The organism is Qipengyuania sp. (assembly GCF_048550555.1).
GTDB lineage: Bacteria > Pseudomonadota > Alphaproteobacteria > Sphingomonadales > Sphingomonadaceae > Qipengyuania.
This window is the reverse complement of the sequence record NZ_JBLYYF010000045.1, coordinates 1-109,875: the sequence shown is the minus strand read 5'-3', so window position 1 is coordinate 109,875 and position 109,875 is coordinate 1. Positions and strand designations below refer to the sequence as shown.

Annotated in this window: 115 protein-coding genes (1 of these 115 only partly in view); 68 read left to right on the top strand and 47 right to left on the bottom strand. The window is 66.3% G+C overall.

Annotated elements, in window-relative coordinates; genetic code table 11:
- From plsX to ACN4E0_RS12685, 4 genes are all read left to right on the top strand, one after another.
- Positions 1-78: the 3' end of a phosphate acyltransferase PlsX gene (plsX, locus tag ACN4E0_RS12700; protein WP_221600378.1), read on the top strand. 960 nt of this gene lie to the left of the window's left edge; the window shows 78 of its 1,038 coding nt (coding positions 961-1,038); its start codon lies beyond the left edge, outside the window; the stop codon is at positions 76-78.
- On the top strand, positions 75-1,040 hold the full coding sequence (locus tag ACN4E0_RS12695; RefSeq protein WP_419568362.1) for a beta-ketoacyl-ACP synthase III: 966 nt from the start codon (positions 75-77) through the stop codon (positions 1,038-1,040). Before plsX ends, ACN4E0_RS12695 begins: the two co-directional genes overlap by 4 nt.
- A 122-nt stretch (positions 1,041-1,162) precedes the next feature.
- Complete coding sequence (locus tag ACN4E0_RS12690; RefSeq protein ID WP_419568360.1) at positions 1,163-1,462, top strand: integration host factor subunit alpha; 300 nt, start codon at positions 1,163-1,165, stop codon at positions 1,460-1,462.
- An 8-nt stretch (positions 1,463-1,470) separates the two neighbouring features.
- Positions 1,471-1,833 carry a MerR family transcriptional regulator gene (locus ACN4E0_RS12685; RefSeq protein WP_419568359.1) on the top strand — a complete coding sequence of 121 codons (363 nt, stop codon included), beginning with the start codon at positions 1,471-1,473 and terminating at the stop codon, positions 1,831-1,833.
- Here the strand turns inward: ACN4E0_RS12685 and ACN4E0_RS12680 are convergent.
- The 5 genes from ACN4E0_RS12680 to ACN4E0_RS12660 form a co-directional block, all read right to left on the bottom strand.
- Positions 1,830-4,082, bottom strand: coding sequence for a putative bifunctional diguanylate cyclase/phosphodiesterase (locus tag ACN4E0_RS12680; RefSeq protein ID WP_419568357.1), 2,253 nt, complete (start codon positions 4,080-4,082; stop codon positions 1,830-1,832). The genes ACN4E0_RS12685 and ACN4E0_RS12680 overlap by 4 nt on opposite strands.
- Positions 4,083-4,168: 86 nt before the next feature.
- A complete protein-coding gene (locus tag ACN4E0_RS12675) occupies positions 4,169-7,591 on the bottom strand; it encodes a chromosome segregation SMC family protein (RefSeq protein ID WP_419568355.1) in 3,423 nt (1,140 codons plus the stop codon).
- A gap of 27 nt (positions 7,592-7,618) precedes the next feature.
- A complete protein-coding gene (locus ACN4E0_RS12670; RefSeq protein WP_419568354.1) occupies positions 7,619-8,362 on the bottom strand; it encodes a thioredoxin domain-containing protein in 744 nt (247 codons plus the stop codon).
- Between the two features lie 111 nt (positions 8,363-8,473).
- Positions 8,474-9,178: a thioredoxin domain-containing protein gene (locus ACN4E0_RS12665; protein ID WP_419568353.1), complete on the bottom strand. Its 705-nt coding sequence runs from the start codon at positions 9,176-9,178 to the stop codon at positions 8,474-8,476.
- Positions 9,175-9,726 (bottom strand): DUF721 domain-containing protein, encoded by a 552-nt coding sequence (locus tag ACN4E0_RS12660; protein ID WP_419568351.1) that lies wholly within the window; start codon positions 9,724-9,726, stop codon positions 9,175-9,177. Before ACN4E0_RS12660 ends, ACN4E0_RS12665 begins: the two co-directional genes overlap by 4 nt.
- A gap of 14 nt (positions 9,727-9,740) precedes the next feature.
- Between ACN4E0_RS12660 and ACN4E0_RS12655 the strand changes: the two genes are divergently transcribed.
- Entirely contained in the window at positions 9,741-10,760 is a 1,020-nt protein-coding gene (locus ACN4E0_RS12655) for an A/G-specific adenine glycosylase (protein ID WP_419568349.1), read from the top strand.
- On the opposite strand, the gene ACN4E0_RS12650 is transcribed toward ACN4E0_RS12655, so the two are convergent.
- Complete coding sequence (locus ACN4E0_RS12650) at positions 10,757-10,978, bottom strand: hypothetical protein (protein ID WP_370187195.1); 222 nt, start codon at positions 10,976-10,978, stop codon at positions 10,757-10,759. The genes ACN4E0_RS12655 and ACN4E0_RS12650 overlap by 4 nt on opposite strands.
- 110 nt (positions 10,979-11,088) lie before the next feature.
- On the opposite strand from ACN4E0_RS12650, the gene ACN4E0_RS12645 reads away from it, so the two are divergent.
- From ACN4E0_RS12645 to ACN4E0_RS12630, 4 genes are all read left to right on the top strand, one after another.
- Positions 11,089-12,399 (top strand): serine hydrolase domain-containing protein, encoded by a 1,311-nt coding sequence (locus ACN4E0_RS12645; protein ID WP_419568347.1) that lies wholly within the window; start codon positions 11,089-11,091, stop codon positions 12,397-12,399.
- Positions 12,400-12,477: 78 nt separating this feature from the next.
- Positions 12,478-13,260, top strand: a complete 783-nt coding sequence (nudC, locus tag ACN4E0_RS12640; protein ID WP_419568425.1) for an NAD(+) diphosphatase — start codon at positions 12,478-12,480, stop codon at positions 13,258-13,260.
- On the top strand, positions 13,257-13,940 hold the full coding sequence (locus tag ACN4E0_RS12635; RefSeq protein ID WP_419568346.1) for a DsbA family oxidoreductase: 684 nt from the start codon (positions 13,257-13,259) through the stop codon (positions 13,938-13,940). Before nudC ends, ACN4E0_RS12635 begins: the two co-directional genes overlap by 4 nt.
- Positions 13,937-14,725 (top strand): SDR family NAD(P)-dependent oxidoreductase, encoded by a 789-nt coding sequence (locus ACN4E0_RS12630; protein ID WP_419568344.1) that lies wholly within the window; start codon positions 13,937-13,939, stop codon positions 14,723-14,725. The genes ACN4E0_RS12635 and ACN4E0_RS12630 overlap by 4 nt, the downstream gene beginning before the upstream one ends.
- A 22-nt stretch (positions 14,726-14,747) precedes the next feature.
- On the opposite strand, the gene ACN4E0_RS12625 is transcribed toward ACN4E0_RS12630, so the two are convergent.
- The 3 genes from ACN4E0_RS12625 to mgtE all read right to left on the bottom strand — a co-directional run bounded on the left by ACN4E0_RS12625 (position 14,748) and on the right by mgtE (position 18,850).
- Positions 14,748-16,520 carry a methyl-accepting chemotaxis protein gene (locus tag ACN4E0_RS12625; RefSeq protein WP_419568342.1) on the bottom strand — a complete coding sequence of 591 codons (1,773 nt, stop codon included), beginning with the start codon at positions 16,518-16,520 and terminating at the stop codon, positions 14,748-14,750.
- Between the two features lie 173 nt (positions 16,521-16,693).
- Positions 16,694-17,083 carry a DUF1489 family protein gene (locus tag ACN4E0_RS12620; protein ID WP_419568340.1) on the bottom strand — a complete coding sequence of 130 codons (390 nt, stop codon included), beginning with the start codon at positions 17,081-17,083 and terminating at the stop codon, positions 16,694-16,696.
- A 318-nt stretch (positions 17,084-17,401) separates the two neighbouring features.
- Complete coding sequence (gene mgtE, locus ACN4E0_RS12615) at positions 17,402-18,850, bottom strand: magnesium transporter (RefSeq protein WP_419568338.1); 1,449 nt, start codon at positions 18,848-18,850, stop codon at positions 17,402-17,404.
- 114 nt (positions 18,851-18,964) lie between these two features.
- Here mgtE and ACN4E0_RS12610 point away from each other — a divergent pair, with 114 nt between their 5' ends.
- From ACN4E0_RS12610 to ACN4E0_RS12575, 8 genes are all read left to right on the top strand, one after another.
- Positions 18,965-19,426 carry a peptidylprolyl isomerase gene (locus ACN4E0_RS12610; RefSeq protein ID WP_419568336.1) on the top strand — a complete coding sequence of 154 codons (462 nt, stop codon included), beginning with the start codon at positions 18,965-18,967 and terminating at the stop codon, positions 19,424-19,426.
- Positions 19,419-19,784 (top strand): hypothetical protein, encoded by a 366-nt coding sequence (locus tag ACN4E0_RS12605; RefSeq protein WP_419568334.1) that lies wholly within the window; start codon positions 19,419-19,421, stop codon positions 19,782-19,784. Before ACN4E0_RS12610 ends, ACN4E0_RS12605 begins: the two co-directional genes overlap by 8 nt.
- 48 nt (positions 19,785-19,832) lie before the next feature.
- Positions 19,833-21,173 (top strand): tRNA (N6-isopentenyl adenosine(37)-C2)-methylthiotransferase MiaB, encoded by a 1,341-nt coding sequence (gene miaB / locus ACN4E0_RS12600; RefSeq protein ID WP_419568333.1) that lies wholly within the window; start codon positions 19,833-19,835, stop codon positions 21,171-21,173.
- Between the two features lie 154 nt (positions 21,174-21,327).
- Complete coding sequence (locus ACN4E0_RS12595) at positions 21,328-22,359, top strand: PhoH family protein (RefSeq protein WP_419568331.1); 1,032 nt, start codon at positions 21,328-21,330, stop codon at positions 22,357-22,359.
- A gap of 52 nt (positions 22,360-22,411) precedes the next feature.
- Positions 22,412-22,711 carry a GIY-YIG nuclease family protein gene (locus tag ACN4E0_RS12590; protein WP_419568329.1) on the top strand — a complete coding sequence of 100 codons (300 nt, stop codon included), beginning with the start codon at positions 22,412-22,414 and terminating at the stop codon, positions 22,709-22,711.
- A 46-nt stretch (positions 22,712-22,757) separates the two neighbouring features.
- Positions 22,758-23,246 (top strand): rRNA maturation RNase YbeY, encoded by a 489-nt coding sequence (gene ybeY / locus ACN4E0_RS12585; RefSeq protein ID WP_419568327.1) that lies wholly within the window; start codon positions 22,758-22,760, stop codon positions 23,244-23,246.
- Positions 23,247-23,318: 72 nt separating this feature from the next.
- Positions 23,319-24,185 carry a hemolysin family protein gene (locus tag ACN4E0_RS12580; protein ID WP_419568325.1) on the top strand — a complete coding sequence of 289 codons (867 nt, stop codon included), beginning with the start codon at positions 23,319-23,321 and terminating at the stop codon, positions 24,183-24,185.
- 68 nt (positions 24,186-24,253) lie between these two features.
- Positions 24,254-25,138, top strand: a complete 885-nt coding sequence (locus tag ACN4E0_RS12575) for a LysR substrate-binding domain-containing protein (RefSeq protein WP_419568323.1) — start codon at positions 24,254-24,256, stop codon at positions 25,136-25,138.
- Here ACN4E0_RS12575 and ACN4E0_RS12570 read toward each other — a convergent pair.
- From ACN4E0_RS12570 to ACN4E0_RS12540, 7 genes are all read right to left on the bottom strand, one after another.
- Positions 25,135-26,040, bottom strand: coding sequence for a lysophospholipid acyltransferase family protein (locus tag ACN4E0_RS12570; protein WP_419568321.1), 906 nt, complete (start codon positions 26,038-26,040; stop codon positions 25,135-25,137). The two genes, ACN4E0_RS12575 and ACN4E0_RS12570, sit on opposite strands and share 4 nt — an antisense overlap.
- Positions 26,012-26,434 (bottom strand): Fur family transcriptional regulator, encoded by a 423-nt coding sequence (locus tag ACN4E0_RS12565; RefSeq protein ID WP_419568423.1) that lies wholly within the window; start codon positions 26,432-26,434, stop codon positions 26,012-26,014. The genes ACN4E0_RS12570 and ACN4E0_RS12565 overlap by 29 nt, the downstream gene beginning before the upstream one ends.
- A 75-nt stretch (positions 26,435-26,509) precedes the next feature.
- Positions 26,510-26,950, bottom strand: a complete 441-nt coding sequence (locus tag ACN4E0_RS12560; RefSeq protein WP_419568319.1) for a MucR family transcriptional regulator — start codon at positions 26,948-26,950, stop codon at positions 26,510-26,512.
- Between the two features lie 117 nt (positions 26,951-27,067).
- Complete coding sequence (locus ACN4E0_RS12555; protein WP_419568317.1) at positions 27,068-27,520, bottom strand: GNAT family N-acetyltransferase; 453 nt, start codon at positions 27,518-27,520, stop codon at positions 27,068-27,070.
- Positions 27,517-28,128, bottom strand: a complete 612-nt coding sequence (gene tsaB / locus ACN4E0_RS12550; protein ID WP_419568316.1) for a tRNA (adenosine(37)-N6)-threonylcarbamoyltransferase complex dimerization subunit type 1 TsaB — start codon at positions 28,126-28,128, stop codon at positions 27,517-27,519. The genes ACN4E0_RS12555 and tsaB overlap by 4 nt, the downstream gene beginning before the upstream one ends.
- Positions 28,129-28,164: 36 nt before the next feature.
- Positions 28,165-28,773 (bottom strand): malonic semialdehyde reductase, encoded by a 609-nt coding sequence (locus ACN4E0_RS12545; protein WP_419568314.1) that lies wholly within the window; start codon positions 28,771-28,773, stop codon positions 28,165-28,167.
- A gap of 28 nt (positions 28,774-28,801) precedes the next feature.
- The gene (locus tag ACN4E0_RS12540) at positions 28,802-29,383 is read right to left on the bottom strand and encodes a NifU family protein (RefSeq protein ID WP_419568313.1); all 582 of its coding nucleotides are present in this window, start codon (positions 29,381-29,383) and stop codon (positions 28,802-28,804) included.
- 100 nt (positions 29,384-29,483) lie between these two features.
- Between ACN4E0_RS12540 and ACN4E0_RS12535 the strand changes: the two genes are divergently transcribed.
- From ACN4E0_RS12535 to trxB, 10 genes are all read left to right on the top strand, one after another.
- A complete protein-coding gene (locus ACN4E0_RS12535; RefSeq protein ID WP_419568312.1) occupies positions 29,484-32,420 on the top strand; it encodes a M16 family metallopeptidase in 2,937 nt (978 codons plus the stop codon).
- A gap of 122 nt (positions 32,421-32,542) precedes the next feature.
- Positions 32,543-33,916 (top strand): class II 3-deoxy-7-phosphoheptulonate synthase, encoded by a 1,374-nt coding sequence (locus ACN4E0_RS12530; protein ID WP_419568311.1) that lies wholly within the window; start codon positions 32,543-32,545, stop codon positions 33,914-33,916.
- 195 nt (positions 33,917-34,111) lie between these two features.
- Positions 34,112-35,365, top strand: coding sequence for an ergothioneine biosynthesis protein EgtB (egtB, locus tag ACN4E0_RS12525; protein ID WP_419568309.1), 1,254 nt, complete (start codon positions 34,112-34,114; stop codon positions 35,363-35,365).
- Positions 35,365-36,363 (top strand): L-histidine N(alpha)-methyltransferase, encoded by a 999-nt coding sequence (gene egtD / locus ACN4E0_RS12520; protein ID WP_419568308.1) that lies wholly within the window; start codon positions 35,365-35,367, stop codon positions 36,361-36,363. Before egtB ends, egtD begins: the two co-directional genes overlap by 1 nt.
- A gap of 53 nt (positions 36,364-36,416) precedes the next feature.
- Positions 36,417-37,076 carry a retropepsin-like aspartic protease family protein gene (locus ACN4E0_RS12515; protein ID WP_419568307.1) on the top strand — a complete coding sequence of 220 codons (660 nt, stop codon included), beginning with the start codon at positions 36,417-36,419 and terminating at the stop codon, positions 37,074-37,076.
- Between the two features lie 45 nt (positions 37,077-37,121).
- Entirely contained in the window at positions 37,122-37,865 is a 744-nt protein-coding gene (otsB, locus tag ACN4E0_RS12510) for a trehalose-phosphatase (protein ID WP_419568305.1), read from the top strand.
- Positions 37,862-39,649, top strand: coding sequence for a glycoside hydrolase family 15 protein (locus ACN4E0_RS12505; RefSeq protein ID WP_419568303.1), 1,788 nt, complete (start codon positions 37,862-37,864; stop codon positions 39,647-39,649). The genes otsB and ACN4E0_RS12505 overlap by 4 nt, the downstream gene beginning before the upstream one ends.
- Before the next feature lie 41 nt (positions 39,650-39,690).
- Positions 39,691-41,037, top strand: coding sequence for an alpha,alpha-trehalose-phosphate synthase (UDP-forming) (locus ACN4E0_RS12500; RefSeq protein WP_419568301.1), 1,347 nt, complete (start codon positions 39,691-39,693; stop codon positions 41,035-41,037).
- Between the two features lie 49 nt (positions 41,038-41,086).
- Entirely contained in the window at positions 41,087-41,866 is a 780-nt protein-coding gene (locus tag ACN4E0_RS12495) for a tyrosine-protein phosphatase (protein WP_419568300.1), read from the top strand.
- A 61-nt stretch (positions 41,867-41,927) separates the two neighbouring features.
- Positions 41,928-42,917 (top strand): thioredoxin-disulfide reductase, encoded by a 990-nt coding sequence (trxB, locus tag ACN4E0_RS12490; RefSeq protein ID WP_419568298.1) that lies wholly within the window; start codon positions 41,928-41,930, stop codon positions 42,915-42,917.
- Here trxB and ACN4E0_RS12485 read toward each other — a convergent pair.
- The 6 genes from ACN4E0_RS12485 to ACN4E0_RS12460 all read right to left on the bottom strand — a co-directional run bounded on the left by ACN4E0_RS12485 (position 42,914) and on the right by ACN4E0_RS12460 (position 47,246).
- Positions 42,914-43,300: a hypothetical protein gene (locus ACN4E0_RS12485; RefSeq protein ID WP_419568296.1), complete on the bottom strand. Its 387-nt coding sequence runs from the start codon at positions 43,298-43,300 to the stop codon at positions 42,914-42,916. The genes trxB and ACN4E0_RS12485 overlap by 4 nt on opposite strands.
- A gap of 67 nt (positions 43,301-43,367) precedes the next feature.
- Complete coding sequence (locus ACN4E0_RS12480) at positions 43,368-43,802, bottom strand: MAPEG family protein (protein WP_419568294.1); 435 nt, start codon at positions 43,800-43,802, stop codon at positions 43,368-43,370.
- Positions 43,803-43,815: 13 nt separating this feature from the next.
- A complete protein-coding gene (locus ACN4E0_RS12475) occupies positions 43,816-44,268 on the bottom strand; it encodes an MAPEG family protein (RefSeq protein WP_419568292.1) in 453 nt (150 codons plus the stop codon).
- Between the two features lie 70 nt (positions 44,269-44,338).
- Positions 44,339-44,989, bottom strand: coding sequence for a class I SAM-dependent methyltransferase (locus tag ACN4E0_RS12470; protein WP_419568290.1), 651 nt, complete (start codon positions 44,987-44,989; stop codon positions 44,339-44,341).
- Positions 44,986-46,203, bottom strand: a complete 1,218-nt coding sequence (locus ACN4E0_RS12465; protein ID WP_419568288.1) for a DUF3419 family protein — start codon at positions 46,201-46,203, stop codon at positions 44,986-44,988. Before ACN4E0_RS12465 ends, ACN4E0_RS12470 begins: the two co-directional genes overlap by 4 nt.
- Positions 46,204-46,280: 77 nt before the next feature.
- On the bottom strand, positions 46,281-47,246 hold the full coding sequence (locus ACN4E0_RS12460; protein ID WP_419568287.1) for a threonine ammonia-lyase: 966 nt from the start codon (positions 47,244-47,246) through the stop codon (positions 46,281-46,283).
- Between the two features lie 62 nt (positions 47,247-47,308).
- Between ACN4E0_RS12460 and ACN4E0_RS12455 the strand changes: the two genes are divergently transcribed.
- The 6 genes from ACN4E0_RS12455 (at position 47,309) to ACN4E0_RS12430 (ending at position 53,570) form a co-directional block, all read left to right on the top strand.
- A complete protein-coding gene (locus ACN4E0_RS12455) occupies positions 47,309-48,520 on the top strand; it encodes a saccharopine dehydrogenase family protein (protein ID WP_419568285.1) in 1,212 nt (403 codons plus the stop codon).
- A 107-nt stretch (positions 48,521-48,627) separates the two neighbouring features.
- Positions 48,628-49,557 (top strand): peptidyl-alpha-hydroxyglycine alpha-amidating lyase family protein, encoded by a 930-nt coding sequence (locus ACN4E0_RS12450; RefSeq protein WP_419568284.1) that lies wholly within the window; start codon positions 48,628-48,630, stop codon positions 49,555-49,557.
- Positions 49,557-50,735, top strand: coding sequence for a carboxynorspermidine decarboxylase (locus tag ACN4E0_RS12445; RefSeq protein ID WP_419568283.1), 1,179 nt, complete (start codon positions 49,557-49,559; stop codon positions 50,733-50,735). Before ACN4E0_RS12450 ends, ACN4E0_RS12445 begins: the two co-directional genes overlap by 1 nt.
- 189 nt (positions 50,736-50,924) lie before the next feature.
- Complete coding sequence (locus tag ACN4E0_RS12440) at positions 50,925-52,127, top strand: type III PLP-dependent enzyme (protein WP_419568282.1); 1,203 nt, start codon at positions 50,925-50,927, stop codon at positions 52,125-52,127.
- Between the two features lie 121 nt (positions 52,128-52,248).
- A complete protein-coding gene (locus ACN4E0_RS12435; protein ID WP_419568281.1) occupies positions 52,249-52,947 on the top strand; it encodes a glutathione S-transferase N-terminal domain-containing protein in 699 nt (232 codons plus the stop codon).
- Positions 52,944-53,570 (top strand): 2-hydroxychromene-2-carboxylate isomerase, encoded by a 627-nt coding sequence (locus ACN4E0_RS12430; protein ID WP_419568279.1) that lies wholly within the window; start codon positions 52,944-52,946, stop codon positions 53,568-53,570. Before ACN4E0_RS12435 ends, ACN4E0_RS12430 begins: the two co-directional genes overlap by 4 nt.
- Here the strand turns inward: ACN4E0_RS12430 and ACN4E0_RS12425 are convergent.
- The 6 genes from ACN4E0_RS12425 to murI all read right to left on the bottom strand — a co-directional run bounded on the left by ACN4E0_RS12425 (position 53,567) and on the right by murI (position 60,431).
- A complete protein-coding gene (locus ACN4E0_RS12425) occupies positions 53,567-54,340 on the bottom strand; it encodes a hypothetical protein (RefSeq protein ID WP_419568278.1) in 774 nt (257 codons plus the stop codon). The genes ACN4E0_RS12430 and ACN4E0_RS12425 overlap by 4 nt on opposite strands.
- Complete coding sequence (locus tag ACN4E0_RS12420) at positions 54,337-55,029, bottom strand: nitroreductase (protein WP_419568276.1); 693 nt, start codon at positions 55,027-55,029, stop codon at positions 54,337-54,339. Before ACN4E0_RS12420 ends, ACN4E0_RS12425 begins: the two co-directional genes overlap by 4 nt.
- A gap of 61 nt (positions 55,030-55,090) precedes the next feature.
- Positions 55,091-56,263 carry a cell wall hydrolase gene (locus tag ACN4E0_RS12415; protein ID WP_419568274.1) on the bottom strand — a complete coding sequence of 391 codons (1,173 nt, stop codon included), beginning with the start codon at positions 56,261-56,263 and terminating at the stop codon, positions 55,091-55,093.
- A 232-nt stretch (positions 56,264-56,495) separates the two neighbouring features.
- Positions 56,496-58,307, bottom strand: a complete 1,812-nt coding sequence (locus ACN4E0_RS12410) for a hypothetical protein (protein WP_419568272.1) — start codon at positions 58,305-58,307, stop codon at positions 56,496-56,498.
- Positions 58,304-59,524, bottom strand: coding sequence for a 5-aminolevulinate synthase (gene hemA / locus ACN4E0_RS12405; protein ID WP_419568421.1), 1,221 nt, complete (start codon positions 59,522-59,524; stop codon positions 58,304-58,306). The genes ACN4E0_RS12410 and hemA overlap by 4 nt, the downstream gene beginning before the upstream one ends.
- A gap of 109 nt (positions 59,525-59,633) precedes the next feature.
- Positions 59,634-60,431, bottom strand: coding sequence for a glutamate racemase (murI, locus tag ACN4E0_RS12400; protein WP_419568271.1), 798 nt, complete (start codon positions 60,429-60,431; stop codon positions 59,634-59,636).
- Between the two features lie 111 nt (positions 60,432-60,542).
- Here murI and plsY point away from each other — a divergent pair, with 111 nt between their 5' ends.
- The 4 genes from plsY (at position 60,543) to ACN4E0_RS12380 (ending at position 65,299) form a co-directional block, all read left to right on the top strand.
- Entirely contained in the window at positions 60,543-61,142 is a 600-nt protein-coding gene (plsY, locus tag ACN4E0_RS12395; RefSeq protein ID WP_419568269.1) for a glycerol-3-phosphate 1-O-acyltransferase PlsY, read from the top strand.
- The gene (gene dprA, locus ACN4E0_RS12390) at positions 61,139-62,248 is read left to right on the top strand and encodes a DNA-processing protein DprA (protein ID WP_419568268.1); all 1,110 of its coding nucleotides are present in this window, start codon (positions 61,139-61,141) and stop codon (positions 62,246-62,248) included. The genes plsY and dprA overlap by 4 nt, the downstream gene beginning before the upstream one ends.
- Before the next feature lie 292 nt (positions 62,249-62,540).
- Entirely contained in the window at positions 62,541-65,117 is a 2,577-nt protein-coding gene (topA, locus tag ACN4E0_RS12385) for a type I DNA topoisomerase (RefSeq protein WP_419568267.1), read from the top strand.
- Positions 65,117-65,299 carry a hypothetical protein gene (locus ACN4E0_RS12380; protein ID WP_419568266.1) on the top strand — a complete coding sequence of 61 codons (183 nt, stop codon included), beginning with the start codon at positions 65,117-65,119 and terminating at the stop codon, positions 65,297-65,299. The genes topA and ACN4E0_RS12380 overlap by 1 nt, the downstream gene beginning before the upstream one ends.
- A gap of 84 nt (positions 65,300-65,383) precedes the next feature.
- Here ACN4E0_RS12380 and ACN4E0_RS12375 read toward each other — a convergent pair whose 3' ends face one another.
- The 4 genes from ACN4E0_RS12375 to lepB all read right to left on the bottom strand — a co-directional run bounded on the left by ACN4E0_RS12375 (position 65,384) and on the right by lepB (position 69,236).
- A complete protein-coding gene (locus tag ACN4E0_RS12375) occupies positions 65,384-66,619 on the bottom strand; it encodes an MgtC/SapB family protein (RefSeq protein WP_419568265.1) in 1,236 nt (411 codons plus the stop codon).
- A gap of 34 nt (positions 66,620-66,653) precedes the next feature.
- A complete protein-coding gene (gene era / locus ACN4E0_RS12370) occupies positions 66,654-67,556 on the bottom strand; it encodes a GTPase Era (RefSeq protein ID WP_419568264.1) in 903 nt (300 codons plus the stop codon).
- Positions 67,557-67,671: 115 nt separating this feature from the next.
- A complete protein-coding gene (gene rnc, locus ACN4E0_RS12365; protein ID WP_419568262.1) occupies positions 67,672-68,343 on the bottom strand; it encodes a ribonuclease III in 672 nt (223 codons plus the stop codon).
- Positions 68,340-69,236: a signal peptidase I gene (lepB, locus tag ACN4E0_RS12360; protein ID WP_419568261.1), complete on the bottom strand. Its 897-nt coding sequence runs from the start codon at positions 69,234-69,236 to the stop codon at positions 68,340-68,342. Before lepB ends, rnc begins: the two co-directional genes overlap by 4 nt.
- Before the next feature lie 67 nt (positions 69,237-69,303).
- On the opposite strand from lepB, the gene pgi reads away from it, so the two are divergent.
- From pgi to ACN4E0_RS12335, 5 genes are all read left to right on the top strand, one after another.
- A complete protein-coding gene (gene pgi / locus ACN4E0_RS12355) occupies positions 69,304-70,866 on the top strand; it encodes a glucose-6-phosphate isomerase (RefSeq protein ID WP_419568259.1) in 1,563 nt (520 codons plus the stop codon).
- Positions 70,867-70,907: 41 nt separating this feature from the next.
- Entirely contained in the window at positions 70,908-72,272 is a 1,365-nt protein-coding gene (locus ACN4E0_RS12350) for a sensor histidine kinase (protein ID WP_419568257.1), read from the top strand.
- A gap of 77 nt (positions 72,273-72,349) precedes the next feature.
- Entirely contained in the window at positions 72,350-73,066 is a 717-nt protein-coding gene (locus ACN4E0_RS12345; protein WP_419568256.1) for a restriction endonuclease, read from the top strand.
- Positions 73,067-73,144: 78 nt separating this feature from the next.
- Entirely contained in the window at positions 73,145-73,828 is a 684-nt protein-coding gene (locus ACN4E0_RS12340) for a ferritin-like domain-containing protein (RefSeq protein ID WP_419568254.1), read from the top strand.
- Between the two features lie 15 nt (positions 73,829-73,843).
- Positions 73,844-74,248: a GtrA family protein gene (locus ACN4E0_RS12335; protein WP_419568252.1), complete on the top strand. Its 405-nt coding sequence runs from the start codon at positions 73,844-73,846 to the stop codon at positions 74,246-74,248.
- A 6-nt stretch (positions 74,249-74,254) separates the two neighbouring features.
- Here ACN4E0_RS12335 and ACN4E0_RS12330 read toward each other — a convergent pair whose 3' ends face one another.
- The 3 genes from ACN4E0_RS12330 to ACN4E0_RS12320 form a co-directional block, all read right to left on the bottom strand.
- Positions 74,255-75,496, bottom strand: coding sequence for an NRAMP family divalent metal transporter (locus ACN4E0_RS12330; RefSeq protein ID WP_419568250.1), 1,242 nt, complete (start codon positions 75,494-75,496; stop codon positions 74,255-74,257).
- A gap of 84 nt (positions 75,497-75,580) precedes the next feature.
- Positions 75,581-75,850, bottom strand: coding sequence for a hypothetical protein (locus ACN4E0_RS12325; RefSeq protein ID WP_419568248.1), 270 nt, complete (start codon positions 75,848-75,850; stop codon positions 75,581-75,583).
- A gap of 142 nt (positions 75,851-75,992) precedes the next feature.
- Positions 75,993-76,166: a hypothetical protein gene (locus tag ACN4E0_RS12320; protein ID WP_419568247.1), complete on the bottom strand. Its 174-nt coding sequence runs from the start codon at positions 76,164-76,166 to the stop codon at positions 75,993-75,995.
- An 8-nt stretch (positions 76,167-76,174) separates the two neighbouring features.
- Here ACN4E0_RS12320 and ACN4E0_RS12315 point away from each other — a divergent pair, with 8 nt between their 5' ends.
- From ACN4E0_RS12315 to ACN4E0_RS12295, 5 genes are all read left to right on the top strand, one after another.
- Positions 76,175-76,327, top strand: coding sequence for a hypothetical protein (locus ACN4E0_RS12315; protein ID WP_419568245.1), 153 nt, complete (start codon positions 76,175-76,177; stop codon positions 76,325-76,327).
- A gap of 357 nt (positions 76,328-76,684) precedes the next feature.
- Positions 76,685-78,070, top strand: coding sequence for a DEAD/DEAH box helicase (locus ACN4E0_RS12310; RefSeq protein WP_419568243.1), 1,386 nt, complete (start codon positions 76,685-76,687; stop codon positions 78,068-78,070).
- A 74-nt stretch (positions 78,071-78,144) separates the two neighbouring features.
- Positions 78,145-78,831 (top strand): CDP-alcohol phosphatidyltransferase family protein, encoded by a 687-nt coding sequence (locus tag ACN4E0_RS12305; protein WP_419568241.1) that lies wholly within the window; start codon positions 78,145-78,147, stop codon positions 78,829-78,831.
- A 78-nt stretch (positions 78,832-78,909) separates the two neighbouring features.
- Positions 78,910-80,262 (top strand): glutathione-disulfide reductase, encoded by a 1,353-nt coding sequence (gene gorA, locus ACN4E0_RS12300; protein ID WP_419568239.1) that lies wholly within the window; start codon positions 78,910-78,912, stop codon positions 80,260-80,262.
- A gap of 393 nt (positions 80,263-80,655) precedes the next feature.
- Positions 80,656-81,567, top strand: a complete 912-nt coding sequence (locus ACN4E0_RS12295) for a LysR family transcriptional regulator (RefSeq protein WP_419568237.1) — start codon at positions 80,656-80,658, stop codon at positions 81,565-81,567.
- On the opposite strand, the gene ACN4E0_RS12290 is transcribed toward ACN4E0_RS12295, so the two are convergent.
- Positions 81,564-82,676 (bottom strand): NAD(P)/FAD-dependent oxidoreductase, encoded by a 1,113-nt coding sequence (locus tag ACN4E0_RS12290; RefSeq protein WP_419568235.1) that lies wholly within the window; start codon positions 82,674-82,676, stop codon positions 81,564-81,566. The genes ACN4E0_RS12295 and ACN4E0_RS12290 overlap by 4 nt on opposite strands.
- A 71-nt stretch (positions 82,677-82,747) precedes the next feature.
- Here ACN4E0_RS12290 and ACN4E0_RS12285 point away from each other — a divergent pair, with 71 nt between their 5' ends.
- The 7 genes from ACN4E0_RS12285 to ACN4E0_RS12255 all read left to right on the top strand — a co-directional run bounded on the left by ACN4E0_RS12285 (position 82,748) and on the right by ACN4E0_RS12255 (position 89,052).
- A complete protein-coding gene (locus ACN4E0_RS12285) occupies positions 82,748-84,490 on the top strand; it encodes an SDR family NAD(P)-dependent oxidoreductase (protein ID WP_419568233.1) in 1,743 nt (580 codons plus the stop codon).
- A gap of 101 nt (positions 84,491-84,591) precedes the next feature.
- On the top strand, positions 84,592-85,140 hold the full coding sequence (locus tag ACN4E0_RS12280; RefSeq protein WP_419568231.1) for a TspO/MBR family protein: 549 nt from the start codon (positions 84,592-84,594) through the stop codon (positions 85,138-85,140).
- A 284-nt stretch (positions 85,141-85,424) separates the two neighbouring features.
- Entirely contained in the window at positions 85,425-85,670 is a 246-nt protein-coding gene (locus ACN4E0_RS12275) for an accessory factor UbiK family protein (RefSeq protein ID WP_419568229.1), read from the top strand.
- Positions 85,671-85,717: 47 nt separating this feature from the next.
- Positions 85,718-86,203, top strand: a complete 486-nt coding sequence (locus ACN4E0_RS12270) for a hypothetical protein (RefSeq protein ID WP_419568228.1) — start codon at positions 85,718-85,720, stop codon at positions 86,201-86,203.
- 4 nt (positions 86,204-86,207) lie between these two features.
- Complete coding sequence (locus ACN4E0_RS12265; protein WP_419568226.1) at positions 86,208-86,807, top strand: recombination protein O N-terminal domain-containing protein; 600 nt, start codon at positions 86,208-86,210, stop codon at positions 86,805-86,807.
- Positions 86,804-87,871 carry a 3-isopropylmalate dehydrogenase gene (leuB, locus tag ACN4E0_RS12260; protein ID WP_419568224.1) on the top strand — a complete coding sequence of 356 codons (1,068 nt, stop codon included), beginning with the start codon at positions 86,804-86,806 and terminating at the stop codon, positions 87,869-87,871. The genes ACN4E0_RS12265 and leuB overlap by 4 nt, the downstream gene beginning before the upstream one ends.
- A gap of 56 nt (positions 87,872-87,927) precedes the next feature.
- Positions 87,928-89,052: a glycosyltransferase family 2 protein gene (locus ACN4E0_RS12255; RefSeq protein WP_419568222.1), complete on the top strand. Its 1,125-nt coding sequence runs from the start codon at positions 87,928-87,930 to the stop codon at positions 89,050-89,052.
- A 25-nt stretch (positions 89,053-89,077) separates the two neighbouring features.
- Here ACN4E0_RS12255 and ACN4E0_RS12250 read toward each other — a convergent pair whose 3' ends face one another.
- On the bottom strand, positions 89,078-90,349 hold the full coding sequence (locus ACN4E0_RS12250; RefSeq protein WP_419568220.1) for a phospholipid carrier-dependent glycosyltransferase: 1,272 nt from the start codon (positions 90,347-90,349) through the stop codon (positions 89,078-89,080).
- A gap of 40 nt (positions 90,350-90,389) precedes the next feature.
- Positions 90,390-90,782: a hypothetical protein gene (locus ACN4E0_RS12245; protein ID WP_419568218.1), complete on the bottom strand. Its 393-nt coding sequence runs from the start codon at positions 90,780-90,782 to the stop codon at positions 90,390-90,392.
- Between the two features lie 75 nt (positions 90,783-90,857).
- Here ACN4E0_RS12245 and ACN4E0_RS12240 point away from each other — a divergent pair, with 75 nt between their 5' ends.
- Both ACN4E0_RS12240 and ACN4E0_RS12235 read left to right on the top strand, forming a co-directional pair.
- A complete protein-coding gene (locus tag ACN4E0_RS12240; RefSeq protein WP_419568216.1) occupies positions 90,858-91,397 on the top strand; it encodes a TetR/AcrR family transcriptional regulator in 540 nt (179 codons plus the stop codon).
- A gap of 40 nt (positions 91,398-91,437) precedes the next feature.
- On the top strand, positions 91,438-92,643 hold the full coding sequence (locus tag ACN4E0_RS12235) for a trans-sulfuration enzyme family protein (RefSeq protein ID WP_419568214.1): 1,206 nt from the start codon (positions 91,438-91,440) through the stop codon (positions 92,641-92,643).
- On the opposite strand, the gene ACN4E0_RS12230 is transcribed toward ACN4E0_RS12235, so the two are convergent.
- Together ACN4E0_RS12230 and ACN4E0_RS12225 are read right to left on the bottom strand one after the other, a co-directional pair.
- A complete protein-coding gene (locus ACN4E0_RS12230) occupies positions 92,640-93,053 on the bottom strand; it encodes a DUF6628 family protein (protein WP_419568212.1) in 414 nt (137 codons plus the stop codon). The genes ACN4E0_RS12235 and ACN4E0_RS12230 overlap by 4 nt on opposite strands.
- 96 nt (positions 93,054-93,149) lie before the next feature.
- On the bottom strand, positions 93,150-93,464 hold the full coding sequence (locus tag ACN4E0_RS12225) for an excalibur calcium-binding domain-containing protein (RefSeq protein WP_419568210.1): 315 nt from the start codon (positions 93,462-93,464) through the stop codon (positions 93,150-93,152).
- A gap of 50 nt (positions 93,465-93,514) precedes the next feature.
- Between ACN4E0_RS12225 and ACN4E0_RS12220 the strand changes: the two genes are divergently transcribed.
- Together ACN4E0_RS12220 and apaG are read left to right on the top strand one after the other, a co-directional pair.
- Entirely contained in the window at positions 93,515-94,129 is a 615-nt protein-coding gene (locus ACN4E0_RS12220; protein ID WP_419568208.1) for a 2-hydroxychromene-2-carboxylate isomerase, read from the top strand.
- A 116-nt stretch (positions 94,130-94,245) separates the two neighbouring features.
- Positions 94,246-94,644 (top strand): Co2+/Mg2+ efflux protein ApaG, encoded by a 399-nt coding sequence (gene apaG, locus ACN4E0_RS12215; RefSeq protein WP_221602791.1) that lies wholly within the window; start codon positions 94,246-94,248, stop codon positions 94,642-94,644.
- A gap of 6 nt (positions 94,645-94,650) precedes the next feature.
- Here apaG and ACN4E0_RS12210 read toward each other — a convergent pair whose 3' ends face one another.
- The 3 genes from ACN4E0_RS12210 to ACN4E0_RS12200 are packed head-to-tail and all read right to left on the bottom strand — an operon-like array spanning position 94,651 to position 99,006.
- The gene (locus tag ACN4E0_RS12210; RefSeq protein ID WP_419568206.1) at positions 94,651-95,259 is read right to left on the bottom strand and encodes a DUF305 domain-containing protein; all 609 of its coding nucleotides are present in this window, start codon (positions 95,257-95,259) and stop codon (positions 94,651-94,653) included.
- Positions 95,260-95,314: 55 nt separating this feature from the next.
- A complete protein-coding gene (locus ACN4E0_RS12205; protein ID WP_419568204.1) occupies positions 95,315-96,844 on the bottom strand; it encodes a Ppx/GppA family phosphatase in 1,530 nt (509 codons plus the stop codon).
- Entirely contained in the window at positions 96,841-99,006 is a 2,166-nt protein-coding gene (locus ACN4E0_RS12200) for an RNA degradosome polyphosphate kinase (RefSeq protein ID WP_419568202.1), read from the bottom strand. Before ACN4E0_RS12200 ends, ACN4E0_RS12205 begins: the two co-directional genes overlap by 4 nt.
- A 202-nt stretch (positions 99,007-99,208) precedes the next feature.
- Here ACN4E0_RS12200 and ACN4E0_RS12195 point away from each other — a divergent pair, with 202 nt between their 5' ends.
- A complete protein-coding gene (locus ACN4E0_RS12195; RefSeq protein WP_419568201.1) occupies positions 99,209-101,191 on the top strand; it encodes a prolyl oligopeptidase family serine peptidase in 1,983 nt (660 codons plus the stop codon).
- An 85-nt stretch (positions 101,192-101,276) separates the two neighbouring features.
- A complete protein-coding gene (locus ACN4E0_RS12190; protein WP_419568198.1) occupies positions 101,277-102,074 on the top strand; it encodes a LysR family transcriptional regulator in 798 nt (265 codons plus the stop codon).
- 27 nt (positions 102,075-102,101) lie between these two features.
- On the opposite strand, the gene ACN4E0_RS12185 is transcribed toward ACN4E0_RS12190, so the two are convergent.
- The 3 genes from ACN4E0_RS12185 to ACN4E0_RS12175 form a co-directional block, all read right to left on the bottom strand.
- Positions 102,102-102,746, bottom strand: a complete 645-nt coding sequence (locus ACN4E0_RS12185) for an N-acetyltransferase family protein (protein ID WP_419568196.1) — start codon at positions 102,744-102,746, stop codon at positions 102,102-102,104.
- A gap of 235 nt (positions 102,747-102,981) precedes the next feature.
- Positions 102,982-103,239 (bottom strand): hypothetical protein, encoded by a 258-nt coding sequence (locus ACN4E0_RS12180; RefSeq protein ID WP_419568194.1) that lies wholly within the window; start codon positions 103,237-103,239, stop codon positions 102,982-102,984.
- Between the two features lie 128 nt (positions 103,240-103,367).
- Positions 103,368-104,147 carry a hypothetical protein gene (locus ACN4E0_RS12175; protein WP_419568193.1) on the bottom strand — a complete coding sequence of 260 codons (780 nt, stop codon included), beginning with the start codon at positions 104,145-104,147 and terminating at the stop codon, positions 103,368-103,370.
- A 129-nt stretch (positions 104,148-104,276) separates the two neighbouring features.
- Here ACN4E0_RS12175 and ACN4E0_RS12170 point away from each other — a divergent pair, with 129 nt between their 5' ends.
- On the top strand, positions 104,277-105,059 hold the full coding sequence (locus ACN4E0_RS12170; protein ID WP_419568191.1) for a HipA family kinase: 783 nt from the start codon (positions 104,277-104,279) through the stop codon (positions 105,057-105,059).
- Positions 105,056-106,000 (top strand): hypothetical protein, encoded by a 945-nt coding sequence (locus tag ACN4E0_RS12165; protein WP_419568190.1) that lies wholly within the window; start codon positions 105,056-105,058, stop codon positions 105,998-106,000. Before ACN4E0_RS12170 ends, ACN4E0_RS12165 begins: the two co-directional genes overlap by 4 nt.
- A 22-nt stretch (positions 106,001-106,022) precedes the next feature.
- Here the strand turns inward: ACN4E0_RS12165 and ACN4E0_RS12160 are convergent, their stop codons facing one another.
- Complete coding sequence (locus ACN4E0_RS12160) at positions 106,023-106,775, bottom strand: hypothetical protein (RefSeq protein ID WP_419568189.1); 753 nt, start codon at positions 106,773-106,775, stop codon at positions 106,023-106,025.
- 227 nt (positions 106,776-107,002) lie between these two features.
- Between ACN4E0_RS12160 and ACN4E0_RS12155 the strand changes: the two genes are divergently transcribed.
- The 6 genes from ACN4E0_RS12155 to ACN4E0_RS12130 all read left to right on the top strand — a co-directional run.
- Positions 107,003-107,275: a hypothetical protein gene (locus ACN4E0_RS12155; RefSeq protein WP_419568187.1), complete on the top strand. Its 273-nt coding sequence runs from the start codon at positions 107,003-107,005 to the stop codon at positions 107,273-107,275.
- Positions 107,276-107,447: 172 nt separating this feature from the next.
- Positions 107,448-107,711 carry a cold-shock protein gene (locus ACN4E0_RS12150; RefSeq protein ID WP_419568185.1) on the top strand — a complete coding sequence of 88 codons (264 nt, stop codon included), beginning with the start codon at positions 107,448-107,450 and terminating at the stop codon, positions 107,709-107,711.
- A gap of 87 nt (positions 107,712-107,798) precedes the next feature.
- Entirely contained in the window at positions 107,799-108,218 is a 420-nt protein-coding gene (locus ACN4E0_RS12145) for a hypothetical protein (protein ID WP_419568183.1), read from the top strand.
- A gap of 329 nt (positions 108,219-108,547) precedes the next feature.
- Positions 108,548-108,919, top strand: a complete 372-nt coding sequence (gene rpsL, locus ACN4E0_RS12140; RefSeq protein ID WP_006831873.1) for a 30S ribosomal protein S12 — start codon at positions 108,548-108,550, stop codon at positions 108,917-108,919.
- 266 nt (positions 108,920-109,185) lie between these two features.
- Complete coding sequence (rpsG, locus tag ACN4E0_RS12135; RefSeq protein WP_370030656.1) at positions 109,186-109,656, top strand: 30S ribosomal protein S7; 471 nt, start codon at positions 109,186-109,188, stop codon at positions 109,654-109,656.
- A gap of 116 nt (positions 109,657-109,772) precedes the next feature.
- Positions 109,773-109,875 (top strand): GTP-binding protein (locus ACN4E0_RS12130; RefSeq protein WP_419568419.1); only part of this gene is annotated, 103 nt, incomplete at its 3' end.

Here is a 109,875-nt window from a genome sequence, read left to right as displayed (position 1 = left end):
CTGCTGGAGGACGACATCACCAACCGCATCAAGCACGACCTCGGCGAAATCGATGCCGCGAGCCTGACCGCCAAATGATCCGCTCGGTCATCACCGGCACCGGATCGGCGCTCCCTCGCGACTGCGTGACCAATGCCGAATTGGCGCAGCGGGTGGATACGACCGACGAATGGATCGTCGAGCGGACCGGCATCCGCCAGCGCTATATCGCGGGCGAGGGCGAGACCACCTCTACCCTCGCGATCGACGCTTCGCGCAAGGCGCTGGAAGCCGCCGGGATCGAGGCTTCGGAGATCGGTCTGATCGTGCTCGCCACGGCCACGCCCGACCATACCTTTCCCGCCACCGCGACGCAGGTGCAGGCCGCGCTCGGTTGCGGCGGAGGCGTCGCCTTCGATGTCGCCGCGGTGTGCTCGGGCTTCCTCTATGCGCTCTCCACCGCCGATTCGCTGCTGCGCACGGGCATGGCGAAGAAGGCGCTGGTGATCGGCGCGGAAACCTTCAGCCGCATTCTCGACTGGGAAGACCGCACGACCTGCGTCCTGTTCGGCGACGGCGCCGGCGCGGTGGTGCTCGAGGCGCAGGATGTCGCCGGAGACGGGCCCGGCATTCTCGCCAGCCGACTCCACGCCGAAGGCGCGCACAAGGACATGCTCTTTGTCGACGGCGGGCCCTCGACGACGGGCACCGTCGGCAAGCTGCGGATGAAGGGACGCGAGGTTTTCCGCCATGCGGTAGTCAATCTTGCCGACGTGCTTCGGGAAGTGCTTGAAGAAACCGGCAAAACCGCAGCCGACATCGACTGGGTCGTGCCGCACCAGGCCAATGCCCGCATCCTCGATGCCACCGCGCGCAAGCTCGACCTGCCGGCCGAAAAGGTCGTCGTCACCGTCGACCGGCACGCCAATACCTCGGCCGCCTCGGTCCCGCTCGCGCTCGATACGGCCACGCGCGACGGGCGGATCAAGCCGGGCGATCTCGTCATGTTCGAGGCGATGGGCGGCGGCTTCACCTGGGGCGCCTCGCTCGCACGGATGTAGTATTTGCCCGAAAACCGGGCCATGCCATTGCGAAATCAAGCAAATAGCTCTATTGATGGGCAGAGTTTCAAGCGGGTCGCCAATTCGCTCCGGGTCGTATCTGGGGGAAGGGAAATATGGATATGATGCGCTCCGTGGGCACGCTGACCAGAGCGGACCTGGCCGAAACGATCAATCGCAAGATGGGCCTGTCGCGAGCCGAGTCGCTCGAGATGGTCGAAGCGATCCTCGGCAAGATGTGCGATGCGCTGGGCGAGGGCGAGAACGTCAAGATTTCCGGCTTCGGCAGCTTCGTGCTGCGCGACAAGAAGGAACGCGTCGGCCGCAATCCCAAGACCGGGGTTGAAGTGCCGATCACGCCGCGCCGCGTGATGACCTTCCGCGCCAGCCAATTGCTCAAAGAGCGAATCGCGAACGGTTGAGGATATCGATGGCGGTTTTCGACGACGGCAAGGACAAGGGCGCGCTGCGCACCATCGGCGAAGTCGCCAAAGCGACCGGAATCAAGGCGCATGTGCTGCGCTATTGGGAACAGCAGTTCCCCATGCTCAAGCCGCTCACCCGCAGCGGCGGGCGGCGCTATTATCGCCCCGAGGACATCGAGCTGATCGAGCGGATCGACCGTCTGGTCAATCGCGAGGGCTATACGCTGAAGGGCGCCAAGGCCGCGCTCCGCGGCACGCCCGACCCGCAGGCCGCGGCGCAGGAGGCTGCCGCAGCTCCGCCTTCGGGGGATTTGGTCCGCCGGCTGAAGACGATCCGCGACGATCTCAAGGCGGCGCTGGCAGCCTAGGCGCTTAGCCTGCACTCTCCGGGTTCGGCGCCAGCCTCGATCGTCAGTTCCTGCACCGGTCGCGCCTTTCCGAACAGGTAACCCTGGCCGTAGCTGCAGTTCATGAGTTGCAGGATGCGGTGCTGCTCCTCGCTTTCGATGCCCTCGGCGACCACGGTTATACCCATGTTACGTGCCATGCCGATCATCGCCTGCACGATCGAAAGCGACTGGTCCTCCTCGGTCATCGCCTGCACGAACGACAGGTCGAGCTTGACGGCATCGATCGGGAAGTCACGCAAATGGGTGAGTGAGGAGTAGCCGGTCCCGAAGTCGTCGAGGGCGATGCGTACGCCGGCCGCGCGTAGCTCGCGCAGCACGGCCTGGATGCGGTCCGACTGGTCCACCAGCAGCATGGTTTCGGTCACTTCGAGCGTGATCATCGACGGATCGACGCCATTCGCGCGAAACCGTGACAAAAAGCGCTCGACGAAGTCGCGCGACACCAGATCGCCTTCGGTGGCATTGATGCTGATCCGCTTCAGTTGCCGGTGCGCGGCGAGGAGGGCTGGAGCTTCCTCCGCAATCAGGCTCATCATGCGCTCGTCGACCTTGCGCGAAAGTAGCGGATCGACCAGCGCCGGCGCGACTTCTGCCGCCGTCATGCGACGTCCTGTGGTTGTCGTCAGCCGCATCAGCGCTTCGAGACCGACGGTCACACCGCTTCGCAAGTCGACGATCGGCATGTAGCCGACGAAGACCCGGTTGGTCCGCAGTGCCTCGCTGACCTCGTCGATCGCCGATTGGCGCTCGGACTTCTGCCGTTCGAGTTCCGAATTGTAGCGCTGGACCGACGAGCGGTTGGTGCGCTTGCCGTGGTAGAGCGCGGTATCGGCGTGGCGCACGAGTTCCTTCGGCCCGACCGCGCCGTCGGCTGTGACGAGCCCGGCCGTAGCGCTCAGTTCGAAGGTGCGGCCGCCGATCTCGGCGCAATGACGAATCCCGTCGAGCATGGCGTTTGCCTGGCGTTCCGCCGTGGCACCGTCGGAATCGCGCGGCAGGATGACCGCGAATTCATCGCCGCCCCATCTGGCCACCGTGGAATGTGGCGGTGCCGCCCTCGTGATCCGCCGGGCGATGTCCTTGAGCACGTGATCGCCCATGACATGGCCGAAGGTATCGTTGAGGTCCTTGAACCCGTCGAGATCGAACAGGACGAGGTGGACGCTTCCGTCGCCGCCACGGGGGGCAGCGATGCGTGCCTTGAGCTCCCGGTCGAAGGCAGCGCGGTTGAGCAGGCTCGTAAGCGCGTCGTGATCGGCTGCGTGGCGCAGGGACAGCTCGGCGCGATAGGTTTCGGAGATGTCCTGGAAGACGCCGAGGACGCGGCGCGGCTTGCCATCGACGACGTCGAAGCCTTCCCCCATCGAGCGGACGCGCTTGATGGTCCCGTCGAGCGCATGAAGGGTGGCGTCGTAGCAGAACAATTTCTGCTGGCTCACGGCCTGCTCGACGTGGCGCGAAACCGATTCGCGGTCCGCGGCATCATAGTATCCGATCGCCTCATCGACGGTGACGGGCCGCCGCTCGGTGAGGCCGTGGATCGCGTAGACCCCGTCCGACCAGTGGAGTTCGTTGGTCTCGATATCGAGTTCCCACGTGCCGATCTTGGCGATGCTTTCCGCTTGCTGCCAGATGCGCAGCGACTTCTTGAGCTCCTCGCTCTGCTGCGAGATCTGCCTGTTGAGCTCGGTCGCCTCGAGGTGCAGCATATGGAGCTTGAGGATGTCCTCGACGACAGTTGCATGGCGCTTCAGCCTCGCAACGTCGTGCTCTTCGAAGAAGTTGGGCCGGGGATCGACCAGGCACAGCGCGCCGAGAAATTCGCCGTCGCAATGGCGGATCGGGATGCCGAGATAGGAACGCAGATTGGGTGGGCCGGCTACCAGCGGATTGTCTCGGAACCGGTCGTCCATGCTCGCATCGCCGACCAGCATCGGGCTCTGCGATTCGAGCGCGAATTGGCAGAAGGATAGGCCCCGTGGCGTCTCGCGCAGGTCGGTTCCGTGCGTTGCCAGGAAGCATTGCCGATCGGGTTCGAGCGCGGTGACCAGCGACATCTGACAGCCGAACTCCTGGGCACACTGCGACACCACGCGATCGAGCGACCGCTGGGCTTGCAGTTCGAGGTTGGTGTAGAGCTGTGCCGGGGAAACGATCGAATTCCGTTCCTCCAGCATGCCCGTTTCGCTGCGACTCGAAGAAGACATGCAGTCCGCCTAGTCGGAGAATGGTAAATATTTTCCCGAGGATGCGGTGGATGCCCGTGTCCAGGCGCTCGAGCGAAGTGTGGGCGCTATTCCGCAGCCAGCAATTCTTCCGCTCCGCCGAGATCGACGCTCACCAGACGGCTGACGCCCCTCTCGATCATCGTGACGCCGAACAGGCGATGCATGCGGCTCATGGTCACCGCATTGTGCGTGACGATGAGATAGCGGGTCCTGGTCTCGCGCGTCATCGCATCGAGCAGGTCGCAGAAGCGGTCGATATTGGCATCGTCGAGCGGCGCGTCGACCTCGTCGAGCACGCAGATCGGCGCAGGATTGGTGAGGAACAGCGCGAAGATCAGCGCGGTCGCGGTGAGTGCCTGCTCGCCGCCCGAGAGCAGGGTGAGCGACTGCAGCTTCTTGCCCGGCGGCTGGGCGAAGATTTCGAGCCCCGCCTCGAGCGGATCGTCGCTGTCGATCAGCGCGAGGTGCGCCTCGCCGCCCTCGAACAGCCGGGTGAAGAGCCGCTTGAAGTGATCGTTGACCTGTTCGAAGGCGGCGCGCAGCCGCTCGCGGCCCTCGCGGTTGAGATTGCCGATCGAGCCGCGCAGCCGGCTGACCGCCTCGCACAGTTCCTCCTGTTCGGCGGCGTTCGAGCCATGCTCGCTCTCGATCCGCTCGAGTTCCTCCGCCGCGACCAGATTGACCGGGCCGATCCGCTCGCGGCTGGCGGTGAGACGATCCATCTCCGCGCTCTCGGCCTCTGCGGCGCTGATCGCCTCCTCGTCGAAAGAGAAGCGCTCGGGCAGCAGCGGGGGCGGGCACTGGAAGCGCTCGCCCGACACGCGCGCCATCTCGATCCGGCGACCGTCCTGGTTTTCGGCACGCTCGGTCAGGCCGGCGCGGCTTTCGCGGGCTTCGGCCAGCGCCTCGTTGGCGGCGGCGAAGGTCCGATCGGCCTCCTGCGCTTGCGCATTGGCCCCGGCGACGGCCTTTTCCGCCGCGGCGAGATCGGTCGTGAGCCGCTCGCGGACCTGATCGCCCTGTTCGATCTCGCGCATCAGCCCCTCGGGCTTGGCGGCGGTGATCGCGCGCTCCTCGTCGATCTCCTCGGCGCGAATCTCCATTTCCGAGAGGCGCCGCGCGGCATCGCCGCTGCGCGCCTGCCAGTTGGCGATGTCGCTGCGCTGCGCCGAAGCGCGTTCGCGCGCCACTGCCAGTGCCTGGTCGTGGCTCGCCAGCTCGGCGGCGCGTGCCTGCAGCGTGGTGCGCGCGGCCTCGTTCTTCGCCCGTGCGGCCTCGAGCGCGGCGCGCCCGGCGGCGGGGTCGGGCAGGGCGTCGCGCTTGCTCTCGGCTGCTGCAAGGTCGGACCGTGCCGCGGCGATGAGTTCGGCGTGCTCGGCCTCGCTGCGATCGAGTTCGGCAAGCCGCGCGGCGAGCCTTTCGCGCGCCGCCTCGGCCTGGTCGAGCATGCGAAGCGCCTGCCGCTCGGCTTCCGCCGCGCCCGCGAGTGCGCGTTCCGAAGCGACTAGGTCACGCTGCACTTGCGCCAGTTCCTCGCCGGCGCCGTCGAGCGCGGCCTGTGCGGTCTCCGCCGCCTCACGCAGCGCGGGGAGGCGCGCATCGAGCTCGGCGAAGCGGTTTTCCGCCTCGAGCCGCGCCGCCTCGGCCGACCCTTCGCCGCGCACGACGAGCCCGTCCCAGCGGCGCAATTGCCCGCCCAGCGTGGCCAGCGCGTGGCCCGGGCCGAGCGCGCGCCCGTCATCCTCGCCGGCGACATGGACCAGCGCGAGCAGCGCGCGCAGTTCGGCGGGACAGGCCTCGACATGATCCGAAAGGCTGTCGGCCACGGGCGAGGGAGCCTCGGCCCCGGTCCAGTAACGGCCCTCGGCGTCCCCGTCGGGCAGGCCGAGCAAGGCCTTGCCGTCGCGCCCCAGCGCAGCGGCGACCGCGCGTTCGTAGCCCCTGGCCGCGCGCACGCCGTCGATCGCCTGCTGGCGTCCGCTGCGCTTGGCCGCCGCGCGTTCGCGCGCCTCGCGGTCGCGCGTGAGTGCCTCCCATTCGCGCTGCACGCCCGACAATTCGGCCTTGGCTTCAGCGAGTGCTGAGGAAGCCTCGTCGCGCGCAGCCTGCAGCTCGGCCTTGCGCGCCTGCATCTTGTCGAGCCTCGCCCGCAGCTCGCCCAGCGTCTTTCCTGCCTCTTCGGCGGCCACCTTCGCCGCATCGACATCGGCATCGGGATCCTCACCCGCCAGCGCGGCGCGCTGCTCGGCCATGCGCCGGCCCTCGGCTTCGACGCGGTCGAGCCGTGCTCTCGCTTGCGCGACCTCCGCCTCGGCGACGCGCCATTCGGCCTCGACCCCGGCATTGTCGGCGGTCGCCTTGGCGAGCGCGAGCTCGGCGGCGCGGCTGTCGCGCTCGGCCTGTTCGCGCGCGCGTTCGAGCGCGGGGCGACCTTCCTCGTCGCTCGCCAGTGCCTTCTCGCTCTGCGCCAGCTCGCGCTCGAGCCGCGACAGCGCCTCGGCGGCATCCTTGGTCAGTCGGTCGGCATCGCCGCGGTCGGCCTCGAGCCGTTCCTTCTGCCGGTCGAGGTCCGCGAGCCGCTGTTCGGCAGCCTCGAGCTGGCTGGTGAGCGCCGCCATGCGGTGGCCGTGCGCACTGGCATCGTCGCGCCGGTCGGCCTGTTCCTCGCGCGCCTCGGCGAGCGCCTCGGCCGCCGCGCGCTGGGCCTTCTGCGCCTCCTCGGCCGCCTTCTGCGCCTCGGTGACGCGGGCTTCGGCTGCAGCAGCGGCCTGCTTCGCCTCCGCCGCCGCGGCCGCAGCATCGCGCCAGCGGGCGAAGACCAGCCGCGCCTCGGCGGTCCTGATCTCGTCGGACAGTTTTTTGTAGCGCTCGGCTTGCTTGGCCTGCCGCCGCAGCGAGGCGATCTGGCTGTCGAGTCCGGCCATGATGTCTTCGAGCCGTTCGAGGTTGGTCTCGGTCTGCCGCAGCTTGCTCTCGGCATCGCGCCGGCGGACGTGCAAGCCCGCGATACCCGCCGCCTCTTCGAGCATCTGGCGCCGTTCGGTGGGCTTGGCGGCGATGACCTGCGCGATCTTGCCCTGGCTGACCAGCGCCGGGCTGTGCGCGCCGGTTGCCGCATCGGCGAAGATCAGCGCGACGTCCTTGGCGCGCACGTCGCGTCCGTTGAGGCGGTAGGCGCTGCCCGCGCCGCGTTCGATCCGGCGCACGACTTCCATTTCGTCGCCCTCGTCGTCGGCGCCGTGAAGCACGACTTCGGCGAAGTCGCGCTGCGGACGGCTCTGCGTACCGGCGAAGATGACGTCTTCCATCCCGCCCGAGCGCATCGACTTGGGCGAGTTCTCGCCCATCACCCAGCGGATCGCTTCGAGCAGGTTGGACTTGCCGCAGCCATTGGGACCGACGACGCCCGTCAGCCCCGGCTCGATATGCAAGGTGGCGGGTTCGACGAAGCTCTTGAAGCCGCTCAGCTTGAGCTTCGAGATCTCCATCGTCGCCGCGCCCCCCTCAGGCGCGCCTTACCGGGCGCCGGCGCGCTGGAGGATGGGTTCCAGCGCGGCCCAGGTGTTGGCATCGACGTCGCGGCCGTTCAGCTTGAAGGTCGGCGTGCCGGTGATGTTGAATTCATTGCCGTATTTCTGGGTGAAATCGGCCTGCGCGGTGAGCTTGGCGGTGTCGGCGAGGCACTGGCGGCCCTGGTCTTCGCTGATCCCGCGCGCGGCGAAGAAGTCGAGATAGCCGAGCTGCTCGGCCGCCGCCACGAAGCGCTGCTCGATCGGCAGGCTCATCGCCTGTTCGAACACCGCCTGATTGGTCTGGATCGGCTCCATGATGGTCTCGTAATTCTGCCACACCTGGTCCGACAGCGGCACCACAGCCTCGACCGGGCCGCATTGCGTCAGCCGGCCCAGCAGCAGGTCGAGCGGGCCGTGGATCGCGTACTGGCGCAGTTCGAAGCTGACCACGCCGGTGTCGATATAGTCGTGCAGCGGCTCGCTGCCTTCGATCGAGAACCGCGCGCAGGTCGGGCAGGTGAGCGAGCCGTATTCGATGAGCTTGAGCGGGGCGTCGGGATTGCCGACCAGCACGCCGCCATCTTCGGTCATCGCTGCGGTGGTGCGCCACTCGGTGCCCTCGGGCGCGGGGATCGCGGCGATCGCGTCGCCCTGGATCTCGCCGGTCTCTTCGGTCGTCGACGAGCCGCAGGCGGCCAGCGCGAGGGCGAGCGGGGCGGCAAGGGCGAAACGCAGGGTCTTGATCATCGGATTCCTCGTGTCTGGACGGATTAGGCTAGGACAGGGCGCGCGGGCAGGGGAAGGCGCGGTTGGGCGTTTCCACAGGCCTTTCCCCCGAAAAGGCGGATATCGGCGGCCTCAGAGCGCTTTCTTGAGCTGCGGCTCGAGCGAACTCCAGTCATGCGCGTCGAGCAGCGTGCCGTCGAGGATGAAGCTGGGCGTGCCGGTGAGGCCGTATTTGCGGACATCGGCGGCCGAGGTATCGGCGATGGCACGGGCCTGGGCCTCGTCCGACAAGCATTTGTCGAGCTGCGCCCGCGTATAGCCGCGCCGCTCCATGATGTCGTAGAAATCGAGATCGCTGGCGATCGCCTGCAGCCGCGCCGAGAGCGAACCGAACTGCCAGCGCGATTGCTGCGCCCGGGTGGCGGTGCGTGCCTTCTCGATCCACTCGTCGTAGCGGTACATGATCGCATCGTGGTTGCCGCCGAACTTCTTGGCATCGCCGCACTGGGTGAGCAGCGCGGCGGTGAGGTCGACCGGGTCGCGGATCAGATGGCGGATTTCGTAGCTGACCTTGCCGGTCGGGACATAGGCGACCTTGATCGCCCCGTCGCCCGTCTGCGCGAAATGGGCGCAGTGCGAACAGGTATAGCTCATGAATTCGACCAGCCTGGTCTTGGCCTCGGGATTGCCGAACAGATGGCCGCCTTCGGTCTCGGTGAGCATGCCGGACCAGTTGCCGCCCGGCAGGATCGGTTTGTCCGCCGCGCCCGCCGCGATGGCCAGGGGGACTGCGCTCGCCAGCGCCAGCGCCTTCAGGATACCCGTGTTGATCGTCACCTGTCCTCGTTCCCGTCTTCTTGCGACCCGAGGCTGCGTGCGAGCGATTCGAGCACCGTCCTCAGCTCGGGGTCTCCGATATCGCGCAGACTGTCGCCCAATTCCATCGGAATCGGCTTGAGCGACGGTGGCGCCTTGGGCTTGTCCCTGCCCGGGGGCGGCTTAACCGCGCCTTGCCGCAGCTTGATCCGCGCGACCGCGCGATAGCCGAAGAAGCGGTTCACTCGCTCGACGATCTCGGGGATGACCTGCTGCACCAGCGGCGCATGCGCCGGCTTGACCACCAGATGCATGATCCCCTCGGACTTCTCGCCGGGGGGAAAGCGGATCATCTCGGGGGTGCAGACGCGCGCATGGGTTTCGCCGACGATCTCGGGCCAGCGGCTGATCACCGAAGACTGGACGAAGCCGAAACGGCGAAAGGCGCTGCGCCCGATTTGCGGCATGAGGTCGCTGATCGCCCTGGCACTGCCGCCGCGCGGGCGAGTGTAGGCTTTGGCGGGCTTGCCCGATTTCGTCTTGTCGCGTTCCATTGTGCGAGCGCTCATGCCATAGGCGGGCCGTGGCCGCCACCGTCTCCGACCTGCTTCTCGACTGGTACGATAGTCATGCGCGCGATCTGCCATGGCGCGCGCGGCCCGGCGAAGCGCCGCCCGATCCCTATTGCGTATGGCTTTCGGAAGTGATGCTGCAGCAGACCACCGTCGCCGCGGTGAAGCCCTATTTCGCGGCCTTCACCACGCGCTGGCCGAGCGTCGAGGCGCTTGCCGCCGCGCCCGAGGCGGACGTCATGGCTGCATGGGCGGGGCTCGGATATTATTCGCGCGCGCGCAATCTGGTGAAATGCGCCGCCGCCGTCACCGAGCGGGGCGGTTTTCCCGAGACCGAAGCCGGCCTGCGCGAGCTGCCGGGGCTGGGCGCCTATACCGCCGCGGCCATCGCGGCGATCGCCTTTGGCCAGCGCGCGGTGGTGGTCGATGCCAATGTCGAACGCGTGGTCGCGCGGCTCTTCGCGATCGAGGAGCCGCTGCCCGCCGCGCGCAAGGCGATCAGGCGGCGGGCGGACGAAGTCACGCCACGCGAACGTGCGGGCGATTTCGCCCAGGCGATGATGGATCTCGGCGCCACCATCTGCACCGCGCGCGATCCCAAGTGCCTGCTGTGTCCGCTGTCGTCGGTCTGCGAGGGGCGCGTTGCGGGTGATCCGGCGCGGCTGCCGGTCAAGGCCGCGAAGAAGCCCAAGCCCCTCCGGCAGGGGCAAGCCTTCTGGATCGAGCACGAGGGCGCGGTGTGGCTGGTCCGGCGCGCCGAGACGGGCATGCTCGGCGGCATGCGCGCGCTGCCCGACGATGGCTGGAGCGCGCGGGGCGACGGGACCGGCGAGGCTCCGTTCGATGCGTCATGGGATAGCGCCGGGCTGGTCCGGCACAGCTTCACGCATTTCTCGCTCGAGCTGTCGGTCCTCGCAGCAAGCACTGCGCAGGAACCGGGCGGCGAGGGCGAATGGTGGCCGCTCGAGCGGCTCGACGAGGCGGGGCTGCCGACGCTCTTCGCCAAGGCGGCGCGGCTGGCGCTCGCCTAGAACAGTCCGCCGGTGATCGACAGGCGGATGGCGATGATCACGATCACCAGCAGGTTGAGGTTGCGCCCCGCATTCTTCGACGACAGTCCGCCCACGACCGCGCCGACCACGGCGACGGGCAGGACGAGCCACAGGCCGAGCCCGAGGATCGGCAGCTGGAGCGGGATCGCGAGGATCAGGCAAACGAGGCCGATCAGGATCGAAACGATGTTGAGCATGTGTCCTATATGAATAGCACACTTGCCGATTGCAACAGTTTCGATTGGCAATTGACGCTTCGTCGACGCTCCCGCACAAACCCGCCGAACGCAAATCCGGAGAGACGAGAATGGCCTATCGCGAGTTCGACACCCCGCAGATGTCCCGCCGCGCGCTGCTGCGCGGGGGCGCCTGGCTCACCGCCGGGGCGGCGCTGGCGGGCCACCCGATGGGGCGCATGGCCTTCGCCCAGGGTACTCCGGCTGGCTGGACCAATGTCCGGACGATGGTCGACAAATACGTGTCCGAGCGCAAGGTCGCCAACATGGTCGCCACGCTCGGCTGGGGCCAGCGCGACCCGCTGACCATCGCCGAGGGGACGCTGGCGCTGGGCGGCACTTCGCAGGCGAATGCCGACAGCCTCTATCGCATCTATTCGATGACCAAGCCGATGACCGGCATGGCCGCGATGATCCTGATCGACGAGGGCACGCTCGGGCTCGACCAGCCGATCGCCGAGCTGATCCCGGCCTATTCCAAGATGATGGTGCAGAAGACCTACGACGGGTCGGTCACCGATCTCGTCCCGGCGGAGCGTCCGATCACCGTCCGCATGCTGATGACGCACACCGCGGGCCTCGGCTATGGCATCGTCCAGAAGGGTCCGATCCAGAAGCTCTACGAGGAACAGGGCCTGATTCCCGGCCAGGTCAGTCGCCTGCCGATTCCCGGGCTCGGCCGCGCGGTCGCGGTGCAGGGCCTCGACGTGTTCGCCGAGCGTCTCGCCAAGGCGCCGCTCGTGCTTCAGCCGGGGACCAAGTGGAGCTATTCGGTCGGGCTCGACCTGCTCGGCCGCGTGATCGAGGTCGCCAGCGGGCAGAAGTTCGACGCCTTCCTCAAGCAGCGCATCTTCGAGCCCGCAGGTATGACGAGCACCTTCTTCACCGTGCCGCAGAACGCGGTCGACCGTTTCACCACCAATTACGGCATCGCCAATGGCGTGCCGCTGCCGATCGATCCGGCCAAGGCCTCGATCTATCTCGACGTGCCGCCTTTCCCGATGGGCGGGGCCGGGCTCGTCTCGAGCCCGCGCGATTACGACCGCTTCCTGCGCATGCTGCTCGGCTATGGCAAGATCGACGGCAAGCGCGTGATGGGCGAGCTGGCGGTGCGCGTCGGTACCTCGAACCTGCTGCCCGAAACCGCCACCACCCAGGGCACCTGGGTCGAAGGTCAGGGCTTCGGCGCGGGCGGCCGGGTGAGCGACGGCTCCTACGGCTGGGGCGGCGCAGCCGGGACGGTGGCCTTCGTCAATTACAAGGCCGGGCTGCGCGCAAACCTCATGACGCAGTACATGCCGTCCGAAGCCTATCCGATCCACGAAGCCTTCCCCAAGGCGGTGGTGGCCGATCTCGCCGCGATGCAGGGTGCGAAGAGCTAAACGGTGCTCTCCTTTACCGGCTCGCGCCTCGATCGCGCCGACCACGTCCGGGCCGATCCCGAGCGGCTGGCCGGCTATATGAACTGGAAGGCGCGGTTGCTCGCCCTCGACGGCTTGATGCCCGCGCTCGACGACGAGGGCCGCCTCGCCTGGGGCACACTCGCCGATGCCGCAGAGGATGCCGAACTGTGTTTCCTCGGTCTTGACGAAGGGAAGGCCTGCTTCGCCGCGGTGCCGCCGCGCGGCGATGCCAGCCCGCGCATGGCCAACCCGCAGCTGTGGTCGCTGATGGCCACGCTGAAGCCCGACGACCTCGCGCTCTACGGCGGCGCGCGCAGCCTCGTCGACTGGCATGCGCGGCACCGCTACTGCGCGCAGTGCGGGGGTGACACGAAACTTGCCAAGGGCGGCTGGCAGCGCGACTGCACCGCCTGCGGGGCGAGCCATTTCCCGCGCACCGACCCGGTCACGATCATGCTCGTCGAGCATGAAGGGCGGCTGATGCTGGGGCGCGGGCTCGGCTGGCCGGAGGGCCGCTTCTCCGCGCTCGCGGGCTTCGTTGAGCCGGGCGAGAGCATCGAGGAGGCGGTCGCGCGCGAAGTGCTCGAGGAAGCCGGCGTGGTCGTGCGCGACGTCACCTATGTCGCGAGCCAGCCCTGGCCGTTCCCGAGCCAGCTGATGATCGGCTGCCATTCGCATGCCGACAGCGACGAACTGACCATCGACGAGAGCGAAATGGCCGAGGTAGTCTTCTACACGCGCGCAGAGGTCGAAAGCGCGCTCGCGGGCGAGGGTCCCTTCGTCGCCCCGCCGCCGCATGCTATAGCGCATCACCTGATGCAGTGGTGGGTGACAACATGAGCGAACCGAGAACCTTGCGGATCGATATCTGGTCCGACGTCATGTGCCCCTGGTGCCTGGTCGGCTGGGGCAATCTGCAGAAGGGCCTCGCACAGCTCGAGGGCGAGATCGAGGCGGACATCCGCTGGCACGCCTTCGAGCTCAATCCCGACATGCCGCGCGAGGGCGAGGAAAGCACCGCGCATATCGCGCGCAAATACGGCTCGACCCCCGAACAGTCGAAGGCGGTGCAGGGCCGGATGCGCGAAGCCGCGCAGGGTGCCGGCGTGTCGCTCGATTACGAGGGACCCGCGCCCGAGCCACAGCGCTGGATGTGGAACACCTTCAAGGCGCACAAGCTGCTGACCTGGGCGGGCGAGACCTTCGGGCCCGAGAAGCAGACCGAATTGAAGCTCGCGCTGTTCCGGGCGCATTTCAACGAGCGGCGAGAGATCGACGACGAGGGCGTGCTGCTGGACGTGGCGACCGCCGTCGGCCTCGACCGCGCCGCAGCCGAAGCCGCGCTGGCGAGCGAGGAGTGGGCGCACAAGGTCCGTACCGAGGAGCGCGCCGCCTGGGACCTCAACATCACCGGCGTCCCGGCGATGGTGGTCGAACACAAGTTCATGATCCCCGGCGCGCAGCCACCCGAAGCCTATGCCACCGCGCTGCGGCGGGTGGCGGAGAAAGTGCCCGCGTGAGCGAGTGGCTGCCCGCGAGCGCCGTCATCACCGGCGGCGCCTCGGGTATCGGCCTCGCCATCGCGAAACTGCTCGCGGACCGCGGGGTCCGCGTCATGCTGGCGGACCTGCCCGGCGACCGGCTCGAACAGGCGGTGGCCTCCATCGAGGGCGCGCTGGCGCAGCCCTGCGACGTTGCCGAGCCTGACCGGGTCGAAGCGCTCGCCGATACGGCTTTCGAGCGGCTCGGCACGGTCGAACTGCTGCTCAACAATGCCGGGGTCGGCGCGCCGCGCGGCCGCTTGTGGGAGGTCGATCCCGCCGAGGCGCGCCGCCATTTCGACATCAACTTCTGGGGCGCCTGGCACGGCTGCCGCGCCTTCGCGCCGCGCATGATCGCGCAGGATGTTCCGGGCGCGATCTACAATACCGGCAGTGAAAACAGCCTCTTCTGCGCGGTTCCTCACACCGCCGCCTATATCGCGGCGAAGCATGCGGTGCTTGGGATGACCGAAAGCCTGCGCGAGGATCTGCCCGAACAGGTCCACGCCGGGCTCGTCATCCCCGGCTGGGTCTTCACCCCGCTGGGCGATCCGCAAGTCATGCGCCACGGCATGGATGTCGACGAATATGCCGCGATCGTCGTCCCGCAGATTCTAGCCCGCAGGCGCTTCGTGGTCAGCCACCGGAGCAACCTCAAGCGCATCGACGAGCGTATGGAGACTTTGCACGAAAGCTATGCCGCCTACGGCGTCGACGACGACATGGACGTGCGCGACGTGATAGCTCGCCTGCGCGGCGCCTAGCGCAGCCTTTGCCGCTCCCGCGCTAGGCGGCCCGCACCGAGTTCTCGAATTCGCGCGAGCGGGAGTCGAGTTCGCTCGCGGTTTCGTCGAGCACGCCGGCCGAAGCGAGGACTTCGCCCGCCGCGGCGCCGGTTCCGCGGGCCATTTCGCCGATCTGGACGATGCTGCCCCCGATGGCCGCGACGCCGTTGGCCGCAAGATCGAGGTTGCGCGCCAGTTCGCGGCTCGAGACCGATTGTTCGTCGACCGCCTGTGCGATGGCGGTGGCGGACAGTTCGACCTCGCGGATACGCTCGCCGATCCGCGTCAGCGCCTCGGCGCTGTCACGCGTCATCACCTGCATGCCGACGATACGCGAGGCGACATCGCCCGTGGCCTGGCGCGTCTGGCGGGCCAGATCCTTCACCTCGGAAGCCACCACGGCGAAGCCGCGCCCCGCTTCGCCGCCACGCGCAGCCTCGATCGAGGCATTGAGCGCAAGCAAATTGGTATGGTCGGCGATCGAGCCGATCAGGTCGACCACAGCGCCGATTTCCTCCGCCGCGCACGCCAGCTCGGCCATCTTGCCATCGGCCAGTTCGGTGGAATGGCGCGCATCCTGGACGATGACCGCAGAATGGCCCGCCTGGCGTCCGATCTCGGCGATCGACATGGCGAACTGGTCGCTGGCCGAGGCCGCCGCGGTCACGCCGATCTGCGTCTCGCTCATGTCGCGCGAGACCTGCTCGGCGAAACCGATCGTCTGCGTCGCTGCGCCCGCCATTTCGCTCGAGGTCGCCTGCAGTTCGCGGGCCGATTGCGCCACGCTGCCGACGGCCTCGCCCACGCCGCCGCGAAAATTGTCGACCAGGCCGCGCAGGAGCGCGCTCTGATCGTCGCGCGCCTTGCGCTGGAGGTCGGCGAGCGCGTCGGCGCTTTCGCGAAACACCACCAGAGCCCGCGCCATTTCGCCGATCTCGTCCTCGCGGTCCGTGCCGGGAATGGCGATCGACCGGTCTCCGTCCGCCAGCCCCGTCATGGCTCCGGTGATCTCGCCCAGCGTGCCCGAGACCTGTCGCGAGAGCCCGCGCGCCCCGAACAGGACCATGGCGATGCACCCGGCGATGAGGGCGAAGGTGACGACCAGCGTCCAGGCCTTGAGCGTGTCGAGTGCCTCCTGCGCCCGGACCGATTCGGCGCGCAATTCGTGTTCGATCCCGGCCGCCTGTTCCGCGAGCTGGTCGCCGCTGATATCGATCGCATCGGCCAGCGCGTCGCCCGTCGCCGAAGGTCCGTGGCTGGTGATCGAGGATTGCAGCGCGCGCAGTTCGGGGTCGAATCCCTCGACCTGCGTCACCAGCCATTCCATCCGTTCGCGCGACTGGCTGTCGCCATCGTCGAGCGCGATGGTGGCGTCGATCTCCTCGCGTGCCTGCGCCAGCGTGGCGAAGGCTGCCTCGATCGTCTCCGCCTCGCCGCCGGCGGCATAGCGCGAGGCGAAGTAGCGGCTTTCGGCGATCGAGGTCGCCAGCTGCGAAGCCGCCAGCGCGCGCGCCGCGCCGACCGCGGCTTCGTTGGAACGAGCGGAGAGGGCTGCGAAGGCACCGCCGAGGATGGTGCCGAGCAACAACAGGATCAGCGTGAAGGACAGCGCGAAGACCCGCACCTTGCCCGAAATGCTCCCGCGCAGCCGCGCCAGGCGGGTGGGCCAGCCGGGACGACGAAGCTCGGGTGTAACGGGGTCGAGCGCCGCGAATCCCGGGTCGGGATCCTCGTCGCGGGCAAAGGTATCGGCAAAATCGGGCTGCGCGGTCATCGGGGGCTGCCATGCAATGGATGTCGAGGCGCGCGCTACGCCCCAGCGGTTACCAACGCGTGAAGCATGATTCAGAAAAACCTGAAAAAGCAGTGACTTAAATCAGAAACCTTGTTGTCGGCCTGATGTCATAATCGCCTGAAATCAGCACTTTGTGCGTTGCAACACGCCGATCAGATGAGCCCGAGCCGTTCGAGCTTGCCCGCGAGCTTGCCGGGCAGCGCGTCGCCGATGTCCTCGTCCTCGGCGAGATCGCGCGGCGGATCGCCCTTGAGATAGCGCCAGCCCTGGTGCGCGCGCTTGGGGCGCGGGTGGACGCGGATCAGTTCGGGCTTGAGGTCGATCGACCAGCGCCCGTCCTTCGTCTCGCTGAAGCCGATGATCTCGCTCCGCGCGACGATGGCGTGCTGGTGGATCCAGTAGAGCGAGCCGCCGATGCACTGTTCCCACTTGGTCGGGCGATAGCGCGTGGTGAGGTTCGGGCTGCGCCGCTGTGCGTACCAGCTTTCGATATCGCCATAGCTTTGCGCGCCGAAGGCGATCTTGGTCAGATTGAGCGGCATGGGGGCAGGAGATAGGCGATTTGGCAGGCAATGAAACCCCCTCCCGCCTGCGGGAGGGGCGGCGAGACCTGGCGGCGTGCCGCCTGGTCGCAGCGGGGTGGGAACGAGGTGCCGAGGGGGCAAGGCCCACCCCCAACCCCTCCCGCAGACGGGAGGGGGGAATAGCGCTTTCCTACATTGGACCGTCGGTGGCAGGATGCACCGATGCACGCGTCTCTGCCCTTCCAAACTCCGCATTTCCGCGGTTTCACGGTGCATCTTCCGCCCGCAGGTTTTTCCGCATTGGACCGTGTAACACCCGGTCCATGTCGTAGGAGATCAGCCGACGATCCCGCTCGCCACGGCGAGGCCGAGGAAGGCGAAGAAGCCCATCGAATCGGTGATCATCGTGACGAAGACCGAGGATGCCACCGCCGGGTCCTGCCCGAGCCGGTCGAAGCCCACCGGGACCAGCACACCGGCCGATCCGGCGATCGCCACGTTGATGACCATGGCCAGCGCGATCACCCCGCCCAGCTGCGGGGTGAAGATCAGCGCGGTGGCGATGCCCACCAGCGTCGCCACCGTCGCGCCGTTGAGCAGCGCGACGCGCATCTCGCGCCACAATATGCGCCGCGTGTTGCTGCGGGTCAGCTGGTTGGTGGCGATCGCGCGGACGGTCACCGCCATGGTCTGCGTGCCGGCATTGCCGCCGATGCTGGCGACGATCGGCATCAGCACGGCGAGCGCGACCAGTTGCTCGATCGCGGCACCGAACATGGCGATGATCAGCGAAGCGACCAGCGCGGTGCCGAGATTGGCGACCAGCCAGCGCACGCGCGCCGAATAGGCCTCGCGGATCGGTTCGTTGATGTCGCCGTCGCCCGCACCGCTCATCAGCAGCGCGTCCTCGCCGGCTTCTTCGGAGATGATGTGGACGACATCGTCGACCGTCATCTGGCCCACCAGCCGCTCGTTCTCGTCGACCACCGCGGCGCTGATGAGGTTGTACTTCTGGAACATCAGGCCGACCTCTTCCTGGTCGAGCATGACGGGGATCAGCGTCTGGTCGCGCTTCATCACGTCGGCCAGCGGAATCGTGCGCGGCGCGCGCATGATCCAGCTCAGCGCGCAGGTGCCGACCGGGTGGTGTTTCTCGTCGACCACGAAGATCTCGTAGAATTCGTCGGGCAGGTCGCTGCTGTCGCGCAGATAGTCGATCAGGTCGCCGACGGTCAGATGCTCGGGCACCGCGACGAGATCGCGGCTCATCAGGCGCCCGGCGGTCTCCTCGGGATAGGCGAGGGCGGACTGGATCGCGATCCGGTCCTCGACCTCCATTTCCGCCAGCACCGCGCGCTGGTCGGCCTCGTCGAGATCCTCGATCAGCTGGACCGCGTCGTCGGTCTCGAGCTGCTCGACGATCTGCGCCACCGCCTCGGCGGGCAGCGCCTCCATCATGTCCTCGCGGACATAGTCGTTGAGCTCGGCGACCACGTCCGAAGTCATCAGGTCGGTGATCGCCGCGGCGAGCTGGTAGCGCTCCTCGCGCTCGAACAGCTCGAGCAGGTCGGCGATGTCGGCCGGGTGCAGCGGCTCGACCAGTTCGTAGACCGTCTTGCCATCGCCCTCTTCGAGCGCGTCCTCGACCGAGCGAACGAATTCGGGCTTGAGCGTGTTTTCCTCGTCCATCCGCTCGTCGTCGATGCGGTCGTCGGGACGGCCTTCCTCCGCCGGCGGGTCCGCCAGCATGACGTCGTCTTCGTGGAGGGGCGTCTCGTCGACCATGCCAGCGGTCTAGGCAGGGCGGCGCATAAAGCAAGCAACAGGTGTCACTCGGCTGGTGACTCCGTGGCCACAATCCCTATGTAGGCGCCAATCGAATTACAGGAGACACGACACATGGCCGAAAAGCTGACCTTCACCCTCGATACCGGCGACGGCGACAACAAGGACGTGGTGATCAAGCTGCGCCCCGATCTCGCCCCCGGCCATGTCGAGCGCATCACCACGCTCGCCAGCGAAGGCTTCTACGACGGCGTGGTCTTCCACCGCGTGATCCCGGGCTTCATGGCGCAGGGCGGCGATCCGACCGGCACCGGCATGGGCGGTAGCGAAAAGCCCGACCTCAAGGCCGAATTCAACAGCGAACCGCACACCCGCGGCACCTGCTCGATGGCCCGCACCCAGGTCCCCGACAGCGCCAACAGCCAGTTCTTCATCTGCTTCGACGACGCCGAGTTCCTCGACGGCCAGTACACCGTCTGGGGCCAGGTCGAGAGCGGCATGGAACATGTCGACGCGCTGCCCAAGGGCGAACCCCCGCGCGAGCCGGGCAAGATCGTCAAGGCGACTGTTGGGTAAGCTTCGCAGCCTTTCCGTATGGTTGGCGGGTGCGGTTGGACTCGCGCTCGCCGCCTGCGGCGCAAGGAAGCCGGCTCCGGAAATCGGCGAGGGCCTGCCGCAGACCGCAACCGAAGGATACGACGCTTTCGACGCTCGCGTGAAAGCGCGCTTCCCGGTGGGTTCGGAAGTCGCCCCTATGGTTCGGGGGCTCAAGGACCAAGGCTTTAAGCTGTCCGCTCCGGAAAGCGCCAAATTCAAGACCTTGGATTACCGGGATGGCGGATTTCCAGTTCACACTCTCTGGTCGGTCAGATGGCGCGAGGACCAAGGTAGGATCACGGAGATCTGGGGCGTCTTCGGCCATACCGGCCCCTGATGTCCTCGATTGAAATGTAGGACTTCAGGCGCTAAAGCGCCCCCTCTCATGAGACCGACTACCGCCCCCAGGACCTACAGGGTCAAGAGTTTCGGCTGCCAGATGAACGTCTACGACGGCGAGCGCATGGCCGAGATGCTCGGCGCGCGCGGCATCGTGCCGGCGGCCGAGGGGCAGGATGCCGACCTCGTGGTGCTCAACACCTGCCACATCCGCGAGAAGGCGGCGGAGAAGGTCTATTCGGACATTGGCCGGCTGACCAAGGGCAAGACGCAGGACAAGGCACCGATGATCGCGGTCGCCGGCTGCGTCGCGCAGGCCGAGGGCGAGGAGATCATGGCGCGCGCCCCGGCGGTCAGCATGGTCGTCGGCCCGCAGGCCTATCACCGCCTGCCCGAAATGCTCGACAAGGCGGTGCAGGGCGAGCGCTCGACCGATACCGACATGCCCGCGATCGCCAAGTTCGCCGCGCTGCCCGAGCGTCGGAAGATCGGCCCGACCGCCTTCCTCACCGTGCAGGAAGGCTGCGACAAGTTCTGCACCTATTGCGTGGTGCCCTATACGCGCGGCGCGGAGATCTCGCGCCCCTACAGCGATTTGGTGACCGAAGCGCGCAAACTGGTCGAAGCCGGGGCGAAGGAGATCACACTGCTCGGCCAGAACGTTTCGGCGTGGTCGGGCGAGAACGACAAGGGACACAGCGTCGGCCTCGCCGGCCTGATCCGCGACCTCGCGCAAGTCGATGGCCTGGCCCGCATCCGCTACACCACCAGCCACCCGGCCGACATGGACGACGCGCTGATCGCCGCGCATGGCGAGGTGGGCAAGCTGATGCCCTTCCTCCATTTGCCGGTGCAGGCGGGCAGCGACCGCGTACTCAAAGCGATGAACCGCAGCCACACGGTCGACAGCTACCTCCGCCTGCTCGAGCGCTTCCGCGCCGCGCGGCCCGATCTCGCGCTGTCGGGCGACTTCATCGTCGGCTTCCCCGGCGAGACCGATGCCGAGTTCGAGGAAACGCTGAAGCTGGTCGATGCGGTCGGCTATGCGCAGGCCTTCAGCTTCAAATATTCGCCGCGCCCCGGCACCCCCGCCGCCGCCATGGACGGGCAGGTGGCGAAAGAGGTGATGGACGAGCGCCTCCAGCGCCTCCAGGCCGCGCTCAACCGCGACCAGTTGGCCTTCAACGAGGCGAGCGTCGGGCGCACCTGCGAGGTCCTCGTCGAGCGCAAGGGCAAGCATCCCGGCCAGTGGCTCGGCAAGACCCCCTGGCTGCAAAGCGCCTGGTTCGAAGGCGATGTGGCGATCGGCGACCTGCTTCAGGTCGAACTGGTCGAGGCGGGTCCCAATTCGCTCGCCGGACGCTTGCGCGAAACGGTGGCAGCGTAGCTCCCGCCCGGCCGGGTTACTCCTGCGAGTTTTCAAGGCTCTGCGCGCGGCGTCCAGCGTTACGATCGAGTGACTATCCACCGCCTTCGCGTGGTGGCCAGCTTGCCTAGCGCGGGATGAAGCCTACATTCCGATTCGCACAGGAAAGGAGCATATGGCTCGCAAACCCGCACCGAAGGCCACGCAGTCCTTCACCCCGCCGCCGTCCCCGCAGCGCGAAGTGCGCCGCGCACAGGTCGATCTCAGCTTCGACAACCAGAGCCTGCTCGGCGCGCTCTTCGGCCAGTTCGATGCCAATCTCGTCCAGGTCGAGAACCGCCTCGGCGTGTTCATCGCGGCGCGCGGCAACGAGCTGCATATCGAGGGTCCGGAAGACAGCGTCGCCCGCGCGCGCGACGTGCTCAAGGCGATGTACGACAAGCTCGCCATCGGGCAGGATCTCGACCAGGGCGCGATCGAGGCGCTGATCTCCATGTCCGACGAGCCGACGCTCGACGGGATCGTCGACGCCGAGCCCAAGGGCCCGCCGATCATGATCCGCACGCGGCGCAAGACCATCGTGCCGCGCAGCGCGATGCAGGCGATCTACATGCGCAGCCTGGTGCGCGACGACATCATCTTCGCGCTCGGCCCGGCAGGGACCGGCAAGACCTATCTCGCGGTGGCGCAGGCGGTTGCGCAGCTGATCAACGGCAGCGTCCAGCGCCTCATCCTCAGCCGCCCGGCGGTCGAGGCGGGCGAGAAGCTCGGCTTCCTCCCCGGCGACATGAAGGAAAAGGTCGATCCCTACCTGCGACCGCTCTACGACGCGCTCTACGATTGCATGCCGCCCGAACAGGTCGAGCGCCGGCTGGCCTCGGGCGAGATCGAGATCGCGCCCATCGCCTTCATGCGCGGGCGCACGCTGGCCGATGCCTTCGTCATCCTCGACGAGGCGCAGAACACCACGCGCGAGCAGATGAAGATGTTCCTTACCCGCTTCGGCCAGAACAGCCGCATGGTCGTCTGCGGCGACCCGCGCCAGGTCGACATTCCCGGCGGCGACGGCATGAGCGGTCTCGCCGATGCGGTCGGCAAGCTGGAAGGCGTCGAGGGTTTCGGCACGATCCGCTTCACCGCCGCCGACGTCGTCCGCCACCCGATCGTGGGGCGCATCGTGGAGGCCTACGAGGGGCCGACCTCATGATTGAGCAGCCGTCGTCACCCCCGCGAAGGCGGGGGTCCCGCTCCTTAAAAGCGTGAGGTTCGAGAGGGGCGGCTACGTTTACATCATGACCGACCGCTATCGCGGCACGCTCTATATCGGGGTAACTGTCGATATCGCGGCAAGGACGGCGCAGCATCGCGACGGGAAGGGTGGAGCATTTGCCCGCCGCTACAAGCTGAAGCGGCTCGTCTACGTTGAACATCACGGTGCTATCGATGACGCCATTGCCCGAGAGAAGGCGATGAAGAAATGGAACCGTGCCTGGAAGATCAGGCAGATTGAAGAGCAGAACCCCGAGTGGAACGACATGTTCGAAACGCTGAACATGTGACAGGAGCGGGATCCCCGCCTGCGCGGGGATGACGAGGTTGAGTATGGTGGAATTGGACATTGCCATCGATGGCTGGCCGGACGGCACCGATTGGGAGCGGCTGGCGGAGCGGGCTCACGCAGCCACGGCGCAGGTCGAACCCGCGCTCGCCAACCCCCGCCTGACCGCCTCGATGCTCTTCACCAGCGACGAAGAAGTCCATGCGCTCAACAGGGAATGGCGCGGAAAGGACAAGCCGACCAACGTGCTGTCCTTCCCGATGCTCGAGCGCGACGACTTGCTGGCGCTGGCACCAGACGGGCCGCCCGAAATGCTCGGCGACCTCGCGCTTGCCTATGGCACCTGCGCGCGCGAAGCGGAGGAGAAGGGCATTGCGCTCGAGGACCACGCAGCCCACCTGATCGTCCATGGCCTGCTCCATCTCGCGGGCCACGATCACGTCGATTCGGACGAACAGGCCGAGGCGATGGAGGCGCTCGAAATCGCGGCGCTTGCAAAACTGGACATCGCCGACCCATATGGGGATCGCAACTGACTGGAGTGCATTGTTAGGGCCATGCCCGATTCGTCATCACCCGCAGGAGATGCGGAGAGTAGCAGCGGGCTGATGCTCGCGATCCGGAAATTCTTCGACCCCGATTACGGCGAGCGCTCGCTGCGTGCGCAGCTTGAAGAGGCGATCGACGAACACGAGGGCGAGAATGGCGACGATGCGCCCAGCAATGGCGCGACCGGCGACCTGTCGCTGGTCGAGCGCCAGATGCTGCGCAACCTGCTGCATTTCTCCGAACACGACGCCGACGACGTCGCCGTTCCGCGCGGCGAGATCATCGCGATCGACGCCAAGGCCAGCTGGGACGAGCTCGTCGAGACCTTCGCCGAGCACGGGCATTCGCGGATGCCGGTCTATCGCGACCAGCTGGACGACGTGATCGGCATGATCCACATCAAGGACGTCTTCACCATCCTCGCGCGCGAAGAGACCCCGCCCGGGGACTGGACCGTGCTGATGCGCCAGCCGCTCTACGTCCCTCAGACGCGCAACGCGCTCGACGTGCTCGCCGACATGCGCTCGCAGCGCATGCATCTGGCGGTGGTGGTCGACGAATTTTCCGGCACCGACGGGCTCATCACGATCGAGGATCTGGTCGAGGAGATCGTCGGCGAGATCGAGGACGAGCACGACGAGACGCCCGAGGAGTGGATCGTCGACATCGGCGAGGGCATGTGGGACTGCGATGCCCGCGCCGAGCTCGACGATGTCGCCGAACAGGTCTCGCCCGCCTTGGCCGAGGTCGAGGAGTCGGTCGATACGCTGGGCGGCCTCGCCTTCGTCCTCGCCGAGCAGGTGCCCGCGGTCGGGAGGGTCCTCGAACACCCGAGCGGCTGGCGGATCGAGGTCACCGATGCCGACGAGACGCACGTCAAGCGCCTGCGCCTCCATGCGCCCGAGGAGAATGCAACGACGGTATGACGTCAGTTGCAGATTTTCGCACATTGATGCTCGACAGGCGGGCTTTGCGTCCATAGCTTGCAACCCACATGGCGACCCGGCGACTTCCCCCCCTGCGGGCCCTCGAGGCCTTCGTCCGCACCGTCCGGCTCGGCTCGGCGAGGGCCGCGGCCGACGAACTGGGGCTGAGCCCTTCGGCGCTGTCGCGCCGGATCGGCAATCTCGAGGAATTCGTCGGCAAGAAGCTGTTCACCCGGGCGCGTCAGGCGATGCAGCTGACCGATGACGGGCATGCCTTCTACGAGGCGGTCAATCCGCAACTCGAGGCGCTGGCCCGGGCGGTCGAAAGCCAGTCCGAAAATCTCTCGGTGCTGCGACTCCATCTCGGCGTGCTTCCGCTGTTCGGTACGCAGCGCCTGTTCCCCAAACTCGGCGAGCTGCGCGAACGCCATCCGCTGCTGCATATCGACATCGATACGGGTGCGCATCTCGAGGACCGGGTGGGCGACGTGCTCGACGCGGCGATCATTCTCTCGCGCGGCCCCTCGCGCGGGCTCCATGCGGTGCGGCTCGACTACAACAAGGTCCACGCGATCTGCAGCCGCGAGCTGGCCGACAAGCTGGGAGCGCAGCCCGATGCGGAGAGACTGGCGCGCCAGACCTTCCTCATCCACAACGAATTGTCCGAAAGCTTCACCGCCTGGCGCAACGAGATCGGCATGCCCGATTTCGAGCCCGCCGCGATCGACCATTTCGATTCGGGCCAGCTGATGCTCGAAGCGGCGGCACAGGGGCTCGGCATTGCGATCATGCATGACGACCACATGCGCCGCGCCGCCGACGGCCGGCTGGCGACGCTGTTCGATGTCGATGTCGAAAGCCCCTACAGCTACTGGTTCGTGTGCAAGCCGACCGCTCTCGAGGAGCGCCCGGTGCGACTATTCCACGACTGGCTGGTGAAGGCCGGGCTCTAGTCTTCGGCGGGGTCAGGCGGTTTCGGCCGGTAACGCACCGCCTCGACGACATGCGCGAAATCGCGCAGCGGCGTGCCGAGATTGGCCGCCAGCTGGGTCTCGATTTCTTCCCGCGCCTTGGCCGCGATCGCCTTGCGCCCGCGATATTCGACCGGGCTGAAGGGTTCGAGATAGTAGAGGGTCAGTGGGAAGCTACCCTTGCGCGCCATGACCCGCATGGCGTTGTGCAGCCCGCTTTCCTCGCCCACCCAGGCGATCTCCTCCGAATTCTCGCCATAGTCGAGCACCACCGGCTGCACCAGGACTCCGGGCGGGGGCGGATCGAGCACCGAGAGCATCGAGCTCTTGAACGGCAGCAGCGAATGGCCGTCGGTCACCGTGCCTTCGGGGAAAACGGTCACCGACCAGTTGTCGGCCAGAGCCTCTTTCAGCGCGTTGATCTGTTCGGCCACGCCCATGCGGTTCTCGCGTTTGACGAAGACCGTGCGATTCAGCCCGCAGAGCCAGCCGATCACGGGGACCTCGGCCAGTTCCTGCTTGGCGACGAAGGCGGTGCCGCTGGCCCCCGCCATGCTGAGGATATCGACCCAACTGATGTGATTGGCGACGAAGAACACGTCGCGCCGCAGCGGCGTTCCGACGACCTTCAGCCGCGCGCCGACGATCCAGGCCGTGTAGCGCAGGAACAGCATCGGGAAGGGCGAGCCGTAGGCGAAGATGCGATAGAGATAGTGGAGCGGGACGAACACCAGCAGCAAGGCCAGGATCCCGAGCGTACGCAGGATGAACCGCACCCAGCCGATCGCGGACAGGGGAACCTTCTCTCCCCGCGCGGCAGCCAGCCGTCGGGCGGTGTATTTCGCGAGCCGGCGCTCAGCCTTCGCGGTCGAGACGGACGCCATAGAGTTCCAGCCGGTGATCGACGAGGCGATAGCCGAGCTTGGCGGCGATCTGCTTCTGCAGTGCTTCGATCTCGGGGTCGACGAATTCGACAACCTTGCCCGTCTCGACATCGATCAGATGGTCGTGATGTGCCTCGGGCGCCGCTTCGTAGCGCGCGCGACCGTCGCCGAAATCGTGCCGGTCGAGAATGCCGGCCTCCTCGAACAGACGCACGGTGCGATAGACCGTGGCAATCGAAATGCCCGAATCGATCTTGTTGGCTCGTTCGTGCAGCAGTTCGACATCGGGGTGATCTTCGCTCTCCGACAGCACCCGCGCAATGACGCGACGCTGCTCGGTAATGCGCAGGCCCTTGTCGGCGCAGAGCTGCTCGAGGTCGATCTTCTGGTGCAATGTGGGTTCCCGCATGAAAAACGCCCCGTACCCTTATCGGGCCGGGGCGTCTTCCTCAAGGCGAACCGGAGGGCTTTATGCAGCCTTCTTGTTGCGACCGCGCTTCTGGCCCGGCTTGCGACCGAGGCCGATCTTTACCGCGAGGTCGCGGCGGGTTGCGGCATAGTCGGGCGCGACCATCGGATAGTCCGCCGACAGGTTCCAGCGCGCGCGATATTCGTCGGGGGTCAAGTCATGCTCGGTCGACAAGTGCCGCTTGAGCATTTTCATTTTCTTGCCGCAGTCGAGGCACACGAGATGATCTTTCTTGACCGAAGACCGGATCGAAACAGCCGGGTCGGGGACTTCTTCCGAAGCGCCGCCAGCGGCGCCGAGGCCCGAAAGAGCCGAATAGACATTCGAGATCAGCGTGGGGACCTCGCTCACGTCCACATTGTTGTTGCTGACATGCGCAGCGACGATGTCCGAGGTCAGGGTGATTAGCGTCTCGGTCATGTCGGTATCGAAATCTTCCATTATTTACCCTTTTGAATCGAAGGAGATCACTCGCGATGCGACCCGCTCTAGGCGTCATTGTATAAAATCGACAAGAAAATGCAACGCGAGTTATTACGGACTATTTCTGGCGCATTCTTACAATTTTCGCCCGAAGGTAATGGCGTCGAGAAACGATCCGTCGAGCGTCCGATAGTAGTTCGTGCGTCGCCCGATAGGTTCGAAACCACAGCTGCGATAAAGGCTTTCGGCGGGGTTGTTCGCCCGCATTTCCAAGAAGATACGCTCCGCTCCCGTTGTCCGGGCGAGGTCGGCGAAGCGCTCGATGAGCAGACGACCGATCCCGCGCCCGCGTCGGTCGGGACGGACCCCGATCAGCAGCAGCTCCTCCTCGCCGGGCGCCCTCCGGGCAAGTACGAACCCTGCCGCTTCTTTGCCGTCCGCCAAGTTTTCGCCAGTGTCATCGACGAGGATGGCGTAGGTGTGGGGCATGGCCAGCGAATTGGCGACCTGCTGGCGGGTCCACGCCTCGCGCCAGTGGGGGTCGAAGGCGGCCTCCATCACCGCCATCAGCTGGTCGAGCTCGCTCATCGCACCGTCGGTCTCGCGTCAGGGGGGCGACCGTAGAGCGGGGCGAGACCGGCGCCCAGCAGGCTGTCGGGCAGCGCCAGCGCATGGCGGGCGTCGGGAAGGCGGATCGCGGCCACCGGCGCGCGCGCGATGTCGCCAAGTTCTTCCGCCTTCGATCCCGCCAGAACACCCTTTGCAGCCCGCTGGGCCGCCACCTCGGGGACGAGCGAAACGACTTCGTCCGTCGGCAGGCCATCGGTGCCAAAGTCCTGCACGAACCATTCGCCGTGACCTCCGGCCATGCACACGGTGACCGGCTCGTCGCTCTCAGCTTGCGCCATGGCGGCGACCAGGGCGAGCGTGGGGTAGCCGCGCACCTCTGCCTGCCACGCGATGCCCAGCGCGCGTGCGACCGCGAGGCCGATCCGGACACCGGTGAAGCTGCCCGGTCCGAGCGAGACGCGGATCTGCTCCGCGCGGCCCTTGCCGGGCAATTCGGCGATCATCGGGACGAGCCGTTCGGCATGGCCCCGCCCGAGCACTTCATGGCGCGCGTCGAGCAGCGCGCCGTCCTCGAACAGCGCGACCGAACAGGCCTCGGTGGCAGTCTCTATCGCCAGGATACGCATCATCGCGCACTGCCCCAGCCGGGGCGCGGCTGCAAGTCAGGCGATGCGGTTGAAGCGGTCGAAATCGGGGCGGGGGCTGCGCTCGAAGATGCTCGCCGGGTCGCCATAGCCGATGGAGCAGATGAAATTGCTCTTGTGCCGGGGGTTGTCGGCGAAAAAGGCCTTGTCGACCGCGGCGTTGTCGAAGCCCGACATTGGCCCGCAGTCGAGCCCCAGCGCGCGCGCCGCGAGCATCAGGTAGGCGCCCTGGAGCGAGGAATTGCGGAATGCCCCCTGCTTGCGGCCTTCCTCGTCGCCTTCGAACCAGCTCTTCGCATCGGTATGCGGGAACAGCCAGGGCAGCTCCTCGTGGAAATCGATGTCGTAGCCGATGATCGCAGTGACCGGCGCGGTGAGGATCTTCTCGCGGTTGCCTTCCATTGCCAGCGACGCCAGCTTCTCTTTGGCTTCGTCCGATTTCACCCAGACGATCCGCGCGGGCTGCATATTGGCCGAGGTCGGAGCCATCTTCATGAGCTCGTAGATCGCGTGGATCTGCTCGTCGCCGACGGGCTTGGCGAGCCAGCCATTGTAGCTGCGTGCTTCGCGGAACAGCTGGTCGAGCGCGTCGGCGGACAGCACCGTGTCGTGAAACTGCTTGGTCATGGAAATTCCCGGTCTTGAAAACGGACGGTCAGGCGGCGCGGACTTCAACGACCTCGGGGACGTAATGTTTCAGCAACCCTTCGATTCCGTGCTTCAGGGTCGCGGTGGAGGAGGGACAGCCCGAGCAGGCGCCCTGCATCTGGAGATGGACCACGCCGTCGCGAAAGCCGCGATACTGGATGTCGCCGCCGTCCCCGGCCACAGCGGGGCGCACGCGGGTTTCGAGCAGTTCGTTGATCTGCGCGATGATGTCGGCATCTTCCTCGCGCTCCTCGACCGCCATTCCCTCGTCTTCGGGAGGAACCGCGATGCCGCCGGCCGAGCCCGGAGCGAACAGCGGCGCCTGCGACACGAAATGATCGAGCAGGATCGCCAGCACCTGCGGCTTGAGATCGGTCCAGCTGACGCCCGGGGCCGCGGTGACGGACACGAAATCGCTACCGAAGAAGACGTTCTCGACTTCGCCCGTGTCGAAGATCGCCTGCGCCAGCGGGCTGGCCTCGGCAGCTTGGGGCGTGGCGAATTCGCGGGTGCCCTGGCCCATGACCTGCTGGCCGGGCATGAATTTGAGGCTCGCGGGGTTGGGAGTGGTTTCGGTCTCGATGAACATGCTGGCGATGTAGGGAGCGCGGGAACCATGGGCAAGGAAGGAACGCTTGTCGTGCGAACATTCACCTAGCCTTCACCCATGGCCCGCCTATATGCCCCCCATGACCAAATTCCCGCGCGCCATCAGGCGTCTCGCGCTCGTCCTCCCCGCCGCGCTGCTGGTACCGCAGCCCCTGCTTGCGCAGGAACCGGCCGCACCCGCCCCGGAGCATCTCACCCCCGCAGGCGGAACGCCGTGGATCTACGAGGGCAGCGACGTTCCGCGCGATGCGGAATGGACCTTCGGCACGCTGCCCAACGGAGTGCGCTACGCAGTGCGCAAGAACGGCGTGCCGCCCGACCAGGTCTCGGTCCGCGTGCGCATCGACGCGGGTTCGCTCTACGAGGAGGACTCCGAGCGCGGCTATGCCCACCTGCTCGAGCACCTGCTGTTCCGCGAGAGCAAATATCTCGGTCCGGCCGAGGCGATCCCGACCTGGCAGCGGCTCGGTGCGACCTTCGGCAGCGATACCAATGCCGAGACGAGCCCGACGCAGACGGTCTTCAAGCTCGACCTGCCCAATGTCGATTCCGCCAAACTCGCCGAGAGCATGAAGCTGCTGTCGGGTATGGTCCGCAGCCCGGTTCTGAGCGATGCCAACGTCAAGGCGGAAGTGCCGATCGTGATGGCCGAGAAGCGCGAGCGAGCCGGCGCCGCGGAGCGGGCGGGCAATGCCAGCCGCGAAGTGTTGTTCGCCGGCCAGCGGCTGGCCGACCGTGTGCCGATCGGCACCGAGGCCTCGCTCCAGGCGGCAACCGGGGCCAGCGTCGGCGCCTTCTACAAGCGCTGGTACCGCCCGGAGAACACCGTGGTCGTCGCTGCCGGCGACATCGACACGATGCAGCTCGCGGCGGAAATCGAGAAATGGTTCGGCGACTGGAAGGGGCAGGGGCCGAAGACCCCGGCACCCGATTTCGGCGACCCGGTCGCGCCCGCGGGGGCCGACCCGGCCAATCCGGTGGGCGAGGTCGGCGTGGTTGTCGAACCCGACCTGCCGCGCTCGTTCAGCTATGCGGTGATGCGCCCCTGGCGGCCGGTGCAGGATACGATCGCGTATAACGAGGGCCTGCTGCGCGATGCGCTGGCGCAGGCGCTGATCAATCGCCGCCTCGAATCGCGTGCGCGTGCCGGAGGCAGCTATCTCTACGCCCAGGTCGCGCAGGACGATGTCAGCCGCTCGGCCGACATGACCTTCGTCAATTTCACGCCGCTGACCGGCGACTGGAAGGCCGCGCTCGACGACGTGCGCGGGGTGATCTCCGATGCGCTGGCGACACCGCCCTCGCAGGAAGAGATCGACCGCGAGCTCGCCGAGTTCGAGATCGTCTTCAAGAGCCAGGTCGAACAGCAGCGCGTGTTGCCCGGTCCCCGGCTGGCCGACGACATCGTCAATGCGGTCGACATTCGCGAGGCGGTCGCTGCGCCCGACACCGTACTGAAGGTGTTCAATTCCATGCGCGCGACCGTCACGCCCGAGAAGGTCCTCGAACACACCCGTGCGCTGTTCTCGGGCGCTGTGATCCGCGCCGCCTATGTCACGCCCGAAGCGGGCGAGGCGAGCGAGGCGGCGATCCGCGATGCGCTGCGGGAAGACGTGGCCGCCGACGGCAATGCCCGCCTCGCCGCGCAGGCGATTTCTTTCGACGACCTGCCCCCGGTTGGGCCTCCGGGTGAGATAACCGCGCAGGGGCCGATCGGCGTGCTCGACATCGAACAGGTCGACTTCGCCAATGGGGTCAAGGCGATCCTGTGGGCCAACGATGCCGAACCCGGCCGTGTGGCGGTCAAAGTGCGCTTCGGCGCGGGCTATCGCGCGATCGAGCCCGACGATGCCGTCTATGCCAATCTCGGCTATGGCGCCCTTATCGGCTCTGGCATCGGCGAACTGGACCAGGAACAGCTCGACCTGCTCTCCACCGGACGCAAGTTTGGGTTCGATTTCCAGGTCGGGGACGGCGCCTTCACCTTCTTCGCCCAGACGCGCGAGCAGGATCTCGACGAGCAACTCTATCTCTTCGCCGCCAAGCTGGCGATGCCGGGCTGGGATCCCAAGCCGGTGATCCGCGCCAAGGCTGCGGGCAAACTCGCCTATGAAAGCTATTCGGCCAACCCCGGGGGCATCCTCCAGCGCGATCTCGAATATCTGCTCAGCAACAATGACCCGCGCTTCCGCACGCCGACGCCCGAAATGTTCGATGCCGCGACGCCCGAGGGTTTCCGCCAGGTGTGGGAGCCGCTGCTCGAGCAGGGGCCGGTCGAAGTGCTGGTGTTCGGCGAATTCGACAAGGCGGCGACGATCGAGACCCTGCGCCGCACCTTCGGCGCGCTGGCGCCGCGCGAAGCTCCGCCCGAAGCGGTGCTCGACCGGACGAGCGATTTTCCGGAAGCAGGCGAGACGGTCGTCCGCCGTCACCGCGGCGATGCCAACCAGGCGGCGGCGGTGATCGCCTGGCCGACCGGCGGCGGGGTCGACGAGCTGCGCGAATCGCGCCGTCTCGAAGTGCTCGCCTCGGTCTTCAACAACCGGCTGATGGAGGCCATGCGCGAACATGCCGGGGCGAGCTATGCCCCCGTGGTCCGCTCCGACTGGCCGAGCGACGTGAAGGACGGCGGCAGGATCGCCGCGATGGCCCAGCTGCGCCCCGAGGACGTGCCCGTCTTCTTCGCGGAGGCCGAGCGGATCGCCAAGGATCTCGCCACCACGCCGGTGGGCGAGGACGAATACAATCGGGTGGTCGAACCGCTGCGGCAATATGTCAGCCGTGCCTCGACCGGGAACCTGTTCTGGCTCTACCAGCTCGAGGACGCGACGGTCGACCCGCGGCGGATCGCCCTGTTGCGCTATCTGCTGTCCGACTACACCCAGACGCAGCCATCCGAGCTGCAGGGTCTGGCGCAGAAGTATTTCGGCGACCGAAACGGCTGGCGACTGGCGGTCATCCCCGAAGGGCAGGAACTGGCGACGGCGGTGGTCGAGGGCAGCGCCACCGGCCGCTGACCCGGTCACTGCAATCGGGTTTTTAAGCTGGCCAAGCAAATGCTGCTTGCGACATGATGCGTGCTCGTCTGCTACACGCGGGCAATCAGGCGCCAATCCTGGCGCCGCAAACGGAAGAGATAATGGCGACCAATTGGGCACCCGACAGCTGGCAGGGGTTCGAGGCACGGCACCTGCCGACCTATCCCGACGCAGCGGCTCTCGCGGATGCGACGGGCTCGCTCGAAACGCATCCTCCGCTGGTTTTCGCGGGCGAGGCGCGCGCGCTCAAGGCCGACCTCGCCGAAGTGGCGCAGGGGCGCGCCTTCCTGCTGCAGGGCGGCGACTGCGCCGAAAGCTTCGCCGAATTCCACCCCAACAATATTCGCGACACCTTCCGGGTGCTGCTGCAGATGGCGGTGGTGATGACCTTCGCCAGCAAGAAGCCGGTAGTGAAGGTCGGCCGCATGGCGGGCCAGTTCGCCAAGCCGCGCAGCTCGGATACCGAGACGCAGGGGGCGGTGACGCTGCCGAGCTATTTCGGCGACAACATCAACGGCATCGAGTTCGAGGAATCCGCCCGGACCAACGATCCGCAGCGGATGGTGCGCGCCTATTCGCAGGCGGCGGCCACGCTCAACCTGCTGCGCGCCTTCGCCACGGGCGGCTATGCCAATCTTCGGCAGGTCCACCAGTGGACCCTCGATTTCATGGGCCGCAGCCCGTGGGCGGACAAGTTCTCCGACATCGCCGACCGGATCGGCGAGGCGCTCGACTTCATGGAGGCCTGCGGGGTCGATCCGCAGGTGCTGCCTCAACTGCAGCGCACCAGTTTCTACACCAGTCACGAGGCGCTGCTGCTCCCCTACGAGCAGGCGCTGACGCGCCGCGACAGCCTGACCGGCGACTGGTACGATTGCTCCGCGCATATGGTGTGGATCGGCGACCGCACCCGCTTCGACGGCAGCGCGCATGTCGAATTCGCCCGCGGCATCGGCAATCCGCTGGGCATGAAATGCGGACCGAGCCTCGAGACCGACGCCATGCTGCGGTTGCTCGACACGCTCAATCCCGCGCGCGAGCCGGGGCGGATCACGCTCATCAGCCGCTTCGGCCACGACAAGGTCGAGGAGGGCCTGCCGCGCCTCGTCCGCGCGGTGAAGGCCGAGGGGCATCCGGTGGTGTGGAGCTGCGATCCGATGCACGGCAATGTCGTGAAATCGGAGAGCGGCTACAAGACCCGCCCGTTCGACCGCATTCTGTCCGAAGTGAAGGGCTTCTTCGCGGTTCACCGCGCGGAAGGCACGCATCCGGGTGGAATCCATGTCGAGATGACCGGTCAGGACGTGACCGAATGCGTCGGTGGCGCGGTGGCGATCACCGACGATGCGCTCAAGGACCGCTATCACACGCATTGCGACCCGCGGCTCAACGCGGCGCAGTCGCTCGAACTCGCCTTTCTCATTGCCGAAATGCTCAACGAGGAGCAGGCGGTGCGGCAGGCCGACGCCGCCTGACGGAAGCGTTATGGCAGGGACGCAGAGCCCTGCCTCGTGGAACCTGCGCGCGATCCCGGCATTGGTCGGAGGAATGCGAAACACACGCTTGTTCGGACACGCCTTTTCGACCCCGGCCTTTAAACGGTCACGGATTTGCGCCATGGTGGGCCGTGGTTGCCACATCCCGGCGACCGCTACGAAGGGGGGATGGCGATGACCCGTGCCCAGCCCGAGTCCAGCTTCGCGACTGGCCACTCGCTCGCGGCGCGCTACCTTGCAACCCGCAGCTTGAGCGAGGCGCTTGTTGCGCCGCTCAGCGAGGCCGATGCGACCCTGCAGTCGATGGAGGATGCGAGCCCCGCCAAGTGGCACCTCGCACATACGACCTGGTTCTGGGAGACCTTCCTGCTGCGCGATCACTGTCAGGGCTACCGGCTCTACGATGAGAGCTGGCCCTTCGTGTTCAATTCCTATTACGAGACCGAAGGCGATCGCATCGCGCGCTTTTCGCGCGGCATGCTGTCGCGCCCGACCTTGGCGGACATTCTCGCATGGCGCGCGCATGTCGACGATGCGATGACCCCGCTGTTCGCGCGTGAAGACCTCGCGCCGCTGATCGAGCTCGGCCTCAGCCACGAGCAGCAGCACCAGGAACTGCTGCTGACCGATATCAAGCACGCGCTGTTCCAGAACCCATTGGGCCCCGCGATGTGGGAGGCAGCGGCGGACAACGTCGGCGCTGGCAAGGATGGCTGGCACAGCCACCCCGGCGGGATCGCACGGATCGGCCACCAGGCGAGCGGTTTCGCTTTCGACAACGAAGGTCCCGCGCACCGGGTGCTGCTCGAACCCTTCGCGCTGGCATCGCGTCTCGTCACCAACCGCGAGTGGGATGCCTTCATCGCCGACGGCGGGTACGAGACCGCGACGCTGTGGCTCTCCGACGGCTGGGCCTGGGTATGCGAGAACGCGATCCGCGCGCCGCTCTATTGGCGCGAGGGCGAGCACTTCACCCATGCCGGCTGGCAGGACCGCGATCCCGAAGCGCCGGTCACGCATATCTCCTATTTCGAGGCCGATGCCTTCGCTACCTGGGCGGGTAACCGTCTGCCGACCGAATTCGAATGGGAAGCCATAGCCCGCGGTCAGGAAGGCGAGGCACCGGCGCATGATCCGCATGGCGGCAACCAGCTCGACGGTGCAGCGCCGCCGCTGCCTCGAGGCAGCGAGGGGCTGTTCGGCGACTGCTGGCAATTCACCCGTTCGGCCTATCTGCCCTATCCGCGCTTCCGCCCTGCCGCCGGCGCGGTCGGCGAATACAACGGCAAGTTCATGAGCGGGCAGTTCGTGCTCAGGGGGGCGAGCTGTGCCACGCCGCGCGGCCATTCGCGCGCGAGCTACCGCAATTTCTTCTACCCCCACCAGCGCTGGCAATTCACCGGCCTCCGACTGGCAAAGGATTTGTGATGAAACGTGAAAGCGGAATAGCCTTGGTCGATCGCGACGAGGACGGCGTCGACCGCGCCTTTCGCGCCGACGTTCTCAAGGGGCTGCGCCAGCGGCAGAAGGCCATACCCGCGCGCTGGTTCTACGACGAAGAGGGCTCGCGGCTGTTCGAGGCGATCACGCAGCAGCCCGAATATTATCCGACTCGCGCGGAGACCGAGATACTCGAGACGCGCGGCACCGAATTCGCCGAACTGATCGGGCCGGGGAGGGTGGTGGTCGAGTTCGGCTCCGGCAGTTCGGTCAAGACCCCGCTGCTGCTCCGCGCGATCGAGCCGGCGGCCTATGTTCCACTCGATATTTCGGGCGACTTCCTGCGCGAAAGCGCGGCGGGACTGGCGGAGAAGTTTCCCGGCCTGCCGGTCCATCCGGTCGAGGCCGATTTCATGCGCCGTGTGACGCTGCCCGAGGAGGTCGAACCGCTCAAGAAGCTCGGTTTCTTCCCCGGCTCGACGATCGGCAACATGGTCCCGCGCACCGCGGTCGACCTGCTGCGCTCGATGCGCGCGACGCTCGGCGCGGACGAGGGCGAAAGCCCGCTGCTGCTGATCGGCATGGACCTGGTCAAGGATCGCGCGGTGCTGGAGGCCGCTTATGACGATGCCGAAGGCGTGACTGCGGCCTTCAATCACAATCTCGTGACCCGCATCAACCGCGAGCTCGACGGCACCATGCCCGAAGGCGCGTTCGAACACCGGGCGGTGTGGAGCGACGCGCTGGCGCGGGTGGAAATGCATCTCGTCGCGACGCGCGACCTCTCCTTCGAGGTTTCGGGCGAACGCTTCGCCATGCGCAAGGGCGAGACGATCCACACCGAGAACAGCCACAAGTTCACCCGGCGCAGCGCCAATGTGCTGCTGCTCGCGGGTGGTTGGACTCCCGAAGAGCGCTGGCTCGACCCGGACAAGAGGTTCTCGGTGATCCTCGCCCGCGCAACCGAGCAGCGCGACGCGCCGTAGCGCCCAGCGGCGAATTCATGGACGCGCCACTGCCGCGATCCTATATGGTGAGCATGGAACTCGAGCCCGTCTTCAGCGCCGCAGCCGACACCTTGCGCGCGATTCCGCGCTCCGAACTGCTCATGGCGGCGGTGGCGGCGATGGTGCTCGGCTGGATCGGGGCGATCGTCGCCCGGCGTTCGGCGCTGGGCGACATCCTGCGCACGGCCAGCTCGCTCGCGCTCGGCGTGATCCTGCTCACCGTGGTGCTCCAGCTCTCGCGCTTCGATCCGCGTTTCGATGTCGCCGTGCCGCAGATCGGCCTCCCCGAGCAGCTGGTCGAGGGCGGCGAGACGCGTATCCCGCTCTCGGCCGACGGCCATTTCTGGGTCCGTGCCGAGGTCAATGGCGTGGCCGGGAATTTCATGATCGATACCGGCGCAACGCTCACCGCGATTTCCGCGCCGCTGGCCGAGCGCGCCGGCCTCGAACCACGCCGCGGCGGCATCCCGATCATGCTCGGCACAGCGAACGGTACGGTGCAGGCCTTTGTCGCGACGGTCGACAGCCTCACCTTCGGCAATGTCAGCGCCACCGGTACCGATGCGGCGATCGCGGAGAATTTCGGCGACTTCAACGTCATCGGCATGAATGTGCTCGCCCGTCTCGGTTCGTGGCGCGTGGAGGACAACACGCTCATTCTCGTCCCGCGCGCCGAGGATACGATTTCATAGCGCAGGCGTTTGACGCACCGTCACGAACCGCTAGGTCTGCGGGCGATGGATAGCCCGGCCTCGCTTCCACCCCCGCCGCCGCTGGCGCAGCTGCTCGAAAGCGGGCCGGCGGCGCTGTTCCTCGACTTCGACGGGACGCTGGTAGACATCGCGCCGCGTCCGGGCGACATCCATGTCCCCGACCGGCTTCACGGACAGCTTCATGCCCTTCGCGACCGGCTCGACGGTCGCCTCGCGCTGGTCAGCGGGCGGGCGCTCGACGACCTCGAACGCCATCTGGGCCACATCGCGATCTCCCGTGCCGGGTCGCATGGCGCCTCGCGCTTCCTTGCCGACGGCTCGCGCCTGGGTACCGAGCCGCGCGGGCTGTCGGCGGATTCGGTTGCCGAACTCAAGGCCTTCGCCGAGGAACATGGCCTGTTCTACGAAACCAAGACGCATGGCGGCGCGCTGCATTTTCGCGGTGCGCCGGAGAAGCGCGAGGCGACGCTGGCCTTCGCCGAGCGCTTCGCCGCCTCGCGCGAATTGTGCGTCACCAGCGGCAAGGGCGTGGCCGAACTCGTCCGCCCCGGGGCGACCAAGGCGGCGGCGGTCGAAGCCTTCATGCGGGTCGCTCCTTTCGCAGGCGCGGCCCCGATCTTCGTCGGGGACGATGTGACCGATGAGGACGGCTTCGCAGGCGCGGAGAATTTCGGCGGATTCGGCATCGCCGTCGGCGAACGGCTGAGCGCACGGGCACGATACCGGCTCGATAGCGTTGCTGCAGTGCACAAATGGTTGGAGATATGATGCAGGCGGATCTCGAGCTTTCCCCGATCGGCAATTGCCAGGTCAGCGCGCTGGTCGACCGCGAGGGCGGTTTCGTCTGGGGCTGCGTTCCCCGGGTCGATGGCGACCCCGTGTTCTGTTCGCTGCTCAACGGCGATGTGCGCGACCGGGGAATTTGGCGCTTCGAACTCGACGGGCAGACGCATGCGAGCCAGCGCTACGAGCGCAATACCGCGATCCTCATAACCCGTCTCGAAAGCGCCGACGGGAGTGCGGTCGAGATTCACGATTTCGCCCCGCGCTTCGAGCGTTCGGGCCGGATGTACCGCCCGGTCGCCTACGCCCGCGTCGTGCGCCCGGTGGCGGGCGCGCCGCGGATGCGCGTGGTTCTTTCGCCGATGAAGGAATATGGCGCGCATTTCGCCGATACCACCAACGGCACCAACCACATCCGCTACCTCATCGGCCCGCAGGCGCTGCGCCTGTCGACCGATGCGCCCGTCGGCTATGTGCTTGAGGGGCGCAGCTACCGGGTCGAGAGCGACCAGCATTTCTTCCTCGGCCCCGACGAACCCTTCGTCGGCAATATTCGCAGCGAAGTGCGGCGGATGGAGGCGATGACCGCGCGCTATTGGCAGCACTGGGTCCGCGGGCTGCATATTCCGCTCGAATGGCAGGAAGAGGTGATCCGCGCCGCGATCGCGCTCAAGCTCTGCCAGCACGAGGAGACCGGCGCGATCGTCGCCGCGCTGACCACATCGATCCCGGAGGCGGCGAACAGCCAGCGCAACTGGGACTATCGCTACTGCTGGATCCGCGACAGCTATTACACGGTGCAGGCGCTCAACCGGCTCGGCGCACTCGACGTGCTCGAGAAATACCTCGCCTACCTGCGCAATATCGTCGACCAGGCACGCGGCGGTCAGATCCAGCCGCTCTATTCTGTCATGGGCGAAACCGAGCTCCACGAATTCGAGGCCGACAACCTGGCCGGCTATCGCGGCATGGGGCCGGTGCGCGTGGGCAATGCGGCGTACAAGCAGGTGCAGTACGATTGCTACGGCCAGATCGTCATGCCGACCGCGCAGGCCTTCTTCGACAACCGCCTGCTGCGGATGGCGGACGAGACCGATTTCGCGCATCTCGAGGAGGTGGGCGAGGCGGCCTGGGCCAAGCACGACAAGCCCGATGCCGGATTGTGGGAATTTCGTACCCGGCAGGAGGTTCATACCTATTCGGCAGTGATGTGCTGGGCCGCTTGCGACCGGCTCGCCAACGTCGCGACGCGGCTGGGCAAGGACGACCGCGTGCTGCACTGGAAGAAGCGCGCCGAGGCGATCCGCGCGACGATCGAGGCCAGGGCCTGGAAGGAGGATGGCGAGCATTACGGCGCCAGCTTCGAAAACGGCTATCTCGACGCGAGCCTGCTGCAGATGGTCGAGCTGCGCTATCTCAAGCCCGACGACGAACGCTTCCTCAAGACCTTCGCGGCCATCGAGCGCGACCTGCGCCGCGGCGACCACATGCTGCGCTATGCCGCCGAGGATGATTTCGGCGCGCCCGAGACAGCCTTCAACGTCTGCACCTTCTGGCTGATCGAGGCGCTCGGCCTGGTCGGGCGCAAGGAGGAGGCGCGCACAATTTTCGAAGCCATGCTCAGCCACACCACCCAGTCCGGCCTGCTGAGCGAGGATCTCGATTACGAGTCCGGTGAGCTGTGGGGGAACTTCCCCCAGACCTACTCGCTGGTAGGTATAATCAATTGTGCCGGCCTGTTGAGCAAACCCTGGAGCGAAGTCCGCTGACTTCCGACCCCCGCCTTGTCGTCATTTCGAACCGTGTCGCGGTGCCCAAGGCGCGTGGCGCCGCCGGTGCGCAGGGCGGCCTCGCGGGCGCGCTCCACGCCGCGCTCAAGTCGCGCAGGGGGCTGTGGTTCGGCTGGTCGGGGCAGGAGAGCGAAAGTGGTCGCACCGGCCATATCGACACGCAGACGAACGATGGGGTGACCACCGCGACGATCGACCTCTCGCAGCGCGACATCGACGAATATTACAACGGCTATGCCAATGCGACGCTGTGGCCGCTGTTCCACTACCGCCTCGACCTCGCGCAATACGAGCGCGAGACCGCCAAGGGCTACGAGCGCGTCAACGAGCGCTTTGCCGAACTGTCCGCACCGCTGATCGAGTCCGACGATGTGGTGTGGGTCCACGACTATCACCTCATCCCGCTGGGCGAGCGACTGCGTTCGCGCGGGGTGAAGAACCGGATCGGCTTCTTCCTCCATATCCCCTGGCCGGCGACGCGGCTGTTCGTTTCGCTGCCCTATCACGAGCGACTGGTGCGCACGCTGCTCTATTACGACGTGGTTGGCTTGCAGACCGAGGAATGGCTCGAGAGCTTCCTGCATTATTGCGAGCACGAGCTGGGTGCCGAGATCGACCGTGCCAGCGGCAAGATCAGTTTCGAGGGGCGCACGACCATCGCGCGGGCCTATCCGATCGGCATCGACTGGGACCATTTCTCGCAACTGGGCGAAACCGGTGAAGCGCGCCAGGCGCAGCAGCGTCTGATGAGTTCGACCCGCCGCCGTGCCGCGATGATCGGTGTGGACCGGCTCGATTATTCGAAGGGTATCCCCGAACGGATCGACGGGATCGGGCGCTTCTTCGATCGCAACCCGGAGCGGGTGCGGGATCTCGTGTTCATCCAGATCGCTCCACCCAGCCGCGAGGATGTCGACAGCTACCAGAGGATCCGTGCCGAGCTCGAGCAGAAATGCGGCCAGATCAACGGCGCACGCAGCGAGGTCGACATGGTGCCGATTCGCTACGTCAATCGCGGCTATAGCCATGAAGAACTGTTCGGCTTCTTCCGCGCCGCCAAGATCGGCCTCGTCACTCCCTTGCGCGACGGGATGAACCTCGTCGCCAAGGAATATGTCGCGGCGCAGGATCCCGAGGATCCGGGTGTGCTCGTCCTCTCGCGCTTTGCGGGTGCGGCGGCGCAGTTGCAGGACGCCGTGCTGGTCAATCCGCACAGCCCCGACGATATCGCCCATGCCATCCGCACCGCGCTCGACATGCCGCTGGAGGAGCGCAAGCGACGCTACCAGGCGATGATTGCCACCGTGCGCGACGACAATGTCCAGGACTGGACGGCGAACTTCCTGCGCGATCTCGGGACTGGTTGAGCCGGTCGCGCGATTGCGCATGTCACGCGGCGCTGCCACGCTCGCGCACATGATTCGCGACCCATTTCTCGAAACCCAGGGCATTCACAACTTCCGCGATTACGGCGGCTGGAGAACGAAGGGCGGGGGGCAGGTGCGCACCGGCCTGCTCTACCGCTCGGGTCATCATGTCGAGGCGACCGACGAGGATCTCGCCGCCATCGCCCCGCTCGGCATCCATACGGTGATCGATCTGCGCGGCGAGAGCGAGCGTTCGGCCAATCCCTGTCGCCGGGTCGAAGGGTTCGATGGCGAGGTGGTGTTTTACGAGGGCGAGACCACCAGCAGCCCGCCGCATATGGATATCGATCCGGAAATGACCGCAGCGGACTTCGCGCGCGAGCGAATGCTGGCGGTCTATACCCGGATGCCCGACAATCCGGCGATGATCGAGATGTTCGGCCGCTATCTCAACATCCTTGCCGAGCGGGACGGAGCGAGCCTGGTCCACTGCTATGCCGGCAAGGACCGGACGGGCGTGGCGGCCACCATGCTGCTGCACATTCTCGGCGTGTCGGAAGACGACCAGCGGCGCGAATTCCTGCGCACCAACGAGAGCCCGACCTTCGAGATCCTCGCGCGGCAGTCTCTCCCGGGGATCGAGGCGCGTCTCGGCCGCAAGCTCGACGAGGGTGCGGCCAGGGACCTGCTCGGCGTGCGCGAGGAATATCTCGATCGCTATCTCGGGATCGCGAGCGAGCGCCACGGCAGTTTAGACGGTTATCTCGAGCGCGCGATAGGTGTGGATGACGCACTGCGCGATGCGCTGATTGCACGCTTCGTGGCGTGACTCTCGGGCCGGCGGTTCCCATATAGCCGCGACACCTATTCAGACTGACGGATTTGACGACATGGCTACCCATCGCACCAAGATGCTCATCATCGGCTCGGGCCCTGCAGGCTACTCGGCCGCCATCTATGGCGCGCGCGCGATGATGGAGCCGATCGTGGTGCAGGGCCTCCAGCCCGGCGGCCAGCTGACCATCACCACCGATGTCGAGAACTATCCCGGCTTCGCCGACGTCATCCAGGGCCCCTGGCTGATGGAGCAGATGCAGAAGCAGGCCGAGCATGTCGGCACGCGGATGATGTGGGACACGATCGTCGATGTCGATGTCGCGGGCGGCTCGCCCGTCAAGGCGGTGGGCGACAGCGGCGACGAATATATCGCCGACGTGCTGGTGATCGCCACCGGTGCACAGGCGAAGTGGCTCGGCGTGCCCGGCGAGATGGAACTGGGCGGCAAGGGTGTGTCGGCCTGCGCGACCTGCGACGGCTTCTTCTACCGCGGCAAGAAGGTCGCGGTGATCGGCGGCGGCAATACTGCGGTCGAGGAGGCGCTCTACCTCACCAACCATTCGGACGACGTGACGCTGATCCACCGCCGCGACGAACTGCGCGCGGAAAAGATCCTCCAGGAACGCCTGCTCAACCACCCCAAGATCAGCGTCATCTGGAACAAGACGGTCGAAAGCTTCGAGGCTGGCCCGAACGGCGCGCTGCACCATCTCAACCTGCGCGACACGGTGACCGGCGACGCCAGCACGCTGGATGCGGACGGCGCCTTCGTAGCCATCGGCCATGCCCCGGCGACCGAGCTGTTCAAGGGCAAGCTGCCGATGGACGAGAGCGGCTATCTGCTGACCGAGCCGGGATCACCCAAGACCGAGGTCCCGGGCGTCTTCGCCGCCGGCGACGTGACCGATCACGTCTATCGCCAGGCGGTCACCGCGGCCGGGATGGGCTGCATGGCCGCGCTCGATGCCGAGCGCTTCCTCGCCCATCTCGAGATCGACGCCGACGGTCACGCCCATGCCGCCAAGGAAGCCGTGGCGGGTTAACCCTCTGCGGTTCCGCAGCGGACGATTTCGCGCGGGAGCTGCCACGACAGGGCGACGGTCGCGGGGGCGTCTTCCAGCGTCACCCCCCCGTCGCTCTCCTCGCGAAAGCGAAAGATTTCGCCCGCGCTGCCCTTGTCGATCAGCGCGCCGTCCTGCCGGTACTGCGTCTTGAGCGAGTCCCAGTCGCCGCGCACCTGGCCGAGCGCGGCATACTGGATGCGGTCCTCGCCGACCACGAGCACGTCGAGATTTCCGCGACAGTTGAAGTCGGGCATTGTCGTGGTGGTCCACTTGCCCGTGGTGAAATCGCTTTCCCCGCAGCCCGCGAGCAGCAGGACGCAGCCCATCAGCGCGGCGCGCCGCGACAGATTCGTCGAAATCATCGTCATCCCCCCATCGACCTCTACTCACGGTGTCCCCTTCGCGCCTGCGGGCGAAGGGGCAAAGCACCTAGAGGTGGATGTCGAACACCGCGATCGCGGCGTGCAGGATCAGCGCCATCAGTGCGAGGCTCGACAGCGCGTAGAGCACGAAACGCACCATCACCACATTGGCGGTCGCCTGGACCAACGAGTGGATCACGCGCAGGCCGACGTAGATCCACGCGATCAGCGCGTTCATGCCGTCGCCCCAGCCGATCATCGCCAGCAGCAGCGCGACGGCGTAGAAGACGGTCGGCGCCTCGTGCAGGTGGTTGTAATTGTGCGCCTTCCACTGGACTTCGGCGGGCAGCGTGTCGTCGAGCACCTTGGTCTGGCGCGCCTGGTTGGGTTCGAGCCCCGCCTTCGACATCGCCGGGATGCGGGTGGCGTACATCCACAGCCACATGACCATGGTCCACGCCATCAGCGCGACGACGGGCTGGAAGATTTGCGAGTGGATCATCGGGTTTGTCCCATCAGGCCGGCGCGAGGCCGGGATCGTTGAACAGCGTCAGCGCGATCGCGCGCCAGGCGAGATAGAGCAGCGCGAGCGTCCCGAGCACGAAAAGCGGAAAGCGGACCGACACCTTGTTGACCGTAGCCTGCCAGATCGAGTGGACGATCCTGAGCCCGACATAAATCCAGGCGAACAGTGCATCCGTGGCGCTCGCCCCCATCAGCGCGATGATGACGACGGCGGCGTAGAAGATCGTCGGCTGTTCCATGAGGTGCGCATAGTTGTGCGACTTCCACTGGACATTGTCCGGCACCACGCCTTCGAGATCCTGACCGCGACCGCCCGGCTTGGCATTCTTGAGGTCCATGCCGCTCTTGGACATGGCCGGAAAGCGCGTGAACGCCATCCAGAACAGCATGACGAGCGACCACGCCACGAGCACCGCCGCCGGCGCGAGCATCTGAGCTTGCATTGGTGAATCCTCCCCCTCTCGACCCTGGGCGGCGAGAGTGCTGACCCGGCACCCGCTTGTCAATTGCCACCTACTCCCGCGGCCGGTGCAGGCGCGCGCGCTGGAAATAGTCCCACGGCCCGTTTTCGAAATGGCAAGCGAGCGAGTGGCCGGCACCGATCCGCAGGAGCGCCTCGTGCAAGTCGGTGCGCGGCGCGACGTGGAATCGTGCGAGCCAACCGCGGAGGGCGCGCGCCAGCGGCACGGGCATCCGCGAGAGCGTGCCGAAGTCGACCACATGCAGCGATCCGCCGGGCGCAACGAGCCGCGCGGCCTGGCCGAGCGCGGCTTCCCAGTCGGGAATCATCGACAGCGAATAGGACAGCACGACATGGTCGAAATGCGCATGGCCGAAGGCGGCCTCTGCGTCGAACCCGCAGGCATCGCCCTGGGCGAGTTGCGCGCAATGGCCCAGTGCCGTCCGCGCGCTCTTGAGCATTTCGCGCGAAATATCGAGACCGTAGAGCTGCGTTCCCGGCCAGCGATGCGCGATGGCGGCGAGATTGCGCCCGGTGCCACAGGCGATCTCGATCACGCTGGTGCCGCGAGGGGCATTCAGTTCCTCGATCAATCCGTCGCGCCCGAACAGGTAGTATTTGCGCGTCAGGTCGTAGATATGCCGCTGCCCGCGATAGATGCCGTCCATCAGCGCCGCATGGCCTGCAGCTTGCGCCGCGCTCATCCGGCGAACTCGTAGAGATGCACCCCGCCATAGATGGACGAACGGTCGCGCGCGGTGAGCGCGGCGGAGGTTTCCGCGCGATAGGCCCAGCGCGCCAGCAGCGCCTCCGACAGCCGGCCCGGCAGCAGGCTCGGCTCTCGGGCCGTGCGGAACAGCACGCGGGCTTTGGGACGCGCGGTGCGCGTGATCTGCGCCCACAGATGAGTCAACTGGCCATCGTCCATCCAGTCCTGCGCATCGAGCAGGACGTAGCGGTCGTGGCTCGCCGCCTCGCTGCCGCGCAGATAGTCGACCATGTTGGCGTTGCGGATATCGAGCCGGTCGATTCGCTCGCGCATCACCGGCCAATTGCGGCGCTCGAGATAGGGCGGCAAAGGCCCGGTCGGCGCGCGGTCGTAGCCACGTGAAAAGGCTTGCCAGGCGAAATAATTGTCCTCGACCCGAAAGCCGCAGGCGAGCTTTTCGAGCCGCCGTTTGAGCACCGCAGCCATCTTCTCGCCGCCCGCCAGCGCCTTGTACTGCGCGGGCGGGATGCCGAGCCCGAACAGCGAAGCGGGGTGGTCGGTCAACCAGCGGACGAAGCGCTTGTCGAAGACCGGCGCCAACTCGGCCTCGAAGATTTCGCGCTGCTTCTCGAGCGAGTCTGCCGCAAGGACCCGGGCGAGGTCGATGCGATAGAATTTCGCCGCGAGATGCGCGATGCCGATGAAGCCGCCGAGCAGCCCCTGTCGGTAGATCCCGCGGGTGAAATGGCCGATTCGCCGCCGGCCGGTGAGGTCGCGACCTTCCCAGTATCTGACGCTCTCCCGGTCGAGATGCGGCGCGATATGCTTGGCGTAGATCGCGGCGTTTTCCTTGTGGTTCGCCTCGGCGAGGAAGCGGCGGAGGCGCTCGTAGTTGGGCAGGTGGCGGATCGCGGCGATCTTGAGCCTGCCCAGCGCGACATGCGCGCGGTTGAGGTCGACCGCGACGATGTCGGCGGGGTCGGCGGTGAGATAGGACAGCGCGTTGCAGCTGCCGCTGGCGATGCACATCACGCGCATGCCCGGGCCGATCTCGAGGCCATCCATGTCGACCACCGGATCTTCCCAGATCTGCGGGTAGACCAGCCCCTTGAAGGCCAGCGCGAAGGCCTTGTCGAGCAGCTTCTCGCCCGCTTTCGCGTCCTTGCGGACCACCGCGTCGTCGATGATCCGTTTCGCCACTACCGCCATGCACGCGCGCCTTGAAGCTACGATCTCCGGTCGCCCCTAGGTCCTGCGCGTGTCGCTCTTGTGACGGTCCGCGCGGGTCAGCCCTGCAGCGTCTCCGCATAGCTCGCGGCATCGGTGTTACCGCCGGTGAGCATGATCACCGTGTCCTGGTCGACCGGGACCTTGCCCGCCAGCGCCGCAGCCAGCGCCGCGGCCCCGCCGGGTTCGACCACCAGCCGCAGCTTCGAAAAGGCGAAACGCTGCGCCGCGCGCACCTCCTCGTCGGTGACGGCGACGCCCGGTTCGGCGCGGCCCTGCAGCACGCCCATGTTGATCGGCTTGGTCGCATCGGGCTGGAGCGCGTCGCAGATGGTTGCAGGCGGGTTGGCGCCGACGCGCACGATCTCGCCTGCGGCAAGCGACTGGCCGACCATGTCCCAGCCTTGCGGTTCGACCACGTGGATTGCGGCATGCGGGCAGGCGAGGGCGAGGCCGGCGGCGAGCCCGCCGCCGCCGCAGCAGACGATGAAGCGCGAGGGACGCCGTCCCGTGCCGAACTGCGCCTGCGCTTCGTGTCCGGCGCTCCCCTGGCCTTCGATGACCCAGGGGTCACCGAAGGCATGGACCAGCACCGCGTCGCGCTCTTCGACCAGCTTCGCCGCCACCTCGTCGCGGTCCTCGCCGGGGCGTTCGTAGAGCATGATTTCGGCGCCCAGCGCGCGGGTCGCCTCGAGCTTCACCTGCGGCGCGTTGCGCGGCATGACGATGGCTGCCGGGATGCCGAGACGCCGGGCGGCCCAGGCGACGCCCTGGGCATGGTTGCCCGAGGATACCGCGACGACGCCGCGCTTGCGCTCTTCTGCGTCGAGATTGACCAGGCGCCACCACGCGCCCCTGATCTTGAACGCGCCCACGGGCTGAAGCACCTCGGCCTTGGCCCAGCACTGCACTCCCGCGATCTCAACCGGGAGCAGCGGGGTCATCGGCAGGCCGATCTGCTGCAGGCTTTGCAGCGCCGCGAGGGTGCCCGTGGCGGTCGGTTCGCGCATATCGTCTCGGATCATTTGGCGGCCTTAACGCATTTCGCTAGGGGACCCGCCAAGAATCGAATTCGGAGAATGGAAAAATGTCGACAGTCCTCGTGATCGGTGCCGGCGGCGTCAGCTCGGTCTGCGTCCACAAGATGGCGATGAATCCCGATATCTTCTCGGAAATCCACCTTGCGAGCCGCACCAAGTCGAAATGCGATGCCATCGCCGCGAGCGTGAAAGAGCGCACCGGCGTCGATGTCGCGACCTACGAGATCGACGCCGAGGAAGTCCCGGCGATGGTCAATCTGATCCGCAAGCTCGGCCCCGAACTGGTGGTCAATCTCGCGCTGCCCTATCAGGACCTGCCGATCATGGACGCCTGCCTCGAGGCCGGCGTCGCCTATCTCGACACCGCCAATTACGAGCCCAAGGACCAGGCCAAGTTCGAATACCACTGGCAATGGGCCTATCACGACCGCTTCAAGGACGCCGGACTGATGGCGCTGCTCGGCTCGGGCTTCGATCCGGGCGTGACCAGCGTCTTCACCATGTGGCTCAAGAAGCACAAGCTGAAGACGATCCGCACGCTCGATATCCTCGACTGCAACGGCGGCGATCACGGCCAGGCCTTCGCCACCAACTTCAACCCGGAAATCAACATCCGCGAAGTGACCGCGCCCGCGCGCCACTGGGAGAACGGCGAATTCGTCGAGACCCCGGCGATGGGCAAGAAGGTCGAATTCGACTTCGAGGGCGTCGGCCCCAAGAACATGTACATGATGTATCACGAGGAGCTCGAGAGCCTCGCCAAGTTCAACCCCGAGATGGAGCGCGCGCGCTTCTGGATGACCTTCGGCGATGAATACATCAAGCACCTGACCGTGCTGCAGAATGTCGGCATGACGCGGATCGACCCGGTGCGCTACCAGGGCAAGGACATCATCCCGCTGCAATTCCTCGCCGCGGTCCTGCCCAAGCCCGAAACGCTGGGCGAGACGACCAAGGGCAACACCAATATCGGCGTCATCGCGACCGGCGAAGCGCTCGACGGCTCGGGGGAGAAGACCTTCTACATCAACAATATTTGCAGCCATGAGGCGGCTTACGAGGAAACCGGCAACCAGGCGGTTTCCTACACCACGGGCGTGCCCGCCATGGTCGGCAGCGCGATGATGGTGACCGGCAAGTGGAGCGGCAAGGGCGTGTTCAACATGGAGGAAATGGACCCCGATCCCTTCCTCGAAATGCTCGGCGACCACGGCCTGCCGTGGCAGGTGAAGGAGCTCGACGGCCCGGTCGAGTTCTAGTCTTGCGGCCAGTTGCAGCCATTGCGAGCGATGCGAAGCGTTCCGTCCCGGTTCGCTTCGGATTGCCGGGAAGCCTCAAGCTTCTCGCTTTGGCTGCCTGCCTCTGCGTGGCAGGCTGCGGCCGGCAGGCACCGCCCGAGAATGCCCCGCGGGCCGAGGTCGATGCCGACTGGGCGCAGGTGCCCGAGGGTAACGCCTGGGGCGATGTGAGCGCGGTCGATACCGACAGCCACGGGCATGTCTTCGTCCTCCAGCGTGCCGGGCGGGTGTGGGAAGAACCGTTCCCGTCCGATCCGATCGCCGAGCCGGTGGTCTCCATGTTCGCGCGCAACGGCAAGCTGCTCGCCCGCTGGGGCGCGGGCGAGACGGTGATGCCGCACGGCCTGTCGGTCGACGCGGAGGACAAGGTGTGGATCACCGATGTCCAGCGCGAGCAGCTGCTGCGTTTCTCGCACGACGGCACGCTCGAAATGACGCTGGGCGAGCGCGGCGTCTCGGGTGCCGATCACACGCATTTCGGACGTCCCGCCGATGTCGCCTTCGACGGCGACAAGGTCTTCGTCGCAGACGGTTACGTCAATTCGCGCATCATCGTCTTCGACCGCGAGGGACACTACCTCGCGAAATGGGGCCACGAAGGTTCGGGCAGCGGCGGACTGGCCATCCCGCATGCGGTCGCGGTGAAGGACGGCAAGGTCTATGTCGCCGATCGCGAGAACGCCCGGATCCGGATCTACAGCGAGGCGGGCCGCCTGCTGCAAAGTCTCGACACGCCCGGCTACCCCTATGCGGTGAAGCCGCTGGGGCAGGGCTATTTCGTCTCGCTCGAGGGGCGCGATGCGGGCGAGCGCACCGGCGCGATCATCCGCGTGTGGCGCCCCGACGGGACGGTCGAACGCATTCTCGACGCGCGCGGACCGGGGCCGACCAAAGGCCATGACCTTGCGATCGGCGCCGACGGCACAATCTATGTCGCCGATGTCGAGGGGCGCCGCGTGCTGGCGCTCGAACTGGCGCAACGAACGAAAGACCACTGATGGAAACCAAAGCCGGAGATCCGGGCGCCTTCGCGCATTTCGACCTGGGCCGCGTCAACAGCCCGGCCTTCGTGGTGGACGCGGCGAAGCTCCGCGCCAATTGCCAGGTGCTGGCCGACATCCGCGACGCGGCGGGGATCAAGGTGCTCGCCGCGCTCAAGGCCTTCTCGATGTGGTCGACCGCGCCGATCATCGGCGAGTATCTCGACGGGGTCTGCACCTCGGGCCTGTGGGAGGCGCGGCTGGCGAGCGAGTTCTACGACGGCGAGATCGCGACCTATTCGGCCGCCTACAAGCCCGACGAGCTGGAAGAGGTCTGCCGCCTGTCCGACCACGTGATCTTCAACTCGCCCGGTCAGCTCGAGCGTGCGTCGCTGATCCTCGAGCAGGCGCGTGCGGCGGGGCAGGATTTCGACGTCGGCCTGCGCATCAACCCGATGCACCCGACCGGTGAGGTGCCGCGCTACGATCCCTCGAGCCCGGGCAGCCGCCTCGGCTTCCCGCTCGACCAGCTGACGCCCGAGATCATGGAGCAGGTCGACGGCATCCATTTCCACAATCTGTGCGAGCAGGATTTCGAACCGCTGCACCAGACCTGGGACAAGGTGTTCGATGCGATCGAACCCTGGTTCGGCCATCTCAAGTGGATCAACATGGGCGGCGGCCACCACATCACCCGCGCCGACTACCAGCGCGAGGAACTGGTCGAGTTCCTTCGCGATGCCAAGGACGACACCGGCGCCGAAATCTACCTCGAACCGGGCGAGGCGGTGGCGCTCGACGCCGGCATCCTCGTCGGGACGATCCTCGACACCGGCTATAACGAGGTGCCGGTCGCGGTGGCCGACATTTCGGCGACCTGCCACATGCCCGACGTGATCGAGGCGCCCTATCGCCCGGCCATGCTTGGCGAGAGCACCGATCACGAGGTGCCCGCGGTGCGCATCGGCGGGCCGTCCTGCCTCGCGGGCGACGTTATCGGCGATTACCGCTTCGAGGGCGGGGCCGAGGTCGGCAAGCGTTTCGCCTTCCTCGACCAGGCGCATTACTCGATGGTCAAGACCAACACCTTCAACGGCGTCCAGTTGCCCAGCATCTACCTCTGGGACAGCGAAACCGACCAGCTCGAACTGGTGAAGGAATTCGGTTACGAGAGCTTCCGCGACCGGCTGAGCTGATCGCTCGGTCGATCCCCGGAACGCAGGGCCGCGCGAACCTTTGTTCCTGTGAAAACCGACAGGCCGCAGGCGCCGAATCCGCTTGCTTTCTTGCGCATATCCCCTATTTGCGCCGCTCCGCTGCCCCAAGGGGACTCGAACCGCAAGGCAGCCTTGTCTGAAACCTAACCGTTTTGGGGGTCCCTTGAGTTGCCGCATTTTCCTGACGCCCGGTCCGTAGTTCGCGCTCTCGCGCCCGACGAGCCCGTAATCCTGAACCGCCCGCACGCTGCTGCGCGCGCGGCCCGTTTCTTCGTCGAGAAGTTCCCGGGCAAGTCGCTCTATGCGGTGAAGGCCAATCCCTCGCCCGATCTCATCCAAATCCTGTGGGACAACGGTGTAACGCATTACGACGTTGCCTCGATCGCCGAGGTGCGTCTGGTGCGCCGCGCGCTGCCCGAGGCCACGCTGTGCTTCATGCATCCGGTCAAGGCGCCCAGTGCGATCCGCGAGGCCTATCACACGCATGGCGTGAAGACCTTCAGCCTCGATTCGGTCGAGGAGCTGGAAAAGATCGTCGACGCCTGCCGTGACGAGGATGGCGAGCCGGCGCAGGACCTGCGCCTGTGCATCCGCCTGCGCGTCTCCAGCGAATATTCCGAGCTGAGCCTCGCCAGCAAGTTCGGCTGCGACCTCACCGAGGCACCCGCGCTGCTCCAGCAGGCGCGCCAGCATGCCGACTGGCTTGGCGTGTGCTTCCATGTGGGCAGCCAGGCGATGACGCCGTTCGCCTATGTCCAGGCGCTCGAACGCGTGCGTGTCGCCATCGGCGAGGCCTCGGTGGTCATCGACATGATCGATGTCGGTGGCGGCTTCCCCTCGGTCTATCCGGGGATGGAGCCCCCGCCGCTGGAAGACTATTTCCAGATCATCCACCAGAACTTCTACAATTTGCCGATCGCCTACAACGCCGAGCTGTGGTGCGAGCCGGGCCGCGCGCTGTGCGCCGAATATTCGTCGCTGATCGTCAAGGTCGAGAAGCGCCGCGGCGAGGAACTCTACATCAACGACGGTGCCTATGGCGCGCTGTTCGATGCCGCGCATGTGGACTGGAAATTCCCTGTCCGCGCGCTCGAGGACGACCTCATCAAGCCCGATATGGACTTCGCCTTCTACGGCCCGACCTGCGACGATGCGGACTACATGCAGGGCCCCTTCGTCCTGCCCGAGGACATCCAGGCCGGCGACTATATCGAGATCGGCATGCTCGGCGCCTATGGCGCGGCGATGAAGACCGATTTCAACGGCTTCGGCGCGGCCGAGCGGATCGTGGTCGAGGACGAGCCGATGGCGAGCCTCTACGACGGCAGCCGCCAGCGCCCGGCGGCGGACAATGTGGTGAGCCTGCGCTGAGCCGCTGGCCCGCGAAGACATCCCAAAGCCCCGGCAGCCTCGCGCTCGCCGGGGCTTTTTTCTTGCATCGGCACGGTCGCGGCGGAATGCTGCTCGCCGAAAGAAGGGGAGACAGCGCTGCATGATCGAATTCTTCACCGCGCCGGCGCCGAACGGGTGGAAGGTCGCGATCATGCTCGAGGAGTGCGGGCTCGCCTACGAACCGCGCTGGGTGAACCTTGCGGCGGGGGACCAGCACAGCGAAGACTACCTCGCGATCAATCCCAACGGGCGTATCCCGGCGATTACCGACCATGCGCCCGCCGATGGCGGCGAGCCGGTGACGGTGTTCGAGTCGGGCGCGGTGCTGCTCTATCTGGCCGAAAAGTCGGGCAAGTTCCTGCCCACCGACCTGCGCGGCCTGTCGCGCGTGCGGCAGTGGCTGTTCTGGCAGGTCGGCCACCTCGGTCCGACGCTCGGCCAGCACGGCCATTTCCACCTCTATGCCGAGGAGAAGCTGCCCTATGCGATCGAGCGCTTCCACCGCGAGGCGCTGCGCGTCTACGGGGTGATGGACCGCCAGCTGCAGCAGGAAGAATTCATCGCCGGACCCGACTATACCGTGGCCGACATGGCCTGCTTTCCCTGGGTGCGGACGTGGAAGGCGCAGGGCATCCCGCTCGAGGAGTTCGGCCACGTCAAACGCTGGTACGACACGCTCAAGCAGCGCCAGGGGCTGCGCCGCGGCGTGGCGCTGGGTGCCGACATGGCGCGCAGGGGCGCAATGAGCGAGGAAGAGCGCAAGAACCTGTTCGGCACTGCCAAGGCGCGGGTTCAGTGACCGCGAAAATCGACTTTTTCTTCGACCTGTCGAGCCCGTGGACGCGGCTCGCCTTCGCCAATATCCGGCCTGCGCTGGAGGGTCTGGACTACGCGATCGGCTGGCGGCCCTTCCTCGTCGGGGGAGTGTTCAACGCGGTCAATCCGGCGGTCTACGAGAGCCGCAAGCCCGAGAATGCCGCGCGGCTGGCGCGCAGCTTCGGCTGGCTCAAGGAATGGGCGGAGCTGGCAGGGGTGGGAATGAATTTCCCGAGCGAGCACCATCCGCTCAAATCGGTCTATGCGATGCGGTTCTGCTGCGCGCTGGAGAACGACCAGCCCGCGCTCGAACGTTTCGCCAAGGCGGCGTTCGAGGCCTATTTCACCGAGGCCCGCAATCTCGACGACCCTGCCGTACTGGTCGCCGTCGCGGCGGAGGCTGGCCTCGACGGCGAAGCGATTGCCCGCCAGGCCGCCGGCCAGCCGATCAAGGATCGCCTGCGCGCCAATACCGAGGAAGCGATTGCGCGTGGCGCCTATGGTTCGCCGACGCTGTTCGTCTCCGGCGAGGCGGGCGAGGAGCACATGTATTTCGGCAACGACCAGCTCCCGCTGGTGCGCCGGAAAGTCGCCGCGCTCGCCTAGCCGTATTCCGCGCGATGCGCGTCGAGCACGGGCTTGACCCGGCCGAGCGCCTCGCCGAGCAGATCGGGCAACTTCTTGCCGTCGAGTTCGAGCACTGCATTGTGCGCCGCGGCCACGCGCCGCGCATCGGCCCAGTCGATCCCCAGGCCGATCGCCCATTCGCGGAACTCGTCCGCCGCGCCCGCTCGGGGTTCGAGCGCCTTGGCCAGCGTCGGGTGGAAACCGAGCCGCCCGGTGATGGGCAGCAACGAGAGCGGGAAGCCCTTCCGCAGATAGACGAAGGTATCGTCGACATGGATCGTTCCGCTGGCGCGGTGGAGCGCGAGGACCGAGGAGAAATGCACGCTCTCGTCGGCGCAGACCAGCGGCACGCCGCGCGGGATCGAGAAAGCGAAGTCCCCGCTGTAGTGGTCGGCGAGTGCCGCGTCTTCGCAACGCAGGCCCTCCCACGGCAAGTCGGGCAGGAGGTCGTGGTGCCGCGCCGTGCCGTAGAGCTTTGCTTGCGGGAAGGCCTCGTGCATCCATTCGCAGTGCAGCGTGTGGAACGGGTGCACATTGAGCACCGCCTCGACCTTCTTGCCACCGTCGCTCAGCACGTCGACCTGCGCGCGGACATCGTCGGTCAGCGTATAGCTGTCGAGGAAGACGAAATTGCCGCTTGCCAGCCGGACGAGCGAGCACTGCGTCCCGACATCGAAGACGCCGCCGATGCGAAAGCTGCCGCGAACGGTCCAGAAGCCGTCGCCCAGGTCGATGAAATCCTTGCTCATTCGAACCCCACGAACCGCGCCGCCTCGGCCACAGGCTTGCGCTCGCTCACCACGGCATTGGCGGGGAAACTGTCATCCGGCCACCCCATGGCGACCGCCTTCATTATTACCTGATCGTCCGGGACGCCCGCATGTTCCCGCACGACCGGAGATTGCATGATGCCCTGCGAATTGATCACACAGCCGAGTCCGCGGCTCCAGGCGGCATTGACCAGCGCCGTGGTGACCGCGCCGCAATCGAAGGGGGTGTCGTCGCTGCCCGAAAGTTCCTTGTCGTAGGCGACGATGACGCAGACCGGTGCGTCGAACTGGCGGAAGCCGCGCAGCACCCAGTCCTGCCGCCCCTCCTTGTCGTCGCGCTCGATCCCCATCGCGCCGAACAACTGCTTGGCGACGCCGACCTGGCGCTCGCGGTGGACCCCGGCGAAGGGTTCGCCGCGGCGGAACTCGCGGCTGTCGGGAACGCCCGCGAGGATGTTCTCGGTATTGCCCTTGCGGATCGCATCGAGCGGTTCGCCGGTGATCACGTGGAAATGCCAGGGCTGCGTGTTCATCGAGGTCGGCGAGCGCATCGCCATTGTCAGCACGTCCTCGATCAGCGCGCGCGGCACCGGCTTGTCGAGATAGCCGCGGATCGACCGGCGGCCCATCACCACCTCTTCGTAGGTCATATCCGGATTGCCGCTCATCCACTCTCTCCCTTGCGTTGGAGAGGAGGATTAGCGCGCCGAATCGGGGGCGCCAAATCCGTTACGGCCTCGCGGGCAGGCAGGTGCCGATGGCGGGTGCGGGGAAGGTCCGGCAATCGAAGAAGACCGCTTCGGCCCCGCCAGCGCTGGCGGCGACAAAGCTGAAGCGAAGCGTGCGGCGCGCCTCGTCGTCAAGCGGAAGGCGCGCCGGGATCGCACGGGCTTCACTCCAGCCCTGGACGCGGCAATAGCCTTCGCCCGTACACAGGGATCGCGCGCGCTCGACCAGCGCCTCGGGAGAATCGCCGCTCCCGACGAGCACGAAATGCACCCCTGCGCCGGGCGACGCGGGGGCGGCTTCGGTGGGGCGCTCGATCGCGGCTGAGGTGATGCTGCGCACCGCCGTGCCGCTCTGCAGCAAGGTTGGCAGCGGGTTGGCCTCGGCCACCGTCAGCGCGGTTTCGCGCAGTCGCAGCGGATCGGGCTCGTTCCCGCCATAGCTTGCCGAGAGCGCGGTGCGGCTGCCCCAGAAGCCGCGCCAGCGGAAGAAGAGGTGGGGGCCAACCCGCGCCACCTTGTCGAGCTGGTCGCTCCACCAGGGATAGACGTAGTCGGCATGGAAATGGGTGGCATTTCCCACTGCGGGTTCGGTCGCACCGTTCAGCATGGCCTCGGCACGGGCGCGCGCCGAATTCCACGCGGCATCGGGATAGCGCCGGGCGAGCGAGCCGTCGCAGGTGAAGCTGAACTGGCATCCGGTCGGGCGCTGCGAGCCTTCGAACACCGCGCCGCAAACGGTCTTGGCGAAAGCCGGGTGCCGCACCCGGTTGAGCACCACCTGCATCACCGCGCGTTGCCCGGCATCGTCGTTCCCCGCTTCGGCCATGCCCGCCAGGGCCAGGCAGTCGCGCGCGCGCAGGCGATCCGCCGCGCTCCCGCGAAAGGCGAAGGGCAGGGGCTTGCCGGGGCCGATCGCGGCGAAGGCGACGAGCTCGTTGCGCGCGATAGCGTCGTCCGAATCGAGCTCGGACAGGATGACCGTGTCCTTGGCTGTGGCGGGAAGCTCGGGCGGCGCCACGGTAACCGAGGTCTCGCTTGCCTCGGGTTCGACGACCGGTGCGGGAGGGCTCGCAAAGAGCGCCAGCAGCAGGAACGGCAGCGCGATCAGCGCCGTGAAGGCCAGCAGGGCAGCGGCATCGCGCGGAGCACGCGGTTCGGGGGCGGGACCGTCCATTGCGATTATCTAGGACGGTTTGCGCCTGCTTCTACCCTCAGGGCTTGAAATAGGGGCGGTCACCGGCGATCGTCACGCGCTCCATCACCCGGCGCGCGCCGCGTCGCCATCGAGCATGGCATCGAGTTCGGGCGGGTGGCGTAGCGGAAATCGGGGTCAGCGGCTTGCATCGGGGCGCCTGCTCCTCTCGCTTAGATCGCATCCTTTCAGGCCGGTAGACGAATGGAAACCCCTAGGCCGGGGCCGCACCCGGCGGCCCGCCTTCGAGACGGGCGAGCCGTTCTTCCATCGCGCCGAGTTCGCGCCGCATCCTGTCCTGCTGCTCTCTGCGTTTGAGCGCGCTGCGCAGCGCCTCCGCCAGCGGTTCGGCGACGCGTTCGATGTTCGCCAGTTCGTCTTCGTTGTAGCGGTTGGCGTCGCTGCGCGGGCCGATCAGCAGCAGGCCGAGCGGGCCATGCTCGTCGGCGAGCGGAAAGCGCCACACGAAACGCGGGTCGATCGCGAGGTCTGCCCCCGGTTCGGCCAGCGTCTCAGGATCGGCCACGTCGCGCGCCGCAAGCAGTTCCCGCCCGAGCTTGCGATCGACCAGCACCGCGGCCGAACCGAAATGGACCGCAGGGGCGAGTGCGGCGAGCGCGCGCATGGCGATTTCATCGGGATCTTCCGAGGCCCGCCAGGCCGAGAGCTTGCCGAGCAGCGCAGAAATCTTGCCGCGGTCGCGGTCGAAGCGGCTCCTGGTGTGCTTCACCACGAACTGCTGCGTCGGTCCGAACAGACCCGCCGCGAGAACGGCGCAGAGCGCGGTGGCGAAGGTCTTGTTGTCTTCGCCCAGCGCCATTTCGATCGCGTTCTTCACCAGGTCGATGCTCGCCGCCCACAAGATCCCGATGACCAGCGCGACACCCGCCATGATGGCCGACCGCCCGATGACGCGGTCCGCTTCCCACAGGCGATAGCGGACCAACGCGATCATCAGCCCCAGCGCCAGGAGCATGAAGCCGAGATCGAAGCAGGCCAGCACGCCCAGTCCGTAGATCGGCTGCCAGGGGCCGGTGGGGTAGGGGTCGACGACGACCATGATGAAGGCGATGGCGACACTGACCAGTCCGGCGGCGAAGCCCATCCCCGCCCATTTGAGCTGCTGGCGTTCGATCCCGGGTTCGAAGTGCCGGTACTTGATGGCGGTGCCCCACAGCAGGGCCAGCGGCAGGATGAAGGCAATGACCGCCGAGGCCAGCAGCGGGAATTCGTCGATGCTCAGCAGGACTCCGGCCAACGGCGCGACGACAATCAGCCAGCGCGCCCATGCGGGCTCGAACCTGCCGTCGGGAAATATCGCGATGCCGATGACCAGCAGGACCCATGCCGCGGTCGAGACGAGATCGTACCACCCGCCGAGGCCGAACCCCATCCACATCAGCATTGGCGGATCGACCGTCGCCGCAAAGAGCAGGAAAGAGAACGAGAACATCAGACAGACCGGATCGCGCGGACGCCGCAGCACCAGCAGCGCGGCACAGGCGATCAGGACAAGGCAGGTGAGCAGCGACACCGCCATTCGCAGGCCCATGCGCGTGTCGCGGCTCAGCACCTCGCGCTTGCGCGTCTCCTGCGCATAGCGCGGGGATTTTTCGATGACCTGCGACCGGAGCGTGCCATCCGCGTCGCTGAAGGTGATCGTGGGTGCCGCCCCTGCGCCAGCTATGGCCTCTGCGGTATCGGCGATTTTGGCGTTGCGGGGGAGGGTCTTCCCGTCGATCGCGACTATGCGCGAGCCTGCGGTGACGGCCGGCTTTCCCGATTGCGGCAACAGCGTTTCGACCGTGGCGCTCCCGTCGTTCTCGACCTGGGAGACGAGGTTGATCGCGGAAAATGCCGTATTGCGGTCATAGACGTCGCGCAGCACATAGAGCGTGCCGAAAATATCGAGCAGGATGGCCGCAGCCAGCGCGAGGAACCACAAGGGGCGGATTCGCGCCAGCGCGATTGCGCTCAACTCCGGAAACCGGCTGGGGGGGAACCGCTTGGCTCCCTGCCCGGTCATGCCGCCTTGCGCAGCTCCAGGTCCATCCGGTCCCAGATCTCGACCAGCGCGGCGACGAGGTCGTCCATCATCGCGGGCGAGTGCGCCGGGCCGGGGGTGAAGCGCAGGCGCTCGGTCCCGCGCGGCACGGTGGGGAAATTGATCGGCTGGACGTAGACGCCGTATTCGGCGAGCAGGATGTCGCTGATCTTCTTGGCGCGCACCGGGTCGCCGACCATCAGCGGGACGATGTGCGTGACGCTGTCCATCACCGGCAGCCCGGCATCGCGCATCTTGCGCTTGAGCAGTTCGGCAGCGGCCTGCTGGCCTTCGCGTTCCTCGCTCGATTCCTTCAGGTGGCGCACCGATGCGAGCACGCCGGCCACCAGCGCGGGGCTGAGCGAGGTGGTGAAGATGAAGCCCGGCGCATAGGAGCGGATGCAGTCGATGATCTTGCGGTCGGCCGCGACATAGCCGCCCATGACGCCGAAAGCCTTGCCCAGCGTGCCCTCGATGATGTCGATCCGGTGGGCGGCCTCGTCGCGCTCCGAAATGCCGCCGCCGCGGGCGCCGTACATGCCCACCGCATGGACTTCGTCGATATAGGTCAGCGCGTTGTATGTCTCGGCGAGATCGCAGATCGCGTGGATCGGGGCGATGTCGCCGTCCATCGAATAGACGCTCTCGAAGGCGATCAGCTTGGGCGTCTCGGCATCTTCGGCCGCCAGCAGCTCCTCGAGATGCTCGAGATCGTTGTGGCGGAAGACGCGTTTCTCGCAGCCCGAATTGCGGATGCCCGCGATCATGCTGGCGTGGTTGAGTTCGTCCGAGAAGATCACGCAGCCGGGCAGTAGCTTGGCCACGGTGGAGAGCGTCGCGTCGTTCGAGACATAGCCGCTGGTGAACAGCAGCGCGGCGTCCTTGCCGTGGAGGTCGGCAAGCTCTTCCTCGAGCTGGACGTGGTAATGCGTGTTGCCGCCAATGTTGCGCGTGCCGCCCGAACCCGCGCCGACATCGTGCAGCGCCTCTTCCATCGCGGCAATGACCTTGGGGTGCTGGCCCATGGCGAGATAGTCGTTGGAGCACCACACGGTCACCGGCTTGGGACCGTTGTGGCCGGCGAAGCAGCGCGCATTAGGAAAAGCGCCCTTGTTGCGCAAGATGTCGATGAAGACGCGATAGCGACCTTCCTCGTGCAGCCGGGAGATCGCTTCGTCGAAAATCTGGTCGTAATTCACTGGCGTATTCGCCCGTCGCTGCGCCGCCCGTCCGCGGCTGTCCAATGGACCACGCCCTAGTCCAAACGGTTGCAAATCGCCACTGCGATCTTTGCGAGCCATTCGCAGCTCAGAAGGCGCGCAATTCGCCGATCCCATAGGCTTCGAAGGCGGGGACGAGGCGGCGGAAATCCTCGATCGCCCCGGTGGTTATCGCGAAGTCGGGCGCGCTGCGTTCGAAAGCCTGGCCTTGCGTCAGATGTGCGATCCGCCGCGCGATGCCTTCCGCGCCATGGACGAAGGCGACTTCCTTGCCAAAGGCTTCGCGAAGTTCGTCCTCGAGCAGCGGGAAGTGGGTGCAGGCGAGCACGATCGTGTCGATCTCGCGCCCGTGCAGCTGCAGCACCAGCCCCTTGGCGGCTTCGGCAACGTCCTCTACCCGCACGCTTTCTCCGCGCAGCTTGGCCTCGGCGAGCGGAACGAGCCCGTTGGTGCCGTGGCGCAGCAGCCGCTTGCCGACCGCGAATTCATGCTCGAGGTCGTCGACGTATTTCTGCCGCATCGTCGCCTCGGTACCGAGCAGGCCGAAGACGCCCGTTCGGGTCATCGCCGCAGCGGGCTTGATCGCGGGCACGGTGCCGACGATCGGCGTTTCGAGCACGTCGCGCACCATGCCGAGCGCGATCGTGCTGGCGGTGTTGCAGGCGATGCAGATCAGCCGCGGCTGGTAGCGTTCGGCCATGCGACCGAGGAGGCCGGCGACGCGCGCGGCCACTTCGGCCTCGCTCTTCGCGCCATAGGGCAGGCCGGCCATGTCGGCGGCATAGATGACCGGGGCGTCGGGCAGCAGCTTGCGCAGTTCGCCCAGCACGGTGAGCCCGCCGACGCCCGAATCGAACAGCAGGATGGGGGAGGAGGATGCGTCCAAAGTGGATTTTCCGTGCGGCCTGAGCTTGTCGAAGGGCCGTACTAGCTTTTAGAGCGTGTTCAAGGCGGAAGGGCGCGGCACGGGCCGCCCCGCGCAGGACCGGAGATTTGCGTGAACGAAGTTTTGGCAGCCCTGCTCGGCTACGCGATCGGCTCGATCCCTTTCGGCCTGCTGCTGACCCGTGCCGCGGGCATGGGCGACGTGCGCAAGATCGGTTCGGGCAATATCGGCGCGACCAATGTTCTGCGCACCGGCAACAAGGGGCTCGCCGCGGCCACGCTGCTGCTCGACCTGGTGAAGGGTCTCGTGCCGGTGGTCATCGCCGGCCAGCTGTGGGGCGAGGTCGGACAAGCCTTCGCCGCCGGCGCCGCGGTGATCGGGCATTGCTTCCCGGTCTGGCTCGGCTTCAAGGGCGGCAAGGGCGTCGCCACCAATGCCGGCGTTTCCTTCGGCCTCGCCTGGCCGGTCGGGCTGGCCTACGCCTTCGTCTGGCTGAGCGTGCTGGCGATCTTCCGCATTTCCTCGCTCGCCGGAATGGCCGCGGTGGTCGCGGCGGCGGCTGCCGCGCCGCTGTTCGGCTACCCCCAGTTCTTCCCCGTCCTCGCCGCGATCGCGCTGTTGGTCATCTATCTCCACCGCGCCAATATCGCGCGGCTGATGAAGGGCGAGGAGCCCCGGGTCGGCGGCAACAAGGGCACATCTGGGGAGTGAGCGACGCGGGCTCGCCCGCGCTGTCGCAGGACGAGGCCTTCGCCCGCATCCGCCTGCTGCGCTCGCCCCATGTCGGGCCGGTCAGCTATGCCATGCTGCTGCAGCGTTTCGGCAGCGCGATCGAGGGGCTCGCCGCGCTGCCCGAGCTCTCGGCGCGGGGAGGGCGGCGCTACCGCGCCTGCCCCGCCGATGCGATCGAACGCGAAGTGGAGGCGGTGCGCAGGGCAGGCGCGAAATATCTGTTCCACGACCAGAAGGGCTATCCCGCGCTGCTCGCCGCGCTCGAAAGCGCGCCTCCGATCCTGACCTGGCGCGGCGATCTCGCGCTGGCGGAAAAGCCCTGCGTCGCCATGGTCGGCGCGCGGAACGCGAGCGCGGCGGCGGTCAAGCTGGCGCGCGATTTCGCGGCGGGCCTCGCCGAGGCGGGCTTCGCGGTCGTCTCGGGCCTCGCGCGCGGGATCGACGGTGCGGCGCATGAGGGCGCCTTTCCTGCCACCGTCGGGGTCATCGCCAGCGGGATCGACATTGCCTATCCGCCGCAGCATGCCACGCTGCAGGAACGGATCTCGGAGGAAGGTCTGTTGCTCGCCGAACAGCCGCCGGGCACCGAGCCGCGCGGCAGCCACTTTCCCAGCCGCAACCGCATCATCGCCGGGCTCGCCGCGGGCACGCTTGTGGTCGAGGCGGCGGTCAAGTCGGGCAGCCTTATCACCGCCCGGCTGGCGGGGGAGGCGGGGCGCGAGGTCATGGCGATACCCGGCAGCCCGCTCGAGCCGCGCAGCCACGGTTGCAACCACCTGATCCGCGAGGGCGCGGTGCTCGTGCAGTCGCCCGGGGACGTGGCCGAACTGCTCTCGGGTTTCGACGGTCGGCCCCGCTCGACCTTTCGCGAGAGTGCGCCGGCGTTCGATTTCGAACCGGGCGAACTGGCCGATGCCGAGCCCGCCGACATCGCCGGCCTGCTCACCACTGCCCCCGTCGCGGTCGACGAACTCATCCGCCAGTCGGGCGACAGTGCCAGCGCAGTGCAACTGGCGCTCCTCGAACTCGAGGTCGCGGGCAGGCTTGAGCGGCATGCAGGAGGGCGTGTCAGCTTGACCGGCTGAAGCTGGCCACCGTGTCCTCACTGGGTGCGTCGAAGTGCGGTAAAATTGGCGCAAATCTGCAAGCGCGCCTGTCGTTTCTGTCATATGTTCGTCGCCCGGAAGCGGTCGACTCGGCGCGTTTCCGTTCACCAGATCGGAAAGCGGGCACCCCCCAACGGCGCTCGCGACGGGCCGCCTCCGTACCTCCTATACGGGCGGCCCGTTCCGATTTTGGCGCTTGACGGTCTTCGGACCCGGTCCCCATTTTCGCGCGTATACGCACGTACACACGTAAGGGACTGCCCGAACCATCATGCAACTGGTCATCGTCGAATCGCCGGCCAAGGCGAAAACCATCGAGAAATACCTCGGCAAGGACTTCAAGGTCCTCGCCAGCTACGGCCATGTCCGCGACCTGCCGCCCAAGGACGGCAGCGTGCGCCCGGACGAGGGCTTCGCGATGGACTGGGAACTCTATCGCGACAAGCAGAGCCGCTTCAAGGAGATCGCCGACAACGCCAAGAAGGCCGACCGCCTGATCCTCGCCACCGACCCCGATCGCGAAGGCGAGGCGATTTCGTGGCACGTCCGCGAACTGCTGCAGAAGCGCAAGGCGCTGCCCAAGGATGTCGAGCGCGTCACCTTCAACGCGATCACCAAGCAGGCGGTGACCGACGCCATGAAGGCGCCGCGAGAGCTCGACCAGGATCTGATCGACGCCTATCTCGCGCGCCGCGCGCTCGACTATCTCTATGGCTTCACGCTCAGCCCCGTGCTGTGGCGCCGCCTGCCCGGCGCGAAGAGCGCGGGCCGCGTGCAGTCGGTCGCGCTGCGGCTGATCGTCGACCGCGAGATCGAGATCGAGCATTTCCGCGCCGACGAATACTGGTCGGTGATCGCGAAGCTGCAGCATGACGGGACCGAGTTCGACGCGCGGCTGGTCAAGTATGACGGCAGCAAGCTGGAGAAGCTGACGCTGGGCAACGAGGGCAGCGCCCTGGCCGCCAAGGCCGCGGTCGAAGGCGCCAACTTCACCGTCGAGGAGGTCGAGACCAAGCCGTTCAAGCGCAATCCCGCGCCGCCGTTCACCACCTCGACGTTGCAGCAGGAGGCCGCGCGCAAATTGGGCTTCTCGGCCAGCCACACGATGCGGCTGGCGCAGTCGCTCTACGAGGCGGGCGCGATTACCTACATGCGGACCGACGGGGTGAGCATGGACGGCAGCGCCATCGCCGCCTGCCGCAAGGCGGTGGCCGATCGCTACGGCGGCCACGCGCTCCCCGATTCCCCGCGCATGTACAAGACCAAGGCGAAGAACGCCCAGGAAGCGCACGAGGCGATTCGCCCGACCGACTTCAACCGCGACCGCGCCGGCTCGGGCGACGAGGGCAAGCTCTACGATCTCGTCTTCAAGCGCGCCATGGCGAGCCAGATGGCTGCCGCCAGCCTCGAACGCACCACGGTGACGCTGCGCGATCCGACCGGCCGGCACGAGCTGCGGGCCACCGGCCAGGTGGTGAAATACCCGGGTTTCCTCGCGGTCTACCAGGAAGGCCGCGACGATGCCGAGGACGACGAGGAAGGCCTGTTGCCGACGATCAGCAAGGGCGATGCACCGCTCAAGCGCGGGGTCGAGGCCAACCAGCACTTCACCCAGCCGCCGCCGCGCTTTTCCGAGGCGAGTCTGGTCAAGCGGCTCGAGGAACTCGGCATCGGCCGCCCCTCGACCTATGCCAGCACGATCCAGACGCTGCGCGACCGCGCCTATGTGCGGATGGAAAAGAACCGCTTCTTCGCCGAAGAAAGCGGGCGCCTGCTGACCGCCTTCCTCGAACGCTTCTTCCCGCAATATGTCGCCTTCGACTACACCGCCGGGCTCGAGGACGAGCTCGACGTGGTCTCCGACGGCAAGGAGGACTGGAAAAAGCTGCTCGAGGCCTTCTGGCGCGACTTCAAGCCCAAGACCGAAGAGGTGATGGACAAGAAGCCTTCGGAAGTGACCGAAGTGCTCGACGATTTCCTTTCCGACTATCTCTTCCCCGAACGCGCCGACGGCAAGGACCCGCGCCATTGCCCGCTGTGCGAAAGCGAGGGGCGCGAGGGTGGCCGGCTCGCCCTGCGCGGCGGCCGCTACGGCGCTTTCGTCGCCTGTGCCAATTACCCCGAATGCAAGTTCACCCGCCAGTTCGCCAAACCCGGCGGCGCCGATGGCGACGAGAGCGCCGATGACGGCGTGATGGGCGAGGATCCGGAAACCGGCCTGCCGGTCGAACGCAAGAGCGGCCGCTTCGGCCCCTATGTCCAGCTCGGCGAGGGCAAGGAGGCCAAGCGCGCGAGCATTCCCAAGGACCTCGACGATTTCGATCTCGAATGGGCGTTGAAGCTGCTCGCCCTGCCGCGGATCGTCGGCACGCATCCCGAGACCGGCCAGGAAATCGAAGCTGCGATAGGCCGCTACGGACCGTACCTGCGGCACGATGGCAAATACGGCAAATTGCAGAGCACGCGCGAGGTGTTCGAGGTGGGGATGAACCGCGCGGTCGATATTCTCGCGCAGGCCGCCAACCGCAAGAGCGGTGGGCGCGGCAAGGCCGAACCGATCAAGACGCTCGGCGAGCACCCGACCAGCGGCGGCGAGATCAAGGTCATGCCCGGCCGCTACGGCCCCTATGTCACCGATGGCACCACCAATGCGACGATCCCTAAGGATGTGAAGCCCGAAGACGTCACCGAGGCGCAGGCGATCGAACTGATCGATGCGCGCGCCGCCAAGGGGCCGGCGAAAAAGAAGAAGGCGGCGCCGAAGAAGAAGGCCCCCGCCAAGAAGAAGCCTGCTGCGAAGAAGAAGGCCCCGGCGAAGAAGCCCGCAGCGAAGAAGGCCGCGGGCTGATGGCCAAGGACCGTTTCGAGCGCCACAAGCAGCCCTGGACCGGCGAGGAAGCGGGCCAGCTCCGCACGCTCGCCGCCAAGGGCAAGGGACTCAAGGAAATCGCCAAGGCGCTGAACCGCAGCGAGGAATCGACCAAGGACTTCGCCAAGAAGAACAAGATCGGTATCGCGAAGAAGCGGTAGGGCGCCCCCCGTCGGCGGTGTGCGCTGCCTCTTCCGCCTTGTCCTGCAGCAAAGCGGGGAGGCTAGTCGGCGGTCATGCGCCGCTCACAACCGCAGATACCCCGCTACGAGGCTCACCCCCAGCACCGCCATGCTCGCCGCCAGCGCCAGCGCCGCGGGGCGCGCCTCTCGCCGACCATAGGCGAGCGTCACGCCCAGCTTCACCGCCATATTGGCGAGGATCGTGCCGGCGATTGCCAGCGCGGCAAGGGGGGCGGCGATGGCGGCGGGGTCGAGTCCCCCGGCGGTGACGATTGCCGCATCGACATCCATCGTGCCCATCACCAGCAGCAGCACCGCGATGCCCTGCTCGCCGAAGCTGCCTTCGGCCCAGCGCGCCACCACCGCGGCAATGGCGACGAAGGCGACGAAGGTGAAGGCGGGCAGTAGCGCGATGGGATTGCCCGGCGGAGCCGCATCGCCCCCTGACGGCGCCTTGCGATAGAGCCACCAGGCGACTGCGAAGCCGGCTACCAACGCAGGCGCGACGACCACCACGAAGGGCACCAGCAACCGCGTTGCGAGCAGGGCGACCAGCACGATGACGCGCAGGTACATCACCGCCGTCGCCAGCGCGATCCCCGCATTTTCAGCACCGCCGCCTTCGCTCGCGCCGAGCTTCTGCGCGAAGGAATAGGTCACCGCGGTCGAGCTGTAGGCGCCGCCGATCACGGCGGTGGCGATGGTTCCGCGCCGCGCACCGAACACGCGGTTGGCGACATAGCCGGCGAAGGAAAAGCCGGTGACCACGATCACCACCAGCCACAGCGTGCGCGGCTCCCACGCATCGTACGGGCCGTAGCGGCCCTCGGGCAGGAAAGGGTACACCGCCAGCGCGATGACGGCGTAGCGTGCGAAGGCCTTGATGTCGGCCTCGTCGAGCGCGCCGACCCAGCTATGCATCTCGGTCCGCAGCGCGAGGATGAGGACGGTCACCGCCGCCCCGGCCACCGCCAGCGCGGGTTGGCCGACGCCCGCGAGGAAGCCGAGCCCCAGCGTAACCATGGCGGCGACCGCGCTGGTCGCATCGGGCCTGCCGCTGTCACCGACCGAGCGCGCATAGCCAATCGCCACGACAGTTGCGGTCGCGGCGACCAGCAGCCCCGATACCACCGCGAAGCCGCTCGCCCCAAGCAGGCCTGAAAGCCCGGCGCCGAGGCCCAGCAGCGTGAAGGTGCGGATTCCGGCGACGCGCGATCCGGGTTCCTCTTCGCGCAGGTTCCAGCCGCGCTCGATGCCCATCATCAGGCCCACGGCGAGCGCCGCCCCGAGATGGAGCAAGGCCTGCCCGTCGCCGATTATCGCCGCCTCCGCATCAGCTCTTCCAGTCGAGCCCCATTTCCTCGAACATTTCCTTGTCCTCGCTCCAGCGCTCGTCGGTCTTCACGTGGAGGAACAGGTGGACCTTCTGGCCGAGCATGTCGGACAGCTCCTTGCGCGCCGCCTCGCCGATCGCCTTGATCCGGCTGCCGCCCTTGCCGAGCACGATCGCGCGCTGGTTGTCGCGCATGACCACGATCTGCTGGTGGATTTCGAGGCTGCCGTCCTGCCGCTCGACGTATTTCTCGGGCCGCACCGCGCTATCGTAGGGCAGTTCCTCGTGCAGCTGGCGATAGAGCTGTTCGCGCGTGATCTCCGTCGCGAGCAAGCGTTCGCTGGCGTCGGAGACCTGGTCCTCGGGATACATCCAAGGGCCCTCGGGCATCATCTCCGCGAGCGCGATCTTCATCTCGGGCACGCCGTCGCCGGTCAGCGCGGAGACGAAGTAGATTTCGGCGAATTCGACCTTGCCCGACAATTCCTGCGCCAGCGCGAGCAGCGGTTCCTTCTTGGCAACGTCGACCTTGTTGAGCACCAGGATCTTGCGTTCCGGGCGCTGCGCGATCTGCTCGATCAGCGGTTCGAGTTCGTGGCGACGCTGCTTGACCGGGTCGACAAGCAGCAGCACCGCGTCGGCGGCCTCGGCGCCTTCCCAGGCCGCGCTCACCATCGCGCGGTCGAGCCGCCGCTTGGGCGCGAATATGCCCGGCGTATCGACCAGGATCATCTGCGTTTCGGCATCATCGCCATGGTGCAGCGCGATGCCCATCATCCGGGCCCGCGTGGTCTGCGCCTTGGCGCTGGTGATCGCCACCTTCTGCCCGACCAGCTGGTTGACCAGCGTGCTCTTGCCCGCATTGGGGGCGCCGAGGACGGCGACGACGCCGCAGCGGGTCATTGCCCCCCTCCCGCTTGCGGGAGGGGCCGGGGGTGGGCGAGGGGCAGCGGCCGTGACAGGCCCACCCCTGACCCCTCCCGCTTGCGGGAGGGGGATGTGGTTGCTCGTGAGGTATTCACCCGTATTTCTCCATGAATTCGCGCGCCGCTTCCTTTTCCGCTTCCTGTTTGCTGTTCGCCGTGCCCACGGCCTCGCCGACCTTGTGGACTGTCACCCGGACGGTGAAGCGTGCCGCGTGGTCGGGGCCCGAGCGGTCGATCAGCTCGTATTCGGGCGGGCGGCGCTGGTTGCCCGCGGCCCATTCCTGCAGCGCGCTCTTGGGATGTTTCGACTTGCCCGCGCCGCTTTCCAGCGCCGGGCGCCACAGCAGCCTGACGAGCTCCTGCGAAGCCGGAAATCCGTTGTCGAGGAACTGCGCACCCAGCAGGCTTTCCATCACATCGCCGAGGATGTTGTCGCTGTCGCGCCCGCCGTCGCTGCTCGCCTGCTTGGAGATGCGGACATGCGGTGGCAGGCCGATGCCGCGCGCCACCTGCGCGCACATGGCGCGGCTGACGATTGCATTGAGGCGCTGGGCGAGCTTGCCCTCGGGTGCATCGCTCTGGGCATAGAGCCAGTCGGCGATGGTCAGGCCGAGCACGCGGTCGCCGAGGAACTCGAGCCGCTCGTAATCCCGCTTCTCGCCCATGCTGCCATGGGTCAGCGCGGCGAACCACAGCGCCTCGTCCTTGACCGTGAAGCCGGTCTCGTCGAGCCATATGCGTGTTTCGGGCTTCAGCGCGGTCATATGTCGCTCGCGATCCGGTCCCAGCGCGCGGAGGTGAACCAGGTCCACGGCTTGATCCATTCGAGGCTGCCGTCGGTCGACCACAGCACCATGCTGGCGCGCCCGATCAGCAGGTCCGCGTCGACCAGGCCGACGCCGCCGTCGGGCACGGCCGGATAGCGGCTGTCCATCGAATTGTCGCGATTGTCGCCCATCATGAACAGCTTCCCTTCGGGCACCACGACGGGGGCGGTGTTGTCCGGATCGATCCTCAGCGGGCGGCCGTCCCTGCCGAGGGCGATGCCGCCCTTTCCGTCGCCGAGGAAGCGCGGGCCGACCGTGCCGAAATCGAGCGTCATGTAGCTCTTGCCCGAAGGCAGCGTCTCGCGGAAGCGGTGGTAGCGGCAGATGGTGCCGTCCACCACTTCGCCGCCGTCGCGACGGCAGCCGGTGTTGGCGCTCATCGGGATGTCGGCATAGCCCGCGTCCTGACGCTGGAGGGGCTCGCCATTGAGCATCACCACGCCGTCCTTGACCGCGACCGTGTCACCGGGCAGCCCGATCACGCGCTTGACGTAATCGGCGCCGGTCACCGGATGCTTGAAGATCGCCACGTCGCCGCGCTCTGGCAGGCTGGCGAATATCCGCCCCTCGAACAGGTCAGGCTCGCCGGGGAGCGAATAGCGCGAAAAGCCGTAGGGCCATTTGGCCGCGACGAGGTAGTCGCCGTTGCGCAGATTGGGCAGCATCGATTCGCTGGGAATGGTGAAGGGCGAGAACATGAAACTGCGGAATATCAGTACCGCGATCACCAGCTTGACCACGAACCACAGGAAACTGCCCAGCGTTTCCTTGTCTTCGGGTTCGGCCGCCTGGGTTTCGGGCGCGGATCCGTCCAGCGCTTGCTCTGTCATGCGGGGTTCTCAATCATCGCCGAGTTCCCTAGTCGCGCACCTCATCAACCGAAAGGATTTTTGAACGATGACCGTAGCCGCCGCGATCTGGGACAAGCTCGAAGCCCTGCCGCGCCCGACGCTGGGCGAATTGTTCAGCGCCGCGCGCGATGGCGGCGAGGGGGCCGACGAGCCGGGCGGTGCGGACCGCGTGGCAATGCTCTCGGGCCGGATCGACCTTCCCGGGGAGAGCGGCGGCGGCGGAATCCTTTTCGACTGGTCGAAGACGCATCTCGATAGCGCGGTGATCGCCGCCTTCGAGGACCTCGCCGAAGCGATGGATTTCACCGGCATGCGCGCCAGGCTGTTCGGCGGCGAGGTGGTCAACCCGACCGAGGGTCGCGCCGCCGACCATGCCACGCTGCGCGGCACGGGCGACGAGGCGAAGGTCGAGGAGGCGATGGCGCTGATCGACCGCATGGGCATGCTGGTCGAGGCGATCCACCAGGGCGCGCTGGGCGAGGTCGAGCACCTCATCCACATCGGCATCGGCGGCAGCGCGCTGGGCCCGGCGCTCGGGGTCGACGCGCTGAGCCGCGACCTCAGCTATTGCGACGTCCATGTCGTCTCGAACATCGACGGCGTCGCGCTGGAAGCCGCTTTCGCGAAATGCGATCCGGCCAAGACGCTGATCGCGGTGGCGAGCAAGACCTTCACCACCATCGAGACCATGACCAATGCCGAGAGCGCGCTCAAATGGCTGCGCGACAACGGCGTCGCCGATCCGGGCGGACGGGTGATCGCGCTGACCGCCAACCCCGAGGGCGCTGTCGAATGGGGCGTCGACGAGACGCGCATCCTGCCGTTCCAGGAAAGCGTCGGCGGGCGCTATTCGATCTGGTCCTCGATCGGCTTCCCCATCGCCATGGCGGTGGGGATGGAGGATTTCCGCGCTTTCCTCGCCGGCGCGAAGGCCGTCGACGAACATTTCCGCGACACCGACGGGGCCGCCAACCTGGTCCTTCGCGCGGCCTTCGCCGATCTCTACTACACCCGCGTGCGCGGCTGCCAGACCCGCGCGGTGTTCGCCTATGACGAGCGGCTCGGCCTGTTCCCCGACTACCTCCAGCAGCTCGAGATGGAATCGAACGGCAAGCGCGTGACCGCCGACATGCAGCCGGTCGATGGCCCGACCGCGCCGATCACCTGGGGCGGGGTGGGCACCGATGCGCAGCATGCGGTGTTCCAGCTGCTCCACCAGGGCACGCATCTGGTGCCGGTCGATTTCATCGCCAGCGTGGCGCCGGGCGACGAACTCGATCCCGCGCATCACCGCATCCTGCTGATGAACTGCTTCGCACAGGGCGCCGCGCTGATGGCGGGCAAGAAGGGCGAGGATCCGGCACGCAACTATCCGGGCGACCGGCCGTCGGCGACAATCCTGTGCGACGATCTCGACGCCGCCGCGCTCGGCGCGCTGATCGCCTTCCACGAACACCGCACCTTCGCCAATGCCGTGCTGATGGGGATCAATCCCTTCGACCAGTTCGGCGTCGAGCTGGGCAAGCAGATGGCCAGGGCGATCGAGCAGGGCGGCGAGGAATTCGACGCCAGCACCGAAGCGCTGCTCGCCGCTGCCGGGCTCGGCTAGGAATCGTTTTCCCTCGCGCGACACCGTGCTAGTCGATACGCATGGACAGGGATCGGGCCAGCAGTGACGCGCAACTCGCTGCAATCGTGCAGCATTCGAGCGATGCGATCGTCTCGAAGGATCTTGATGGCGTGGTGCGCAGCTGGAATGCCGCGGCCGAGCGCCTGTTCGGCTGGACCGCCGCGGAAATGGTCGGCCGATCGATCCGCCGGGTGATCCCCGAGGACCGCCAGGCCGAAGAGGACGCGATCCTCGCTCGCATTCGCGCGGGCGAGATCGTCCCCAAGTTCGAGACCCTCCGTCTGCACAGGGACGGCACGGCGATCCCGCTGGCGATCACCGTGTCGCCGATCCGCGATGCCGACGGCAAGGTCGTCGGCGCCTCCAAGATCGCCAACGACCTGCGCGAGATGACCGATCTGCGGCGCGAATTGCGCGAATCGCAGCGGCAGTTCGAGGCGCTGGCGCAGAACATTCCGCAGCTCGCCTGGATGGCCGACAGCGAGGGCTGGATCTACTGGTACAACCAGCGCTGGTACGATTACACCGGCACCACGCTCGAGGATATGCAGGGCTGGGGCTGGAAGGCGGTCCACCACCCCGACCATGTCGACCGCGTGGTCGAGCGTATCCAGCAGGCGTGGGACACGGGTGAGGATTGGGAGGACACTTTCCCCTTGCGCGGCACCGACGGCGAGTTTCGCTGGTTCCTCTCGCGCGCCAGCGCGCTCAAGGACGATGCCGGCAATGTCGTGCTGTGGTGCGGCACCAACACCGACATCACCGAGCAGCGGGAATCGAACGAGCGCATCCGCCTGCTGATGGACGAGGTCAACCACCGCGCGCGCAACATCCTCGCCACCATCCAGGCGATCGTCCGCCAGACGATGCGCGGGGCCGACGGCGACATGGTTGCCGCGCTCGACCGGCGGATCGAGGCGCTGTCGGCGAACCACGATTTGCTGAGCGACCAGAACTGGAGCGGGGTTCTCCTGCGCGATCTCGTCGTCTCGCAGGTGAGCCATGTCGGCGGGCTGGCGGATGGCCGTATCGAGCTGAGCGGGCCCGACGGGTTGCGGCTCCAGCCGCGCCCCGCGGAAGCGCTCGGCCTCGCGATCCACGAACTGGCGACCAACGCCATGAAATACGGCGCATTATCGGTTCCCGAAGGCCAGGTTGCGGTGAGCTGGTCGGTCGAGGGCAAGGGGGCCGAGGCCGTCTTCCGGATGGAATGGCAAGAGAGCGGCGGCCCCCCGGTCGAGCCCCCCACACGGACCGGTTTCGGCTCGGTCATCATCGCCCGCAATCCACAGATGGCGCTGCGCGGCACGGTCGAATGGCGCCCCGAACCCGACGGCGTCGTGTGGACCGTCAGCGCCCCGGCGGATGGCGTGGTGCTGGGTTAGCGATGGGCAGAGTCACCACAGAGCGATGAGGAATTCGGCGTGAGCACAGATGCCTTGCGGCCGGCCACGAGTATGGAGTGAATAGGCTGAAATCTTGGCAAGAATATCAGGAAGAAGCTGCTGATTTCTTTCGCTCAATCGGCTTGGAGGCTGAAACCGACGTTCGGCTTCAAGGTGCACGCACTACAAGCGATGTCGATGTGTTAGTCACTCAGGAAATGGCTGGGTTCGAGGTTCGTTGGATCGTGGAGTGCAAGCACTGGAAGACGGCAGTAAACCAACTTCACGTATTTGGCCTTCGCGAGATAGTGCAGGATTTGGGGGCTGACCGAGGGATAATTCTCTGTGAAGCAGGGTTTCAAAAAGGCGCCGGCGAAGCTGCGGCGCTAACGAATGTTCAATTAGCTTCGATAGCGCATCTAAAAGCTCAAGCGGCGCAAGATGTGTTCCGCTATAGGCTGACCGAAATTTTTGACCGCTGCGTGAGAGCGAAAGACCAATATTGGGAAATTCCAAAGGGCACTAGAATAAAGTTCGGCTTGCGAGGTGATTACGATCCAACCGTTAGGAATAGGGGACAAATTCTTGAAGGTGCAATTGGTATCTTGGGGCGCGCGATGCGAGGCGCGTTCCCAATCACCATCGACCATGTGGACGCGATGTATCTTGGTCTACCTTGGATCTCATTCCTTAGTCCGCAAGCGCTCTTCGAAGCGCTCGAACCTGAAGTCGAAGAGGCAGAGGTTCTCATCGCACAAGCTATAGATGCGCATCCCGAATTTAGGTTACAATAATGTCGCGACGACCGGAAGATCACGCGCGTTGCCGGTATTCCCGTGACCCATCCCCCGCATCCATGTTAAACTCCAGCCATGAAGCAGTGGTTCGCGCGTCGCTATCTCGACCTCCTGGGGTCGATCTACATCTATAACGAGCATCGCGGCTATACCGCGCTCGACCGGGTGCTCGAGGCGGTGCGCGCCAAGCATCCCGAGGCGACCGAACTGATCGCCGCGGTCGAGAAGCATCGCGCCGACGAGCGCAAGCACTACACCATGTTCAAGCGCTGGTTCGAGCTGCGAGGGACGATGCCGATCGCGCTCGACCGCATGTTCGGCCATATCGACCGCTTCATCGAGATCACCTTCGGCTGCACCATCGACAGCCTCGATACCGACGCGATCATCGCCAGCGACGATCTGTTCGAACGCCTCTGCCGGGTCATCTCGCTGACCGAGAAGCGCGGGCTGAAGCAGGTCGACATCCTGCTCGCGCATCCGATCGTCAGGCAGGACAAGGCACTCCACCGCATCTTCGAGGTGGTCCATGTCGACGAGCCCGACCATTTCCTGCCCTATGACAAGTGGCTCGCCGAGAACCAGCGGCGTATGCCCAACCGTCGCGAGCAGTGGATCGACCGGCTGATCCATTCGGAACTGCTGTTCATCAAGCTGCCGCTGCTGTTCCTGTGGTTCGGCGCGCCGCGGCTGACCGAATGGCGCGATGCGGGCGAGGACAATCCGCACCCCGCACCGAAGGGCCTGGTCGCCGCCTAGGCCGCGCCAGTTGCCATGATCGCTCGCTTCTTCAGGCGCCGCGTCGGCGGCATGCTGCTGCGCAACACCGTGGTCAGCACCGGGGTCTTCCTTGTCGGGCTGGGGGTATTGTGGGGGCTGGTCGAGCGGGTGGGCGTCGATCCCGTTCTCGCCACGGCACTCAGCTTCCTCATCGCCAATTCGATCCATTACGTATTCGGGCGCACGTGGATATTCGCCGGATCGGAGCGCCATGTCGCGACCGGCTATGCGCTGTTCCTGGTCAACGCCATGGTCGGCCTCGCGGTGACGGTCGGGCTGTTCTGGGTGCTGACCGAGTTCACCCCGATGAACTACCTCGTGGCGCGGGTGGTGGTCTCGGTCTTCGCAGGGCTGGCGGTCTTCGCGCTCAATGCCACGATGAACTTCCGCCAGGTCTGACGCGGCTCAGACCAGCACGAAATACATCACCGCCAGCGCGCCCATCACCGCCACGCCGGTCAGGCTCAGCGCCTTCATTGCGGTGCTCGGGTGGGCGTCCTCGGGCATGGCGCAGCGCGTCACCACGAGATAGTTGAGCAGCGCGAGCAGCGGCGCGACAACGAAGGTCGCGCTGGTCACGAAGTCGAGGAAAGTGGTGAAGTCGCGCATCAGTGTGTACAGCACCAACATCGCCAGCGCAGCGAGCACGAGGCAACTCGCGACATACTCCGCCCGCGTCCCGGTCTCGTTGTCGCCGCCGCGCAATACTTCCATCGCGGCGGGCAGGGTGCGGGCATAGGCATCGATCGCGGCGATCACCGTGGTCAGCATCACCGAAAGCGCGGCCACCGCGGCGAGCGCGGCAGCGGTAGGCCCCAGCGCCTCACGGTAGAGATCGACCAGCTGCCCCGCGAAGCCGGGGGCGTCGGGCAGGGGGGCGATGTGCTGTGCATGCATCACGCCCGCGCCCATGATGCAGAAGCACACCGCCATCAGCGCGGTCATCACATAGGGCCACAGGAAGCTCGAGCGTGCTTCGCCGATCGACGGGTGCGCGCCTTCGGGCAGGCTACGGTCGGCCTCGACCTTCCACAGCGAGAGCGCCACCGAGACGTCGACCGGATTGGGCATGAAGCCGGCCAGCGCGACGATGAACAGCAGCGCCTTGGTCTGGCCGGTCCAGGAAATGTCGGTCAGCGTCCCCCATTCGACGCGCGGCAGGACCATCAGCGTGGTGAGGACGGTCGAGATCACGAGAAAGGCCAGCAGCACGCCGTTGACCCGGTCGAGCAGGCGGTATCCGCCCACGAGCAGCAGCAGCGACGCCAGTGCGATCACCAGCGCGGCCATGACCGGCATCGGCAGCAGCGGCCCGAATATCGTCGCGAAGATCCCCGCCGTCGCCGCGCCCAGCGCGGCATAGACGATCGGCACCAGCGGGATCACCGCGATCAGGAACAGCCAGACCGCCCAGACGCCCAGTTCGCGATAGCCCGACAGCAGCGAGCGGCGGCGGACCTGGGCATAGTCGATACCGAAGCGATAGGCCGGGTATTTGAGCAGGTTGGCGAGGAGGATCACGCCCACCAGCGCGACTCCGAACATCGCGCCCGCGCGGGTCGACTGGACGAGGTGCGAGGTGCCGATCGCCGCACCGGTGAAGATCAGCCCCGGTCCCGCCAGTCGGCGAAGTATTGACTTGGTCATCGCATCGCATCCCCCCGGTTCGACGCCCCTCGATGCTACCGGGGGGATCGCTTGTCCATCCCGGTGTCGCGACCGGGGGGTGAATCAGGACCGGGCTGCGAGAAGCGCTACGACCGTCGCGAACCCCTCCTCGCTGGCAGAAGCCAGGTCGAGCGGTCGTGCATCGATCACGCGATCGAAGGTGTTGAGGAACTGCATCGCGGCGTCGCGTCCCCCCAGCTCGACATAGGCAAGCGCCGCGATGGCGCCCTGCCTCTTGCCCTGGTCGGGCGGCATGCGGTGGCTCTGGCGGGCGGTCCTTCGCCGGGGTGCCGGTGTGCCGCGTTCGTCTTCGTCGCTACTTTCGCCGGTCATCGCTGCACCCGGGGCCTCACCGACCCGATCGCCACCGGAGCGGCTGTCAGGTCGCCGGGACGGGGCATCGCGCACAGTTTCGCCGTATGAGCGCAGCGCAGCGCGGTCCCCATTCGCACCGGGTGGCGGCTTCCGATGCCGATCACGGCTTCGCACCCCTGGCATCGTGCGCGCGCTTTTCGGCGCGGCGAAAGGCTCGCTCGCGCCCGCTCCAGCTCTTCGCACGGCTGTTGCGAATGGTCCCCCAGGTTATGATCGCTCCGACAATCACGAGCATGACAATCAGGGCTGCGGCGACGAGATATCGCTCGGTCATTGGACGGTGTGCGACCAGATTATCGGGTTCAGCGCAGCCTCGTCCGTAGCCAGGCGGTCCCGGATGCGGCGCGCATAGTGATCGACGAGGGATGGTTCGTCACGATCATCGGGCAGCCGACGGCTGACGCGCAGGAGCGCAAGCTGGTGGTGGTAGAGTAGCTGGTTGAGGTCCAAGGCCTGTGCTCCATATTGCGGGGAGCACGTTCGGTCTCTCAGTCGCAGGGTCGCGTAGCTCGGCCTGCAATGGAAGTTTGGGTAGGCCAAAAGTGCCTTTGCCGCAAGGATTTTTGCAGTTGCACACACTTCGATTGACTTTTGCGCAACATGCGTCCACATGGGCCCATCGAAGCGCGCTAGCCAGCGTGAAGCGGCGATCGGCATACATCCATCGCCCCGGCCGCGCCTCGGTCCTTTTCCCAGACTTCCCTTTTCACGCGGGTGGTTATTCAACCCCGCGACCGCGCCCGGATTCCGCCCAGGAACTGTCGGCGCGCCGCATCACGAATGCGAGTTTACATGACACAGTTTTCAGACCTCGGGCTGTCGCAGCCCGTCCTCCAGGCCCTCGATCTCAAGGGCTATAACGAACCCACGCCGATCCAGGCACAGGCGATCCCGCCCGTACTCGAAGGGCGCGACCTCATGGGTATCGCGCAGACCGGCACCGGCAAGACCGCCGCCTTCATGCTGCCGTCGATCGACCGGCTGCGCGACGCCGACCGGCAGACCCCGTTCAAATCGTGCCGCATGCTGGTGCTCGCCCCGACGCGCGAACTCGCCGGGCAGATCGCCCAGAGCGCCAAGGATTACGGCGCGCTCGCCGGTCTCAAGGTGCAGTCGATCGTCGGCGGGACCTCGGTTAACAAGGACCGCAACAAGCTCCATCGCGGCACCGACATCCTCGTTGCCACGCCGGGCCGCCTGCTCGACCTGATCGACCAGAAGGCCTTCACCCTCGACAAGGTCGAGGTGCTCGTGCTCGACGAGGCCGACCAGATGCTCGACCTGGGCTTTATCCACGCGCTGCGCCGGATCAGCCAGCTCGTGCCCGACGACCGCCAGACGCTGTTCTTCAGCGCGACCATGCCCAAGCAGATCCAGGAACTGGTCGGCAAGTACTGCCGCAACCCGATCAAGGTCTCGGTCACGCCCGAAAGCACCACCGCCGAACGGATCGACCAGTACCTCTTCATGGTGCAGCAGGACGAAAAGCAGACGCTGCTCGAGATGATCCTGTCCGAGCGCCACCGCGTCCCCGGCAGGTTCGAACGCGTCCTGATCTTCGCGCGCACCAAGCACGGCTGCGACCGGATCGTGAAGAAGCTCAGCCAGAGCGGCATTCCGGCCAATGCCATCCACGGCAACAAGAGCCAGCCGCAGCGCGAACGCGCGCTCGGCGAGTTCCGCAGCGCCAAGACCCCGATCCTGATCGCGACCGACGTCGCCGCACGCGGGATCGACATCCCGGGCGTCAGCCACGTGATCAATTACGAACTGCCCAACGTGCCCGAGCAGTACGTCCACCGCATCGGCCGTACCGCGCGCGCGGGCAAGGACGGCATCGCCATCGCCTTCTGCGCCGAGGATGAGCGCGATTACTTGAAGGACATCCGCAAGAAGACCGATGCGGAATTCGAGCGCCTGCCGCTGCCCGACAATTTCCGCGCCGTGGTCGAGGGCGTGGGCCCGACCAAGCGCGAGCAGAAGCCCAAGCTGGCGCGGCCCAGGGTGCGCCCCACCGGCGATGCCGCGGCGCGCAAGCCCAAGCCCAAGAACAAGCATCCGAACCGCGCCGGCGCACCCAAGCGCGACGGAGCCCCGGCGGGCGGGCGGCCGCAGGGCAAGCGTCCCGGAGGTGGGGGCAACCGCCGTCGCCGGTCGGGCGCGCATCGTCCGGGTTGAGCCGCGGACGGCTGGACACCTTTTCGACCTGGGCGCATGATCGCGCTCAGGTCGCCCTGCCTGGAGCACCATCGATGGAGCCGGCTTTCAAGCCCAAGATCACCCCGATCGACCGCATTCAGGAAAATCTCGTCGCGCGGGTTGAACGCCGCGCCCTGAACTGGCTGTGCGCGCGCCTGCCGCGTCGCGTGTCGCCAGACATGCTCACCGCCTTCGGCATGCTCGGCGCCCTGATGGTCTTCACCGGCTATGTGGGCAGCAATGCCGAGCGCGACTGGCTGTGGCTCTCGGTGGCCGGATACGTGGTCCACTGGTTCGGCGACTCGCTCGACGGCAGCCTCGCGCGCTTTCGCAAGATCGAACGGCCGCGATACGGTTATTTCCTCGATCACAGCTGCGACGGGCTGGCGACCACGCTGCTGGTCGCGGGGATCGGGTTCAGCCCCTACGTCCAGCTCGAAGTGGCGCTGGTGGCGCTGGCCGGCTACCTGCTGATGTCGATCCACGCCTTCCTCTCGGTGCGCGTGCTGGGCGAATTGCGGCTGTCCTACCTCAATGCCGGCCCCACCGAGCTGCGGTTGCTGCTCATCGCGCTGACACTGACCATGTATGCGGTCGGGCGCGAGCATCCGATCGCCTGGGGGCTGAACGGGTTCGATCTCTTCGTCGGCGGGGTCGGCCTGCTGCTCATCGCGCTGTTCGTCATCCAGACATTGCAGGTCGCCCGGCGGCTGGCGGTGGAAGAACCGCCGCTCAACTAATCGCTCCGCCTGTAACTCGCGACTTGCCGAATGCGTATGGCGGGCCATATCGCACGCCTGCGCAAAGGGAGCCGCTGCATGTCCGAGAGTTACGATTTCGACCTTTTCACCATCGGTGCAGGCTCCGGCGGAGTACGCGCCAGCCGTGTATCGGCGGCGCATGGCGCGAAGGTCGCGATCGCCGAGGAACACCGCGTGGGCGGGACCTGCGTGATCCGCGGTTGCGTGCCCAAGAAGATGCTCGTCTACGGCGCGCATTTCGCCGAGGACCTGGAAGACTGCCAGAAATTCGGCTGGGAGATCGAAGGCAAGAAATTCGACTGGAAGGTCCTGCGCGACAATGTGCTGGCCGATGTCGATCGGCTCGAGGGCGCCTACACCGAAACGCTCGAGAACCACGAGGTCACCATCTTCCACGAGCGCGCCGAGATTACCGGCCCGCACGAGATCACGCTGGCGAGCGGCAAGGTCGTCACCGCCAGATATATCCTGATCGCCACCGGAGCGCGCCCGCGCATGCCCGAATGCCAGGGCGCGGAACACGCGATCAGTTCCAACGAGGCGTTCCATCTCGACGAGTTGCCGAAGAAGATCATCATCGCCGGCGGCGGCTACATCGCCAATGAATTCGCCGGCATCTTCAACGAATTCGGCTGCGACGTCCATGTCGTCAACCGCGGCGACCGGCTGCTGCGCAGCTACGACGAGGCGGTCCGCGACCGGCTCCTCCAGATCAGCACGACGAAGGGGATCAAGTTCCGCTTCAACACCACCTTCGAATACATCAAGCCATGCGACGAGGGCGGCTATTTCGTGAAGTTGTCCGATTGCGACGAGGAGAAGGCCGATCTCGTGATGTTCGCGGTGGGCCGCCTTCCGAACACCGAAGGGCTGGGGCTCGACAAGGCGGGCGTCGAGCTGGGCAAGGGCGGCGAGGTCAAGGTCGACCGTCTCTCCAAGACGAATGTCGATCACATCTACGCCGTCGGCGACGTGACCGACCGCGTGCAGCTGACCCCGGTCGCGATCCGCGAGGGCCAGGCTTTCGCCGACAGCGTGTTCGGCGGGCACGATCCGGTCGCGGTCGACCACAGCTGCATCCCGAGCGCCGTATTCAGCCACCCACCGATCGCGGCTGTCGGCATGACCGAGGGCGAGGCCAAGAACAAGCTCGGCAGCGTTAAGGTCTATCTGTCGGACTTCCGCCCGATGAAGAACGTGCTCGCCGGGCGCAACGAACGCAGTCTGATGAAGATGGTCTGCGATGGCGATAGCGGGAAGATCGTCGGCATCCACATGATCGCGCCCGAGGCACCCGAAATGATGCAGGCCGCCGCGATCGCGGTGAAGGCGGGACTGACCAAGGCCGATTTCGACGCCACCACCGCGATCCACCCGACCATGGCCGAAGAGCTGGTGCTGATGCGGTAACCCGCCGCCGCTTCCGGCAACCGGGAGTCTTCCGGCGATACAACAGGCCCCCGCCAGTCGGACTGTCGGGGGCCAGGGGGGAGAGTGGGAAAGCCAAGCTTTCCTTCGGGGGGCGGGATCGCCGGTGCGGCTTTCGATCAGGCTGCGAGAAAAGCCAGCGGCGAGGTCGAGGCAGCGACCGAAATGGTCAGCAGCGACACGAAGGCGGCTGCGACGAAGGCGGACGTGTTGGTGATGGTCATGGCGTAACTCCTGGTGTTCGGTTTCCAATCGGGCGGTGGAGCATTCCATCGTCGTGCATTCTTGATACGCTTGGGCACGCGGCCGCGCTAACACTGCTCTTGCGTGGTCGTTATGCATAATTGCATAACAGCCGGCAGGCGGAGAACGGCGATGTTCGACTGGAACGACCTACGATATTTCCTCGCGGTGGCGCGGACCGGCAGCACGCTCGCCGCGTCGAAACAGCTCAGGGTCAGCCAGTCGACCGTCTCGCGCCGGATCACGGCGCTCGAGGAAGAGGTCGAGGTCTCGCTCTTCATCCGCAAGCCCTCGGGCTACGAACTCACCGAGCGCGGGCGGTCGGTTCTGGCTTCGGCCGAAGGCGTCGAAGCCGCGATCCTCTCGTTCAGCGACGGCATCGCGGCGGAATCGCGACGGCTGTCGGGCACGGTCCGGCTCTCGACCGTCGAATCCGCCGCCAATGCCTGGGTCATCCCGGCCATCGGCCTGCTGCGCGCCGAGCATCCCGAGATCCGCGTCGAGCTGCTGACGAGCGAGCACTATGTCGACCTGCTGCGCGGCGAGGCCGATGTGGCGGTCCGCTTCGGCCCCCGGCCGGAGCAGGATTCGCTGATCGCGCGTCACCTCGTCGACATGCTCGAAGGCTGCTACGCGACCGTCGAGATGGTCGAGCGGCTGGGGATGCCCGAGGAGGTGGTCGACCTCGCGCGCTATCCGCTGATCGCCTCGACCGACGCCAACAGCGTGACCAATCGCTGGTTCGCCGAGCATGTCCCCGATGCCGAGATCGCCCATCGCGCCAGCTCGATGTCGAGCATCATCGCCAGCGTCCGCTCGGGGCTGGGTGCGGCGATCCTGCCCTGCATGATGGCCGATGCCGTGCCCAGCCTTGTCCGCCTGCTCCCGCCGATCGACGAGCTGACCACGCCCGGCTGGATGGTCACCACCGACGAGGCGCGGCGCCAGCCGCATGTCCGCGCGGTGATTGACCGCGTGGTCGAGCAGATCCAGCGGACGATCGCGCAGCGCCCCGTGCATCTCGCGACCGTGCAGGCCGCCTAGCCGGCGGTACGCACCCGTTCCACCGCCAGCATATCGGCGGAGACGCCCACCGCGCGCAGCTCTTCCGGCCATGCGCCGCGTGTCGCCAGCGCCTCGACTGCCAGCGCCATGGCGGGCGAGGTCTGGAGTCCGAAGCCGCCTTGCCCGGCGAGCCAGAAGAAGCCCGGCGCCTGCGGGTCGAAGCCCGCCACGGGAAGCCGGTCGGGCGCGAAGCTTCTGAGGCCCGCCCATTTGCTCGCGAGGCGCGGGATCGACAGCGTGGTCGCCTGCTCGACCCGCCAAGCGGCGAGCGCGATATCCTCTTCCTCGGGCTGCACGTCGCCGGGTTCGCTTGCGCCTTCGTCCATCGGGCTGGCGAGCAGCCGGGTGCTGCCCTCGGGCTCGATGTAAAAGCCCGGGCCGACGGTCTTGGTGAAGGGCCAGGCGGAGACGTCCATCGGTATATCGAAGGTGATAACGGTGCGGCGCAGCGGGCGGATGCCGATGGACGTCACTCCCGCGAGTGCCGCGACCGCATCGACCCACGCCCCGGCGGCGTTGACGACAATGCGCGCGGCATAGCTGGCGCTCGGGGTCTCGACGATCCAGCATGTGCCGTCGTGCCGCAAGGAATTGACCGGGGCACTGGTGGCAAGCGTTCCGCCGGCTGCGATCAGCGCCTTGCGGTGCCCCTCGAGTAGCGCGTGCGCATCGAGCGTGCGGCCGCCCGGGTCGAGCAGTGCGCAAACGATTCCGCCTTCGTCCGCGCGCAGAATGGGCACGCGCTGCAGCGCCTCTTCCACCGATAGCCGCTCCACCTGCGGGGCCCATTGGCGGTACTGGGTCTCGAGCCGGTCGAGCTCGGCCTGCTGACCCTCGAGCGCCACGAACAGCGCGGGATGCACCCGCGCACCCGGTTCCTCGAGCAGTGGCAGGCTCGCCGCGGTCAGCGCGCGCACCAGCGGGGCATCCATGTCGAAATGGGCGAAGGCGGCGCTGCGGCCCGAGGAGTGCACGCCGGGCGCGGGTTCCGCCTCGCACACCAGCGTCTCGCCATGCCGCGCCAGCCGTGCCGCCGCCGACAATCCGGCGATCCCGGCACCCATCACGAGGAAATCGACCTGCTTCATGCGCGCTCCGTTGCTTGATGCAACCAATCCTCCTAACCTCCCGCCTGACAAAAGACAGGGGGAGCGAGGCCATGGCAGGCACAGTACTGGTAACCGGCGGCACCGGCTATATCGGCGGCGAGGTGATCGACCAGCTGCTGGCCAAGGGCTACAGCGTCCACACCACCGTCAGGAACAAGGCCAAGAGCGAGCGGAAACTGCGCGCGCGCTGGGCCGATGCGGGCGACCGGCTCAAGATCTTCCAGGCCGATCTGATGAGCGATGCCGGCTGGGCGGAGGCCAATGCCGGATGCGACGCGGTGGCGCATGTCGCCTCGCCATTCCCCATCGGCGTGCCCAAGGACAAGGACGAGCTGGTAGTCCCCGCGCGCGAAGGTACGCTCCGCGCGCTCAAGTTTGCGCACGAGGCGGGGATCGACCGTTTCGTCCAGACCAGCAGTGCGGCAGCCATCGCCTACGGCCAGCCCGAGAAGGACAATTTCACCCATCTCGACTGGACCAATCTCACCGCAGGCGTGCCGCCCTATATCGAAAGCAAGACGGTGGCCGAGCGCGCCGCGCGCGACTGGGTGGCGGTCCATGCGCCGACCATGACCTTTTGCTCGGTCAATCCGGTCGCGGTGTTCGGCCCGGTCTATGACGACGACATGTCGACCAGCGTCGAGCTGGTGAAGAAGATCGTCGACGGTTCGATCCCGCTGATCCCCGACATGGGCATTTGCGTCACCGATGTGCGCGACGTGGCCGAGGCGCATGTCCGCGCGATCGAGGCGCCGGCCGAGACGGTCCGCGGCGAACGCTTCCCGACCTCGGAAAAATTCCTCTGGTTGCGCGAGATGGCCGAGATCGTCCGCCAGCGCGTGCCCGAGCATGCGGGCAGGGTCCCCAGGCGGCCGATGCCCGACTGGCTGGTCAAGCTTCTGGCGCTATTCATGGACGAGATGAAGCAGATCAAGGGCGAGCTCAGCAATGTGCGCGATGTCTCGGGCAAGCATACCGAGGAAGTGCTCGGCTTCAGCTTCATCCCGGCGGAACAGACGCTCGAGGATACCGTTCGCAGCCTCGTGGCAAAAAGGAATCGTGAAAGCCTGATGGACATGAACGGCAAGCGTGTGCTCCTCACCGGAGGCACGGCAGGTATCGGCGAACAGATGGCGCACCAGCTCAAGGCCAAGGGCGCGGAGGTGGTCGTCACGGGCCGCTCGCTCAAGCGGCTGGAGGCGATGCGCGCGGCTGGCTTCGAGGCGATCGAGGCCGATTTGCATTCGCCGCTGGGGTCGGAGCGTATCTTGCAGGCGCTGGGCGACCGCTCGCTTGACGTGCTGGTCAACAACGCCGGGCAGGGGGTCGATCACGATTTTCGCGAGGAAGTGCCCGATCCGGACGCGGCAGACGATTGCATCTATGCCAATCTCAACACGCCGATCCGGCTGATCACCGCGCTGGTCCCGCGCCTGAAGGAGCGGCCCGAGGCGGCGATCGTCAATGTCACCAGCGGCCTTGCCATCGCACCGCGCGCGGGTGGGCCGGTCTATTGCGCGACCAAGGCGGCGCTCCGCAGCTACACCCAGGCCATCCGCGCGCAGCTGGCCGACACCAATATCACGGTGATCGAGGCACTGCCGCCGGTGGTCGACACGCAGATGACCGCCGGGCGGACGAACAAGAAGATGCCGCCGGCGGAATGCGCGCGGCAGATCGTCCGCGCGCTCGAGAAGGGCCACGGCGAGGCCAATGTCGGCATGGTCAAGGTGCTGAAGGCGGTCCATTCGGCCTCGCCCGCGCTGGCGCGCAAGGTGATGCTGCGGTTTTGATCACGGCGACCCGTCGTGGCACGATTTCGTCCTGTCGCATTGCCACTGCGCACAGGCCTCGCCAAAAGGCGCATGAAACGAATCGTTGACGGGAAATCGACATGAACATGCTGGCGTCGCGCGGGCAGCTGCGCGCAAGTTTCATTCGTTGGGCGCTGTTCACCGTCCCGCTGGTGGTGCTGCTCGGCTTCCTCGCCGGCCAGCTCGGCAGCGCCAACACCGCGTGGTTCGCCAGCCTCGAAAAGCCCGCCATCTTTCCCGAGCCCAAGTGGTTCGGGATCGTCTGGACGGTGCTCTACATCATGATCGGTTTCGCCGTGGCGATCGTCGCGGCGGCCTGGGGTGCGCGAGGGCGCACCGCGGCACTATGGGCCTTCGCGGTGCATTTCGCGCTTAACCTGTCGTGGAGCTACGTCTTCTTCGGCGCGCAGCAGATCGCCGGGGGTCTGGTGCTGCTGGGGCTGATCGTGGTGACGCTGCTGGTCGTGATCGCGCTGTTCTGGCGCATCCGCCGGGGCGCCGCGCTGCTGCTGCTGCCCTATCTCGCCTGGGTCTGCTTCGCGACGCTGCTCAACTACCAGTTCCTCCAGCTCAACCCGCAGGCCGGCGACGGAAATCCCGACGGCGCTGTCGAGCGGGTAAGAATTTGAGTTTTTAGGTTCCGAACCCGCCTCCGCGGGTTCGTCCTCGCTAGACGCGCAGCAAGCTGCGCCCGCTGCGGGCGGCCAGTCGGCCTTGCCGTCCACCGGCGGTGGACGGACCTCGCGCGATCAAGTCGTCTCGCACCCATCCGAGCCGTAGGCGAGGCAAGGGCGACCGCCCGCCCGCAGCAACGCGACCGCAAGGTCGCATGAGCGAGGATAGCCAAGGCCGCGCAGGCGGCCGCCGGCGCTTGAGGCTAGACAAAAGAAACATCCCGGCCCATCTGGCCGGGATGCAAAGCCAGAACCCTTTGATCGCCGACTTCGTCAAACTCGCCAATTCGGCGGCCGGTACGCTTGCCGGCATGACCCGCGAGGCGCGCGATGCCGCGCGCGAACGCGCCAAGGGGACCTTCGGCGGGATGGATTTCGTCAGCCGCGAGGAATTCGATGCGGTCAAGGCGATGGCGAGCAAGGCGCGCGAAGAGGCCGAAGACCTCAAGGGCCGCGTCGCAGCGCTGGAAGCCAAGCTGAAATAGCATCCATGCCTCGCTGGGTTATTATGCTGGGCCTTGCCGCTACGGCAATGCTCAGTGTGATCGTGACGTGGTACGTCATCGATAGGGATGGTCTGATAGTCGCCACGTGCGAAGCTGGAGTGCCCAACCTGACCCACTCAGGGTTCGGTCGATCAAGTACTTATCCTTGTGCGGTCCTTGGATCCGACAGAGAATATTTCGGTCTTATCCGCCAGCTGCCGCATGGCTACGTCTTCACCAGTTCCGATCTCAGGACGGTCTTCCCTGACGGTCACGAGGTGAACGGCGCGACGCTCGTATGCGATGAGGGCGAGTGCCTCGCTCCCTTTGCTCGATCGCCGGAGGTCGAGGAAATCGAAGTATGCGGCTTCGGTCTGCGGCTAGCTGGTGCGACGACAAAGGGACGGCTTTCAGCCAATTTCGTCAATCGAAGCCGCATTCTGGTGGTGGATCGTATCACTGAGATGTTCGCGCCGCCGTCGAGCGAAGTCGAAGTCTATAAGCGCTGGCAGCAACGCTGTTCCGAGGGCTAGGGCCATGCACCTCACCGCACCCGCCGTCCTCGTCGCCGCGCGCCCGCATGGCGAGACGGCGGTGATCGCGCGCATGCTGACCGAGGCGAACGGGCTCGTCGCTGCCTATGTCGCGGGCGGGCGCGGGAGGGCGCTGCGCCCCGTGGTGATCCCGGGCAACATCGTGCAGGCAGAAATCCGTGCGAAATCGGACAGCCAACTGCCCTTCGCGCGGCTCGAACTGGTCACCAGTCGCGGGCCGTGGCTCGGTGAACCGCTGCCCGCCGCGGCGATCGCCTGGGCGACCGCGCTGACCGCCGCCGCGCTGCCCGAGCGCAATCCCTATCCCTCGCTCCATGCAGCGCTCGGCGGGTTGCTCGACGCGATCTGTTCGGCGGGCGCGGCGCGCGACTGGGTCGCGGCGCTGGCGCTCTACGAGGCGCTGCTGCTGCGCGAACTGGGCTATGGCGGCGAGCGGCCCGCGATAGCGGACCTTGGCCAGGCCTTGGAAATTCTCGACCGCCAGGAGCCGCTGATCGCGCGCTACCTGCTTGCCGACACGCGCGCCGACGTCCTAGCTGCGCGGCAACTCCTGAGGCAGCGACTGGCACGGATGGTGGAATGAAGATCGCAATTTTCCCCGGCGACGGGATCGGCCCCGAAGTCACGGCGCAGGCGCTGCGCGTGCTCGAGACGCTGTCACTGCCCGGCCTGACGCTGTTCGAGGGCGATGTCGGCGCCGCTGCCTACCGCCGCCATGGTCATCCCTTGCCGCCCGAGACACTGGAAATGGCGCGCGCGGCCGACGCGGTGCTGTTCGGCGCTGTAGGCGATTTTGCCTGCGACGATTTGCCGCGAGCGCTTCGGCCCGAACAGGCGATTCTCGGCCTGCGCAGCGAACTCGGCCTGTTCGCCAATCTGCGCCCTGCCGCGGGATTCCCCGGTCTCGAACACCTCTCCTCGCTCAAGCCCGAGGTCGCGCGCAGCATCGACCTGCTCGTCGTGCGCGAACTCAATGGCGACGTCTATTTCGGCGACAAGGGCGAGCGCGACAGCCCCGGCGGGCGCGAGGGTTGGGACGCGATGTCCTACAACGAGGCCGAGGTGCGCCGCATCGCGCATACCGCCTTCCGCGCCGCGATGGGGCGGGGCAGGCGGCTGACCAGCGTCGACAAGGCCAATGTGCTCGAAACCAGCCGTATCTGGCGCGAAACCGTGGTGGCGGTGGCCAAGGAATATCCCGAGGTCGCGCTCGACCACATGTATGTCGACAACGCCGCCATGCAGCTCGTGAAATCCCCCGGCCAATTCGACACCATCGTCACCGGCAACCTCTTCGGCGACATCCTCTCCGACCAGGCCAGCGCCTGCGTCGGCTCGATCGGCCTGCTCGCCAGCGCCAGCCTCGGCGAGCGGCAGACCGAATACGGCACTTTCGGGCTCTACGAGCCGATCCACGGCAGCGCGCCCGACATCGCCGGGCAGGGCAAGGCCAACCCGGTCGCCGCGGTGCTCAGCCTCGCCATGCTGCTCCGCCATTCGCTCGGACGCGAGCAGGACGCGGCGCGGATCGAGCGCGCGGTCGAGGGCATTCTTGCCGATCGCGTCTTCGGCGGCGACCTCGGCGGGAGCGCCTCGACCGAGGAGATCGGCGACGCGATTGTTAGGAAGATGGTAACCACATCTTGAGGATTGCGGCATAACCGGGTCATGCAATGGATATGACACCGGAAACGCAGCCCTCCATGGCCTCCGCAACCGCAACCGCAACCGGCGCCTCCGCGTTGGAACTCGCCATCATCCTGCCGACGCTCAACGAGCGCGACAATCTCGCCCCCCTGGTCGAGCGGATCGAGGGCGCGCTGGGCAAGGCCGGATGGGAAGTGCTGATCGTCGACGACAATTCGTCCGACGGCACCAGCGACGAAGCGCGTCGCCTGTCGCTGGCCGACCCGCGCGTACGGGTGCTTCAGCGGATCGGCCGCCGCGGATTGTCGAGCGCCGCGATCGAGGGCTTTTGCGCCACTGCCGCGCCCTATGTCGCGGTGATGGATGCCGACCACCAGCACGATCCCAAGCTGCTCGTCGACATGCTCGCAGCCGTCAAATCGGGCGAGGCCGATGTCGCCGTCGCCAGCCGCTTCGCCGAGGGCGCGAGCATGGAGGAATGGGGCCGCCCCGACCGTGAGAAGCTGTCGAGCGTCGCCAACATGCTCGCGCGCAAACTCACCGGGGTCGAACTCAGCGATCCGATGAGCGGCTTCTTCCTGCTGCCCTCCGCCACCGCGCGCGCACTGGTCCCGAACCTTTCGGGAATCGGCTTCAAGATCCTGCTCGACCTGCTCGCCACTTCCGAAACACCGCTCAAGGTGAAGGATTTCCCGATGAATTTCTCCGCCCGCCGCTCCGGCGAAAGCAAGCTCGACCGTGCCATCGCGCTCGATTTCCTCGCCGGCCTCTACGACAAGAGCTTTGGCCGGGTGATCCCGACCCGTTTCGCGCTGTTCGGCACGGTCGGCGTGATCGGCGTCGGCGTGCACATGGCGATCCTCTACGCCTTCCTGTTGCTGGGCGGGGCCAATTTCAGCTGGAGCCAGGCGGTCGCGACCTTCGGCGCGATGAGCTTCAACTTCTGGCTCAACAATTTCCTCACCTATCGCGACAAGCGGCTGAGCACGCCCAAGGGCGTCTTCTGGGGCTGGGCGACCTTCATCGCCGCCTGTTCGATCGGCGCCTTCGCCAATGTCGCGGTGGCGACGACGCTGCACGATCGCGGCCTCCACACGGTGCTCGCGGCGCTGGTCGGCATCGGCATCGGCTCGGTGTGGAACTACGCCCTGTCGAGCCGCTTCGTCTGGGGTCGGTATTGAGATCGGCCTCCCCGCAGCGGGAGGCCTACCGCCAGCTTTCGAGCCAGGTCCACACGGCGAAGCTGTCCGGTCCGGCGAGCGGCGCGGCGCTGATGATCGGGTAGAACCAGGCGAACACCAGCACGCTGCCGATGACGGGTGCCAGTGCGGTCTTGCGCCGGTCGTTTTGCCACAGCGCGTCGCAGGCGAGCGCCAGTGCGGCGAGCAGCGCCATGCTCGGCAGCGCGTAGTGATAATAGAATTGCACCGGCTTGGCGGCGACAATCCAGAAACCGAGGCTCGCGGCATAGAGAATCGTCACCGCCAGCGCGGCCCAGTGCCGGCGGACCACGCCGTGCCAGCCGCACCAGGCGAGCGCGGGCAGGCCGAGCAGCATGGTCAGCGGATTGCCGATCAGCATGATCCCGCGCTGCACTCCATCGACCGGCTCGTAGAGGTACCAGATCGAGCGGACGTTCAGCACCCACTGCTCCCACGTCGACTGGTACGGATGCGGCTTCAGGACCTGCTGCTGCTGCGAGAGCATGAACTGGTTGTGGTACACCAGCCCTTCGGTAATCGGGCTGATGCGGAAGAAGAACGCCGGGAGGAAGGTCGCGGCATAGACCGCCAGCGGGACGATGCCGAGCCATAGCGCGGCCTCGATCAGCGTGGTGCCGGGAACCGGCGCACCGCGGCGGCTGCGGAACAGGCGCCGCCGCCCGGCCGCCGCGCGGGCGAAGAAGAAGGCGAGGCCGGGCAGCATGGCGACCACCAGCGCGTTCCACTTCGATCCCATGGCGAGGCCCAGCGCAATGCCGGTCAGCGCCAGCCGCCAGCGGCCCTGCTCGGGCTGGCGGATCGCCGCGGCGAACTGCCACGCGGCGAGCGCGAGGAAGGCGAGATAGAAGATGTCCAGCATCGCAATGCGCGCGTGGATGAACAGATGGAAGCCCGTCGCCAGCAGCACGCCATAGGCGAGCGTGGCGAAGCGGCTGAGCGTGGCGAACCACAGCGCGCGCATGGCCGCGAACAGCGCCAGCGTGCCGAACAGGCTGGGCAGCAGCCGCCACCCCCAGGGATTGTCGCCGAACAGCGCGATGCCGAGCGCGAGCAGCTCCTTGCCCACCAGCGGATGCTCGCGATTGGTGAATTCGCCCAGCACCAGCAGTTGGCGCGCGGCGGGCAGGTAATGGATTTCGTCGAAATAGGGTTTCGCGACGATCGTCAGAAAGGGGAGGCAGGCGAGCCAGAAGACCAGCGCCAGCGCGGCGCACCAGCGGATCGGATCCTTGGGTTGCTCGGGCGCGCGGCTCATCGCCGAGCGGCTTAGAAAAGCCGCGCGCCCGCTTCAAGCGCTAAGCTGCGGAGGCGGGGCGCTTTTCCAGCCAGAACAGGCGCGCGACCATGGCGAGCAGGCCGATACTGGCGGTCGCGGCGACGAACAGCAGCCACAGCGGCACCGCCATGCCCTGCGCGCGGGCGCGCGGCACGACGAAGAAGCAGGCGGTGCCGAGCGAAAACAGCAGGTCCCACCACACCTGTACGCCCCACAGGTTGGAAGTGTGGTTGAGCCACACCGGCATTACGCCTTCGCTGACTATGGTCACTGCGGTGAAGGCGCCGAAGCCGGCCGCGAGCATCGCTGCGAGCAGCGGGCTCCCGGTCTCGTCGCGAGCAGTCAGAATATAGGCGAGGGCGGCCAGAGCGGCCAGGAGCCCGGCGAGGAAGAGGATTGCGTGCGGTGTCATGAAGGCAGGCTCCCGAGTCGGAATGTAGCGAGTGCTACACTTGTAGCGACTTGTAGCACTCGCTACAAGTATCTCATGTCGACAGCCCGCATGTCCCGCGAAACATTGCTGCCGCTCTTGGCGGCGCACGTGATGGAGCACGGCCTCGCCGATGCCTCCCTGCGCCCGCTGGCAAGGGCGGCGGGAACGAGCGACCGGATGCTGATCTACCACTTCGGTACCAAGGATGCGCTGGTCGCCGCGCTGCTCGACCATCTCGCGCATATGTTCGCCGCGGCGCTCGCCACCGCCTTCCCGACGGCGCGCAGTCCCTCGCGTCGCGCCTGCGCGGAAGGGGTCTACGCGATCACCGGACAGCGCGAATTCGCACCCTTCTTCCGCGTCTGGTGGGATATCGTTTCGGGCTGCGCCAATGGCGAGACCGCCTACCGCGAGGCGGCGGGCGGCATGATGGACATGCTGCTCGACTGGGTGGTCGACCATTTGCCCGCGGACGATCCCGACCCGCGGGCCGGCGCGCGTGCGGTGCTTGCCGTGGTCGAGGGCGCACAGATGCTCCGCGCGGTCGGCCGCGGCGAGATCGGCGAAGCGGGGCTTGCCGCGCTGGAAGGCTGAGCCGCTTGCCGCGCTGGCGCGCCGTGCTATCCCGCAGCGCATGAAGAAGACCACCGGTATGGACCGCTCGATCACCAGCACATGGCGCCCCGCGACGCAGGCCGTGCGCGGCGGCACCTGGCGCAGCGAGCATGGCGAGACCAGCGAGGCGCTGTTCCTCACCTCTGGCTACACCTACGACGACGCGCAGACCGTCGCCGACCGGTTTGCGGGCGAGGCCGAGGGGATGACCTATTCGCGCCTCCAGAACCCGACCGTCGCCATGCTCGAGGAGCGCATCGCACTGATGGAGGGTGCCGAGGCCTGCCGCGCGCAGGCCAGCGGGATGGCGGCGATGACCACCGCGCTGCTGTGCCAGCTCTCGGTGGGCGATCACGTGGTCGGCGCGCGCGCCGCCTTCGGCTCGTGCCGCTGGTTGCTCGATCATCTCCTGCCGCGCTTCGGGATCGAGACCAGCGTGGTCGACAGCGCCGACGATGCTGCCTGGGAAGCGGCGATCCGCCCCAACACCAGGGTGTTCTTCTTCGAGACCCCCGCCAACCCGACGCTGGACGTCGTCGATCTCGCGCATGTCTGCAGCGTGGCGAAAGCGCATGGCATCACCACCGTGGTCGACAACGCCTTCGCCACCAGCGCGCTGCAGAAGCCCATGGAATTCGGCGCCGATGTCGTCGCCTACAGCGCGACCAAGCTGATGGACGGGCAGGGCAGGGTGCTCGCGGGCGCGGTCTGCGCTTCGCAGCAATGGATCGACGAGGTGCTGCTGCCCTTCCAGCGCAACACCGGCCCCAACATAGCCCCCTTCAACGCCTGGGTGGTGATGAAGGGGCTCGAAACGCTCGACCTGCGCGCGCGCCGCCAGAGCGAGAATGCGGTCGAGCTGGGCAAGTTCATCGAGCCGCGCGTTCCGAAAATCCTCCATCCCGGCCTGCCGAGCCATCCGCGCCACGAACTCGCGACGCGGCAGATGGTCGCCACCGGCCCGATCTTCGCGCTCGATGTCGGCGACCGCGCGACCGCCTTCGCACTGCTCGACGCGCTCGAACTGGTCGACCTGTCGAACAATATCGGCGATTCGCGCAGTCTGATGTGCCACCCGGCGAGCACCACCCATGCGGGTATGACGCAGGAGGACCGCGACGAGATGGGCGTGACCGAAGGCCTGTTGCGGATTAATGTCGGGCTGGAGGATGTCGAGGACCTCAAGGAGGATCTCGACCGCGCGCTGACGGCGGCGGGGCTCTAGCGCCGCCAGCCGTTGCGGATCGCGATCCGCTCGAGTTCTTCGCCCAGCGCATGCGCGGTCGTCATCGCCACCGGACAGCGCGCATCGTCGGTCAGCGCGCCGTGGACGTCGAGGCCCGCGCCGCTCACCAGCGCCATCATCAGCCCCTCGTCGCGTGTCATCCCCGCAGCGCAGCAGGGCGCCAGCACGAGCCGGCGCTGAGAGGTGCGAGCGAGATCGACCACCAGTGCGCGCGCGAGCACCAGCAGCTTGCGGAAGTCGGTTCCCGCCGCATCGAGCGCGAGCAGGCTCGCACGCGCATCCTGGAGACCGTGCGCGGCCAGCCGCCGCAGGATCACCAGGCCGAGAGTCTGGTGGCGCCGCGCGGGCAGCGGCAGGTCGAGGGCGGGCGAATCATACGAATGGGCCATGCGATCTCCTTTCGGAACATCGTATGCTACTGCAACTCATTCGCAAGTAAAGTTTTGCTGAGTTTCCGCCTTGGTTCCGGCTGTCGTCCGTCTCGCCTAACGGCCGCGCCAGGGTTCGCAGGCGACTCCGTCATTGTCGCGGTCGAGTGCGGGGCGATAGCCGGGCTGGCCGCGATAGATCGGCGCCGCGCCGGCTGCGCGCGCGGCATCGCAATTGGCGAAATAGACGCCGCCCCGCAGTTGCACGGTGGGTGCCTGCTGCGTCGGGCGGCGGTTGCGGTGGCAGTGATACTCGCCGGTCTTGCGGTTGTTGTGGCAGCCCTCGGCATTGAGCCCGCCCGGATGCGCGAGCGCGGGCAGCGGCGGACTGGCAAGAAGCGCCAGCGGAAGAAGCGGGGCGAAGGCTTTCATCCGTGCAACCCTACCGACAAAGCGTTACCGAGGCGAAAAGGAGCGGCCCCATGTCGATCAGGACTGTCGAGTACATCTTCGATTTCGCCGCGCCCAACGGCTATCTCGCCTGGTATCCGCTCAAGGATATCGTCGCGCGGACCGGGGCGCAGCTCACCGTCACGCCGGTCTTCCTCGGCGGGATGCACAAGCTCACGGGCAATGCGCCGCCGATGATCCGCGATGCGGATGTGAGGGGCAAGGTTCCCTATGCCGCGCTCGAATTCCAGCGCTTCCTCGACCGCCACGGCATGGACCGCTTCCGCATGCACCCGGCGCTGCCCTTCAACTCGATCATGCTCCAGCGCGTGCTGGTCGCCGCGCAGGACGAGGCCGAGCGGCAGGCCATCGTCGAGGCGCTGCTGCCCGCGGTGTGGGAGCGCACTATCGATTGTGCCGACGGCGATGCGGTGGGGCGCGAACTGGCGCAGGCCGGGCTCGACGCCGGGCGCCTGCTCGCGGCGACACAGGACCCGGAGGTGAAAGCGCAGCTCGCGGCCAATACCGAGCATGCGGTCGATCGCGGCGCCTTCGGTATCCCGACCTTCTTCGTCGACGGGGAGATGTGGTTCGGCAAGGAGCGCCTTGGCCAGCTTGCCGACTATCTTGCCGGCGGCAAGCCTTGAGGTACGCGCGCATTCGCACCAAGCGCTTGTTAAACCGCGTTGAATCGCCCGCGCCTGGGGGATAAGTGCAACCCGCGGGTTGCGCCCTCTTGTGGTACCTCTACATAGGTGGTGTGATCAAGGAACTCTTCCAGCATGCCGCCATCACCCACGGGATCACCGTGCGCGTGGCGGTGAACTTCCTGCCCGAGCAGTCGCGGCCGGAGGCGGGCAAGTGGTTCTGGGTCTATCACATCCGTCTCGAAAACGGCTCGCACGAGCGCGTCCAGCTGATGACCCGCCACTGGCGCATCACCGACGGTCGCGGGCTGGTCAGCCATGTCGATGGCGAGGGCGTGGTCGGCGAACAGCCGGTGCTGATGCCGGGGCAGAGCCACGATTACGTCAGCGGCTGCCCGCTCGATACGCCGCACGGCTCGATGGAGGGCTTCTATACCTTCCACGCCGAAGACGGTTCGCCGCTCGAAGTGCGCATTCCCTTCTTCCCGCTCGCCGCGCCCGCCACCGCCAAGTAAGGCGCGTCAGCGCATCGGGGCGAGGTCGGATTCGCCCTCGGCGGTGATTTTCCGGTCGATGGCTTCCTTCGCCTTCGCTTCGAGCTCGGGCGTCAGCTTGGTCGAGCGTCCCGCGATGGGGTCGCCCGAGCCCATTTCGCCATTGGCCTCGATATCGGCGAGCAGCAGCTTCATCTCGGCGATTTCCTTGATCTGCGCCTCGATGATGCCGTCGGCCAGCTTGCGCACGCGCGGGTCGCTGATCTGCGCGCGCTTGCTGGTCAGGACGGCGATCGAATGGTGCGGGATCATCGCCTTCATCCAGGCCTCGTCATCGACCGTCCGCTGGCTGCGCACCAGCCACAGAAACAGGCCGCCGAAGGCGAAGGCGGCGGCGAACACCAGCAATTTGGCGGTACGCGAACGGTACATGCCCCACATGAAGCCGAGCATGACCACGATCATCGCGCAGCCCATCATCAGCGCCATCCACATGCGCGTCTGGCTGAAGAAATCGTGATCCACCGCCCAGCTGTTGAAATAGGTCAGCACGAACATGGTCACGATCGAGGTCGCGATCATGGCGAAGAAGGTGGTCCACTTGCCGTGCCCACCACGGCGGTGTGCGCTATCCATCGAAATTCCCCTGTCTTTCCCGATCAACGGGAAGTCCGGGGGGGCGGTTCCGGGGCTAGAGGTCCTCGTCCTCGCCAATGCCGGAAAAGTCGAAGCTGCCGATCTTGATCTTGGGCTTGAGGTCGAGCCAGCCGGCGAGGATCTCGAAATCGAGCGTTGCGGGATAGTTCGCCAGCGCGGCACGGCTTTCGTCGAGCCGCAGGACCAGCGTCTTCTTCTTGCGCCGCAGCGCGCTGGTGCTGAGCGAGACCTTGCTGCCGCCCCCCAGCCGCCGCGCGAGGCGGAAGCCGAGGCCCCAGGTCATGCCTTCGCGCAGATCGTCGTCGCTGGCGAGTTCGCGCAGCTTCCCGGGCAGTTCGGTGCGACCGAGGCTGCCGAACAGCGCGGCGCAGATCATCGCCCGTCCGCGCGCGTCGAGATCGATCCAGCGCTTGCCCAGCGACCATTCCACCGCATGGCTGTCGCGCAGATTGGGTTCGACGCGGTGGAGCGCGCCCGACAATTGCGCCGCGGCGAGCCGGAGCCGCTCGTTCACCCGGCCATCTCCATCGGCGAGGTCGACCGTCCAGGCGGCAAGCAGCGTCGCCTCGGTGATCGAGGCATCGCGCGGCGCGGCATAGGCGGTGACGCCCGCCAGCAGCGGGTCGGCCTGCATCTGCGCCGGTTCGAGCCGCGAATAGAGCAGGCCTTCGCGGATGCCCCATGACGAAAAGATCAGCTCGTCGGGCTCGATTTCGTCGAGCAGCGGGCGCAGCAGCGCGGCGGCATCGGGCAGGTAATGCGCGCGCATGGGCGTGATGCCGCTGATCTCCATCAGCGTCTCCGGCTTGGCGTCGACCAGTTCCTTGGCCAGCCGTCGCGCATCGTCGGGCAGCAGGGTGAAGCCGTGCGGATCGGTCAGCGGATAGTCGAAATAGCGCATCGCATAGGCCGCGAGGGCGCGCCAGGTGCCGCCGATCATATACATCGGGCCGGGATGCGCCGCGGCCCAGCCGACCGAGGCTAACTGTTCGTGCACTGCGGTGTCGAACGCCTCGGCTCCTGCGGCTCGCAATGCCGGCAGGCGCAGCGTGCCGAGCCTCAGGCTCGAGGCCTCGTGACACTCGTTGTCGGCGATCGACACCAGTTCGAGGCTGCCCCCGCCGAGATCGGCGACGACGCCCTTGGCACCCGGGAAGGCGCCCAAGGCGCCCATCGCCGAGGCGCAGGCTTCCTCCTCGCCCGAGAGCAGGCGCGGCTCGAGGCCCAGATCGGCCACGCGGGCCAGGAATTCGGCGCCGTTTTCCGCGTCGCGCGCGGCGGCGGTGGCAACCGTCTGGACATCCTCGATCCCGAGATCGCCGAGGATCAGCGCGTAGCGCGCGAGCGCGGCCAGAGCCTCGTCGGATGCTTCATCGGGGATGCGTCCGGTGTCCGACAGGTCGCGCCCGAGCCGGGCGGCGACCTTTTCGTTCCACACCACTTCGGGCGCGCGGCCGGTGCCTTCGTAGATCACCATGCGCACCGTGTTCGAACCGATGTCGATCACCGCGCGCGGGGGCTGGATCAGCCGCCGCTGCCACTTGGCCGAACGCGATTTGCTCACTTGGATGTATCTTTCAGGGTCAGACGGGGCACCTCGTGATCGCCCAGCGCCGCGCCGCGGCCCGAGAGCGAGGGGTTGGCCATGAAATACTGGTGGCAGTTGAAGCCGCCTTCGCCCTTGCGCAGCCGATGGTACTGGCCATCGGGATCGAGCTGCCAGCTCTGTTCGGTGTCGAGGATATTGGCGAGCATCACCTGGCCCAGCACCTGGTCGTGGACAGTCTTGTTGGAGATCGGAACCAGCACCTCCACGCGATGCTCGAGGTTGCGGCTCATCGCATCGGCGCTGGTGAGAAACACCTTGGCCTGGCGGCTGGGCAGCGCGCGGCCGTTGGCGAAGGCCCAGATGCGCGAATGTTCGAGGAAGCGGCCGATCACCGATTTGACGCTGATGTTCTCGGAAATGCCCGGCAGGCCGGCGCGCAGGCTGCAGATGCCGCGCACCACCATGCGGATCTCGACTCCGGCCTGGCTCGCCTCGTAAAGCTTGTCGATCACCGCCTTGTTGGTGATCGAATTGAGCTTCACCCAGATACCCGCGGGCTTGCCCTCCTCGGCGTTCGCGATCTCCCTGTCGATCAGCTCGTAGAGCTTTTCCTGCAACCCGATGGGTGAAACCGAAATCCGTTCGAGGTCGTCGGGCTCGATATAGCCGGTGATGAAGTTGAACATCTTGGCCGCGTCGCGCCCCAGCGCGGCATCGGCGGTGAAGAAGCTCAGGTCGGTGTAGATCTTGGCATTGACCGGGTGATAGTTGCCGGTGCCGAAATGGCAGTAGGTACGGTAGCCGTCCTCTTCGCGTCGCACCACCAGGCTGACCTTGGCATGGGTCTTCCAGTCGGTGAAGCCGTAGATCACCTGCACCCCGGCGCGCTCGAGCTCGCTCGCCCAGTGGATGTTGCGTTCTTCGTCGAAGCGGGCCTTCAGCTCGACCACGGCGGTCACCGCCTTGCCGTTCTGCGCGGCCTCGATCAGCGCCGCGATGACCGGCGACTGGTCGCCCGCGCGATAGAGCGTCTGCTTGATCGACATGACTGCGGGGTCGCGTGCCGCCTGGAAAAGGAAATCGACCACCACGTCGAAGCTTTCGAAGGGGTGGTGGATGACGATGTCCTTTTCGCGGATGGCGGCGAAGCAGTCTCCGTCGTGTTCGAGGATCCGCTCGGGATAGCGCGGGGCGAAGGGCTCGAACTTCAAGTCAGGTCTAGGTTCGTTGCAGATCGCGGCCAGATCGGCGAGGCCGAGCATGCCGCCGGTCTTGACGATCATCGCTTCCTCGACCTCGAGCTGCTCGCGCAGCATCGTCTCGGCGATCTCGTCGCAATCGTCGTCGAGTTCGAGCAATACGGTGCGGCCGCGGCGGCGGCGTTGGATGGCGGTGCGGAAATAGCGCACCAGATCCTCGGCCTCTTCCTCGACCTCGATATCGCTGTCGCGGATCACCCGGAAGATACCGTCCCCCAGCACCTTGAAGCCGGGGAAGAGTTGGTCGGCGAAGCGCGTGACCAGCTGTTCGATCGAGACATAGACCGCCTGCTCGCCCGGCACGCGCACGAAGCGCGGCGCGCCGCTGGGGATCAGGACCATCTCGATCAGATCGGCCTGCCGCTTGCCGCGCTTCAGACGGAAGATCAGGCCGATCCCCTTGTTGGCGACGAAGGGGAAGGGGTGGCTGGGGTCGATTGCCTGCGGGGTGATCAGCGGCAGGATGTCGCTTTCGAAATAGTCGCCGAGCCATTTCTGCTGGCTCTTGGTCAGATCGTCGATCGCCGAGATCAGGATCCCTTCCTCGGCGAGCAGGCCGCGCAGCGTATCGAGGCTGTCCTGCTGGCGATCCTCCAGCGCGGAGAGTTGCTCGCGGATCGCCTCGAGCTGCTGGCGCGGGCTGGCCCCGTCGATTCCCTGCGTCTCGATGCCGCGCTGGACCTGGCCTTCGAGGCCCGCGATGCGGACCATGGTGAATTCGTCGAGATTGCTCGCCGAGATCGACAGGAAGCGCAGCCTTTCGAGCAGCGGGTAGCGCGTGTTCTCGCTTTCGGCGAGCACCCGGCGGTTGAACGACAGCCAGCTCAGTTCGCGATTGGTATAGCGATCCTGCGGCGCGGTCGGCGCGTCCGGTCCGGCGTCGTTGGCCGGGATGGTGCGGGATGCTTCGGCGGTCATGCAGCTGTGCTTCCGGGCATGGTCCTCGAATATGACGGAACGGTTACAATGTGGCTGCCCGAACGGTTATAGCAAAGCATTTGTTTCGACGAGCGAATTGGCTGGATTGTTAAACGCCTGTCGGGAACGGAATTTCGCCGGCCGAACTTGCATGCAGCGCCGTGGCCGGTAGGTTGTGCGGGTTCTCAGGGGGTTGCCTACCATGTCTCTACTCCGGTCGCATTGCTGCCAGGCCCTGGCCTGCGCGCTGAGCCTCGTGCTGGTTCCTGCAGGCCTTGCCGCGCAGGACGATCCGCCGCCGCAGATCGATGCCACGGGGCGCCCGGCCAAGATATCGGTTGCAGCCTTCGCCGACTGGCTCGTGCTCGATGGGGCACGCCTTTCGGAAACGGGCCGCAGGATCGCGATCGGCGGCAATTCGGACGGCCACCAGATGATCCGCATCTACGATGCCGATACGCTGGAACTGGAAAAGGTGATCGACGGGGGCGATTCCGACGATTTCAACTGGTTCCGCTGGGCCGGCGACGACCGCCTGCTGCTTTCGGTGATGCGCCAGACGGAGAACGCCAATTACTGGGCGCGAATGTCGCGCCTGCTGGTCTACGACATGGCGACCGGGAAGATGTCCTATGCCGGCTTGAAGAAGGCTGCGGTCGATGGCGATACGGTGGTCCATATCGATCCGGCGGGCGAGTATGTCCTGCTCAACTATCAGAACCAGGCCCGGTACGAGGCCGAGGTGTGGCGCATCCCGCTCGATGGCACGGCGATGGAGCGATCCGAGCGCGTGGTCGACAACCAGGGCGGTGTGCAGTTCTGGTTCGCCGACAGCGATGGCGTGGTCCGGCTGGGCATGGGTCGCACCAGCCGCGGATCAGTCGTCGTGCTCTACCGTGGCGGACCGGGCGAGGAATTCGAGCGCGTCACCAAGATCGCGCGCGACGACGAGGACACACTCGAGAACTGGGACGTCATCGGGCTGCAGCCCGGCAGCGACATCGGATACACGTTGCAGCCGACCGAAGACGGGCGCGAGATCCTGCGTGAATTCAACTATCGTACCGCAACGGCGGGGCCGGTGGTCTACGAGGATGACAAGTGGAGCGTGGAAGGCGTCCGCCTCGATGACGACGGAAAGCCTGTTGCGGTCACTATCCGGGACGACCGGTTGCGCCAGGTCTGGCTCGACAAGGCGGTGGGTGGGGTGCAGGACAGTCTTTCACAGGCGCTCGGCGATCGGAGCGTGCGGATCATCTCGAATGCCGCTGGAAATCGGATGCTGGTGCTCCAGACGGGTCCGGACGATCCCGGCGCGCTCTATGTCTTCACCCCGGCGGAGAAGCGGCTCGCCTTCCTCGCCAATCTTCGCCCCGACATCGATTTCCGCCTGCTTTCGCGCGGCACTGCACACGATATCGTGACCCGCGACGGGCTGGCCATGCGCAGCTACCTCACCCTGCCGCGCGGCCGCGGAAAGACCGGCCTGCCGCTCATCGTCATGCCGCATGGCGGCCCCTTTGGGATCCGCGACGATCTCGAATACAACGACTGGGTGCAGCTCTTCGCCAATCGCGGCTACGCCGTGCTTCAGCCCAATTTCCGCGGCTCGGGCGGGTTCGGGTCCGATTTCGAAGAGGCCGGCGATGGCGAGATCGGCCGCAAAATGCAGGACGATCTCGACGACGCGACGCGCTGGGCGGTGGCGCAGGGTTATGCCGATCCCGAGCGGGTCTGTGTGGTCGGGGCCAGCTACGGCGGCTACGCCGCGCTGTGGGCGGTGATCCGCAATCCCGAACTCTATCGCTGCGCGGCGAGCTGGGCGGGGGTGACCGACTGGGACGCGATGCTGCTTTACGATGCTGAAGCGCTGACGCGACGCACCTACACCGAAAACTGGAAGCCAAAGGTACGCGGCAAGGATTCGGGCTTCGATCTCAGCAAGGTCTCGCCCATGGCGCAGCTCGACCGACTCACCCGGCCGGTGTTCCTCGGCCAGGGCAAGGACGACACGCGGGTGCCCTATTCGCAGTATTACCGCCTGGTCGAAAAGGCCGAGCGGATGGGCATCGAGCTCGACACGTTGATGCTCGAAGACGGCCACACGCCGGTGCGCGAGGGCAATCACGCAAAGCTGCTCGAGGCGATGGTAGCCTTTCTCGAACGGCACAATCCGCCCGACTGAACGGGCCGCGCGCAGGAGCATTTTCGACGCGCGAAGCAGGAGGCGACTTGTGCCGCAGCGCAGCATTGCCTAATTCGGCCATCCGATGAAGCGTACCCACCTGCCTCTCAACGCCCTGCGCGTTTACGATGCCGCCGCGCGGCACCTTTCGTTCACCCGCGCCGCCGACGAGCTGGCGGTGACGCCTGCCGCGGTCGGCCAGCAGATCCGCGCGCTCGAGGACCATCTCGGCACCGTGCTGTTCCGCCGCACCAGCAAGGGTCTCGAACTGACGCAGGAAGGGGCTGCCGGATTGGACGCGCTGCGCGAGGGCTTCCTCAAGTTCGAGGAAAGCGTCTCGGCGATGCAGGCGGGGCAGGCCAGCGACAGCTACACCATCGCCTGCCCGCGCGAATTCTACGCCCAGTGGCTCGCCCCGCGGCTGGCCAAGTTCGGCGAGACCAATCCCGAGATCAAGTTCGTTTTCGTCGCCGACGAGAACGCCGATTTCACCGAGGCCAATCTCGACTGCGCGATAAGGCTGGTCGACGGCCCGGGCGAACTGCAGGGGATCGAGCTCGACGAGGCCCGCCGGGTCACCGTGGCGCGCCCGGCCGAGCATGGCGGCGCGCCCGACAAGTGGATCGACTGGGGCCTGCCGCTGCAGGACGGCATCGCGGCGCATGTCACCGTCTCCAACGCCGGCCAGGCGCTGTCCTCGACACTCGCCGGGCTGGGCAAGGCGATCCTGCCCGAACTGCTGGTCAAGGAAGCGCTCGATGCGGGTCTGCTCGAGGTGCTCGACGGGCCGCACACCGGCACGCGCGCCTACTGGCTGGTCGCGCCGACCCCGCAGTGGCGGACCAAGAAGGTCAGGGCGCTGGTCGCCTTCCTCTCGCAATAGGGCCGCGCCGCGGAGCGCCCGCGCGCGCTAGCCCGCAGCCGAATCGAAATGCGCGAAGATGTCGGCGAGGCCCGGCGGATCGCTCTCCTGCCGCAGCCGCGCCAGCGCAGGCGCGACCTCGAGCAGATATTCCGACTGCGGCCCGTCCTGCCCGACGTGGCGCCCGCCGAGCCGCCGGATGAAGCCGCGCGCGGCCTCGTTCTCGGCCAGCACATGCGCGCGGAAGGCGTCCACCTGGCCGTCCTCGGCATCCATCAGCAGCGTCGCGGCGAGCAGCCGCCCCACGCCCAGGCCGTGATAATCGTCGACCACCCCGACCGAGAACTCGGCCTCGCGCTCGCCCGCATCGGGCCGCATCGCGTGGACCGCGCCCATCACCCGCTCCTCGGGATGCGACAGGTCGATCGCGCCCCAAGCGAGGTGGAGCACGCCGTCGACGTCGAGCAGCCGCTCGATCACCCAGTCGGGCGGGCTCGCCCCGCCGGAGAAGAAGCGGAGGTAGCGCGAGCGCGGGCTCATCCGCGCGATCCCGCCGCGCAGCCGCTCCTCGTCCCCCGGCCCCATGGTGCGGATGCAGATGTCGCGCCCGTCGGCGAGGCGGGTGACGATCGACGACGGCCCACAGCCGCCCTGCGAGCGCAGCGGTATCGGGCTCCCGGCAGTATCGGCCATTCTCGCACTCCATCGCGCATGTCGCCCCGCGCCGCGCAGCCTAGGGCCATTCGCGCCCCTGTGCCAGCGCGGCAGCGGCATGGGAATTCTTCCCCGGTCCAGCGCACGGACGCCGCGCCGGTTCCGCGGAGGACCACCGGCTCTCATCCGCGCCGGAACGCGAAGGGGCGGCACCTGCCGCGTGGCAGGCACCGCCCCGTTCTTCGCCAGCGCTATCGAGCGCCGACGGGGTCGATTACATGGTCTCGTCGACCTGGTCTTCGGCCGCGTCACCGGCTTCGCCCATGGCGTCGGCCTTGGCGTCGAGCGCCTCTTCCTGCGCTTCGTCGCCCTGTGCCTCGGCAAGATCGGCCTGCTCTTCGAGCACGTCTTCCTGCGATTCATACTGCTGCTCGGCCAGGTCTTCCTTGGCTTCCTCGGTGCTTTCCGAGCACGCGCCGAGCGTGCCGATGGCGAGGGCCGAGGCGATGATGGCGGTGTTCCTGAACTTCATGAAAGTCTCCCCTGTCGTGGGTTTGCGAATGCGCAAGAAATGCGCGGGTTCAGGGATAAGACGCTTCGCGGCCTCAATCGTGCCATATTTATTTTCGCGGCGCGGAGGGGGTAAGGGGGAGGGGCGGGTCAGAAGGGCGGGTTCTCCTCCATCTCGGCAAGGATTTCGCGCGCGCGGTCCATCCCCTGCGCGGCCCAGTTGGGCAGTTCGGGAAAGCCGTCGGGCCCGCTCGCATCCCAGGCGTCCTTCATCGGGCCCGCCTTGTCGCCCGCCGCCTGCTGCTGGCGCCAGAGGCGACGGCGCCGGAAGACCTGCAGCGCCATCGCGCGCGAGGTCACCTCCTGGCTCAGCTCGCGCCGGATGGCGGCGACTTCGGCCTGCGCCTGCCCGGCCAGTTCGTCATAGACGGGATGCCCCGGCCCCAGCTCGTGCGCCTGCGGGCCGTAACGCGCGGGCATGCGGTGGGCGAGGAGGAAGCGCAGCAGCGCATTGTCGGGCTTGTCCCACCAGCCGAGCACCTCGCCGCAGGAGACGATCGGCGTCCGCGTCCCGACCATTGCGCGCTCGACCGCCATGTCCTCGAGCCGCTGCACCCCGCGCTCGAGCGCCGCGTCCCACGCCTCGGCAAAGCCCTCCGCCCCGGGCCGGTGGCGCAGCCTGTAGAGCGCCTCCAGGCTCTTCCCGATATGCCGCGCGGCGACCTTGACGATGCCGGTGGCGGCGAGCGTCGCGACGAAGCGCCGCTGGAGTTCGGGCGTGATCGAATTGCTGCGCGGGGCGGGGTGGAGGAAGGGGGTAAAGGCGAGGAGCGGATCGTCGTCCTCGGGTTCGTCGGCGGTGAAGGCGACAGCGGAGGTGGCCTGGCGTGCTATTTTGCGGGAGGAGGTGGGGTGGTCTGACTCGAGCATGTCGGTGCGCAGGATGCACATTCGAGCAATGTAGGAAAATGCTTTCTGTCGTCGTTTGTCGACTTAAGGGTAAACAGTTGACAAGATTAATAGATTGGCGTCTCTCTTTCATGGGGGAGGGGACGTGCAATGGCTGTTGTTGAATTTGGCAGTGTGCTTGCAGGCGCGCGGCCATTTCATTTCAATGATAACGTGAATGACGTTTTTCGTGGCGAGGTCTTGTGCACCTCGGGTGGTATTTTAAGTGCGTTCATCAAAGACTTGCCGCTGCGGCAGCTGGTAAATGAGCTTATTGCGTCGACAATTGCTTCACATCTAGATCTGCCTGTGCCCACTCCGATTCTGGCGGTGGCGAAGAACGAGACTTTCAATGCGACCAACGTCCCGTACGGGGGTGACGCTCACTTGGTCTTTGCAAGTTCCGCCGCCGACGCACGCCCTGTTCTTCAAATCCTTAGCGATGCCGGACGAGCCAACGAAGTGTATGAAATATTAGCGAATTGGGAACGTCTGGGTGAACTGTATGGGTTCGATAGTTGGCTTGCGAATGTTGACCGGCACCGGGGAAATCTGCTCATGGGAGGCGAAGGCGATCTTTGGATGATTGACCATGGTCATTGCCTGACCGGTCCGACGTGGAATGCTAGAGACCTCAAAGTGGACTCTGAATTTAGAAACCGACTGTCTGAGTGGCTTACTCCGAGCCTTTCGGGCAGTCGTCGGGTACGTGCGGTTGAACAAGTCATGCATCTCAAATCGTCGGCTGAAAGCACCGATGTCGAGGAACTGCTCTCTCAGAATCGGATCGATGCTTTGTTGAAAGACGAGTTCAACAATGTGGTTAGGTTTTTGAAGGCGCGAGTCGAGTATATCGAGCCGCTCTCACGAAAAGCACTTGGGGTCTTGGTATGATTGAGCCAGGCGAAATCAGGTTTCCAAGTCGTGATCGACTTTCTGTTGGGAAGTGGCGCCCAATATTCTTCCGCCCACACCCGGATTCACCCGAACAATTTATTATTGGGCTTGTTGCGTGGAACGGCGAGGCAGCTGTGACCTTGCCTGCGAATGCAACTCGAAAACTCAAGTGTCTCTTCGGTGAATCTTCGGAAACCGTCTTACTGGCGCAAAAAGCTGCAATCACCTCGGTCAGGGATCATTTGAACCTAGCCGGGGTGCAGTCTCTTGAAGAAATCAAGTTCGGTTTCTCTGGAATATGTCTTGGAGACGAGAGGGTGGGCGAGGCGAAAGATGCACGGGCTCTCGCAACGTATTGGCTTAACCGAATTTCGTCATTGCACGTAAATACACCAGAGGTTGATACCGTTGAAGGTGATGATGAACCGACAGATGGCTTTGGTGCGAGGATTAGTAATGATCGTCTTCCGGTTCTTGTTTACCACGCGATTGAAAAAGATGAGCCAAATTTGGCTGATTTTTTCAGCTCCGAGATTCGTTATCGAGCCAAGAGAGCACCGAAACCTCCACCTCAGAAAATCTTCATTGGCTTTGCTGGAGACGGGCTTGTCGCGAACTTCGCGACACTTCGGCCATCGCGCTCGCGCGTGATGGTGGATCACGTCAAACGCCTTATGTGGGATTTGGCTCGTTACCGTGACAACGAGCAGGGCCTTCTACCGAGCGAACGGAAATTTGAGATGGTTGTTTACCGGCGGCCTGTCGATGACCCGGAACTGACTCTCGCTCAAGATGACCAGCTTCAAGAGATGATCTTTGATCTTGGCGAGCAAGGTGCGAAGGAAGACATCGGCGTCCAATCGCGAGACTCCGTTGAGGGTATAGCAAAATTTCTTCAACGTTCCGAGATGCGGACCATGGTAAGTCGCCGAGCATGATCGGACCTTAAGTCGCGCGAAATCAGTCGGCGGAATCGTTGACGATATAGAACGATTTGATTTTTCGATCGGAGCCGGAAAGGTTAACTTTTTTCCCAGTGTCTACAGCTTTTGCGGAAAGCTCCTTTAGTAGAGGGGTAATTGCGTCGACTACTATTTCGGTGCAACCGAGTTCGGTTTTCTTAAAGTTCTTCTCAAGATGAAATGTTTGACTTACGGCGAGACTTACCGGGTCGATATCTTTGATATAGGAAACCTCACCTAGGTGAACCAAACGTCTTGCTAGAAATGCTAGCCGCTTACTGTCAGATTCACTCAGCTCCGTTCCATGATCGAACTCAAATTCGGCTTCGTATGCATCTGAAAGATCTTCTAATGCCGACGTCAACTTGTTTGACCAAGCATAAACATCAGAGAAAGATGAGAAGATCAATAGTGTAGCATCACCAATATTTTTGCTAAAGGCGACATAGTTTTTAAGATCCAGTTCCCCGATGGCTTGAACACATGCTATATGGAAAAGCTCTATTCGCCTTTTTAGCGCTTCATTGCCAAAAATATTAGAAAATCTTGTGGCGTCCATCAAATCGGCCAGAACTATATAATAAAGTCCCGGTCGGAATTGTCTTGATCTTTCGAGTTCTTGCACTTTCTTAATTGCTGATACTGCCTCAGGCAGGGCGTAGCCGGGAATATTTGCGAGGCCGCCCTTCGGAAGGCCCAGGTAGTTTTCAAGCCGCTCAATATCCTCGAAAAAATTAAGACCATTTGGCATTACTTGGATCTCCGTTCCGCAAGGCCATTCGAAACATTTAGTTCTGAATAGTCAAGGCGATGGCCAATTTCCGGTAATCCCTATACTCTTATCCGCGCACCCATCACCCAAATCGCGCGCCCACCCGGTGTGAGGACAGCGCCGTGTGATACTCATCGGCTAGCGAGAGCTCATCACGCATCATGCCCCCCTAGGCACCCCACCACCCACAAGTTAACCATCCACGCATGTGCAATCTCTACCGCCTGACCCGCCCCAATGCCGAAGTCGCGCGCTGGTTCGCGGCGATCGACCGGCTTCGCGGCGCCAATTTCTCCGAAGAAGTCTTCCCCGGCACGCCCGGCGCGGTGATCGCCGATGGCGCGCTCACTTCGATGAACTGGGGCTTCCCGCTCCAGCGCACAGGCGCCAAGGGCCAGCCGCTCAAGCCCAGGCCGGTCGACAACACCCGCACCGACAAGCTCGACGGCTACGCAGGCCCCGTTGCTGTGACGGAATAGCTTGAGCGCCGCCTTGTAACCCTGCCTACGGCACCCCATCTCCTATCCAGCTACCAGTCGCGATCGACGGTCCCGAGGGCCAGTTGCCCTCCCTTCTTTCCATTTCGCCTTCTAGCCCCGCGCACAAGCGGTCGCTGATGAGCGCCTGCGCGAAATCGAAGGACGGTCTCCCATGACACATTTCGGCACCATCAAGAGCTACGACAGCGGCAAGGGCAGCGGCACGATCGCTCCCGAACAGGGCGGCGAGCCGCTCGGCTTCGGCAAGGACGACCTGCAGCAGCAGGCCGGCGAACCGAGCCAGGGCCAGCGCTGGGGCTATGAAACCCGGCAAGTCGACGGCGGCACGGTCAGCGCGACCAATCTGCGCCAGCAGGAGCAGGAGCAGGTCCGCCAGCAGGGCGAAAAGATCGCCGGCCGCCAGCAGGCCCACTAACCGGTCCCCGACCGTGATGGCCCGGCCGCGCCGCGGAGGCGGCGGCCGGGCCGTTCCCACATCCTCTCGACCCGGAAGGGGCGCATCATGGACCTCAACGAACTGCTTCACCAACACCAGGCCTCGGTCATGCGGGCGGGCATGGCGGGCGACGACGACGCGCGCGACGACCACTTCGCCAAGGTCGCCGAATATGCCGAGCGCGTGCGGCAATTGCGGGAGTTACGCCAGATGCCCGATACCAAGCCCCCGGTCGCGGCGCCGGAAACCATCATCTACGGCACCTATGCCGGGGACCCCGCACCCGCGCCGGCGGAAAAGGCGGTTAATTCCTGGGAAGGCGAGGGCGGCGCGGTCGATCCGCCCGAAGCGCCTTTGCCCGAAGGCGTCACCGTGAAGCTGGTGCGCGAATATCACGTGGGCCCCTATGTCTACACCGACCTCGGCCTGGCGCTGGCCGCACACATGCGCCAGCTGTCGCAGGAGCCGGACGAGCGACCGGCTTGACCCCGCACCCCCATCGCACTATGTGCGCGCCCATCCGGTGTTGGACCCACCTCGCGTGATTCCCTCGTCGGTCAGATAGAGCTGAACATTGCCGGTCATGTCCCGGGGCCTGGTGCGCGATGCACTCGGGCTCTTTTCTATTGCAGCGATAAGCTGGGGGCAGCCGTCAAAGTAACCCGGTGGCCGTGGGGCCCGCGGGTGGAGCGTTTCAGGCTCGTGCGAATTGGCCGCCCCGGTGCTTCTGGCATCGCGTGCGTCGCCAGCACGAACCCGCAACACACCATCCCCGAACCCCTAGTCGCCGCCACATAACGGTGAAGTGAGAAATCATGCCGACGATCAACCAGCTGGTCCGCAAGGGCCGCGTTCCGCAGAAGGCCAAGAGCAAGGTCCCTGCAATGGAGCAGAACCCGCAGAAGCGCGGCGTTTGCACCCGCGTCTACACGACGACCCCGAAGAAGCCGAACTCGGCTCTGCGCAAGGTGGCCAAGGTCCGCCTGACCAACCAGCGCGAAGTCATCTCCTACATCCCGGGCGAAGGCCACAACCTGCAGGAACACAGCGTCGTGCTGATCCGCGGCGGCCGTGTGCGCGACCTTCCCGGCGTGCGCTACCACGTGCTCCGCGGCGTGCTCGACACCCAGGGTGTCAAGGACCGCAAGCAGAGCCGCTCGAAGTACGGCGCCAAGCGTCCGAAGTAAGGGTTTTTGTTGGGTGCGCTGACGACGTCCGTCGTCAGCTTCGGCACCGGCCCGCTCCCCCACCCGGCCACCCATGGCATTATCCCGTTGGGGTAGCCGGGTGGGGAAGCGGACCGGAACCGAAGGCCCAAGGTTTCAACGCGGGGACAGTCCTCTCCTCCGCCCGGACACCATACGAAGGTAGTCTCTGGGTGGCCGGGCGGGGGAGAGGGCTGGCACCGCAAGGCGAAACGGAGGTTTCGCCGCACTCCGAAGGAGTTTGAAAAATGTCACGTCGTCGTCGTCCCGAGAAGCGGGAAATCCTGCCTGATCCGAAGTTCGGTGATCAGGTCCTGTCGAAGTTCATGAACAACCTCATGTACGACGGCAAGAAAGCCGTCGCCGAAGGTATCGTCTACACCGCGCTCGACACCGTCGAAGCCAAGGCGAAGGCGAACCCGATCGAGCTGTTCCACAATGCGCTCGAGAACATCAAGCCGCAGGTCGAAGTGCGCAGCCGCCGCGTCGGCGGCGCGACCTACCAGGTGCCGGTCGAGGTTCGCCCCGAGCGTGCCCAGGCGCTCGCCATCCGCTGGCTGATCACCGCCGCGCGCGGTCGTCCGGAAACCACCATGGCCGCCCGCCTCTCGGGCGAGCTGATGGATGCGGCCAACAACCGCGGCAACGCCGTCAAGAAGCGCGAAGACACGCACCGCATGGCGGACGCGAACCGCGCCTTCTCGCACTACCGCTGGTAAGCGGGGCGGATTTGGGACCGGGCGAGCGCCTTGCGCGCCGCCCGGTCTCGAAACCGTCGCATTAATCCCTACATGGGGGCCGAGGCAGCTCACCCCCGAACTCTGAGGAATTCCACATGGCCCGCGAATATCCGCTGGAGCGGTACCGCAACATCGGCATCATGGCCCACATCGATGCCGGCAAGACCACCACGACCGAGCGTATCCTCTACTACACCG

What these genes read in the sequence shown, in the direction of transcription:
- ACN4E0_RS12580 (WP_419568325.1), top strand. Translation starts at nt 23,319, where the DNA reads ATGCTCGCGATCCGGAAATTCTTCGACCCCGATTACGGCGAGCGCTCG.
- ACN4E0_RS12155 (WP_419568187.1), top strand. Translation starts at nt 107,003, where the DNA reads ATGTGCAATCTCTACCGCCTGACCCGCCCCAATGCCGAAGTCGCGCGC.
- ACN4E0_RS12540 (WP_419568313.1), bottom strand. Translation starts at nt 29,383, where the DNA reads ATGTTCATCGAGACCGAAACCACTCCCAACCCCGCGAGCCTCAAATTC.
- mgtE (WP_419568338.1), bottom strand. Translation starts at nt 18,850, where the DNA reads ATGGTCGACGAGACGCCCCTCCACGAAGACGACGTCATGCTGGCGGAC.
- ACN4E0_RS12570 (WP_419568321.1), bottom strand. Translation starts at nt 26,040, where the DNA reads ATGGCGTCCGTCTCGACCGCGAAGGCTGAGCGCCGGCTCGCGAAATAC.
- nudC (WP_419568425.1), top strand. Translation starts at nt 12,478, where the DNA reads ATGAACTGGAAGGCGCGGTTGCTCGCCCTCGACGGCTTGATGCCCGCG.
- ACN4E0_RS12160 (WP_419568189.1), bottom strand. Translation starts at nt 106,775, where the DNA reads ATGCCAAATGGTCTTAATTTTTTCGAGGATATTGAGCGGCTTGAAAAC.
- leuB (WP_419568224.1), top strand. Translation starts at nt 86,804, where the DNA reads ATGAAGATCGCAATTTTCCCCGGCGACGGGATCGGCCCCGAAGTCACG.
- otsB (WP_419568305.1), top strand. Translation starts at nt 37,122, where the DNA reads ATGGATAGCCCGGCCTCGCTTCCACCCCCGCCGCCGCTGGCGCAGCTG.
- ACN4E0_RS12320 (WP_419568247.1), bottom strand. Translation starts at nt 76,166, where the DNA reads ATGACCGAGCGATATCTCGTCGCCGCAGCCCTGATTGTCATGCTCGTG.
- ACN4E0_RS12470 (WP_419568290.1), bottom strand. Translation starts at nt 44,989, where the DNA reads ATGAGCGCGGCGCAAGCTGCAGGCCATGCGGCGCTGATGGACGGCATC.
- tsaB (WP_419568316.1), bottom strand. Translation starts at nt 28,128, where the DNA reads ATGCGTATCCTGGCGATAGAGACTGCCACCGAGGCCTGTTCGGTCGCG.
- ACN4E0_RS12650 (WP_370187195.1), bottom strand. Translation starts at nt 10,978, where the DNA reads ATGCTCAACATCGTTTCGATCCTGATCGGCCTCGTTTGCCTGATCCTC.
- ACN4E0_RS12290 (WP_419568235.1), bottom strand. Translation starts at nt 82,676, where the DNA reads ATGAAGCAGGTCGATTTCCTCGTGATGGGTGCCGGGATCGCCGGATTG.
- ACN4E0_RS12595 (WP_419568331.1), top strand. Translation starts at nt 21,328, where the DNA reads ATGGCTCGCAAACCCGCACCGAAGGCCACGCAGTCCTTCACCCCGCCG.
- ACN4E0_RS12495 (WP_419568300.1), top strand. Translation starts at nt 41,087, where the DNA reads ATGATTCGCGACCCATTTCTCGAAACCCAGGGCATTCACAACTTCCGC.
- ACN4E0_RS12460 (WP_419568287.1), bottom strand. Translation starts at nt 47,246, where the DNA reads ATGATCCGAGACGATATGCGCGAACCGACCGCCACGGGCACCCTCGCG.
- ACN4E0_RS12645 (WP_419568347.1), top strand. Translation starts at nt 11,089, where the DNA reads ATGGCCTATCGCGAGTTCGACACCCCGCAGATGTCCCGCCGCGCGCTG.
- ACN4E0_RS12190 (WP_419568198.1), top strand. Translation starts at nt 101,277, where the DNA reads ATGAAGCGTACCCACCTGCCTCTCAACGCCCTGCGCGTTTACGATGCC.
- ACN4E0_RS12150 (WP_419568185.1), top strand. Translation starts at nt 107,448, where the DNA reads ATGACACATTTCGGCACCATCAAGAGCTACGACAGCGGCAAGGGCAGC.
- gorA (WP_419568239.1), top strand. Translation starts at nt 78,910, where the DNA reads ATGTCCGAGAGTTACGATTTCGACCTTTTCACCATCGGTGCAGGCTCC.
- ACN4E0_RS12245 (WP_419568218.1), bottom strand. Translation starts at nt 90,782, where the DNA reads ATGACACCGCACGCAATCCTCTTCCTCGCCGGGCTCCTGGCCGCTCTG.
- ACN4E0_RS12310 (WP_419568243.1), top strand. Translation starts at nt 76,685, where the DNA reads ATGACACAGTTTTCAGACCTCGGGCTGTCGCAGCCCGTCCTCCAGGCC.
- ACN4E0_RS12635 (WP_419568346.1), top strand. Translation starts at nt 13,257, where the DNA reads ATGAGCGAACCGAGAACCTTGCGGATCGATATCTGGTCCGACGTCATG.
- ACN4E0_RS12170 (WP_419568191.1), top strand. Translation starts at nt 104,277, where the DNA reads ATGGCTGTTGTTGAATTTGGCAGTGTGCTTGCAGGCGCGCGGCCATTT.
- ACN4E0_RS12255 (WP_419568222.1), top strand. Translation starts at nt 87,928, where the DNA reads ATGGCCTCCGCAACCGCAACCGCAACCGGCGCCTCCGCGTTGGAACTC.
- ACN4E0_RS12340 (WP_419568254.1), top strand. Translation starts at nt 73,145, where the DNA reads ATGAAGCAGTGGTTCGCGCGTCGCTATCTCGACCTCCTGGGGTCGATC.
- rpsL (WP_006831873.1), top strand. Translation starts at nt 108,548, where the DNA reads ATGCCGACGATCAACCAGCTGGTCCGCAAGGGCCGCGTTCCGCAGAAG.
- ACN4E0_RS12680 (WP_419568357.1), bottom strand. Translation starts at nt 4,082, where the DNA reads ATGTCTTCTTCGAGTCGCAGCGAAACGGGCATGCTGGAGGAACGGAAT.
- ACN4E0_RS12275 (WP_419568229.1), top strand. Translation starts at nt 85,425, where the DNA reads ATGCAAAGCCAGAACCCTTTGATCGCCGACTTCGTCAAACTCGCCAAT.
- ACN4E0_RS12560 (WP_419568319.1), bottom strand. Translation starts at nt 26,950, where the DNA reads ATGGAAGATTTCGATACCGACATGACCGAGACGCTAATCACCCTGACC.
- ACN4E0_RS12685 (WP_419568359.1), top strand. Translation starts at nt 1,471, where the DNA reads ATGGCGGTTTTCGACGACGGCAAGGACAAGGGCGCGCTGCGCACCATC.
- ACN4E0_RS12325 (WP_419568248.1), bottom strand. Translation starts at nt 75,850, where the DNA reads ATGACCGGCGAAAGTAGCGACGAAGACGAACGCGGCACACCGGCACCC.
- ACN4E0_RS12280 (WP_419568231.1), top strand. Translation starts at nt 84,592, where the DNA reads ATGAACATGCTGGCGTCGCGCGGGCAGCTGCGCGCAAGTTTCATTCGT.
- ACN4E0_RS12485 (WP_419568296.1), bottom strand. Translation starts at nt 43,300, where the DNA reads ATGATTTCGACGAATCTGTCGCGGCGCGCCGCGCTGATGGGCTGCGTC.
- ACN4E0_RS12695 (WP_419568362.1), top strand. Translation starts at nt 75, where the DNA reads ATGATCCGCTCGGTCATCACCGGCACCGGATCGGCGCTCCCTCGCGAC.
- miaB (WP_419568333.1), top strand. Translation starts at nt 19,833, where the DNA reads ATGAGACCGACTACCGCCCCCAGGACCTACAGGGTCAAGAGTTTCGGC.
- ACN4E0_RS12225 (WP_419568210.1), bottom strand. Translation starts at nt 93,464, where the DNA reads ATGAAAGCCTTCGCCCCGCTTCTTCCGCTGGCGCTTCTTGCCAGTCCG.
- ACN4E0_RS12625 (WP_419568342.1), bottom strand. Translation starts at nt 16,520, where the DNA reads ATGACCGCGCAGCCCGATTTTGCCGATACCTTTGCCCGCGACGAGGAT.
- ACN4E0_RS12180 (WP_419568194.1), bottom strand. Translation starts at nt 103,239, where the DNA reads ATGAAGTTCAGGAACACCGCCATCATCGCCTCGGCCCTCGCCATCGGC.
- ACN4E0_RS12235 (WP_419568214.1), top strand. Translation starts at nt 91,438, where the DNA reads ATGAAGAAGACCACCGGTATGGACCGCTCGATCACCAGCACATGGCGC.
- ACN4E0_RS12575 (WP_419568323.1), top strand. Translation starts at nt 24,254, where the DNA reads ATGGCGACCCGGCGACTTCCCCCCCTGCGGGCCCTCGAGGCCTTCGTC.
- ACN4E0_RS12660 (WP_419568351.1), bottom strand. Translation starts at nt 9,726, where the DNA reads ATGAGCGCTCGCACAATGGAACGCGACAAGACGAAATCGGGCAAGCCC.
- ACN4E0_RS12435 (WP_419568281.1), top strand. Translation starts at nt 52,249, where the DNA reads ATGATCGAATTCTTCACCGCGCCGGCGCCGAACGGGTGGAAGGTCGCG.
- ACN4E0_RS12420 (WP_419568276.1), bottom strand. Translation starts at nt 55,029, where the DNA reads ATGAGCGGCAATCCGGATATGACCTACGAAGAGGTGGTGATGGGCCGC.
- ACN4E0_RS12530 (WP_419568311.1), top strand. Translation starts at nt 32,543, where the DNA reads ATGGCGACCAATTGGGCACCCGACAGCTGGCAGGGGTTCGAGGCACGG.
- ACN4E0_RS12165 (WP_419568190.1), top strand. Translation starts at nt 105,056, where the DNA reads ATGATTGAGCCAGGCGAAATCAGGTTTCCAAGTCGTGATCGACTTTCT.
- ACN4E0_RS12545 (WP_419568314.1), bottom strand. Translation starts at nt 28,773, where the DNA reads ATGACCAAGCAGTTTCACGACACGGTGCTGTCCGCCGACGCGCTCGAC.
- ACN4E0_RS12240 (WP_419568216.1), top strand. Translation starts at nt 90,858, where the DNA reads ATGTCGACAGCCCGCATGTCCCGCGAAACATTGCTGCCGCTCTTGGCG.
- ACN4E0_RS12220 (WP_419568208.1), top strand. Translation starts at nt 93,515, where the DNA reads ATGTCGATCAGGACTGTCGAGTACATCTTCGATTTCGCCGCGCCCAAC.
- ACN4E0_RS12505 (WP_419568303.1), top strand. Translation starts at nt 37,862, where the DNA reads ATGATGCAGGCGGATCTCGAGCTTTCCCCGATCGGCAATTGCCAGGTC.
- ACN4E0_RS12210 (WP_419568206.1), bottom strand. Translation starts at nt 95,259, where the DNA reads ATGGATAGCGCACACCGCCGTGGTGGGCACGGCAAGTGGACCACCTTC.
- rnc (WP_419568262.1), bottom strand. Translation starts at nt 68,343, where the DNA reads ATGACCGCGCTGAAGCCCGAAACACGCATATGGCTCGACGAGACCGGC.
- ACN4E0_RS12670 (WP_419568354.1), bottom strand. Translation starts at nt 8,362, where the DNA reads ATGATCAAGACCCTGCGTTTCGCCCTTGCCGCCCCGCTCGCCCTCGCG.
- egtB (WP_419568309.1), top strand. Translation starts at nt 34,112, where the DNA reads ATGACCCGTGCCCAGCCCGAGTCCAGCTTCGCGACTGGCCACTCGCTC.
- ACN4E0_RS12335 (WP_419568252.1), top strand. Translation starts at nt 73,844, where the DNA reads ATGATCGCTCGCTTCTTCAGGCGCCGCGTCGGCGGCATGCTGCTGCGC.
- ACN4E0_RS12515 (WP_419568307.1), top strand. Translation starts at nt 36,417, where the DNA reads ATGGAACTCGAGCCCGTCTTCAGCGCCGCAGCCGACACCTTGCGCGCG.
- ACN4E0_RS12230 (WP_419568212.1), bottom strand. Translation starts at nt 93,053, where the DNA reads ATGGCCCATTCGTATGATTCGCCCGCCCTCGACCTGCCGCTGCCCGCG.
- ACN4E0_RS12285 (WP_419568233.1), top strand. Translation starts at nt 82,748, where the DNA reads ATGGCAGGCACAGTACTGGTAACCGGCGGCACCGGCTATATCGGCGGC.
- ACN4E0_RS12415 (WP_419568274.1), bottom strand. Translation starts at nt 56,263, where the DNA reads ATGGACGGTCCCGCCCCCGAACCGCGTGCTCCGCGCGATGCCGCTGCC.
- ACN4E0_RS12425 (WP_419568278.1), bottom strand. Translation starts at nt 54,340, where the DNA reads ATGAGCAAGGATTTCATCGACCTGGGCGACGGCTTCTGGACCGTTCGC.
- ACN4E0_RS12465 (WP_419568288.1), bottom strand. Translation starts at nt 46,203, where the DNA reads ATGGCGGTAGTGGCGAAACGGATCATCGACGACGCGGTGGTCCGCAAG.
- ACN4E0_RS12305 (WP_419568241.1), top strand. Translation starts at nt 78,145, where the DNA reads ATGGAGCCGGCTTTCAAGCCCAAGATCACCCCGATCGACCGCATTCAG.
- ACN4E0_RS12185 (WP_419568196.1), bottom strand. Translation starts at nt 102,746, where the DNA reads ATGGCCGATACTGCCGGGAGCCCGATACCGCTGCGCTCGCAGGGCGGC.
- ACN4E0_RS12265 (WP_419568226.1), top strand. Translation starts at nt 86,208, where the DNA reads ATGCACCTCACCGCACCCGCCGTCCTCGTCGCCGCGCGCCCGCATGGC.
- egtD (WP_419568308.1), top strand. Translation starts at nt 35,365, where the DNA reads ATGAAACGTGAAAGCGGAATAGCCTTGGTCGATCGCGACGAGGACGGC.
- trxB (WP_419568298.1), top strand. Translation starts at nt 41,928, where the DNA reads ATGGCTACCCATCGCACCAAGATGCTCATCATCGGCTCGGGCCCTGCA.
- ACN4E0_RS12410 (WP_419568272.1), bottom strand. Translation starts at nt 58,307, where the DNA reads ATGACCGGGCAGGGAGCCAAGCGGTTCCCCCCCAGCCGGTTTCCGGAG.
- ACN4E0_RS12145 (WP_419568183.1), top strand. Translation starts at nt 107,799, where the DNA reads ATGGACCTCAACGAACTGCTTCACCAACACCAGGCCTCGGTCATGCGG.
- ACN4E0_RS12350 (WP_419568257.1), top strand. Translation starts at nt 70,908, where the DNA reads ATGGACAGGGATCGGGCCAGCAGTGACGCGCAACTCGCTGCAATCGTG.
- ACN4E0_RS12200 (WP_419568202.1), bottom strand. Translation starts at nt 99,006, where the DNA reads ATGACCGCCGAAGCATCCCGCACCATCCCGGCCAACGACGCCGGACCG.
- ACN4E0_RS12535 (WP_419568312.1), top strand. Translation starts at nt 29,484, where the DNA reads ATGACCAAATTCCCGCGCGCCATCAGGCGTCTCGCGCTCGTCCTCCCC.
- ACN4E0_RS12295 (WP_419568237.1), top strand. Translation starts at nt 80,656, where the DNA reads ATGTTCGACTGGAACGACCTACGATATTTCCTCGCGGTGGCGCGGACC.
- era (WP_419568264.1), bottom strand. Translation starts at nt 67,556, where the DNA reads ATGACCCGCTGCGGCGTCGTCGCCGTCCTCGGCGCCCCCAATGCGGGC.
- ACN4E0_RS12175 (WP_419568193.1), bottom strand. Translation starts at nt 104,147, where the DNA reads ATGCTCGAGTCAGACCACCCCACCTCCTCCCGCAAAATAGCACGCCAG.
- ACN4E0_RS12475 (WP_419568292.1), bottom strand. Translation starts at nt 44,268, where the DNA reads ATGCAAGCTCAGATGCTCGCGCCGGCGGCGGTGCTCGTGGCGTGGTCG.
- ACN4E0_RS12610 (WP_419568336.1), top strand. Translation starts at nt 18,965, where the DNA reads ATGGCCGAAAAGCTGACCTTCACCCTCGATACCGGCGACGGCGACAAC.
- ACN4E0_RS12250 (WP_419568220.1), bottom strand. Translation starts at nt 90,349, where the DNA reads ATGAGCCGCGCGCCCGAGCAACCCAAGGATCCGATCCGCTGGTGCGCC.
- pgi (WP_419568259.1), top strand. Translation starts at nt 69,304, where the DNA reads ATGACCGTAGCCGCCGCGATCTGGGACAAGCTCGAAGCCCTGCCGCGC.
- rpsG (WP_370030656.1), top strand. Translation starts at nt 109,186, where the DNA reads ATGTCACGTCGTCGTCGTCCCGAGAAGCGGGAAATCCTGCCTGATCCG.
- ACN4E0_RS12555 (WP_419568317.1), bottom strand. Translation starts at nt 27,520, where the DNA reads ATGAGCGAGCTCGACCAGCTGATGGCGGTGATGGAGGCCGCCTTCGAC.
- ACN4E0_RS12480 (WP_419568294.1), bottom strand. Translation starts at nt 43,802, where the DNA reads ATGATCCACTCGCAAATCTTCCAGCCCGTCGTCGCGCTGATGGCGTGG.
- ACN4E0_RS12330 (WP_419568250.1), bottom strand. Translation starts at nt 75,496, where the DNA reads ATGACCAAGTCAATACTTCGCCGACTGGCGGGACCGGGGCTGATCTTC.
- ACN4E0_RS12445 (WP_419568283.1), top strand. Translation starts at nt 49,557, where the DNA reads ATGGAAACCAAAGCCGGAGATCCGGGCGCCTTCGCGCATTTCGACCTG.
- ACN4E0_RS12195 (WP_419568201.1), top strand. Translation starts at nt 99,209, where the DNA reads ATGTCTCTACTCCGGTCGCATTGCTGCCAGGCCCTGGCCTGCGCGCTG.
- ACN4E0_RS12620 (WP_419568340.1), bottom strand. Translation starts at nt 17,083, where the DNA reads ATGCCGCTCAATCTGACCAAGATCGCCTTCGGCGCGCAAAGCTATGGC.
- lepB (WP_419568261.1), bottom strand. Translation starts at nt 69,236, where the DNA reads ATGACAGAGCAAGCGCTGGACGGATCCGCGCCCGAAACCCAGGCGGCC.
- topA (WP_419568267.1), top strand. Translation starts at nt 62,541, where the DNA reads ATGCAACTGGTCATCGTCGAATCGCCGGCCAAGGCGAAAACCATCGAG.
- ACN4E0_RS12675 (WP_419568355.1), bottom strand. Translation starts at nt 7,591, where the DNA reads ATGGAGATCTCGAAGCTCAAGCTGAGCGGCTTCAAGAGCTTCGTCGAA.
- ACN4E0_RS12690 (WP_419568360.1), top strand. Translation starts at nt 1,163, where the DNA reads ATGATGCGCTCCGTGGGCACGCTGACCAGAGCGGACCTGGCCGAAACG.
- ACN4E0_RS12380 (WP_419568266.1), top strand. Translation starts at nt 65,117, where the DNA reads ATGGCCAAGGACCGTTTCGAGCGCCACAAGCAGCCCTGGACCGGCGAG.
- ACN4E0_RS12270 (WP_419568228.1), top strand. Translation starts at nt 85,718, where the DNA reads ATGCTCAGTGTGATCGTGACGTGGTACGTCATCGATAGGGATGGTCTG.
- ACN4E0_RS12455 (WP_419568285.1), top strand. Translation starts at nt 47,309, where the DNA reads ATGTCGACAGTCCTCGTGATCGGTGCCGGCGGCGTCAGCTCGGTCTGC.